This window comes from Desulfosalsimonas sp., from assembly GCF_055149105.1.
This window is the reverse complement of the sequence record NZ_JBSRLA010000002.1, coordinates 1-106,969: the sequence shown is the minus strand read 5'-3', so window position 1 is coordinate 106,969 and position 106,969 is coordinate 1. Positions and strand designations below refer to the sequence as shown.

86 protein-coding genes and 3 tRNA genes are annotated in these 106,969 nt (G+C 54.4%); 57 read left to right on the top strand and 32 right to left on the bottom strand.

Going from position 1 to position 106,969, the window contains the following annotated elements:
* Positions 1-110 precede the first annotated feature (110 nt).
* The 7 genes from ACTCIA_RS00990 to ACTCIA_RS00960 form a co-directional block, all read right to left on the bottom strand.
* Positions 111-3,866: an SIS domain-containing protein gene (locus tag ACTCIA_RS00990; RefSeq protein ID WP_462999934.1), complete on the bottom strand. Its 3,756-nt coding sequence runs from the start codon at positions 3,864-3,866 to the stop codon at positions 111-113.
* The gene (locus ACTCIA_RS00985; protein ID WP_462999933.1) at positions 3,853-5,235 is read right to left on the bottom strand and encodes a penicillin-binding transpeptidase domain-containing protein; all 1,383 of its coding nucleotides are present in this window, start codon (positions 5,233-5,235) and stop codon (positions 3,853-3,855) included. Before ACTCIA_RS00985 ends, ACTCIA_RS00990 begins: the two co-directional genes overlap by 14 nt.
* A 16-nt stretch (positions 5,236-5,251) precedes the next feature.
* Complete coding sequence (metG, locus tag ACTCIA_RS00980; RefSeq protein ID WP_462999932.1) at positions 5,252-7,186, bottom strand: methionine--tRNA ligase; 1,935 nt, start codon at positions 7,184-7,186, stop codon at positions 5,252-5,254.
* A 4-nt stretch (positions 7,187-7,190) separates the two neighbouring features.
* A complete protein-coding gene (locus ACTCIA_RS00975) occupies positions 7,191-7,931 on the bottom strand; it encodes a PSP1 domain-containing protein (RefSeq protein WP_462999931.1) in 741 nt (246 codons plus the stop codon).
* Between the two features lie 23 nt (positions 7,932-7,954).
* Positions 7,955-8,992 (bottom strand): DNA polymerase III subunit delta', encoded by a 1,038-nt coding sequence (gene holB / locus ACTCIA_RS00970; protein WP_462999930.1) that lies wholly within the window; start codon positions 8,990-8,992, stop codon positions 7,955-7,957.
* A 12-nt stretch (positions 8,993-9,004) separates the two neighbouring features.
* Positions 9,005-9,286, bottom strand: a complete 282-nt coding sequence (locus ACTCIA_RS00965) for an HU family DNA-binding protein (RefSeq protein ID WP_181550411.1) — start codon at positions 9,284-9,286, stop codon at positions 9,005-9,007.
* 141 nt (positions 9,287-9,427) lie between these two features.
* Positions 9,428-11,701 (bottom strand): LPS-assembly protein LptD, encoded by a 2,274-nt coding sequence (locus ACTCIA_RS00960; RefSeq protein ID WP_462999929.1) that lies wholly within the window; start codon positions 11,699-11,701, stop codon positions 9,428-9,430.
* A 188-nt stretch (positions 11,702-11,889) separates the two neighbouring features.
* Here ACTCIA_RS00960 and ACTCIA_RS00955 point away from each other — a divergent pair, with 188 nt between their 5' ends.
* From ACTCIA_RS00955 to ACTCIA_RS00910, 10 genes are all read left to right on the top strand, one after another.
* Complete coding sequence (locus tag ACTCIA_RS00955) at positions 11,890-12,846, top strand: 3'-5' exoribonuclease YhaM family protein (RefSeq protein WP_462999928.1); 957 nt, start codon at positions 11,890-11,892, stop codon at positions 12,844-12,846.
* A 21-nt stretch (positions 12,847-12,867) separates the two neighbouring features.
* On the top strand, positions 12,868-13,515 hold the full coding sequence (gene tmk / locus ACTCIA_RS00950) for a dTMP kinase (RefSeq protein ID WP_462999927.1): 648 nt from the start codon (positions 12,868-12,870) through the stop codon (positions 13,513-13,515).
* Positions 13,516-13,556: 41 nt separating this feature from the next.
* Positions 13,557-15,857, top strand: a complete 2,301-nt coding sequence (cysS, locus tag ACTCIA_RS00945; protein ID WP_462999926.1) for a cysteine--tRNA ligase — start codon at positions 13,557-13,559, stop codon at positions 15,855-15,857.
* A complete protein-coding gene (locus ACTCIA_RS00940; protein ID WP_462999925.1) occupies positions 15,854-16,681 on the top strand; it encodes a hypothetical protein in 828 nt (275 codons plus the stop codon). The genes cysS (ACTCIA_RS00945) and ACTCIA_RS00940 overlap by 4 nt, the downstream gene beginning before the upstream one ends.
* Before the next feature lie 136 nt (positions 16,682-16,817).
* Positions 16,818-17,006: a ferredoxin gene (locus ACTCIA_RS00935; RefSeq protein ID WP_462999924.1), complete on the top strand. Its 189-nt coding sequence runs from the start codon at positions 16,818-16,820 to the stop codon at positions 17,004-17,006.
* 370 nt (positions 17,007-17,376) lie between these two features.
* Positions 17,377-17,844 carry a hypothetical protein gene (locus ACTCIA_RS00930; RefSeq protein WP_462999923.1) on the top strand — a complete coding sequence of 156 codons (468 nt, stop codon included), beginning with the start codon at positions 17,377-17,379 and terminating at the stop codon, positions 17,842-17,844.
* 2 nt (positions 17,845-17,846) lie between these two features.
* Entirely contained in the window at positions 17,847-18,398 is a 552-nt protein-coding gene (locus tag ACTCIA_RS00925; RefSeq protein ID WP_462999922.1) for a methylated-DNA--[protein]-cysteine S-methyltransferase, read from the top strand.
* Positions 18,399-18,411: 13 nt separating this feature from the next.
* On the top strand, positions 18,412-18,744 hold the full coding sequence (locus ACTCIA_RS00920; protein ID WP_462999921.1) for a hypothetical protein: 333 nt from the start codon (positions 18,412-18,414) through the stop codon (positions 18,742-18,744).
* Between the two features lie 50 nt (positions 18,745-18,794).
* Entirely contained in the window at positions 18,795-20,441 is a 1,647-nt protein-coding gene (locus ACTCIA_RS00915) for a ribonuclease J (RefSeq protein ID WP_462999920.1), read from the top strand.
* Between the two features lie 3 nt (positions 20,442-20,444).
* Positions 20,445-22,799, top strand: coding sequence for a DNA translocase FtsK (locus ACTCIA_RS00910; RefSeq protein ID WP_462999919.1), 2,355 nt, complete (start codon positions 20,445-20,447; stop codon positions 22,797-22,799).
* 8 nt (positions 22,800-22,807) lie between these two features.
* Here the strand turns inward: ACTCIA_RS00910 and ACTCIA_RS00905 are convergent, their stop codons facing one another.
* Both ACTCIA_RS00905 and ACTCIA_RS00900 read right to left on the bottom strand, forming a co-directional pair.
* On the bottom strand, positions 22,808-25,759 hold the full coding sequence (locus ACTCIA_RS00905) for a hypothetical protein (protein ID WP_462999918.1): 2,952 nt from the start codon (positions 25,757-25,759) through the stop codon (positions 22,808-22,810).
* A gap of 34 nt (positions 25,760-25,793) precedes the next feature.
* On the bottom strand, positions 25,794-28,451 hold the full coding sequence (locus ACTCIA_RS00900; protein WP_462999917.1) for a UPF0182 family protein: 2,658 nt from the start codon (positions 28,449-28,451) through the stop codon (positions 25,794-25,796).
* A gap of 156 nt (positions 28,452-28,607) precedes the next feature.
* Here ACTCIA_RS00900 and ACTCIA_RS00895 point away from each other — a divergent pair, with 156 nt between their 5' ends.
* Positions 28,608-29,087 carry a MerR family transcriptional regulator gene (locus ACTCIA_RS00895; RefSeq protein ID WP_462999916.1) on the top strand — a complete coding sequence of 160 codons (480 nt, stop codon included), beginning with the start codon at positions 28,608-28,610 and terminating at the stop codon, positions 29,085-29,087.
* A 73-nt stretch (positions 29,088-29,160) separates the two neighbouring features.
* Positions 29,161-30,375, top strand: coding sequence for a glycine/sarcosine/betaine reductase selenoprotein B family protein (locus tag ACTCIA_RS00890; RefSeq protein ID WP_462999937.1), 1,215 nt, complete (start codon positions 29,161-29,163; stop codon positions 30,373-30,375).
* Between the two features lie 23 nt (positions 30,376-30,398).
* Here ACTCIA_RS00890 and queC read toward each other — a convergent pair whose 3' ends face one another.
* From queC to ACTCIA_RS00865, 5 genes are read right to left on the bottom strand one after another with little or no spacing between them, the layout of a single operon-like run.
* The gene (gene queC, locus ACTCIA_RS00885) at positions 30,399-31,103 is read right to left on the bottom strand and encodes a 7-cyano-7-deazaguanine synthase QueC (RefSeq protein WP_462999915.1); all 705 of its coding nucleotides are present in this window, start codon (positions 31,101-31,103) and stop codon (positions 30,399-30,401) included.
* A gap of 18 nt (positions 31,104-31,121) precedes the next feature.
* Complete coding sequence (locus ACTCIA_RS00880) at positions 31,122-31,796, bottom strand: radical SAM protein (RefSeq protein ID WP_462999914.1); 675 nt, start codon at positions 31,794-31,796, stop codon at positions 31,122-31,124.
* Positions 31,793-33,010: a mannose-6-phosphate isomerase, class I gene (manA, locus tag ACTCIA_RS00875; protein WP_462999913.1), complete on the bottom strand. Its 1,218-nt coding sequence runs from the start codon at positions 33,008-33,010 to the stop codon at positions 31,793-31,795. Before manA ends, ACTCIA_RS00880 begins: the two co-directional genes overlap by 4 nt.
* Positions 33,003-34,211, bottom strand: coding sequence for an aminopeptidase (locus tag ACTCIA_RS00870; RefSeq protein ID WP_462999912.1), 1,209 nt, complete (start codon positions 34,209-34,211; stop codon positions 33,003-33,005). The genes manA and ACTCIA_RS00870 overlap by 8 nt, the downstream gene beginning before the upstream one ends.
* Positions 34,212-34,240: 29 nt before the next feature.
* Complete coding sequence (locus ACTCIA_RS00865; RefSeq protein WP_181550391.1) at positions 34,241-34,492, bottom strand: cytoplasmic protein; 252 nt, start codon at positions 34,490-34,492, stop codon at positions 34,241-34,243.
* A gap of 112 nt (positions 34,493-34,604) precedes the next feature.
* On the opposite strand from ACTCIA_RS00865, the gene ACTCIA_RS00860 reads away from it, so the two are divergent.
* Positions 34,605-35,507 carry an alpha/beta fold hydrolase gene (locus tag ACTCIA_RS00860; RefSeq protein ID WP_462999911.1) on the top strand — a complete coding sequence of 301 codons (903 nt, stop codon included), beginning with the start codon at positions 34,605-34,607 and terminating at the stop codon, positions 35,505-35,507.
* Between the two features lie 43 nt (positions 35,508-35,550).
* Positions 35,551-36,231, top strand: a complete 681-nt coding sequence (locus ACTCIA_RS00855) for a LysM peptidoglycan-binding domain-containing protein (RefSeq protein WP_462999910.1) — start codon at positions 35,551-35,553, stop codon at positions 36,229-36,231.
* 13 nt (positions 36,232-36,244) lie between these two features.
* Here ACTCIA_RS00855 and ACTCIA_RS00850 read toward each other — a convergent pair whose 3' ends face one another.
* The gene (locus ACTCIA_RS00850; RefSeq protein WP_462999909.1) at positions 36,245-36,970 is read right to left on the bottom strand and encodes a metallophosphoesterase family protein; all 726 of its coding nucleotides are present in this window, start codon (positions 36,968-36,970) and stop codon (positions 36,245-36,247) included.
* A 379-nt stretch (positions 36,971-37,349) separates the two neighbouring features.
* Here ACTCIA_RS00850 and ACTCIA_RS00845 point away from each other — a divergent pair, with 379 nt between their 5' ends.
* The gene (locus ACTCIA_RS00845) at positions 37,350-37,643 is read left to right on the top strand and encodes a ComEA family DNA-binding protein (protein WP_462999908.1); all 294 of its coding nucleotides are present in this window, start codon (positions 37,350-37,352) and stop codon (positions 37,641-37,643) included.
* A 126-nt stretch (positions 37,644-37,769) separates the two neighbouring features.
* On the opposite strand, the gene ACTCIA_RS00840 is transcribed toward ACTCIA_RS00845, so the two are convergent.
* Positions 37,770-37,976 (bottom strand): hypothetical protein, encoded by a 207-nt coding sequence (locus ACTCIA_RS00840; protein WP_462999907.1) that lies wholly within the window; start codon positions 37,974-37,976, stop codon positions 37,770-37,772.
* A gap of 219 nt (positions 37,977-38,195) precedes the next feature.
* On the opposite strand from ACTCIA_RS00840, the gene ACTCIA_RS00835 reads away from it, so the two are divergent.
* The 11 genes from ACTCIA_RS00835 to ACTCIA_RS00785 all read left to right on the top strand — a co-directional run bounded on the left by ACTCIA_RS00835 (position 38,196) and on the right by ACTCIA_RS00785 (position 52,635).
* The gene (locus ACTCIA_RS00835; RefSeq protein WP_462999906.1) at positions 38,196-39,002 is read left to right on the top strand and encodes a DUF2760 domain-containing protein; all 807 of its coding nucleotides are present in this window, start codon (positions 38,196-38,198) and stop codon (positions 39,000-39,002) included.
* A 38-nt stretch (positions 39,003-39,040) separates the two neighbouring features.
* Complete coding sequence (locus ACTCIA_RS00830) at positions 39,041-40,843, top strand: Hsp70 family protein (protein ID WP_462999905.1); 1,803 nt, start codon at positions 39,041-39,043, stop codon at positions 40,841-40,843.
* Positions 40,844-40,845: 2 nt separating this feature from the next.
* Entirely contained in the window at positions 40,846-43,626 is a 2,781-nt protein-coding gene (locus ACTCIA_RS00825) for an Hsp70 family protein (RefSeq protein WP_462999904.1), read from the top strand.
* 88 nt (positions 43,627-43,714) lie between these two features.
* On the top strand, positions 43,715-44,509 hold the full coding sequence (locus tag ACTCIA_RS00820; RefSeq protein ID WP_462999903.1) for a glycerophosphodiester phosphodiesterase: 795 nt from the start codon (positions 43,715-43,717) through the stop codon (positions 44,507-44,509).
* Positions 44,506-45,258 carry a histone deacetylase family protein gene (locus ACTCIA_RS00815; RefSeq protein WP_462999902.1) on the top strand — a complete coding sequence of 251 codons (753 nt, stop codon included), beginning with the start codon at positions 44,506-44,508 and terminating at the stop codon, positions 45,256-45,258. The genes ACTCIA_RS00820 and ACTCIA_RS00815 overlap by 4 nt, the downstream gene beginning before the upstream one ends.
* 11 nt (positions 45,259-45,269) lie before the next feature.
* On the top strand, positions 45,270-45,659 hold the full coding sequence (locus ACTCIA_RS00810) for an SWIM zinc finger family protein (RefSeq protein ID WP_462999901.1): 390 nt from the start codon (positions 45,270-45,272) through the stop codon (positions 45,657-45,659).
* Positions 45,660-45,709: 50 nt separating this feature from the next.
* Entirely contained in the window at positions 45,710-46,177 is a 468-nt protein-coding gene (ispF, locus tag ACTCIA_RS00805) for a 2-C-methyl-D-erythritol 2,4-cyclodiphosphate synthase (RefSeq protein WP_462999900.1), read from the top strand.
* Positions 46,178-46,242: 65 nt separating this feature from the next.
* Complete coding sequence (gene cysS / locus ACTCIA_RS00800; RefSeq protein ID WP_462999899.1) at positions 46,243-47,694, top strand: cysteine--tRNA ligase; 1,452 nt, start codon at positions 46,243-46,245, stop codon at positions 47,692-47,694.
* Complete coding sequence (gene uvrB / locus ACTCIA_RS00795; protein WP_462999898.1) at positions 47,681-49,699, top strand: excinuclease ABC subunit UvrB; 2,019 nt, start codon at positions 47,681-47,683, stop codon at positions 49,697-49,699. Before cysS (ACTCIA_RS00800) ends, uvrB begins: the two co-directional genes overlap by 14 nt.
* Positions 49,683-51,563, top strand: coding sequence for an excinuclease ABC subunit UvrC (gene uvrC / locus ACTCIA_RS00790; protein WP_462999897.1), 1,881 nt, complete (start codon positions 49,683-49,685; stop codon positions 51,561-51,563). The genes uvrB and uvrC overlap by 17 nt, the downstream gene beginning before the upstream one ends.
* A gap of 58 nt (positions 51,564-51,621) precedes the next feature.
* Positions 51,622-52,635 (top strand): DUF4388 domain-containing protein, encoded by a 1,014-nt coding sequence (locus ACTCIA_RS00785; RefSeq protein ID WP_462999896.1) that lies wholly within the window; start codon positions 51,622-51,624, stop codon positions 52,633-52,635.
* A gap of 147 nt (positions 52,636-52,782) precedes the next feature.
* Here ACTCIA_RS00785 and mdh read toward each other — a convergent pair whose 3' ends face one another.
* Positions 52,783-53,712 carry a malate dehydrogenase gene (gene mdh, locus ACTCIA_RS00780; protein WP_462999895.1) on the bottom strand — a complete coding sequence of 310 codons (930 nt, stop codon included), beginning with the start codon at positions 53,710-53,712 and terminating at the stop codon, positions 52,783-52,785.
* A 334-nt stretch (positions 53,713-54,046) separates the two neighbouring features.
* Here mdh and ACTCIA_RS00775 point away from each other — a divergent pair, with 334 nt between their 5' ends.
* The 7 genes from ACTCIA_RS00775 to ACTCIA_RS00745 all read left to right on the top strand — a co-directional run bounded on the left by ACTCIA_RS00775 (position 54,047) and on the right by ACTCIA_RS00745 (position 62,959).
* The gene (locus tag ACTCIA_RS00775; RefSeq protein WP_462999894.1) at positions 54,047-55,228 is read left to right on the top strand and encodes a DUF4388 domain-containing protein; all 1,182 of its coding nucleotides are present in this window, start codon (positions 54,047-54,049) and stop codon (positions 55,226-55,228) included.
* Positions 55,229-55,270: 42 nt separating this feature from the next.
* Positions 55,271-55,621, top strand: a complete 351-nt coding sequence (locus ACTCIA_RS00770) for a PilZ domain-containing protein (RefSeq protein ID WP_462999893.1) — start codon at positions 55,271-55,273, stop codon at positions 55,619-55,621.
* 15 nt (positions 55,622-55,636) lie between these two features.
* Positions 55,637-56,533: a phosphoribosylaminoimidazolesuccinocarboxamide synthase gene (locus tag ACTCIA_RS00765; RefSeq protein WP_462999892.1), complete on the top strand. Its 897-nt coding sequence runs from the start codon at positions 55,637-55,639 to the stop codon at positions 56,531-56,533.
* On the top strand, positions 56,523-57,506 hold the full coding sequence (locus ACTCIA_RS00760; RefSeq protein ID WP_462999891.1) for a ParB/RepB/Spo0J family partition protein: 984 nt from the start codon (positions 56,523-56,525) through the stop codon (positions 57,504-57,506). The genes ACTCIA_RS00765 and ACTCIA_RS00760 overlap by 11 nt, the downstream gene beginning before the upstream one ends.
* The gene (locus tag ACTCIA_RS00755) at positions 57,493-58,605 is read left to right on the top strand and encodes a spore photoproduct lyase family protein (protein ID WP_462999890.1); all 1,113 of its coding nucleotides are present in this window, start codon (positions 57,493-57,495) and stop codon (positions 58,603-58,605) included. Before ACTCIA_RS00760 ends, ACTCIA_RS00755 begins: the two co-directional genes overlap by 14 nt.
* A 79-nt stretch (positions 58,606-58,684) precedes the next feature.
* The gene (locus tag ACTCIA_RS00750) at positions 58,685-60,805 is read left to right on the top strand and encodes a tetratricopeptide repeat protein (protein ID WP_462999889.1); all 2,121 of its coding nucleotides are present in this window, start codon (positions 58,685-58,687) and stop codon (positions 60,803-60,805) included.
* Positions 60,806-60,973: 168 nt separating this feature from the next.
* The gene (locus ACTCIA_RS00745) at positions 60,974-62,959 is read left to right on the top strand and encodes an HD domain-containing phosphohydrolase (RefSeq protein ID WP_462999888.1); all 1,986 of its coding nucleotides are present in this window, start codon (positions 60,974-60,976) and stop codon (positions 62,957-62,959) included.
* A gap of 8 nt (positions 62,960-62,967) precedes the next feature.
* Here ACTCIA_RS00745 and ACTCIA_RS00740 read toward each other — a convergent pair whose 3' ends face one another.
* Positions 62,968-65,055 carry a PilZ domain-containing protein gene (locus ACTCIA_RS00740; protein WP_462999887.1) on the bottom strand — a complete coding sequence of 696 codons (2,088 nt, stop codon included), beginning with the start codon at positions 65,053-65,055 and terminating at the stop codon, positions 62,968-62,970.
* A gap of 298 nt (positions 65,056-65,353) precedes the next feature.
* On the opposite strand from ACTCIA_RS00740, the gene ACTCIA_RS00735 reads away from it, so the two are divergent.
* Positions 65,354-66,655, top strand: coding sequence for a CBS domain-containing protein (locus tag ACTCIA_RS00735; RefSeq protein WP_462999886.1), 1,302 nt, complete (start codon positions 65,354-65,356; stop codon positions 66,653-66,655).
* Between the two features lie 28 nt (positions 66,656-66,683).
* Here ACTCIA_RS00735 and elbB read toward each other — a convergent pair whose 3' ends face one another.
* Both elbB and ACTCIA_RS00725 read right to left on the bottom strand, forming a co-directional pair.
* Positions 66,684-67,337 (bottom strand): isoprenoid biosynthesis glyoxalase ElbB, encoded by a 654-nt coding sequence (gene elbB, locus ACTCIA_RS00730; protein ID WP_462999885.1) that lies wholly within the window; start codon positions 67,335-67,337, stop codon positions 66,684-66,686.
* 172 nt (positions 67,338-67,509) lie between these two features.
* Positions 67,510-67,803 (bottom strand): hypothetical protein, encoded by a 294-nt coding sequence (locus ACTCIA_RS00725; protein WP_462999884.1) that lies wholly within the window; start codon positions 67,801-67,803, stop codon positions 67,510-67,512.
* Positions 67,804-68,285: 482 nt separating this feature from the next.
* Between ACTCIA_RS00725 and ACTCIA_RS00720 the strand changes: the two genes are divergently transcribed.
* On the top strand, positions 68,286-72,680 hold the full coding sequence (locus tag ACTCIA_RS00720) for an acyl-CoA dehydratase activase (protein ID WP_462999883.1): 4,395 nt from the start codon (positions 68,286-68,288) through the stop codon (positions 72,678-72,680).
* A gap of 15 nt (positions 72,681-72,695) precedes the next feature.
* Here the strand turns inward: ACTCIA_RS00720 and ACTCIA_RS00715 are convergent, their stop codons facing one another.
* The gene (locus ACTCIA_RS00715) at positions 72,696-73,400 is read right to left on the bottom strand and encodes a SagB/ThcOx family dehydrogenase (protein WP_462999882.1); all 705 of its coding nucleotides are present in this window, start codon (positions 73,398-73,400) and stop codon (positions 72,696-72,698) included.
* Between the two features lie 725 nt (positions 73,401-74,125).
* Between ACTCIA_RS00715 and ACTCIA_RS00710 the strand changes: the two genes are divergently transcribed.
* Both ACTCIA_RS00710 and ACTCIA_RS00705 read left to right on the top strand, forming a co-directional pair.
* Entirely contained in the window at positions 74,126-75,073 is a 948-nt protein-coding gene (locus ACTCIA_RS00710; protein ID WP_462999881.1) for a biotin--[acetyl-CoA-carboxylase] ligase, read from the top strand.
* A gap of 61 nt (positions 75,074-75,134) precedes the next feature.
* Complete coding sequence (locus tag ACTCIA_RS00705) at positions 75,135-78,905, top strand: pyruvate carboxylase (protein WP_462999880.1); 3,771 nt, start codon at positions 75,135-75,137, stop codon at positions 78,903-78,905.
* On the opposite strand, the gene ACTCIA_RS00700 is transcribed toward ACTCIA_RS00705, so the two are convergent.
* A complete protein-coding gene (locus ACTCIA_RS00700) occupies positions 78,881-80,242 on the bottom strand; it encodes an ACP S-malonyltransferase (RefSeq protein ID WP_462999879.1) in 1,362 nt (453 codons plus the stop codon). The two genes, ACTCIA_RS00705 and ACTCIA_RS00700, sit on opposite strands and share 25 nt — an antisense overlap.
* A 193-nt stretch (positions 80,243-80,435) precedes the next feature.
* Here ACTCIA_RS00700 and ACTCIA_RS00695 point away from each other — a divergent pair, with 193 nt between their 5' ends.
* Positions 80,436-81,803, top strand: coding sequence for a protein kinase domain-containing protein (locus ACTCIA_RS00695; RefSeq protein ID WP_462999878.1), 1,368 nt, complete (start codon positions 80,436-80,438; stop codon positions 81,801-81,803).
* Here ACTCIA_RS00695 and ACTCIA_RS00690 read toward each other — a convergent pair.
* Positions 81,778-82,572 carry an alpha/beta hydrolase gene (locus ACTCIA_RS00690; RefSeq protein ID WP_462999877.1) on the bottom strand — a complete coding sequence of 265 codons (795 nt, stop codon included), beginning with the start codon at positions 82,570-82,572 and terminating at the stop codon, positions 81,778-81,780. The genes ACTCIA_RS00695 and ACTCIA_RS00690 overlap by 26 nt on opposite strands.
* 52 nt (positions 82,573-82,624) lie before the next feature.
* On the opposite strand from ACTCIA_RS00690, the gene ACTCIA_RS00685 reads away from it, so the two are divergent.
* The 11 genes from ACTCIA_RS00685 (at position 82,625) to ACTCIA_RS00635 (ending at position 92,850) form a co-directional block, all read left to right on the top strand.
* Positions 82,625-83,110 carry a pilus assembly FimT family protein gene (locus ACTCIA_RS00685; RefSeq protein WP_462999876.1) on the top strand — a complete coding sequence of 162 codons (486 nt, stop codon included), beginning with the start codon at positions 82,625-82,627 and terminating at the stop codon, positions 83,108-83,110.
* Entirely contained in the window at positions 83,103-83,531 is a 429-nt protein-coding gene (gene gspI, locus ACTCIA_RS00680; RefSeq protein WP_462999875.1) for a type II secretion system minor pseudopilin GspI, read from the top strand. The genes ACTCIA_RS00685 and gspI overlap by 8 nt, the downstream gene beginning before the upstream one ends.
* The gene (locus ACTCIA_RS00675; protein ID WP_462999874.1) at positions 83,528-84,280 is read left to right on the top strand and encodes a PulJ/GspJ family protein; all 753 of its coding nucleotides are present in this window, start codon (positions 83,528-83,530) and stop codon (positions 84,278-84,280) included. Before gspI ends, ACTCIA_RS00675 begins: the two co-directional genes overlap by 4 nt.
* Positions 84,264-85,349: a type II secretion system minor pseudopilin gene (locus tag ACTCIA_RS00670; RefSeq protein WP_462999936.1), complete on the top strand. Its 1,086-nt coding sequence runs from the start codon at positions 84,264-84,266 to the stop codon at positions 85,347-85,349. Before ACTCIA_RS00675 ends, ACTCIA_RS00670 begins: the two co-directional genes overlap by 17 nt.
* A 78-nt stretch (positions 85,350-85,427) precedes the next feature.
* A complete protein-coding gene (gspL, locus tag ACTCIA_RS00665) occupies positions 85,428-86,903 on the top strand; it encodes a type II secretion system protein GspL (RefSeq protein WP_462999873.1) in 1,476 nt (491 codons plus the stop codon).
* A 20-nt stretch (positions 86,904-86,923) separates the two neighbouring features.
* Positions 86,924-87,457: a hypothetical protein gene (locus tag ACTCIA_RS00660; RefSeq protein WP_462999872.1), complete on the top strand. Its 534-nt coding sequence runs from the start codon at positions 86,924-86,926 to the stop codon at positions 87,455-87,457.
* A gap of 30 nt (positions 87,458-87,487) precedes the next feature.
* The gene (gspN, locus tag ACTCIA_RS00655) at positions 87,488-88,357 is read left to right on the top strand and encodes a type II secretion system protein GspN (protein WP_462999871.1); all 870 of its coding nucleotides are present in this window, start codon (positions 87,488-87,490) and stop codon (positions 88,355-88,357) included.
* 211 nt (positions 88,358-88,568) lie between these two features.
* Positions 88,569-88,928, top strand: a complete 360-nt coding sequence (locus ACTCIA_RS00650) for a hypothetical protein (RefSeq protein WP_462999870.1) — start codon at positions 88,569-88,571, stop codon at positions 88,926-88,928.
* Positions 88,852-90,093: a secretin N-terminal domain-containing protein gene (locus ACTCIA_RS00645; protein ID WP_462999935.1), complete on the top strand. Its 1,242-nt coding sequence runs from the start codon at positions 88,852-88,854 to the stop codon at positions 90,091-90,093. The genes ACTCIA_RS00650 and ACTCIA_RS00645 overlap by 77 nt, the downstream gene beginning before the upstream one ends.
* A gap of 28 nt (positions 90,094-90,121) precedes the next feature.
* Entirely contained in the window at positions 90,122-91,816 is a 1,695-nt protein-coding gene (locus ACTCIA_RS00640; protein ID WP_462999869.1) for a GspE/PulE family protein, read from the top strand.
* 80 nt (positions 91,817-91,896) lie between these two features.
* Positions 91,897-92,850: a tetratricopeptide repeat protein gene (locus ACTCIA_RS00635; protein WP_462999868.1), complete on the top strand. Its 954-nt coding sequence runs from the start codon at positions 91,897-91,899 to the stop codon at positions 92,848-92,850.
* A gap of 109 nt (positions 92,851-92,959) precedes the next feature.
* Here the strand turns inward: ACTCIA_RS00635 and gspF are convergent, their stop codons facing one another.
* Complete coding sequence (gene gspF, locus ACTCIA_RS00630; protein ID WP_462999867.1) at positions 92,960-94,189, bottom strand: type II secretion system inner membrane protein GspF; 1,230 nt, start codon at positions 94,187-94,189, stop codon at positions 92,960-92,962.
* Between the two features lie 195 nt (positions 94,190-94,384).
* Between gspF and asd the strand changes: the two genes are divergently transcribed.
* Entirely contained in the window at positions 94,385-95,500 is a 1,116-nt protein-coding gene (gene asd / locus ACTCIA_RS00625; RefSeq protein WP_462999866.1) for an aspartate-semialdehyde dehydrogenase, read from the top strand.
* 46 nt (positions 95,501-95,546) lie between these two features.
* On the opposite strand, the gene aroQ is transcribed toward asd, so the two are convergent.
* The 7 genes from aroQ to ACTCIA_RS00590 all read right to left on the bottom strand — a co-directional run bounded on the left by aroQ (position 95,547) and on the right by ACTCIA_RS00590 (position 101,677).
* Entirely contained in the window at positions 95,547-95,990 is a 444-nt protein-coding gene (aroQ, locus tag ACTCIA_RS00620; RefSeq protein ID WP_462999865.1) for a type II 3-dehydroquinate dehydratase, read from the bottom strand.
* A gap of 29 nt (positions 95,991-96,019) precedes the next feature.
* Positions 96,020-96,715 carry a ribulose-phosphate 3-epimerase gene (gene rpe, locus ACTCIA_RS00615; protein WP_462999864.1) on the bottom strand — a complete coding sequence of 232 codons (696 nt, stop codon included), beginning with the start codon at positions 96,713-96,715 and terminating at the stop codon, positions 96,020-96,022.
* Positions 96,716-96,787: 72 nt separating this feature from the next.
* Positions 96,788-97,744 (bottom strand): PASTA domain-containing protein, encoded by a 957-nt coding sequence (locus tag ACTCIA_RS00610; RefSeq protein WP_462999863.1) that lies wholly within the window; start codon positions 97,742-97,744, stop codon positions 96,788-96,790.
* Positions 97,745-97,899: 155 nt separating this feature from the next.
* Positions 97,900-99,267 (bottom strand): 16S rRNA (cytosine(967)-C(5))-methyltransferase RsmB, encoded by a 1,368-nt coding sequence (gene rsmB, locus ACTCIA_RS00605; RefSeq protein ID WP_462999862.1) that lies wholly within the window; start codon positions 99,265-99,267, stop codon positions 97,900-97,902.
* Positions 99,264-100,202: a methionyl-tRNA formyltransferase gene (gene fmt, locus ACTCIA_RS00600; RefSeq protein ID WP_462999861.1), complete on the bottom strand. Its 939-nt coding sequence runs from the start codon at positions 100,200-100,202 to the stop codon at positions 99,264-99,266. The genes rsmB and fmt overlap by 4 nt, the downstream gene beginning before the upstream one ends.
* Positions 100,202-100,711 carry a peptide deformylase gene (gene def / locus ACTCIA_RS00595; RefSeq protein WP_462999860.1) on the bottom strand — a complete coding sequence of 170 codons (510 nt, stop codon included), beginning with the start codon at positions 100,709-100,711 and terminating at the stop codon, positions 100,202-100,204. The genes fmt and def overlap by 1 nt, the downstream gene beginning before the upstream one ends.
* Before the next feature lie 24 nt (positions 100,712-100,735).
* Positions 100,736-101,677 (bottom strand): bifunctional riboflavin kinase/FAD synthetase, encoded by a 942-nt coding sequence (locus ACTCIA_RS00590; protein ID WP_462999859.1) that lies wholly within the window; start codon positions 101,675-101,677, stop codon positions 100,736-100,738.
* Positions 101,678-101,851: 174 nt separating this feature from the next.
* Between ACTCIA_RS00590 and ACTCIA_RS00585 the strand changes: the two genes are divergently transcribed.
* A tRNA-Leu gene (locus ACTCIA_RS00585) sits at positions 101,852-101,938 on the top strand.
* 175 nt (positions 101,939-102,113) lie between these two features.
* Here the strand turns inward: ACTCIA_RS00585 and ACTCIA_RS00580 are convergent.
* A tRNA-Arg gene (locus tag ACTCIA_RS00580) sits at positions 102,114-102,190 on the bottom strand.
* A gap of 105 nt (positions 102,191-102,295) precedes the next feature.
* On the opposite strand from ACTCIA_RS00580, the gene tadA reads away from it, so the two are divergent.
* From tadA to ACTCIA_RS00550, 6 genes are all read left to right on the top strand, one after another.
* Entirely contained in the window at positions 102,296-102,760 is a 465-nt protein-coding gene (tadA, locus tag ACTCIA_RS00575) for a tRNA adenosine(34) deaminase TadA (protein ID WP_462999858.1), read from the top strand.
* 79 nt (positions 102,761-102,839) lie between these two features.
* On the top strand, positions 102,840-104,126 hold the full coding sequence (locus ACTCIA_RS00570) for an adenylosuccinate synthase (protein WP_462999857.1): 1,287 nt from the start codon (positions 102,840-102,842) through the stop codon (positions 104,124-104,126).
* Positions 104,127-104,190: 64 nt separating this feature from the next.
* A tRNA-Pro gene (locus ACTCIA_RS00565) sits at positions 104,191-104,267 on the top strand.
* A 174-nt stretch (positions 104,268-104,441) separates the two neighbouring features.
* Positions 104,442-105,455 (top strand): peptidylprolyl isomerase, encoded by a 1,014-nt coding sequence (locus ACTCIA_RS00560; protein ID WP_462999856.1) that lies wholly within the window; start codon positions 104,442-104,444, stop codon positions 105,453-105,455.
* 118 nt (positions 105,456-105,573) lie between these two features.
* Positions 105,574-105,789, top strand: coding sequence for a cold-shock protein (locus ACTCIA_RS00555; protein WP_462999855.1), 216 nt, complete (start codon positions 105,574-105,576; stop codon positions 105,787-105,789).
* 66 nt (positions 105,790-105,855) lie between these two features.
* Complete coding sequence (locus ACTCIA_RS00550; RefSeq protein WP_462999854.1) at positions 105,856-106,866, top strand: 3-oxoacyl-ACP synthase III family protein; 1,011 nt, start codon at positions 105,856-105,858, stop codon at positions 106,864-106,866.
* The last annotated feature ends 103 nt before the right edge of the window (positions 106,867-106,969 follow it).

The following is a 106,969-nucleotide window of genomic DNA, read 5'->3' as shown; positions in this document are numbered from 1 at the left end:
CGTACGGATAAGTACGCTGCATTCTTCGAAATTGCGCAAGCCTTGATCTTGAACTTTTTACGGCACCATCTGAAATCAGACTTTTTACGGTGCCATCAATCCTGACGGCTTCAGGAGACTGTTTCCACGATCTGTTCAGCGATTTTTTCCGCAGACCGGCCAAACAGCTCATCCATGGGCACCTGCTCCAGCAGTTCATCGTTCCAGACAATATTGTTTTCCTGGACAATGTTTTTGATATGCTCATGCTTGCCGCCAAGGGCCTTGACCCTGGAGGTCAGGTCCACGGCCGGGCGGAAGGCCACGTCGAGCAAAAGCAGGTGCTCCACCATGTTGGGCCGGGAGGGATCTCCTGAGATCAGCGGAATGACGAGGATGCTTCTGTCATCTTTTCTCCCTTTGCCCATGTAGACATTGCCCTCGCGCACGATGATGCGCTTGGTGCCTTTCAGGGTGCGGTCTTTTTCGGCCCGGGAGACAATGGCGGCGGAACTGCCCTGTTTGTCAATGACCTCGATGGTGGTTTCTTCAGTGGGCTCGCCCATCAGATTGACCCCGGAAATGCGGTAAAGGGTCCAGCCCTTGATGTGATCAAGTATTTGTTGCATGTTTTTGATCACCAGGATGTTGTTGAGGGTCAGGTGCTCGATGGTAAATCCAAGATCCTGCATCATGTCAAACAGCAGCCCCTCTGCCTTTTCCTCGATGCGGCTGGTGCCAACGGTTACGGTTTTGGCCTGGTGCTTGATGGCGTCCACGGGCCGGGCCATGGTGTTGATGGCCTCTGCAAGGGAGGCAAACAGCAGGTCAAACATGTTGCGCGCCGTGCCCTTGACCCCGAAATCAATCTCAAAATCGGCCACCGGCAGCCGGCCGGAGAGGTATTTGAGCAAAAGCACCAGGTTGGTGGAGCCGTTGATGCCCATGGTCGGGGCAAGGCCGTTTTCCGCCTGGCGCTTTCGAAATTCATTGTAAAAGCGCAGGATTTTTTCCCTGAAAGATTTTTCCAGGGCGATTTCGTAAATATCGAGATTCTGTTGGGTATACGCGCTGATGGTTTCCCGGAGCTCTTCGCGGAACAGGTGCAGAAAGTGCGAGCCCTCGTTGATGGTCAGGGCCGCGTAATAGCCCCACATATGGCCCACCAGGGTGTTGACAATGGGGGCAAAATGCTCGCTTATTGCAGGCACCCGGAACACGTCTTCGGCATAGGCGTCAAACCGGTATTCATTGGCGTCCGCAATAACCACGGGAAGGGCCTTGTGAGACCGGAAGATGGCCGTGTCCTTGACAATGTCGCCGATCACGCTTCTGCGGGTGCCGGCTGCACACACGATGATCAGCGGCTCTGAAGACAGATCAATATGTTTTTTGTCTTCCACGAAATCCGATGAAATGGTTTTGTAGCAAAGTTCGCTTAATTTGATCCGGATTTCGTCTGCCGCCGCCTTGTTGGGGCCGCTGCCCACGGTGGCCCAGTAGGTGCGCTGCAATGCCAGGCGATTGGCGGATGCCCGGACCTGTTCCTTCATGGAAAGCACCTGCTCCATGATATCGGGCAGTCGGATCATCTGCCGGACCTCGTTTGAGACAAACGCATGGCTGCGCCGCCCGGTGGTCTGGGCAATGTATAAGGCCAGCACGGCCCCGGCAATGATCTGGGAGTAAAATGCCTTGGTGGAGGCCACAGACATTTCAATGTCTCTGCCCGAGCTGGTGTAGAGCACCCCGTTGGTTTTAAATGTCAGGTCTGAATCCCTGCGGTTGACAATACACACCGATGAGGCGCCCTTTTTGCGCACCATGTCCACGGCCCGGTTGGTGTCGGTGGTGGTGCCCGACTGGCTGATGGGCACCAGCAAGGTGTCAGACAGATCCCGGCCGTCTGATTCATTTAAAACAAATCCGGATAGTTCCGATGATTTGAGCGCTTCTATGCGCATGGTTGGTTCATCGAGGTAATAGCGCATGAGATTGGCGCATGCCGAGGCCGCCACGCCCGCGGTGCCCTGGCCGATAAACAGGATCTGCCGGATCCCGCCGCGGGTGATTCTGTCAACCAGTGCCTGGGGTATGGTGGTTTCATCCAGGGTGATTTCGTATCTTCGGCCGTCTGTGTTGATGATTTTCCAGCGGTTTTCCAGGGTTCGGCGCACGGAACCCGGTGCCTCTGAAATCTCTTTAAGAAAATAGTGGTCAAAATCCTGGCGGTCGATATCCCGGGACGTAAGCTGGGTTTTGCGGATATCGGCATCTGTGAACTCAATGGGAGCGCCGTTGTAGAACATGGCTGTGATCCCGGACAATCCGCCATGGCTGTCCGGGTCAATGACAAAGATCTGGCCGGAGACAAGCCTGCCCTGGCTGTCTTTGTGCACCGCCTCGCCGTCCATTTTCAGAAAATAGGGGGTTTCCTCGGCAAATCCGTAAACCTCGGAAGTGGGGATGTAGAAATCCGGTCCCAGCCCTACAAACACGGCCTGACCGCTTCCCTTCAGCGCCAGAAACAGTTTTCCCGGGGCCAGGTCCGACTGCATACAGATGGCATGGGAACCCTCGAAATCATTGACTGCCAGCCGGAAGGCCTCTGCAATGTCATGGCCCTTTTTGAGATATCCGGCAATGTGGATCGGGATAATTTTGGTATCACAGGTGATTTCGTGGGGATAGGCCATGCCCGCGGCCTCGTGGGCTGCCTGCAGGGCCTGGTAATTGTCAATGTCACCGTTTAAGCTCACATGAATGATTCCGGTTTCCTCGATGAAGGAACTCCCGGTCTGTGCATCCATGGGGTGGCAGTTGGGTTCGTTGACCTCGCCCACAGAAGCCCACCGGGTATGGGCAGAGACGTTAAAGCGCCGGTGGGGCTGGACCAGCAGGGACTGGAGCACAGGATCGGCAGTCAGTTCATCCCGGATATAGGCAATGTTGTCGCCCAGCCGGCCGATTTCAGCCGCCACCTTGTAGGTCAGGGCAACAGAGACACGCGGATCGGAAGGATCATTTTTTAAATGCCGCACGGATACGCTTTTGTGCAGCAGCAGGCTCCGGTTTGTCCGCCGTGCAAATTCCTCGGAATATCCGGCTGCATTAATCCGGCTTTCCAGGTCAAAGTAAGCCGATTCCTCCAGAACAAACATTAAAGACAAGCCTGCTGAATCCCGGCCGCGCACCTCGAGTCTGTCAATGCTGTTTAGCACCGAGTTGATCTGCTGGGCCGCAGCCAGGCCGCCCCGGGCAAGTTCCGTTATGCCGGGGGTCATAACACCGATTTTTTCCATGTTGTCCAGCAGTTCGGTTTTCAGGCTCCATATGGCATCCCGCAGGGTCTCAATACGGGTCGAGACAATGTCAAAGATATCCGGCGCAAGGCGCCCCATGGCCTGTTCCCGGCCCTGAAGTTCCTTCCGGGCCAGATCCTCCAGGTTTTTGAGCAAAGCCGAAAGGCGGCTGCAGGCATTGGCATCGGCAAATAACCAATAAAAATTGTCTGTCTGTTTGAGTTCCCGGATTTTCGAATAAAGCATGCCCACGGTATCGGCTCCCCCCAGATAGGCGTCATCAATCCGGCCGGGTTCAGAGCTGTTTGCGGAAAAACCCGTCTGCGCCATTTGGGCGGCAGCATTTTCCAATTCAGTGATCATGTCTGCGGGCAGGGCATCGGATTTGTCAGCCCGCTGAAAGGCCACAATGCCGGTCAGGCCGCAGCAAAGCCGGTTTAAGACAAGGGGCAGAAAAATGAGGGTGTTGCGTTTTACCCGGTTTTGCGGAATTGTGCCGATGCGGATTTGCGGAATCATTTCTGCGGTCTTTTTGAGCAAAGACCGCAGAAAAATTTTCATACAATGGGCTTTAGGTATCATCATTTACAGCGTCCTGTGGTGCCTTGACCTGGTTTAGGGGTTGTTGCATGTATTCGTAAACGATTCTGCGGAAATATTCAGCCGCGCGCACGCCGATATAGTTCTTGTGGGCAACAATCACCCCGACTGCTATGGCGTTTCGGGTTTTGCGGTGCCTGGCATATCCGGTAAACCAGTCAAATTTGACCTTGGCCGGGTTGTCGTTGATGGAACCGGTTTTGCCGCCCACGTCAAACTCCTTGAAAATAGCCGTTGCCTGTCTTCCCCGGAAACTGCCCCGGGCCGTGCCACGGGTTACAGCGGCATTCATCATGGACTGCATCTGCCGGGCGGTTTCCGGATGTATGGATCTGACAAGCATTTTCTCTTCCTGTCGGAAAACCACGCGGTCTTTTAACACGGCGCGTTCAATAAAATACGGCCGCATCATGGCCCCGTTGTAAACAACCGTTGCCGACAGCATTGCCGCATGCAAAGCCGATATTTGGGTGGTTTTGTTGAATCCACAGGAAATCTCCGCCCAATTATAAGGCTTTTCGGATACGGATGCAACGCTGACATCCACCGGAAGGTCAAAATCCATTTCACGGTTGAACCAGAAAGATCGTGCATATTTCTCCAGGCGGGCCTTGTCCAGGTAGTTTTGCCCGATTTTGCCGAAAACCGGATTGATGGATTCGGCAAAGGCCTTTTCCAGGGTGACGTAGTTGGTATATTTGTTCTTCGTGTCGGCCAACTGGGAGCGATACAGGGTGTATTTGCCGCCGTTAAAGCTCATGCGGCTCTCCGGGGTCAAGTCGCTGTCATCGATTGCGGCTGCGGCACTCACAATTTTAAACAGGCTGGCTGCAGGAAACGAGGCTTTTAAGCTGTTATTGGCATCCGGATCATTTCGGTCATGAGAGGCCATGGCCAGGATTTTTCCGCTACGGGCGTCCATGACCACAATACCGATCTGCCGGGCATATTTGGGATCCATCATGGACAGCACGGCTTTCTGGATGTCTTGGTTCAGAGTGGTATGAAGGGCGCAGTCCTGGCCGGCCAGTTTTTTGGAAAACACGGGTGTAACGGGATTAAGCAGATCGCTCCGGTCAAGGAGATTCCGGACCTGATCGCTGGTGATGCGCTCGAGTTCCGGTTCAACAGCGGCCTGCCGCGGCCGTGGCCGGTTTTGAAACCAGTCGGCCACGAAAAATCCACCCTTGATCAACCCCAGCCCGATGAAGAAAATCAGCAGATATGCCGGCAGCCGCCTGAGGGCTTGCCTTGCTGCCGATTTTTGCCTCAGGCGGAACTGGTATTTGCGCCAGGCGGAATTGTGAAATTTTGTCCGGCTGTTGATGGTTTTGCGCTTGCGAAAAGCATCCATTTTATACAGATGCGCCTTATTTCAGACGGGTTCCCGCCGGCACCGGGCGGTCAATAACGGCTACAGATCCGTCCTGCCCATCGACTGCCGCCAGCACCATTCCCTCGGAACGGATTCCCATGAGTTTTGCGGGTTTCAGGTTGGCCACCAGAATAACAGTTTTGCCCACCAGGTCTTCCGGTGCATAAAGCCTGGCAATGCCGGCCACCACGGTGCGGGTCTCATGGCCGATGTCCACTTCCAGCTTCAGCAACTTGTCGGCTTTGGCGACTTTTTCAGCTGAAATCACCCTGGCGGCACGCAGATCCACCCTGGCAAAGTCTTCAATTTCGATTTGCGAAGCCATGGGCTCAGATTTCTTTTTTTCAGGTGCCGGGTCCCGGGCAGGCCGGTTGAGTATGGTTGCGGCATCCAGGCGCGGAAACAGGGAAATGCCTTTGGGCAATACGCTTTGCGGCGCGATCACACCCCATCTTGAGATTTCTTCCACCAGGTAAAATCCGGGTTTGGCCTCCGGGTCCCGGCCCAGGTGCTTGTGCATGGCCGCCGCTGTTTCCGGCATTACCGGATAGATCAAGCCTGCGACCACCCGGAGGCCTTCGAGCAGGTGACAGATCACCTCCTGCAACTGCGGGCGGCCGTCGTCCTGCTTGGCCAATTCCCATGGAGCGCTGGTGTCCACGAACTTGTTCATCTGCCCGATATATTCCCACACCGCAGCCAGTCCCTTGTGAAAATCCAGGTTTTCCATGCTGCGGCAAAAGGTGTCAATGGCGGCTTTGGCCCCGGCTTTCAGGTCAGTTCCCAAAATTTCGCCGGCTTCCGGGTTCCAGTCCGGCACAGTGCCTTTGAAATACTTGTGAAACATGGCCAGAACCCGGGAAAAAAGGTTGCCCAGGTCATTTGCCAGATCCGAGTTGATCCGCTGGATCAGGGCGGCTTCTGAAAAACTGGAATCCAGCCCGAAGGTCATTTCCCGCATAAGAAAATAGCGAATGGCATCCACGCCGTAAGTGTCTTTCAGATAAACGGGATCCACCACGTTGCCCAGGCTTTTTGACATTTTGCTTTCATCCACGTTCCAGTAGCCGTGAACAAAGAGGTGCCGGTAGGGGGCGATGCCCGCGGCCTTGAGCATAATAGGCCAGTAAATGCCGTGGGGTTTTAAGATGTCTTTGGCCACCACGTGGCGCACATGCGGCCAGAAGGTTTTAAACTTTTCCCCGTCCGGGTATCCCAGGGCGCTGATATAGTTGATCAGGGCGTCAAACCACACATAGGTGACATAGTTGTCGTCAAAGGGCAGGGTGATGCCCCAGGTCAGCCGGGACTTGGGCCGGGATATGCAAAGGTCTTCCAGGGGTTCGCGAAGAAAGCCGAGCACCTCGTTTTTATAGCGCTCCGGTACGATAAAATCCGGGTTTTCATGAATGTAGTCAATGAGCCACTGCTGATAACGGCTCATTTTAAAAAAATAGTTGGACTCCCGGATGGGTACAGGAGGCTTTCCGTGATCCGGGCACTTGCCGTCCTCCAGTTCCCGCTCTGTGAAAAACCGCTCGCAGTCAAAGCAGTACAGACCTTCATACTCGCTGAAATAGATGTCCCCGCTGTCGTAGATTTGCTGCAGCACCTGCTGAACCACGGCGATATGATCCGCATCCGTGGTTCGGATAAAGTAATCGGGATGAATGTTTAATTGCGGCCAAAGGTCGCTAAACAACCCGGAAATCCGGTCTGCATAGGTTTTGGGGTCTTCGTTGCCGGCCCCGGCTGCCTTGACGATTTTATCGCCGTGTTCGTCCGTGCCCGTGAGAAAAAAGGTTTGTTTGCCCTTCATCCGGTGGAAGCGCCGGGCCACGTCAGCCGCTATTGTGGTATAGGTATGTCCCAGATGCGGCCTGGCATTGACGTAATATATGGGCGTCGTAATATAGAAATGCGATGTCATGTTATTATTCCTGTGACGATTGCTTTGGGTTGTCTTTGTTCGAATTCGGCTTCTGCGCTTTCTGACCGCCGGAATACAGGTTGTTTTCAAAGGTCAGGCAGCACATGAGCCGGCCGCAGACCCCGGAGATTTTCGTGGGATTTAAGGACAACCCTTGCTTCTTGGCCATTTTGATGGTCACCGGGTCAAACCGGGTCATAAACGCCGAGCAGCACAGGATCCGTCCGCATCTGCCCACACCGCCGCACATTTTGGCCTGGTTTCGGATGCCCACCTGGCGCATTTCAATTTTGGTGCGAAATTCCTTGACCAGCATTTTCACCAGTTTCCGGAAATCCACCCGGCCGTCTGCAGTGAAAAAGAAAGTGAGTTTGGAGTTGTCGAAATTGCTTTCAACGGAAAACAGATGCATCTGCAGGTTCAGGCTGTCCACGCACTCCCGGCAAAAATCATAGGCCTGGTCCTCGATTTCCCGGTTTTTTTCCCGCTGCTCCCGGTCTTCCGGGGTGGCCGGGCGGTACACCTTTTTCAGGCTTTGTCTGACGGTTTCCGGATTCCGGTTTTCGGGTTCAGTGGCCACTGTGCCGAAACCCAGCCCGTGCTCGGTCTCCACAATGACTTCGTCGCCGGTTTTTAGCACATAGGCGACGCAATTGAAATCATATATTTTTCCAGCCGGTTTGAAGCGGATGCCGACGATTTTAACGGGGTGTTTTTGTTTGGATTCGGTTTCTTCTGTATTCATAAGCGAAAGCTTCAGTCCTTTGTTCAATAAGTCTTGTCGCCCTGAGCGGCCAGCGCCTCGACCAGCGCATCCATGACCAGCCGGGCGTTGGCGTTTGTGGTCAGCGCTTTTTCCGCTGCGGCAATGGCATCGGTTTTTTCAAGGATTTGATCCATGGAGATCCGGGAGCCGGTCTTGCGGATCTGATCGGAAAGATCCCGGTTGTAGAGCAGATCGGGTGCAGCTGAACTCACCGCCAGATCCCTGTACCAGTTTTTCATGATTTCAAGATTTGTTTCAATCCGGTCTTTGTCCCTGGCCATGATTTCAGCCAATACATGCCGAATGCATCTGGGTTGTGCGGGCAGTTTACTGAGTTGATTGATGAAAAAATTTCGCCGTGCGGACCAGTCCTGGGCTGCCATTTCAACGGCCCGGCCGAGACTTCCCCGGGCAAGAGATGCAACGATCATGGCCTGCTGCGGCGCAGTCCCGCTTTTGTCGCGAAGATAAGCCTCCAGCTCAGCCGGGGCAATCGGGTGAAAACGGATATGCTGACACCTGGATACAATGGTGGGCAGCAGATCACCGGTATCAGCGGCAATAAGAACAAAAACCGTGCGTTCCGGGGGCTCTTCCAGGATTTTGAGCAAAGCGTTGGCTGCTTCGGCATTCATCCGGCCGGCCGGGTCAACAATCACAAACCGGCAGGAGCGTTCATCGGATTTCAGGGCCAGATCAGAACACAGGGACCGGATCCGGTCAATGCGGATATTGGGGCCTGAGGGCTCCAGCACCCGTACCTCCGGATGCACGCCTGCGGCAATTTTTTTACATGACCGGCAGTTGCCGCATGCCCGGGGGCAAGCAGCGCTTTGTCCGTCTGCCTGAGATGCGGGCAGGCCTGTCAAATCCGGATTTTGGCAGTTGCTGATCATTGCCAGGGCCAGTGCGGCGCTTTTTTTGCCTACCCCGTCCTCCCCGGTAAAAAGCCAGGCATGGGGCATTTTACCGTTTTGCAGGGCATTGGCCAGCAGCTGCACCGGACGCTTCTGCCCGATGAGGTCTTTAAGTCCAATCACAACATTCGCCGTTTACGCCTTTTCATTCACGCGTTCCCGAAGTTCCTTGCCGCACTTGAAAAAAGGCAGCTTCTTGGGCCGAATCTGGACTTTTTCCCCGGTTTTTGGGTTTCTGCCGGTATAGCTCTTGTAGTTTTTCACAAAAAAACTGCAAAGGCCGCGAATTTCTATGCGTTCTTCATTGACCAGGGCATCGGCCATGGAGTCGAAAAAAATCTGCACAATTTTGGCAGCTTCGGATTTGGAAATATCAGCTTCCTTTTTAAGGGCGGATATCATTTCGAGTTTATTCATTTTTCCTCCTGTGTAAAAATCTCCGGTTGCAAGCTGTTTCCCCTAATTAAACATAAATTTTCAATAAGTCAAGGGGTTAAGCAAAAGTGGACAGCCGGAGACCATTATTTATAATATATCCGGTATAACATATCCGGGCCATCAATCCCCGAAATCCCCGAGTCCATAGAGGTTTATCATAAACGCGATGTCATGGTCCTCTCCCTCTTTTTCGTACCTGACCTGCAGGGTCCAGCACTGGGACCGCCAGCGAAAACCCAGGCCGGTTTCAATGCTTTGGTCTGTTTCCAGGCTTCGTTCATAATCCGCCAGAAGGGTCAGCCTGCGGGTTACAGGGGTTTCGACTTCAAGATACAGGCTTTCGCGGGCCTGCCGGTCGGTGTTGCGATAGGCCACTTCGGATTCATATTCCCGGTTGTTTCGGTATTCGGCGTGAAGCCGGTCACCCCGGCTGCTGCGGTAATGAACAGAGAAGTTGGTGGAGATGAATTTGTCTGCCTCGTAACTCCATTGGGCGTCTGCGCGCAGGGTAACCGGGGTTGCCGGGGTAAAGTCAAGTTCCGCAAAAAGGGGCTCAAAGGCCAGTTCAGGGTCATGGCTCTGGTTGAAATCATAACCCTGCTCGAGATAAAAGCGCAAAAACTGATTGTAGCGGTGTTCGGGGCCATCGTCTTTTTCCCCCGGGTCGCTGACTGTGCGCCTGGAGGTCAGAAACTGGGTAAGGGAAAGCGCCATGCGGTTTTGCTTTTGATACCGATCGTTTTCATCAAAAAAGGGAAATTCCGACTGGTCGGATTCGGGCACATATTCGTAGGAAAGCAGGGGGATGATCAGGTGCTTGATCTTCTCCACATTCTCACTGTCCACAGAAAACACCCGGCTGAGCTCTGTGGAGAGCTCAGCACCGATGTCATACATTTCCCGGTGCTTATAGCGGTCAGCACCTGCGGTGTAATCCTCCCGGTCCCCGTCAATATACCAGGCCGTCTGGCGGAAGCCCAGTGAGGGTTCCAGGGTAAAGCTTTCGTAAAGGCGCACAGGCAGATAAATCCGGGGGTGGAGATCCATCCGGTGTCCGGTCAGCCCGTCTTCACGGAAAAAATAGGTGTATTCGCTGTCCATGGACGCAAACAGCATCTGATTGGAAAAGCCGGGGATATCGACCAGGGGCTGCTTCAGGGCGCTGTACCCCACCCGGGGAAGCCGCTGGAGGGTATCATTGGTATCGCTCTGCCGCCGCTTGATCACGTCATCATACCATACCAGGTCCGTGTTGACGACATGATAGTTCCAGATCTTGTTAATGTTTAACCGGTTGGTGCGAACAGGATTGTTTTCATCGTCGAGATCCCGCCCGAACCCGGAAAAAAATTGCTCTTCTGTGGCGTCATATCCCATGTATCCATTTGAAAATTCTCTGAAATAATCCTGATCGCTCACCACGTCGAGATCCAGACGGGCCATGGCCCCCCCGGACAGCTCCTGATCAAGCTTTGCCCTGAACCAGTATCTGTCGTCATTGGGCCGGGCTGCGTTGTCGTGATCATATCCCCACTCCTCGGTGGCTTCCGGGCTTCCGTCATCGATTCTTCTGTCTTCGAACCCGTCAAACATCAGGACCCCTTTTGAGTCCTGTGACCGCATGTAGCGATATTCCACGCCAAGTTTTTCACCGCGCTCCTGGAGGTGCTGATAGTAAAAAGTGGCATCCGTGTTATCGGAGATGGCCCAGAAATACGGCTGGGTGTATTCAATACCGTTGCGGCTGGAATAGGAGGCCTGGGGCGGGAGCAGGCCGCTTTGTCGTTTGGTCTTGGCCGGAAACATGAACCAGGGCATGTAAAGCATGGGCATTTGCCGAACCCGGAAAGCTGCATGGGAAACATATCCGTAGCCCTCCAGGGTGACGTCGACTTCCTTTCCGGTGATCTGCCAGTCCGGCGAATCGCCTTCGCAGGTGGTCAAAGACGCTTCATGAATCCGGTAGGTGGACTCCCCGGTTTTTTCAATGCGATCGCCGCGGATGCGGAACTGATTTTCCCGGATAAACACAAATCCGTCATAAAGGGTGCCGGTGTTGTCAGCCATGTTCATTTCCAGGCGCCGCCCGGACATCCGGTCACCGCCGGATACCAGTACCACGTTGCCTTCGGCTCTGGCTGTTTTGGCAGCCTGGTCAAGGGTGGCAAAGTCGGCTGTCAGTTCTTTTTGGCCCTGAATGATCAATACGTTGCCCAGAGCCTTGTACAACTGTGTTTCCGGGTCATAGGTGAGCCGGTCGGCAAAGACCTGCCAGCCGCCGCTGGTCAGCGCCGGGTCGGAAATCTCTTGTGCGACAGCTGCGTTTGTCATCAGCACCGCTGCACATATGGCGGCAATCCACAGACAGGCTTGTTTCCGTAAAAATCGGGTCATGGGCATTTGCAACATTTGCGCTGATGGCCGCGCCTGACGCCGCCAAAGGGTTGTGGTCCGGTCTGATCCGAGCTTTTGAATAATACCTTGATGCACACGTAAAATTTCAGTATAAAAAACCGAAAAATAAAAAATGTCAAGCCAATAGCTTGAAAAAATTCCGCCAATTCAGAAGTGACAGGCATTTGATGAAAAAGTTGTTCGTCAGTCAGCTAAAATCCGGCCAGGCCGTAACCGAGCTCTTCGTCCTGGCGGAAAAGACGCTGAGTCACAAAAAAGACGGGGCCCCATACCTGAGTATTGCATTATCAGATAAGACCGGCCGGGTCCGGGGCGTGGTATGGGACAACGTGGAGCAGATCGCAGATGCGGCTGCGGCCGGTGACGTGGTCCGTGTGCAGGGCAATATCTCCGAATACCGGGGGGGGCTGCAGGTGGTGGTCAAGGGGCTGGAGCCGGCTGAAACCGGTGCTGATCCGGCTGACTTTCTGCCCGCCACCCGACGGAACCCGGAACAAATGCTTGAACGGATCAAAGCTCTCGGGCAATCCGTTTCCTCTGATGTTTTGCGGGGGCTGCTCGATGCCTTCTGGAATGATGCCGGCTTTGTCGCACAGTTTCAACAAGCCCCTGCGGCAAAGAAAATGCATCATGCCTATATCGGCGGCCTGCTTGAGCACAGCCTGTCCCTGGCCCTGCTCGCAGACCGGGTGGCCGGTCATTACTCCGGCATTGACCGGGATCTGCTGATCACCGGTGCAATTCTGCATGACATTGGTAAAATCAATGAATTTGTTTTTGACACAAACATTGATTATTCCAGTGAAGGCCGGCTTGTCAGCCACATTGTCATCGGAGTGGGGATGCTTGAAGAAAAAATCCGGCAGATTCCGGATTTTCCACAAAAAACGGCACTTCTGCTGCGGCACATGATGGTCAGCCATCACGGCAGCCGGGAACTGGGTTCCCCGGAACCGCCCAAAACCCTTGAGGCCGTATTGCTCAATTACCTTGACGATATCGACGCCAAGATCAACGGCATTCGGGAATTTATGGAAAGTCAGGATGCAGGCGCCGAATGGACGGGCTATCACAAACCCCTGGAGCGGTTTTTCTACAGGGGCGGCCCGGAAACCACTGGCTGAGAAAGAGTTGTTGCACAATTTATGCTGATTACATTGGAAGGCATTGAAGGATCCGGCAAGTCCACTCTGATTCCCGACATTGTGGCGTATCTTAAGGACAGGGGACATCATTGTGTGGTTACCCGGGAGCCGGGAGGCACGGAGGCGGGCCGGCAAATCCGGGCCATATTGCTGTCTCCGGGAAATGCCGGCCTGGATTCCACTGCTGAATTGATGCTTTACGCGGCTGACCGGGCCCAGCATGTCAGCCGCGTGATCCGGCCGGCATTGCAGCAGGGCAGCATCGTGATCTGCGACCGCTTCTGTGACTCAACCGTGGCTTACCAGGGCGCGGCCCGGGGCATTTCCGCAGAAGTTGTCCGGAACCTCAATGAACTGGTTTTGGGCGGTGTTACGCCGGATCTGACTTTTTTGCTTGATCTTCCGGCCGAAGTCGGATTATCCCGGGCATGGCGGCAAATTCAATCCGGGGACCGCCATGCGCAGGAAACCCGGTTTGAGATGGAAACCATCCGGTTCCACGAAAAAGTCCGCCAGGGGTATCTGGACCTGGCGCGCGAAAATCCCGAACGCATCCGGGTGGTCGCAGCAGACGCTGCCCGGGAACAGGTGCGGGCGGAAATCATTGAACAACTTGCGCTCCGGCTTGCAGCCGATTTTCAGCCCTGATTTGTCCACAGCCGGCAAGCGTGCCATAAGGACCCAATCACATGCATTATTCCATACTCGATGCCATCGGCAATACACCCATGGTGGAGATCCGGCGGTTAAACCCCAATCCGGCCGTCCGGATTTTTGCCAAGCTCGAATACGTCAATCCCGGCGGCTCCATCAAGGACCGGCCGGCCCTGGCCATGATCGAGGCCGGGGAACAGTCCGGGGAACTCACCCCGGAAAAGACCGTTATTGAAGCCACCAGCGGCAACACCGGCATCGGCCTGGCCATGATCTGTGCGGTAAAGGGCTACCGGCTCATGCTGGCCATGTCCGATGCCGTCTCTCTTGAGCGCCGCAAAATTTTAGAGGCCCGGGGCGCGGAGATTTTTCTTACTCCCGGGCACCTGGGCACGGACGGGGCCATTGAAGAGGTCTATCGCCTGGTCCGCGAAGACCCGGACCGTTATTTCATGACCGACCAGTACAACAACCCGGCCAACTGGCAGGCCCATTACCAGGGCACTGCCGGAGAAATCATTGAGCAGATCCACGGGAAAATATCGGCATTTGTGGCCACCATGGGCACCACCGGAACAGTGATGGGCTGCGCCCGCAGGTTCCGGGAATATGATCCGGACATCAGGATCATCGGGGTGGAGCCCTATCTGGGCCACAAACTCCAGGGCCTGAAAAATCTCAAGGAAGCTTATCGTCCGGAAATTTTTGAAAAAAAATGGCTGGATGAAAAGATCAACATTGATGATGAGGAAGCCTTTGAAATGACCCGGCGTCTGGCCCGGGAAGAAGGCCTGTTTGTGGGCATGAGCAGCGGGGCGGCCATGGTGATTGCCGCCCGTCAGGCCGCAGAGATGACAGAAGGTACCATTGTGGCCATTTTTGCCGACAGCGGGGAGCGCTATCTGAGCACACCCCTGTTTTTGGTCAAGAAAAAGGCGGAAATTCATCTGTTCAACACCCTGACCCGGTCCAAGATGCCCTTTGACCCCATCCAGAAGGGCCGGGTGTCCATGTACACCTGCGGGCCCACAGCCAACAAGCTCATCCACCTGGGCGAGTGCCGCAGGTTTGTGTTTTCGGATCTGCTCTACAGATATCTGCGCTACCGGGATCTGGATGTCAACCATGTGATGAACATCACGGACATGGATGACAAGACCATCCAGGGATCGGAAAGTGCAGGACAATCCCTTGCCGAATACACCCGCTATTATATAGACCGGTTCATGGCGGACCTGGAGGCCTTGAATATTGTGCCGGCCGATCATTTTCCAAGGGCAAGTGAGCATGTGGAGGACATGGTTCGGGTTGCCACCGGGCTTTATGACAAGGGTTTTGCCTATGAAAAGCTTCGGTCCCTTTATTTCAGCATAGGGGCTTTTTCCGAGTACGGGCAGTTATCCGGCATTGACATTGACAAAATCAAGCTCGGGGCCACGGTGGATCTGGACGAATACGAGAAAAACAACCCCAGGGATTTCACCCTGCTCAAGCGCGCCCGGCTTTCCGAACTCAAGCGCGGTATTTACGTCAAAACCCAGTGGGGCAATGTGCGCCCCTCCTGGCATATTCAGTGCGCGGCCATTTCCATGAAACACCTGGGCAAAACCTATGACATTCACACCAGCACCCGGGAACTGGTTTTCCCGCATCATGAAAATGAACGGGCCATTGCCAAGGCTTTGACCGGAAAGCCGCTTGCCCGCTACTGGGTCCACTGCGAGCAGGTGCACGCCGGGAAAAGCGACACCCGGGCGCAGAAGCAGGAACTTCCCACCCTTGAAGATCTCCGGGACATGGGATACACGCCCCGGGATGTCCGCTTCTGGCTGATCACCGGACATTACCGAAAGCCCCTGGAATACGGTCTGAAACGCCTGGACCAGGCCAAAAACGCCATCCGTCGCATTGACGCTTGTATCGAAGGCCTGCAGCAGGTTGACCAGGCCGGAAACGAAGCGGCATCCACAGAGGAAATCGACCAGATTGCTTATGATATCCGGCAGGGAATGATCAATGCCATGGATGATGATTTGAACATGCCCCGGGCCATGGCTGCGATTTTTCGAAAAATCCGGCGGATCAACGCCCTGGTGTCTGACAAACGGCTTACCCGGGAGCAGGCAGACAAGTTTTTAAACACGTTTGAAGACATCGACCGGGTGCTGGGCTTTTTTGACTTTACCCACAAAAGTCTTTCCCCGGAAATCGAGACCCTGATCCGGGAGAGAAATCAGGCCCGGAAGCAGAAGGATTTTGCCCGGGCAGATGAGATCCGGCGGCAGCTTCAGCAAGCCGGTGTTGAAATCAAGGACGAAAAAATCGGAGACTCATGAATAAGATAACAACTGCATTTTTCCCGTTTAGTTTTATTTCAGAAAGATGGGCGGCCAGAACCTGTGCCCGCTTCGGCCCGCCGGTAGTCTATCAGCCTGCTGAGGGCGCAGCCCCGGCTTTCATGGAAGACCTTGACCGGCAGGGATGCATCGTTTTGCGGCGTCCGGTGCACGGAGACGACCAACATCTCATGGATCTGGCGCGGCAGTACCAGAACTGGGGGCAGGTGCACCACAAACACGCCGCAGCGCTGAAGTCTTTTGCGGAAGCCGGGTTTTACAACCAGGAATTTGCCCGGGAAATCAGCACGGAAATCTTAAAGGGAGGCAAGGATGAGCCTGCAGGCCCGGATCCGGTGTTTATTGCACGGCTGTTTTTGTTAATGGCCCAGGCGTTTGACCGTCAGGCAGCGGAATTGGAAAATGACCTGGCTGCAACCGATCATACGGCACAACAGATGTTTGCCAAAATCCGGGGGCAGGGCGGTGATTCCGGATCGGCTTCCGGGTTTTCAGACGACAGGGTCGGCGCCGGCGCCCCGGAAGACCCCGGGGGATATATGCCCGATGCCCGGATCCGCGCCTGGCTCCGCCTGGCCGAGCAGGATCCGGACTGCCCGCAAGTCTGGATTACAACCAGTCCGGCTGTGATTGCCGCAGTTGATGAACATTTTGAAACCCTGTCAATTGCGGAACAACTGCCGGAAAACGTACAAGCCGGCCTGCCCGATCCGGCGGCAGGGGATTTGCTTCCAAAGCCGTCTTTTTACGAAATGCGCGATTCCGGCCGGATTCTCGGGTTGCTGGGTGGTGCAGGGGCATGAAACAAAAAATCGAATCATGACCCTTGACTCGATTATTTATTTGGTATAATGAGAAAAATCTTGCAGCGCAAACGCCGAAACCAAAGGCCCCATGATATATCATTATAATTTGAGACAATGAGAAAGGAGATTTGAAATGGCTTTTAATCCGATCGTTGACGCGGAAAAATGCGAAGGTTGTGAAGAGTGCGTGGAAGTATGCCCGGTGGAAGTTTTTGAAATCCAGGACGGCAAGTCCGTTCCTGTCAACGCCGAGGAATGCCTGGGATGCGAAAGCTGCATCGAGGTTTGCGAACCCGGCGCCATCACCGTGGAAGAAACCTAGAATATATTACAACCACTGATTTTGCCCCGGCCATGCCGTCATGGCCGGGGTTTTTCGCACCGGACACAGGTCCGGTACCGCCTTTTTGACGATCTTGCAGTTTTTCCTGCGCAAACCCTCATTGCAACCGCGAGATCCCATTGTATCCAGATTTTTTTTCACTTCCGGAAATGGCGCTGTATTATCAGGATCTGTCCTGCGCCGGGCTTCCGAACGCAGGACAGCAAACCCGTCTGGCCGCGGCCGGCCGGGTGCCCCCGTCTTTTTGCCTTGAGGGAAAATCCATTGCCATTGCTGTTGGAAGATTCCTTTTGACCGCATAGACATCCTGGTGGTGGATCAAATCGGCAAGGAAATATCGGGTATTGGCATGGATTCCAACATCACGGGCCGGCATAGAGACATTGCCGGTGATTTTTCCGCACCGCCTTGTCCGGGGCGGATTTTTGTGCGCGACCTTACCCGTGACAGCGACGGCAACGCAAACGGGATCGGCCTGGCAGACATTACCACCGCAAGGCTGGTCAAACGCATGGACCGTGAAAAAACCGCAGTAAACGCGGTTACCGCCATATCACCGGAAAAAGCCGCCATTCCCGTGTATTTTGATACGGATTGGCAATGCATTCAGGTGTGCATGCATACCGCGGGCATTGAAAATGGATCAGATGCCCGGATTGTAAGAATACGGGACACGGCCTCCCTGCAATACATGGAAATATCTCGCTCCCTGCAGACAGCCGCAGATGAGAAGGGCGGATTAAAACAGGTTTCTTCCTGGCGGCCGTGGGATTTTGATGCAGCCGGAAACCTTTTTGACTTTTATCCCGGGAACTGAGAATGCGGTTTTTTTCCGTTCATACCTGGATGGGAACAGTGCTGGTGGCCGCGCAAACCGAGCCCTTCGGCCTGCAAAGGGTTTTTCTGCCAGACCGGCCACAAGGACAGGAGCCATCCGGTGTGTCCGAAACCATTGACACCCCTGTTTTGGATTTCGATTTTCAGCAATGCCCCCGGGCCATGGCTGTAACCAAGATGATCCATGACTATTTTGAATTCTGCCGTCCCATTGCAACGCCATGGCAGTGGCTCAGCCCGGTTCGGCTGACCCCTTTGCAGCAGCAGGTGCTGCACCTCACGGCTGAAATTCCTTGTGGACAGGTCCGGTCTTACCGTGATATTGCCGTGAAGCTGGGAAAGCCCGGTGCCGCACGCTTTGTGGGCAACACCCTGGCAGCCAACCCTTGGCCCCTGCTGATTGCCTGTCACCGGGTGGTGCGCAGCAATGGGGAAACAGGCGGATTTGGCGGCGGATCGCTGATGAAAAAGAAACTGCTGGCCCATGAATCCGGAAACAAAGATCCGGTGCTTGCGCATTCATATTCAATATGATAACGATGCAAAAATGAAACAATACGTTATTGACCAACTTCGGGAACAGGACACAGAGGCGCTGGAAAATTATTTAAGACAGCAGTACGGACCGCCGGCACTGGACCGGGTGTACTGGGTTGCCCTGGACCCGGAATATTTTACCCCGGTGCAGGCGGCCCACGAGGACTGCCATCCCCTTTTCTTCGCCCTGCAGGTCAAACCCGGCGCTTTTGCAGGCGAGTTTCTGGTGCGCACGCACGAGCGGGTGCGGTGCGACTGCATGGATTACGCCACCAAAGCACAGCGAAACTGGTTGATTGATCTGATGGACAGCATTGTCCGGCAACTCGGTATCCCTGTTTAACCTCCACGGATCAGTGATTCTTTACTGACCTGCAACGGATCTGCTTGATTATGCTGAAAATCATCCCCCTTGGCGGACTCGGAGAAATCGGCCTGAATATGATGGCCCTGGAATGCAGAGGCGCCATCGTGGTTATTGACGCCGGCCTGATGTTTCCGGAAGACTACATGCTGGGGGTGGATTATGTGATCCCGGACATGGGGTATCTGTTTCAGAACAAAAACCGGGTCCGGGCCATTGTCCTGACCCATGCCCATGAAGACCATATCGGGGCCCTGCCGTATCTGCTCCGGGAAATTCAGGCACCGGTTTACGGCACGGCCTTTACCCTGGGCATGGTCCGCCACAAGATAGAAGAGCACGGCCTGCTGGCCTCAGCCAGCCTCCAGGAAATCAGACCCGGAAAAGAGCTTTTCGTTGCGCCTTTTTCCTTTTCATTTATCCGGGTTCATCACAGTGTTCTCGACGGAGTGGGCATGGCCATTGACACGCCATACGGGCTCATCGTGCACACCGGGGATTTCAAGATTTCCGATTCCACCATTGCCGGGCTGGAAACCGATATGGATTCCTTTGCCAGGTGGGGGGAAAAGGGGGTTTTGGCGCTTTTGTCCGATTCCACCAACGTGGAAAGGGAAGGGCGGACCCCTTCTGATGCACGGGTGCAAAAAAGCCTGGAAAACATTGTTGTCAACAGCCCGGGCCGGGTAATTGTCGCCCTGTTTGCCTCCAATGTGTCGCGCATCCAGCAGGTTATCAATATCATCAAGTCCGGCCGGCGCAAGATATTGTTCAACGGCAGAAGCATTGAGCTCAGTGTCCGGATTGCACGGGATCTGAACCTGCTCCATGTCCCGGAGAACATGGAGATCTTTCTTGAGGATATCGACGCCTACCCCGAAGAAGAGGTGATGATTCTCACCACCGGCAGCCAGGGTGAGCCCATGTCGGCTTTGGCACGCATGTCCACCGGCATTCACAAACAGATCAAGGTCAAACCCGGTGACACGGTGGTGCTGTCCTCCAAGTTCATCCCGGGAAACGAAAAAGCCATTGCCAAGATCATCAACAATCTGTTTCGCAGGGGCGCCAATGTGATCTATGAAAAGATCTCCGACATCCACGTGTCCGGTCACGCCTTTCGCGACGAGCTCAAAATGATGATCCAGACCGTGCGTCCCAGGTATTTCATTCCCATCCACGGCGAATACCGGCACCTGTACCACCATGCCCAGCTGGCGGCTGAATGCGGGATTGCCAGGGACCATGTGCTGCTTGCCGAAGACGGCGACGTGGTATTGTTTGAAGAAGACGGCGCCCGGATCAGCGAGCGGATCCCGACAAGCCGGGTGCTGGTGGACGGCAAGGGCATCGGCGATGTGGGGCGCCTTGTATTAAAGGAGCGGCGCCTGCTTTCCGAAGAGGGAATGGTGGCGGTGACCATGGCCATTGACGAGGATACCGGGTTTGTGATTTACGGCCCGGAAATTGTTTCAAAGGGGTTTGTGTTTGAAACCGAAACCGGTCATATCATTGAAGACGCCAAGTGCGTTGTGCTCGAAATCGTTGATGATGCAGTGGATCTTCCTCATCCGGCCGATGTCATTCGCCGCCGCCTGCCCGGGGCCCTCCGGGAGTACTTCAGTTTTACCATCAAACGCCGGCCGGTAATACTGCCGTTTATCCTGGAGCTTTGATCCATGAAGCGGCTTTTTCAGGCAAGTGCGGGATACCGGACCCTGCAGAAGGAAATTCTGGGGATCCTGTGTTTTTTTCTCGTGATTTTTTCCCTTGTCAGCCTGATGTCCTATCATCCGGACGATCCCGGCTTCAACCATGCTGCGGACTGGCGCCAGGTGCACAATTTTTTCGGTGTGGCAGGGGCTTATGCCGCCGGCCTGATGCTGGATCTTTTCGGCGTGGGTGCCTTCTGGATTCCGGTTTTTCTGCTCATGGCCTCGCTTCGTTTCTACACTCATGACTCCGCCCTGTCTCCCTGGCTTATGGCATCCGGGGCAATTTTGCTCATCGTGGGCACCGGCGCGGTTTCTTCCCTGTTTAAAGACAGCTACCTGATTTTTCAGACGCCGTATCCGGCCGGAGGCATTCTTGGCTATCCCATGATGGCCGTGTTTGAAAAATACGCCAACCGTTCCGGAGCCATGCTGATTTTCGCAGTCATGCTGGCCATCGGTTTTATCATGGCAACCGGGATTTCCCTGGTGGCGGTTTTCAGAAATGCACTGCGCCTGGCCGTCCTTCTGGCAGACTGGATCCGGACTCGGGTTCTGAAATTGCTTTCCGGTGTTGCGGGTCTTTGCAAGGCCGTTGTCAACCGGCCGGGCAGGGGCGGTCAGAAAAAAAAGACTCCTGCCGCCCCGCGGGCGTACAAGCCTGAAAAAGTCAGCCAACCCGAACAAATTCCTGCGCCGGCGGCTTCAGGAGCCCCAAAACCGAAAGAAATGCCGGAAACCGGTAAAACCGGCGCAAAGGCGCCTGCATTGGAAAAAACGCCCGGCAAATCAGGTGACATTAAGATCCAGGCCCCGGCGCCGCCGACCCTGGCACCCCAGCCCGCATTCCGCCAGCAGGAGTTTGAATCCATGCAAATCCAGCAGGAAGGGTTTCAATTGCCGCCCCTGGATTTTCTCGAAGATGCGGAAAAAATCAAAGACGGGGTGGATCATGAGCATTTGCGCCAGCAGTCCGCCCTGCTGGAGCAGAAACTCCAGGATTTCGGGGTCCAGGGCAATGTTACCGAAGTGCTGCCCGGACCCGTGATCACCCGGTATGAATTCGCTCCTGCGCCCGGGGTGAAAATCAACAAGATTGTCAATCTTTCCGATGATCTGGCCCTTGCATTAAAGGCCCTGAGCGTGCGCATTGTGGCCCCGATTCCCGGAAAAGCGGTTATCGGCATTGAAATTCCCAACAAGAAAAGGGAATTGGTTGGGTTCAAAGATATCATCGCCTCTTCAGTATACAAAAAATCCGCCTCCAGGCTGACCATTGCCCTGGGCAAGGACATCGTGGGCTATCCGGTTGTGGCAGATCTCGAAGGCATGCCGCACCTTTTGATTGCCGGGGCCACGGGAACGGGCAAAAGTGTTGCCTTAAACACCATGATTGCAAGCATTCTGTTTAAGGCCACCCCGGAGGAGGTCAAGTTGATCATGATCGATCCCAAGCGAATTGAGCTGTCAAATTACGACGGTATCCCCCATTTGATCGCTCCTGTGGTAACGGACATGAAAAAGGCCACCAATTCGCTTTTCTGGGCTGTGCGGGAAATGGAGCGCCGCTACAAGCTGCTTTCTGAAAAAAAGGTTCGCAATATCAAGCAGTACAATGCCCGGATTGAAAAAGAAAAACCCGAAGAGGGGCAGCCGCCGCCTGAAAAACTGCCCTATATCGTTGTCATCGTTGATGAACTGGCTGACCTGATGATGGTTTCCTCCCGGGACGTGGAGGTCAGCCTTACCCGGCTGGCCCAAATGGCCCGGGCTGCAGGTATTCATTTGATTCTGGCCACCCAGCGGCCCTCGGTGGACGTGCTCACCGGTTTGATCAAGGCCAATTTCCCGACCCGCCTGTCTTTTCAGGTGTCCTCCAAGATCGATTCCCGCACCATCATCGACATCAACGGGGCGGAAAGCCTTCTTGGAAACGGGGACATGCTTTTTCTGCCCCCGGGTACGGCCAAGCTTCAGCGCATTCACGGCGCTTATGTGTCAGAAGACGAGGTCACCCGGGTGATTGAATTTCTGAAATCCCAAAAGGCGCCGGAGTATGATCACGAGGTCATTGAGGCCCCTGAGGCCGATAAACAGGAAAACGGGGAACAGGATTATGATGAGCGCTACGACGAGGCCGTGGCCCTTGTGACAAAGACCGGGCAGGCCTCGATTTCCATGGTGCAGCGGCACTTGCGAATCGGTTACAACAGGGCTGCACGCATAATTGAAGTGATGGAAAAAGAGGGGGTGGTGGGACCTTCAGACGGGGTCAAACCCAGGGAGGTGCTGGTGCGAAACAATTACGAGCAAATTCCTTAGCCGGTCTTTTATCTTTCCGGCGAATTCGGTGACAGCATTTCCATCAAAGACCACATGCGCTTAATGGGTGTGGCCAGCGGGCTGGCCAGGCTCTGGACTTCATAGTCCCCGATGGTCCCCCGAACCCTTGCCTGGAAAACCAGGCGCCGGAACCAGTCAATGGTGTAGTGCTTGACCCAGTTGAGCACCGGAATTTTGTTTAAAATCCCGTCGGTTTTGGTGGTGGTGACCAGAAGGTCCATGTTTTGGTCTTGAAATGCCTTGTTGTTTTTCAGATCCACAAACCCGGCCACATGCATGGGCATTGTGCCGCCCAGAAGCAGCAGATCCTCGATATCCATCCGGCCGCCGCTGATGCGAAAGGTACCATAGGCATCGGTGATGGGACTTTGTGCGGGCAGCTGCAGGTCCAGAACCTTAAACACAGAGGCCAGGACCGGGAATTGATACAATCGGCCCCTGTCGATCTTGATCTCACCTGCACCTTCCATGGCTTCAGGTTCAAATCCTGTGCCCCGCAGCTCAATCGCTCCCCGGAGGCTGCCGGCAGGGGCATGGCGTCCGGTCACCCCGAATGCGCCCACAAGGGTTTCCACGTCTATGTGGGCCGGCATGATCCGGGCCTGCCATTGTCTTGGGCCCGGCAGCACAACCACGTCTGCAAAAGAAATGGCGCCTCCGTATGCACTGACTTTCATTTCCGGGATGTCCAGGCGTTTCCGGTTTCCGGAAAACCTTGCAGAAAGCCGGTCTGATTCAAAACGGCCCACGGTCACACGACTGAGTTCGGCAAAGCCTTCAAATTCAAATCCTTCTGTGTTGAGCCGGGAGATATCAGCCCGGATGCTGCCGCCGGTACTGGCGGCAACCGATGATTGCTGCGCCTCCAGGTGATGGATCACAGCCGTGATCCTGGCCGACGACGGGATTTTGTTTTTTTTGTCAAATACCAGGTCCGCCTGCAGTTCACACTGTCCGGTCAGATCAAATTCCTTTAAAACCCGGGCATACCGGCCGGGAAGGGCGTTGCGCAATGCCTGATTGACGGCAATGGTTTTGGATTCCAGCCGGAGACGGGACGTGTCTTTTCCGTTTAAGGGAATAAACCCGTTTGCTTCAAATCCGGCATTGAAAAGATTTCCCCGGAAATCGCCCAGGCGGAGGCGGTCGCCGGCCAGGGCCAGATGTCCGTACCAGTTGTCTGCCACCCTGCCATAGTCCGGATGCGTCATTGACAGATCCCGGATATCCACGCTGGCCTCTATCCCCTTGAGTCTGTCAGAAGGATTTGAACCATTGGATCGCCATTTCCTGGCCTGGAGTTCAAGATCATATCTTCCGTCAACAGACCAGGTTCCGGTTTCAATGCCGAGCCAATCCAGAACTTCAGATTGAATGGGCAGATGCCGGCCAAACAGGGTGAAATCCGCGCAAACCGGCTGTTTTACGTAAAGCAGGGCATTTCCTTCCAGGTTTTTTCCATGAAGACGGGCGCTGAGATCATCCAGCCGGACGGTTTTTTCTCCGGTCCGCCACCGGATTGTGGCCGAGGGCGTATGGAGCGAAAAGGGCAGATGCGGCAGCCGGGCGGTTTGGGCGTAAACGCCGAGATCCAGTTCCATTTCCGGGCCGGCAAACAATATTTTTCCGTTTACCCCGGGGTTTTGCAAATTGAGCTTATGCACGGCTTTTCGGATGGATTCGGGCAAAAGCCGGTCGATCTGTTTATCCGGCCGGATGTGATCCATGTCAATTTCTATAAACGGATTGTGGATACCGGCCCTGCTGTCCCAGCCCAGGCTGCCCGAAGCCCGGATCCGACCCCCGGAGGTGCGCCCCCGGCTTTGCCGGATGTGTATCCGGCCGGGAAAGGCCAGGTCAACATTTGCTTCAATGGCATCCACGCGGGTGTTTAACCCGGGAAGAAATACAGCGCCGGACTCCACGGTCAGGCCGGCATCCCAATCAAAACCCGATCCCGGGTTCCAGCGGCCATGGACCCGGGCGTGGAGCTCTCCATCCGTGATCCGGGGGCGGATTTTTTCCGGCATGTTTTTGAACATGCCCAGCCGGTCCAGCAAAGCCAGTTCAACTTCCCAAAAATCCGCATTGACCCAGGCCCGGTGCAGGTCTTTGTTGTCAAAATCAATGCCGGCAGATGAGATCCGGAAACTGGTGTTTCCGGTTTCAAACCGGCCGCGGCTGAAAATCAGGCTTTGGGATGCCTGATCGTATTGGGCGGTGATTTTGCCGGTAACGCTCTGGTCGGGGGTCAGCTGACCGAGCTGCGGAAATTTTTCCAATAACCGGCCTGCCGGAAAACTGGAGAGGGGATGGCCGGATACGGACAATTGCGCCGAAGCATGTATTTGCCCGGGGTCCACATTGATATGTGCCCTGATGTTGTTTTCATGGCCGTCAAAAGAGGCCAGGGCGTCTATCTCCATCTGGCCGTTTCCCATCCGGCTGGCGGTCAGGTCGCTGATGTGTAAACCCCGGGGGAAATCCGGATGACTGATGCTGATATCCCCCCGGATTATTCGGATGTCCGGAAAGCGCTGCTTTTGCTTGATTTTTTTTCTCAGGACGGACAGCACAGGCAGTGCGGCAGGGGTTGCCGATGCCTCCAGGTTTCGGATCCGGATGCCCGTGACCTGATATTGCCCGGCAATAAGCTCAGTGAGGCCATGGCTGACAGACAGCTCGCTTATTTCCAGATGAAGATCCCTGGACTGATTCGGATTTTCCGGCAAAGAAATGACCACGCGGTCGGCCCGGGCGCCGGTGAGAAAAGAAAACCGCATGTTGTCCAGTACAACCCGGGCATCAATTAAGCTGCTGATCTGTTTTTCCAGCCGGGGGGCCATAATCCGGCCCAGAATATAACCCGATGCCTGAAATGCGGCAAGCAGGCAGAATAATACCAAAACAACGATCAGGGACTTGCGGGGCCTTGGCATATCCCTTACCCGGCTTCTGAGCTGTTAAAGGATTTCATTCTGCGGCCGGGCCTGCTTCTTCGGCCCCGCCGGCCGGCTGATCCGGTGCAGAGGACTGGGGGATTTCAGGTTCGGTGGGATGCCCCCCCCTGTGCAGACGGCTCCGGATCTGGTCAAAGGCCTTTTCCAGCGAAACATCCATGGCCACTACGTCGCCCTGGGTGACAAGAAGACGCTGGAGCTGGGGAATTTTTAAGTCCGATGCAGCGCTGAGATAAACCGGCTGGATATAGAAGACCACGTCAGCTATGGGCAAAATAATCATTCTGCCCCGTTTGACCTCTGAGCCCACCTGATCCCACAAGGTAAACTGCTCTGCAATTTCCGTGTTCTGGTCGATCAGGGCGCTGATCTGGGAGGGGCCGTATACCTGCTCGCCCTTGGGGAAGCTGTAGACGTAGAATTTTCCGTATCTGTCCCCGTCGCACCCGGCAATGACCATGGCCCGGAGATTGGGACGGTTTTTGGGCGTCATGGGGGAAATCAGCATGAACTCCGGGCGATCCTCCTCAATCAGGTCCAGGGTCAGGTAATAGGCACGCATTGACTGGGAACCAATCTCGCGGATTTCCTTTGGGTTCTGGTGAGCAAATTCCCAGAGATCTTCTTCCTGGTAAAAGGTCTTGGGATCGGTCTGGTGGTATTTGGTGTAGATATCCATCTGGATTTCAAAAATGTCTTTGGGATACCGGATATGGGCGCGCAGGTTTTCGGGCATTTCTTCCAGGGGTTTGAGCAATCCCGGATACATCCGCTTATAGGCCTGCGCCACGGGGTCATCGTTGTCTGCCATGTAATAGTCAATGGTGCCGTTGTAAGCATCCATGACAATCTTGACGGAATTGCGGATATAATTGTTTTTATCGTCAAAAGGTTCAGAATTGGGATACCGCGCCGAGCGGGTATAGGCGTCCAGAAACCAGAACAAACCGTTCTCGGTGGCCACAAGATAGGGATCATCGTCGAGTTTGAGATACGGGGTCAGGTGGCCGACGGCTTCCCGGATATTGCGGCGGAAAAGGATCTTGCTGTCTTTTCCGGTTTTTGCGGTAAAAAAGATGTTCCGGTCCTTGAAATAGATGGAAAGCAGGAGCTTGCGAAACAGGGAATCGACTTCAATACCGGTGCTGCCGGCGTAATCGGTTCCGGCAAAGGAATCACCTTCCGGATAATCGATTTCACCGGCGTCATTGGGCGCAATCACATACTCAAGGGATTCCTGGCCAAAGTAAATGCCGGGCTCGGAAACCTCAAGACCGAAATCAGAAACCGGCGGAATCCCGCGGATCAGCCATTTCATGAAATGCTCGCCGCTCTGGGCCGCAGGGGTCATGACCAGGCCGTAGCCGTGAGTGTACTGCAGATGACGGTTGATCCAGTTTTTCCCCGAGCCGGGCTGCTTGTCAAGGTTGATTTCCCTGGCCGCCAGATTGACCTGCTGAACCCGGCCGTCGATTTCATACCGATCCACGTCCACGCCAGTGAAATTGTAATAGGGCCGGATGCTTTGGAGCTGTTCATAAACGTCTTCCAGCAGGTACCGGTCCCATACCGGAATATTTTCGATGTTGGTGCGGATGGCTTCAGTGGTCTGCCCCCAGGGTATGCGGTTTACTTCAAGATTGCGGGTTTCCACGTCAGATAAGCCGTATGCCCCCAATGTGGCCTCGATGCTGTTTTCAATGTAGGGCTGCTGGCGGGACAGTTCATTGGGAAGAACCAGATATTTCTCTACCAGATTGGGCAAAAAAGTGGTGTTTCCCAGGGCAAAAACGCCGGCGAACACGACGATCAGGCCGAGAACCGGAAACAGGGCCCGGCGGAAATTCAGGTAGTAAACAATGCCTGCCGCCGCAGCCGCCCAGCAGATAACCGCTGCCCAGATCAGGGGCAGGGTGACATGCATTTCCGTAAACCCGGGTCCGTAAAACAGGGGCATGTGATTGCTGGTAAAAACCAGGCCGTAGCGTTTCAGGAAAAATCCCCATCCAACCAGCACCGCCAGGATCAGCGCCATAATATTTAGATGAATTCTGGCGCCCCTGGCCAGGGGCAGATCGGTTTTTGCCAGCATCCGGCGTTCGATGATATAGAGCAGAAGGGAGGCTGCGGCCACAATGGCCACTGCGATCAACAGCCGCTGTTCCAGCAGCATATGGATGGGATAGGAAAACAGGTAAAAACTCACGTCAATACCAAAGGCCGGATCCGTTGTCCCGGCATTGGGGCTGAACAGGAAAAACAGCAGTTCCTCCCATTTTTCAAACACAGGCAGGGCCACAAATATGGAAAGCACCAGGGAAAGGGGGGTATAGACCTTCATGGATCCGGTGCGAAACATCCGGGCCATGTCGTGGTAGCGCCGGGTGCGGGTTTTGTCCTTTTTTTCTGCTTCGCCAGGCGATGTGCCAAGAAACCGGGAGGCCACCCAGAAGTTGAGAAAAAACACCAGAAAGAAAAACAGGGTCACCCCGCCGAATACCAGGTACCGGTAAGAAACCCGCTGGAAAAAATACCACCCGTAGCCCAGGGAATCAAACCACCAATAGTCCACCAGGAAATCCAGGAAGAGAAAATAAAAGCCGACATAGGCAACAGCAAGAATGACAAGCACTGCCAGCAGACCCAGCAGCCAGGGTTTGGATTTTTGCATCTATGTTCTCCTGCCCTGTTTTTTTTGGGCGAATTGGGTTCAATCGGAGGGGAGCTTTAGTTTGATTCAAATATGACAGTCCTTGACAAGGATGTCAACCAGCCGGAAGAATTTTTGATTTGACAATAACGTAAAAGTATGGTTATTTTATACAGCATGGAAAATAACAAACCTGAAAATCTTTGTCAGATCGGTGAAATTGCCAAAATGGCCGGCACCACCGTGCGTACTGTCCGCTATTACATGGAAGAGGGCTTTATTGAACCGGCCACCCGAAGTGCCGGGGGGTTTTACCTGTTTTTTCCGGACACGGCGGATACGGTGTTTTTTGTTCAAAAGCTCCGGGATGCCGGTTTTGCCTTAAAACAGATCAAGGCCCTTTACGAGGCCCGAAAAAACGGTGCCACGGGCGATGAAGCAAGCAGCCGGGTCCTTGCCCTGCTTGAAGAACAAAAACGCGCCATTGAAAAAAAAATCAGCGATTATCAGAAACTCGAAGGCGAAATCCGCGAAGCAATGGATTTGGTAAGCCGCTGCCAAGGGTGTGAGCGGGCGCCAACCCGGGAAACCTGCCGGAAATGCAGCGTACTGACTTCCAGAGAAAAACTGCCGTTGCCTTGCCAGGCCATCATATAAACACTGTGCAAAACTGGCATAAAAACCGGCATAAAAATATACAATTACGTAATTGTTTAAAAAGGAGGACATGATGGCGCGACTTGAAAATCTGGCTGAACCCATGCGTTCCCATATTGCCGACCTGCCCTGTCCGCAGTTTGATCAAACGCCCTGGGTCAATGTCCCGGAACTGGCAAATCAGCGGATCGCGCTGATTTCCACGGCCGGGCTTCATCGCCGGGGCGACCGCCCCTTTGGGGGCATGGACGGCGACTTTCGGGTGATCGACGGCACCAGCCGCGCAGAGGATCTGGTCATGACCCATATTTCCACCAATTTTGACCGCACCGGTTTTCAGCAGGATTGGAACGTGGTTTTTCCCATTGACCGGCTCCGGCAGCTGGCTGATGAAAACCGTATCGGCAGTGTGGCTGATTTTCATTATTCCTTCATGGGCGCTGCTGATCCTTCGAAAATGGAACCTTCTGCGGAAAATCTGGCCGGCTTGCTCAAAGGCGACAATGTGGATGCCGCTGTTCTGATTCCGGTCTGACCGTTTTGCACGCGCGCCGTGGGCGCGCTGGCCCATTACCTGGAAGCCAAAGGCATTGCCACCACCCAGATCAGCCTGATCCGGGAGCACACGGAAAAAATCCATCCGCCCCGGGCCCTGTGGGTGCCATTTGACCTGGGCCGCCCCCTGGGTGTGCCCGATGATCCGTCATTTCAGAAAAAAGTGCTGATTTCGGCCCTGGAGCTTTTAAATGCCCGATCCGGTCCTGTTCTGGTTGATTTTTCCGAGGAAGCACCGGTTGGAGCAGATGATTCCGATACGGCACAAGAGGCATGGTCCTGTCCAATCAGCTTCTCCGCCCCTGAGCAGGCTGAAACCGATCTGGAAAAACAGGTATCCGCCCTTCGCCGGGAAATGACAGAGCTGATGCCCTGGTACGACAAACGCCGCAAGGAGCAAAGCCGCACGGCTGTGGCCAATTTTGAACCGGATGCAGCCGCAGACCTGCTTTGTGATTATTTGCTGGATCAATCCCCGGAGCCCGGGGATTCGGAAATGCCCCTGGCTGTGGCCATCCGGCTTGCGGTTCAGGACCTGAAAACCTTTTATTACGAGGCAGCCACCCATCAGCCGGGCACGACCCCGCCCACGAGCCGGGAGTTTGCCCGCTGGTTCTGGACACAGACCGCGGCGGGCCATCTGATCCGTTCGGTGAGCGAAAAGTGCAAAACCGAGCCGGACAAATCCCTTCAGATGACCGGAAAAGCGTTTCTGGTACCCATGGGCTGGTAGGGCTTGCCGTCTGCGGCCGGTTTTTATTCCGGGTCTGGTACATACAGCGTTGGGTCCGGGACCCCCGCATCGGCAAATCCTTTTTGCCGCAGCAGGCAGGAATCGCAGCGGCCGCAGGCCAGGCCGCCGGGTGAGGGGTCATAGCAGGAGTGGGTCAGGCTGTAGTCCACACCCAGGGCCATTCCCTTTTGGATGATTTCTGATTTTTTCAGATAAAGCAGGGGGGCATTGATGCGCACGACGGTATTTTCCTGGACAGCCATTTTGGTGGCCAGGTTGGCCATGGCCTCAAAGGCTGCAAGATATTCAGGCCGGCAATCCGGATAACCGGAGTAGTCCACTGCATTCACGCCGATAAAGATGTCGGCGGCCCGCCGGGTTTCGGCCCATGCCAGGGCCACGGAAAGAAAGATGGTGTTGCGCGCGGGCACGTAGGTGACCGGGATATCCGATTCGGCCTGCCCGCCTGAGTCGCCGGGCGGCACCGCCAGATCCGTAGTCAGGGCAGAGCCGCCGATGTCGCGCATGTCCAGGCGCACCACGTGGTGTTCTTTTGCCCCCAAAACCCGGGAAATTCTTTCGGATGCTGCAAGTTCGTGATAATGGCGCTGGCCGTAGTCAAAGCTGAGCGTGTGGCAGCAAAATCCCTGCTGGCGGGCAACGGCAAGGGTTGTGGCCGAATCAAGCCCGCCGCTTAAAAGAACCACTGCCCGGGGCTGGTCTCCCATTTCATACCTCCTGTAATTCTATACCCCGCGTTGTTCATTTGGCCACAGAATTTTGTGCAGCTGCAGGTGCAGCCGCACATCCAGCCGGTCTTCGAGTATCCAGGCCGCTGCGGTGGCCGGCGCAAGCCGGCCGGCGGCCGGGGAGATCAAAACCGGCACCGGCGGCCGGCCGGACCAGTAATACCTGAGGATATGGCGGGCATAATCATAGTCCTTGCGGTCGCAGATCACAAATTTGACCTGATCGTTTCCCTTCAGGCGGTTGAGGTTGTCAAAATCGGTTTTGCGGCTTTCCCCGCTTGCCGGGCATTTGATGTCCATGATCCGCATGCATACATCCGGTACCAGGTCAATGGAATAGGTACCGTTTGTCTCAATCATCACCTCAAAACTTTTTGCAAGCAGGGCTTCGGCCAGGGCCGGGGTGCAGGGCTGCATCAGGGGTTCGCCGCCGGTGATCTCCACCAGCTTTACGCCATAGCTTCCGGCTTTGGAAAGGATTTGCGCGATGTCCATGGGCCGGCCCTGTGTGTAGGCATAACCGGTATCGCAATAGGTGCACCGCAGGTTGCATCCGGTCAGGCGCACAAAAATGCAGGGCCTGCCCATATAAAGGGATTCGCCCTGGATGCTGTAAAAAATTTCATTGACCCGAAGCTCAGGGAGCTGTTTTTGGCCGCAAAGGGGGTTCATTGCGGGACCCCGGCTTTCCATATCTTCCCGCGGCCGGTGATTTCATAGGCCCCTGCGGCCGCCGGCACGATCGCCGACCGCCCCTGGCCAAGATCCAGGCGGGTATCTGTTTTGTTTTTCCGTATTTCCGCCTGACCGTCCAGGCAAAATAAAATGTCAGCGCTGTGCTCTTTGGGCGAACAATACCGGGTATCCGGGTCAACACTGATGACAGAAAGGACAAATTCATCGGCCGGTGCTGCAAATCGCTGCTCTGCAGAATCCATTTTCTCCGGGGCTGCCGGGTTTGGAAAAGAGGGTTCAAATTCCAGCGTGTTTAAAAGCTCAGCCATGTCCACATGCTTGGCCGTAAGCCCGCCGCGCAGCACATTGTCGGAATTGGCCATAATCTCCATGCCTGTGCCGTACAAATAGGCGTGCAGGATTCCCGGGGCCAGAAACACGGCCCGTCCCGGGGGAATTTCCAGAAGATTGAGAAAAACCGGGGCCAGTACACCCGTATCCCCGGGATAGCTCTGGTGAAGCCTGTCAATCCAATAGCCTTCAGGGGTATCGCTGATCCTGGCGTTGGCCAGGGCCTCATGGATGACTTCAGTCCGGTGGATTTGTTCCATGGTCATCAATGCATGGAAAAATGCCCGGATGCCGGATACATCCGGCCGGGTTTCCAGGGCCTGCAGGGGGCGGTCCAGGCTTTTGGGAAAAAACCGCCGGCCAAGGCTGCAGATCATCTCCGGGCTGCGAAATCCGATCAGGGCACCGAAGGGTTCGATGGCGCAGATGAGCTCAGGCTTGGGCCAGGGATCCAGGTAATTGCGATGAGGAGCGTCAATGGGGATTTGCTGTTTATTTTCCCGTTTAAATCCTTCCCCTGCCTGCCGGGCATCCGGATGGGCCTGGATGGAAAGGGGCTGTTTGGCGGCCAGGACCTTAAACAAATAAGGCAGGGTGTTGCTGTATGCCGCTGCCGTGTCCGCGCCCAGAAAGGCCCGTGGGTGCTCCCGGATCAGCTCGTTTAAGGGTGCCTGTTGGTCATTGACATGGACCATGGAGGGGGCTTTGGGATGGGCCCCCATCCAGAGCTCGGCCCAGGGGGTGCGGCCGTCTGGTTCTGCGCCCAGGATTTTCTGGATGGCCGTTGTCGAACCCCAGGCATATTTCTGGATCGGATTTTCCAGCAGCAAGGGGCGGGTGGAAAAATCTGTTTTATCCATTGTGCTGAAACTGCCCGTTTTCATAGATCACTGTTTTTCCCCTGTCTGCAAGATGGGCGGTCACCCGTTTTTTTTCGGTATTGACCAGATCCCAGTGCAGGGCCGAATCATTGAAACCAAGCTCCTTTTTGGCATAAGGGGTCAGGTTGGCGGGGTCTCCGGCATAGGTGTCGGAATAGGCGCTTCCCAAAGCGATGTGGCAGTTGCCGTAAGATCCCCCGTAATTTTCGTCATACAGGGTGTTGGCCATAAACCGGTCAATCTTGGAAAACCGCCGGTCTGTCAGGGAAAACTCCCCGACCTTGTCCGCGCCTGAATCCATTTGAAGCTGATTGCACAAAAAGGCCTCCCCGGTTTCGGCCCGGGCATGGATCACACGGCCCTTGTCAAATTCCAGACGGATGCCTTCCACGCGGTTACCGCTGCGGTAAGTGGGCTGATCCGCCGTATACACCCCCCGGGTGCCGCGCCAGTCCGGGGACAGAAAGATTTCAAAGCTGGGGATATTATGGCCGGAAATCCCGATCCACTGACGCATCTGGCCCGGGGTGATTTCCAGGTCCACTTTTTCGGACTCCACGTGGAGACGCCGTATGGACAGCCGGTTTAACCATTGTTTGATGGATCGGGCCCGGCGAAAGACCGATTCCCAATGGGCCACCGGGTCTTTGCGGTTTAAAAAACAGGCCCTGATTACCTGCCGGGTATAGTCTTCAATGGAAATGCCAGCGTGATGGGCCAGCGCCGGGGTGGGGTACATGGCCAGGGTCCAGCTGAAATCACCGGTTTCCTCCCTTCGGTCAAGAATGTTTCGAAGCGGTTTTCTGGCTTTTGCAAATTTTGCAATGGATCCGGGATCAATATGGGACAAATGGGTAATGGATTCCGGGGCCAGCAGCACAATGCTGCCGTTGAGGTTCTCCAGCAGTTCCTTTTCCCCGGGGGCGATAAATGTCAACTGCCGGTTGTTTGCCATTTCATAAAATTTCTGTTCCATGGGGCAGGTCTGCATCATCCGCTGGATCGGATGCCGGCCGGCTTTGAGCAGTTTTTCGTATAATTTTTCCGCCAGGGGCAGGGCCGCGGGATCATATCGCAGCAAAATAATGTCGCTTTTTTTTCTGCGGCCGTGCCGTGCGGTTTTCAGTCCCCATAACAGGATGTCGGCATAACGCTCAATATGTTGCTTTTTAAAATTCATAATTTTTTTCAGAAAGTTATATTTTTTATTCAATGCTCTTCTTTAAGAAAAAGCCGGTGGTACTCAGAGTCCTTTAAGTGGGTTTTGAGCAGCCGGTTGATGAGATTGTAAACCTCTTCGATCTCCGCATCGCTCATTCTGCCGGCCAGGGTCCGGATCAGCTGATCATCGGAGAACATCTGCAAGTAGCAGATCAGGGTCTGCTCATCGGTGGGCCGGTCCCATCCAAAGGTAAGCAGATCTTCACAGGTTTCCACGAATTGATGGAAGTATTTTTTCATTTGGCTTCCCCTGCAGGTTGATGGTAATCTGGTGCATTCATTTTTTGAAATTTTTATCATATTGGAAAACATCGGCCGGGTCAAGCCGGCTCAAGCCTGTGTGGATGATTGCATGCACCCGGAAGGTTGCTTTTTTACCACCCATGACGGCCTGAAAATCCGTTACGGCATCTGGCGCCCGGAATCGGCTTTGCCACGGGCTTCAGTGGTTTACCTTTCCGGCCGGGCCGAGTTTCTGGAAAAAAACCGGGAAACCATCACAGGGTTGCAGAAGCGGGGTTTTGCCGTATATTCCTTTGACTGGCGGGGCCAGGGGCTTTCTTCCAGGATGCTGGACAACCCGCACAAGGGATTTGTGCGAAGCTTTGCCGACTATGTAAACGACCTCAATGCGTTTGTGACCCGGATTGCAAAGCCTGAACCGGCTTTGCCCAAAATCCTGCTGGCCCATTCCATGGGCGGTAACATCGGCATGCAGTATCTGCGAGAAAATCCCGGATTTTTTGACCGGGCCGTGCTGGTTTCACCCATGTTTGATATCCACACGTTTCCCTTTCCCCGGGGACTGACCCGAAAACTTGTGCAAAGGGCGGTTCGGGCCGGTCGCGCTGAGCAATATATTCCGGGCGCCGGTGATTATTCGTTTAAGCCCGGACGGTTTCGGGGAAATGACCTGACCGGGGATCCGGAACGATTTTTGGACGAAAACCGGGAAGTGCGGAAAAATCCGGATCTGGCCCTTGGCGGCGTGACCTACGGGTGGGCGGCTGCCGCGTTTGACGCCATTGATTGTCTGGCTGCCCCCGGATATGTGGAGGCTGTCAAAACCCCGGTGCTTCTGGCATCCGGGACCCGGGACCGGGTTGTGGACACCCGGTCCCACCAACGGATCTGCAGCCGTCTGCCCTGCTGCCGGGTTGTTAAAATCCAGGGCGCCAGGCATGAAATCCTGAAAGAAACCGATGCCTGCCAGAAGGTGTTCTGGCAGGCTTTTGAGCAATTTACTGGCTGCTGAAACCTTTTGATTATTTAACCTGTCAAATGAAAGGAAAACCACCATGGACTACGGCAATGATCCCCGGTATGAGGAATATGAAGAAGCGCCTGAATCCCTGCTGCATCAACAGCGGCGGCGTTTGCCCGCAGGGCGAAAGCTCCTGCTGATTCTTCTGGCCGGAGGCGGGGCGGCGATTTTTTTGATCCTTCTGATTTCCTTTTTTACCGGCGGGCCGGATCAGCGTCAGGCGCAAACATCCCGGAAAAGTATCAATCTCGGTTCGGCGGAGCAGCTGCCGCAGGCTGACGATTCATCCGGGAATCTGCGCCTGCAGGCAACGCTGGCGGATTTGCAATCCCGGGTTACCGCCAATCACGACCAGCTCATGGGAGGCGTCCAGCAAGTGCATGAGCAGCTCGACCAGCAGGGCCTGATACTTGATTCACTGGTAAGGCAGGTCGAGGCGCTCAGCGACAGAACAGAAAAACTGGAAAAGGAAATCCAGGCCGCTGAGCAGGGAGTCAAAGAGGCGGCGGCAGTAGCCGAACCATCGGAACCGGCACCAAAGTCGGAGCCCGAGCCTGAATCAACCCAAAAGAAGCAATATACGGTCAAAGACAACGATACCCTGTATTCCATTGCCCAACAGCACGATATCGACCTCAAAACCCTGCTGGAAACAAATGACTTGACTGAGGATTCTGTGATTCACCCCGGAGACAAGCTGACTGTATCGCCATAAATTTGAAACAAAATCAAGACAGCCGCCAGGCGTGCTGTTCCGGAAGCCCTGCCGCGTATATTTTGTCAATGGTTTCCGTGACATTGTACTCCACGAACCGAACTTCGAGCTCAAGGGCCTGATCGTCGAAAATCACGTACTTTGCATGATTGGTGCCATCCCTGGGCTGGCCCACGCTGCCCACATTGATGATATACCGGCAGCCGGTGTCAAGCATAATGGTTTCGCGTTTCAATGGACGCCTGGAAACCTCTCGGCCGTCATGAGTGAGGATCATTAGTTCGTGGGTGTGGCCCACAAAGCAGATCGGTTCTTCGGCTTCTGCCATGGCCGCATCCACCTGCTCCGGATCGGCCTCAAACAGATAGGTGGTGGCCGAGTCCGGGGGAAACCCGTGGACGAACCGACAGTTGTGCCCTGTAAGAAAAAAGGGCAGGGCGGCGATGTCGTCCAGGGACTGCCGGGAGAGCATTGTCATGGTTTTTTCCAGGGAAATCCGGGCAATGGGATTGAACCAGTTCAGGTATCCGGGTTGATTCACAGCCAGTTCGTGGTTGCCCTGGATGGATAATATGCCGCGTTCACGCACCATCCGGATGGTCTCATCGGGTTCCGGTCCGTAGCCGATGCTGTCGCCCAGGCAGTAAATGGTTGAAATACCTGCCTTTTCAGTGTCTTTGAGCACTTCCCGGAAAGCTTCGGCATTGCCGTGAATATCTGAAATAACAGCGAGTTTCATTGGTCCGGATACCTGTTGGCCGTTGTGCATGATTGATTTGAAAGCAACATTAGCAATTTTGCCGATGAATTGTAAACGATTATCTGGAAAACAGCTCATTTGGCCGTTTTGACCTGTTTGCTTTCCCATGTCTGTTGAAAACCCTGTCTTTCCGATACCTCAACATTTGCTGCTTGTGTGGAAAAAATATCAAATTTTATTTTATTTAAAATAGTTATCCCTGAAAAAAATTTTTATTAAAAAAATGGTTGACTTCCGGGATAAATTGTCAGAATTTTGACATTGCTTTTTTTTCTCTATTGATTCGCTTCTTTGGCTATTATTTCAGGGTAGGCGGCATCGGTGCAGGAACTGACAATCACAAAAAAGGGGGTATGCAATGATTCTGCACAAACGGTGGATAAAAGCGATTCTGGCTCTGATTTTACTGCTCGGATTTCTGGGTGCATGGCAAACCGCAGGCGCCGGGGAAAAAATCAATATCAATACAGCCGGCCCTGAGCAACTCACACAGCTCAAGGGTATCGGGCCGGCTATTGCGGAGCGGATCGTGGATTATCGTAAGAAAAACGGCTCGTTTACAAGCGCAGATCAATTGTTGGAAGTAAAGGGGATCGGACCCAAAACGCTGGAGGCAATCGCGGATCAGGTGATTGCATCATCTTCCGGATAACGTCCCCAAAAAGCTGATCCGCCATCCGAATAAATTTCATAGGCCGGCTGCACCGTTGCCTGTAAAAAAATCCCGGGAGAATGAATCCCGGGATTTTTTATTTACTGATCAAGGCCTGAATCCCGGCTATGACTCAAGAAAGGGGTGCCGGCCGGTGCAGGAAATCGCCCGGGCCAGCGTGGTCTGGATATTGTCGAGCACCTCGCATTGCTCGGAGCAGTCCGGCAGGTTCTGGCGATGCTGACATTCCCGGCACGGGCTTTTTGCCAGGTGCCCGATATCAAAATCAAATATGTCCCGAATAATAAACATTCCCTGTTGCTTTCCCAACATTCGTTTTTCCTTTTTGTGTCAGAATTTTATATAAAAATAACACCTGCGGGTTTGGGCATCAAGAAAAATTATCACCCGCCGGCAAAAGCCGGAAGCCAGAGCCCTGCCTCTGAAAAGAAGCTTGACACTTTTTGCTCACCTGATTCATTATACGGGTTTATTGTTTGGTCAAATAATGAAACGCAATTTTGGATTTTTTAATCAGGAGAAAAACATCCCATGAACCTGATCCCGTCACTTTCCCGCAGCAGTCTGCTGCGGCTGTTTCTGGTCAACCTGATTTTCGGCTGCCTTATTGGCGCAGGTATTTGGTTTGCATCCCGGGAGGTATTTGCAACCGTAAGCTTTGCCGATATTCTGGAAGTCATCAGCCAAGATCCGGACATGCAGTCGTGGGTCCAAAAAAATACCCGGGGATTTGACTTGATTCAGACCTGGTTTTATCCTGCCCTGGCCGGGCTGATGCTTTTGATGACCCTTATTCAGTGGATGCTGCTCCGGGGCGGATTCAAACGAGTGATTCGCAAATCCGGGATTGACGCTGCATCCCGGAAAACCGCAAAGCCCGCGGCGGCGAAAAAGAAAGAAAAACAGGAAGATGAAAAACCGGCCAGGGAGCCGGCCGGCCGGGAACAAAAGGAAGAAAGCAAACGCTACTACCTCCACCTGATTTCCGTGCTTCAGCGACAAGGCCGTCTGATGGACTTTTTTCACGAGGATTTAAGCGCCTTCCAGGACGCCCAGATTGGTGCGGCCGTGCGCAGCATTCATGAAAATTGTGCCGGTGCCGTAAAAAAAACCATAGCCCCGGCAGCTGTGATCGACAAGCCCGAGGGCCGGGAAATCTCTGTTCCGGCCGGTTTTGATCCGGCAGCCATCAAACTTACCGGCAATGTCACCGGAGAGCCCCCTTTTAACGGCGTGCTCCGGCATCGTGGATGGAAGGCCGGCCGACTGGAACTGCCCGTGCTTTCGGCCAGCGGCGATCCCTTGATTATTGCCCCCGCGGAAGTGGAAATCCAGTAATATCCCTTTGGCATCATCCCAACAGCAGGAGACCGTCAGTGGATCAGCCGGCATACATCATCGGCATTGACCTGGGAACCACAAACAGCGTGGTCGCCTATACCCCGGGGGTCCCGGAAACAGATCAGACACCGGAAGTCCGGGTCCTTGAGATTGCCCAGGTCACGGCCGCCCATACAATTGAAAAGCAGCCCGGTCTGCCGTCTTTTATCTATCTGCCGGGCCACGCAGAAGCCGGCGACGGGGCTTTTGCCCTGCCCTGGGATCCGGACAACCGGGTAGTAATCGGCGAATACGCCAGGATTCGGGCCGCAGAAGCGCCCCAGCGTGTCATTGCCTCATCCAAGTCCTGGCTGTGCAATACTTCCGTGGACCGAAACGCGGCCATTTTGCCCTGGGAGGCGGCAGATGACGTGAAAAAACTATCGCCGGTAGCTGCATCATCGGCCTTGCTGGCCTATCTGCGCCAGGCCTGGAATTACGAAATGGCAGGGGACAATTCTGCCCTGCGCATGGAAAACCAGGAAATTTATCTCACCGTGCCGGCCTCTTTTGACGCCGTGGCCCGGGAACTGACCGTGCAGGCTGCGCAGCAGGCCGGATTACCCCGGGTCACCCTGTTAGAAGAGCCCCAGGCGGCATTTTATTCATGGATCGATGTAAGCGGCGAAAACTGGCGCAAGGCTGTTGAAAAGGATGAACTCGTGCTGATCTGCGATATCGGCGGCGGCACCACGGATTTCAGCCTGATCCGGGTTTCCGAGGAACAGGGGGAACTGGTCCTGGACCGCATTGCAGTGGGCGAGCACCTGCTTGTGGGCGGGGACAACATGGATCTGGCCCTGGCCTATCACGTGGCCGCAAAAATGGCCGAATCCGGCACCCGTCTGGATTCCTGGCAGATGCGCGGGCTGGTGCATGCCTGCCGCAGCGCCAAGGAAGGCGCATTTTCCGGTTCACAGGACCGGGATACATGGCCTGTGACCATACTGGGCCGGGGCAGCAGCCTGATTGGCAACACCCTGAAAATGGATCTGCCCGCAGAGGATATCAGCCGGGTTATTATTGACGGTTTTTTCCCAAAATGCCCTGAAAATGAATTTCCCCGAACACAGCGCCGGACAGGCCTGCGGGAAGCCGGGCTGGTCTATGCAGCAGATCCCGCAGTCACCCGGCACATGGCTGCCTTTTTAACCGGCCGGGATCGGGGTCAACAGGAGACCACGGCCGCACCGGATGCGGTTTTGTTCAACGGCGGGGTCATGAAGTCCCGCCTGCTCCGGGAGCGGGTCAGGGATGTGCTGGACAGCTGGAGCCATTCATCCGGCCGGATCCGGGAGATCAACACAGAAAACTACGATCTTGCGGTGGCCAGGGGGGCTGCCTATTACGGCCAGGCACGCCACGGCCGGGGCATCCGGATCCGGGCTGGCCTCAACAAATCCTATTATATCGGCGTGGCTGCGGCCATGCCGGCGGTGCCGGGCATGCCCCAGCCGGTCAAGGCCCTGTGCGTGGCCCCCTTTGGCATGGAAGAAGGCACTGTTGCGCGCATCACTGAAAAGGAATTCGTTCTGGTGGTGGGCGAACCCGTGGTATTTGAATTTTTTGGTTCAGTCCGGCGCCAGGATGATCCGGCCGGGGCGGTGGTGGAGGACTGGCATGATCAGATCGAGGAGATCACCACCCTGGAGACCACCCTTGACGGGGAACCCGGCACCACCGTGGGTGTGACCCTGGAAGCCGCGGCAACGGAGATCGGCACCCTGGAGCTGTGGTGCGTGTCCGTGGAAGACCAAAGACGATGGAAACTCGAATTTAACGTCCGGCAGCAGGATTGATCGTGGATATTGAGCAAGCCCGCTATATTATCGGAATTGACCTGGGCACAACCAATTCAGCCCTGTCTTTTGTGGATCTTGAAGCCGAAACATCTGAAAACAAAGGTATTCGACTCTTTTCCGTCCCTCAGCTCACGGCAGCCGGAGAAGTCGACCGCATGCCAGTGCTGCCTTCGTTTTGCTATATTACCGGAAAATATGACATTGACGCTGAAGCCGTCCGGCTGCCCTGGAGCCGGGAATCTGAAATTTCCCCATTCGTGGGAACATTCGCCCGGGATCACGGGGCCAGGGTGCCCGGGCGCCTTGTGTCTTCTGCCAAAAGCTGGCTCTGCCACGGCCAGGCAGACCGCCGTGCCCGGATTCTTCCCTGGGGCGCGGGCGGGGATGTGGCCCGGATTTCTCCTGTGGAGGCCACGGCCCGGTACCTGGAGCATCTGAAATGCGCCTGGAATCACAGCGTTTCAGACGAGTCCCTGTACCTGGAAAACCAGTTTCTGATCATCACCGTGCCGGCCTCATTTGATGAGGTGGCCCGGGATTTGACCCTGGAGGCGGCCAAAGCCGCCGGCCTCGTGGACGTAATTTTGCTCGAAGAGCCCCTTGCGGCATTTTATTCCTGGCTGATTTTGCATGAAAACAACTGGCGGGAGCATATCCGCCCGGGTGAGCTGGTGCTGGTCTGCGACGTGGGCGGGGGGACCACGGATCTGACATTGATCACCCTTCAGGAAACCGGGGGTACGCCCAGATTTGAGCGCATTGCCGTGGGCGAACATCTGATTCTGGGCGGAGACAACATCGACCTGGCCCTGGCCCGGCACGCGGAACAACAGTTCGGTTCAGGCGCCGATCTCACCGGTGACCGTTGGAAGACCCTGTGCCACCTGTGCCGCCGGGCCAAGGAAAATATCCTGAATCAGGGCACGGACCGGGAAACCATTACCATGATGGGGCAGGGCAGCAGTCTGATCGGCGGCACCCGGACTGCGGAAATCACAAGGGAAAGCCTGGAGCAAATCGTTCTGGAAGGCTTCTTTCCCCTGGTGGAAAAGGCCGCCCCAAAAACCGAAACCCGGCGTAAGGCGATTTCCGAATTCGGACTGCCCTATGCATCTGATCCGGCCATCACCCGTCACATTGGACTGTTTCTGGAACAGCACAAAGAGGATGTCGCCCGCTTCACAGACAAAAGCGATCCGTTTCCGGACCTGATCCTGTATAACGGCGGCAGCCTGAAGGCTGAAGTAATCCGGAACCGGATCGGATCTGCCATATGCCGGTGGTTTGGCAGAAATGACGACCAGCGTCCCCGGGTGCTTGAAAACCGGGATCTGGACGTGGCTGTGGCCCTGGGCGCCTCGTATTACGGACTGGTCAAAACCGGAAGAGGGGTCCGGGTGGGCAGCGGCAGCCCCAGGTCCTATTACTTAGGCATTGCCCAGGCAGACCGGCAGCAGGACAGGGCGGCCCAGGCCATATGCGTTGTGGAGCGGGGCCTGGATGAGGGGTCACGGGTAACGCTTGCGGATCAGGAATTCGAGGTTTTGACCAATCAGCCTGTGAGCTTTGAGCTGTTTAGCTCCAGCTTCCGTTCCGGGGACCGGGCCGGGGATATCGTGGATGTGGATGAGAGCTTAACCCGTCTTCCACCCATACAGACGGTGATACAGTTCGGCCACAAGGGTGTGCAGACCGCAATTCCCGTACAGATTGAAGCCGAATACACAGAAACCGGCATCCTTGAACTGTGGTGCGGTTCGGTTTCCACCGGTCACAAATGGCAGCTCCGGTTCCAGCTGCGGCAGATGCCGGCCCAGGAGATGGTGGCCGAAACCGAGGTGTTTGACAGCGCACAGGTGCAGGAGGTGATCCGGATCATTGATGAGGCGTTTTCCGCGCAGGACAGCCGCGCGCTTTCCGGGCTGGTCAAAAGCGTTTCTGAGTTTATCGGGCGTTCCAGGGACAACTGGCCCCTTTCTTTGATCCGCCAGATGGCCGATGCCCTGATCGAACGCATGGATGCGCGGAAAAAAACACCTGAACACGAGGTGCGCTGGCTGAATCTGCTGGGGTTCTGCCTCCGGCCGGGCTTTGGTGACGGCCTGGACGACCAGCGCATTGCCCGGCTCTGGAAAATCTACAAGCAGGGCGTAATATTTAAAAAAAATCAGCAGGCTGTGGCCGAATGGTGGATTTTGTGGCGCCGGGTGGCCGGCGGTCTCAATTCCGGGCGCCAACGGCAGTTCGCCCAGGACCTCAGGCCCGTGATCATGCCCAGAAAAGGGGGCAAGACAAAGATGCCCCCCCAGCAGAAACTGGAGATGTGGATGGCCGTGGCGGGCATGGAACGGCTGGGGGCAAAGGAAAAAGCCGAATGGGGCCAGGCCCTGGCCGAAGAGATTTTACCGAAAAAAGCAAAACCTCAGCAATTCTGGGCATTATCCCGGTTCGGGGCCCGGCAGCTGCTTTACGGACCCGTGGACCGTGTGGTTTCCCCGGACAAAGCGGCTCCATGGGTTGAATTTCTGCTTGAAAACCAGTGGAAACATCCCGGGGCCGTGGGAAACGCCCTGGTGCAGATGACCCGCAAAACCGGCGACCGGTCCCGGGATATGGACGAAAGCCTTTTGGATCGGGTGATCCGGTGGCTGGACGACCATGGGATGCAAAAGCAAAGCCGGGTGCTGAAAACCGCGGCCCCCCTTGAAGAATCCGAGCAAACCGCAATGTTTGGCGAATCCCTGCCCGCAGGCCTGATTTTAAAAATCTATCAGGCTTGAGAAAATCTTTAAATCCGGTTATTGTTGTTTTGTTTAAAACAATAGTGGAAAAAAATCCGGTTTTATGAGAAAGGCACGGCCATATTCCATGGTTGGATCAACAGAACAAAAAAACAGGTCCCGGGGCGGACTGCCCGATTTCCCCTGGCTCATAGCCCACCGGGGGGCCATGGCTGAAGCTCCGGAAAACGGGCAGGCGGCTTTTGACCTGGCCTTTCTTCGGGGGGTTGACGGCATTGAATTGGATGTGCAACTGTCTGCCGATCATGTACCGGTGATTTTCCATGATGAAACCCTGGAAAGAATTGCCGGCGTGAACAAAAGGATTTCCGACTTAAGCCTGGAAGAGCTTGGCCGCCTGGATCTCGGCAAATGGTTTTCAGACCAATATGCCGGCACCCGGATCATGACTCTGGCCCAAGTGCTGAAAAGATATGCGCACCAGGGTGTGCTCATGATCGAACTCAAAGCCGGAAAGCCTGCGGAACCCCACTGCCAAAAACAGCTTGCCGCCGGGGTCGTCGAGCAAATCGGTCTTCACGTACCGGCGTCTTTGCGCAGCAATTTGTTTGTTCTCAGCTTTGATGCGGGTTTGCTTGAGCAAGCCCGGGAGCTTGCCCCGGATCTGGCTTTTGTTTTAAATATTGGCGGTCCGTGGCCGTTTTCCGGCAATGTCCCGGAAAAAGTGCAGCACATGATCCAAGGATACTGTCTTGCCTTTGGCCGGCTCACCCGGAGATTTGTTCGTCAGTGCCATGCACAGGGCAAAATTGTTGCGGTATACTCCTGTAACCGGCCTGCGGATGCCGAACGGGCCCGGGAAATGGGAGTCGATGTGGTGATGACCGATGCACCCGCCGAGGTGATCAAGGAGGTGTCATGAAAGTGGTGTTTCATCAGTTTTTTTATCCGGTCTACACTTCGGATCCGGCATCGGCTCCGGGCCGTATTGAGGCCATTGTGGACCGGCTGCCGTCTCACGCGGAAATGGTGGATGCAGAGCCGGCCCCTGAAAATCTCATTGAGCTGGCGCATTCCAATGTTCATATTGAAAATGTCCGGCGCAAGGACCTCTACGACATTGCCGCCCTGGCTGCGGGCGGGGCGATTCAGGCCGCGCACATCGGTCTTTCGGAGCCGGCATTTGCCGTGATCCGCCCCCCGGGACATCATGCCTCCACGGAAACGGCCTGGGGATTCTGCTATTTTAACAACATGGCCATTGCCCTGCTGACCCTAAAGAGCCAAAACCGCATTGACACGGCCATGGTGCTTGACATTGATCTTCATTACGGCGATGGAACCGTCAATATCCTGGGGAACAATGACTGGGTTGAAATTCATAATCCGGCCAAAAACACCCGGGAGCAATACATGGAAGAAGTCAACCGGATTCTGTCCGCCAGCCGGGCGGATATTATCGGCATATCCGCGGGATTTGACAATCACATGCAGGACTGGGGCGGATTGATGGCAACCGAGGACTATTACCACATCGGGAAAAAAGCAAGCCAATCCGCCTTTGCACGGGGTGCCGGATGCTTTGCCATTCTCGAGGGCGGATACAACCACAGCGTGCTTGGCCAAAACGTTGCTGCTCTGATCAACGGCATGGCTGAACCGGCTGCGTAAGGCGGCCGGTTTTGCCCGCCGCTAACCCGGATGAATATGCGATGACCATGGAAAACGGAAATTCAGGCACCGACCGCTTCCGGGAACTGACCTGGGGGGATCTCACCGCATGGGCGGGAAAGGATGTGCTGACTGCCGGAAGAAACCTGCAGCGCAAAGGATCTGTCAAGCAGCTTTCAAGAACCGCAGACGGCGGTCTGCTGACATGGATTCAGGCAGAGGAGGTCTTTGCCACCCATGTGGGGTTTGATCACGGGGAATTGTTCTGCCATTGCGCCTGTCAGGGGGAGGGGGCCTGTGAACACGGCATTGCCACAATCCTTGAATATATCGCCTATTTGAAAAAAAATATTCCCGTACCCTTTGCATCCTCAAATGACCAGCGATTTTTTCTGCTATAACAGGACGGGTTTACCGCTATGGCGCGTTGTGATAAGGAAAGAATCTGTTTATGCGTGTAGGTGTTGGTTACGACATTCATCAACTGGCCGCAGGACGGCGCCTTGTGCTGGGCGGGGTGAGAATTTTCCATGATAAGGGCCTGGTTGGCCATTCAGACGCAGATGTTCTTGTGCATTCCGTATGCGATGCCATTTTCGGCGCAGCCGGACTGGGCGATATCGGACGGCACTTTCCGGATACTGATCCGGCCTACAAGGATATTTCCAGCATGGTGCTGCTGAAACAGACCTGGCAGAAGGCGCGAGAAAAGTGCACAACCATCGGCAACATCGATGCCACAATTTTTGCCCAGCAGCCGAAACTGGCGGATTATACCGGAGAAATGGCCGCCCGCATCGCAGAAGTCCTTGAAATTGCCCCTGAACAGGTAAACATCAAGGCCACCACCACGGAAAAACTCGGCATCATCGGCCGCGAGGCGGCCATAGCCGCCATGTGCGTGGTTTTGCTTGAATAATGCGCTATCTGATTTATTTTGTTAAAACAATTTCCTGATCCAACCACAGCAGATGGACAAATACCATGACCATTAAAGTATATAATACACTGGGGCGATGCAAGCAGCCATTGGATCCGATGACACCCGGCAAAATCCGGATGTATGTCTGCGGCCCCACGGTCTATGACTCCTGTCATATCGGCCATGCCCGGTCCATCGTGGTTTTCGACGTGATCTACCGCTATCTCAAGGCCCGGGGATATGACGTGTATTACGTGCGCAATTTCACGGACGTGGATGACAAGATCATCCAGCGGGCCAACGATCTGGGCATTTCCTCCGTGGCGCTTGCCGGCCGCTGTATTGATGAGTTTCATGCAGACATGGAATCGCTTAACATGCAGCCTCCGGACCTGGAGCCGCTGGCCACGGACCATATATCCCAGATTATAACCATTGTTCGCCTTCTCATTGAAAAGGGCTATGCCTACCCGGTGGACGGGGACGTGTATTTTGCCGTTGAAAAATGGCCGGAATACGGAAAACTCTCGGGCAGAAAACTTGAAGACATGGAGGCCGGGGCCCGTGTGGACGTGGATCCGCGCAAGCAAAGCCCGTTTGATTTTGTTTTATGGAAAGCTTCCAAGCCCGGTGAGCCGGCCTGGGACAGCCCCTGGGGAAAGGGACGGCCGGGCTGGCATATCGAGTGCTCGGCCATGAGCGCCGAGTACCTGGGCCAGAGCTTTGATATCCACGGCGGGGGAAAGGACCTGATCTTTCCCCATCATGAAAATGAAATCGCCCAGTCCGAGGCGGCATTCGGCAAGCCCTTTGCCCGCTACTGGATTCACAACGGATTTATCAACATCAACCAGGAGAAAATGTCCAAGTCCCTGGGCAATTTTTTGATGATCAAAGACATTGTCAAGGCCTGGCACCCTGAAGTGCTGCGCCTGTTTCTGGTTTCCAATCATTACCGCTCGCCCATAGACTATACAGAGCAGGCCATGGCAGAGGCAGCCGCGTCCCTGGACAAGATCTACAGCCTGCTCGAAAGGGTGGCCCCGGTGTTTGACGCCTGGCCGCCGCAGGTTTCCGGGGATTCGGGGGCCGAGCTCTGGCAGCGGTTTTGCGACGCCATGGATGATGATTTCAACACGGCCCGGGGCATGGGGCTTTTGTTTGAGGCGGTGCGGGAGTTAAACCGGCAGATCGATGAAAAGGGTGTAGCCGGGGCCTGCCAAAGCCCCGAAGGTCTGGGCCGGATCAACGACATGCTGCGTATCGGGCAGATCCTCGGCCTGATGGCCGAAACCCCGCAGCAGTACTTTCAGCAGCGCAAAAATGCCGTGCTAAAGGATCAGCAGATCGATGCCCAATGGATTGAAGACCAGATCCGGCAGCGGACCCGTGCCCGCAAGGAAAAGGATTTTGCCCTGGCAGACCGGATCCGCGACGATCTAAAGGCGCGCAACATCATTCTCGAAGACCGTCCTGACGGCACAATTTGGAAACACGGCGATGGAAAAGCGTAAATTTGCCCTGCATACGGAAATGACGCCCAGGGGAGACCAGCCCGGGGCCATTGCGGGTCTCAGCCGTGGGGTCAACAACGGACTGGCCCACCAGGTGATGCTTGGTGTAACCGGATCGGGCAAGACCTTTACCATGGCCAACGTGGTTGCCGAGGTCCAGAAACCCACCCTGGTGATCGCCCCGAACAAGACCCTGGCCGCCCAGCTCTACAATGAGTTCAAGTCCTTTTTCCCGGAAAATGCGGTGGAGTATTTTGTCAGTTATTATGACTACTACCAGCCAGAGGCCTATCTTCCGGTATCAGATACCTATATCCAGAAGGATTCCTCAATTAATGAAATGATTGACAAGATGCGCCATTCGGCCACCCGATCGGTGCTGTCGAGAAAAGACGTTTTGGTGGTGGCCAGTGTTTCGTGCATCTTCGGTCTGGGGGCGCCCGAGGATTACCTGGCCATGCGTCTGGATCTGGACACGGACATGGAACTGACCCGGGACAAGCTGCTGGCTGATCTGGTTGAGATGCAGTACCAGAGAAACGACATGGATTTTTACCGGGGGGTTTTCCGGGTCCGGGGCGACCGGGTGGAGATATTTCCGGCCTACGAAGAGGACCGGGCCATACGCGTGGAGTTTTTCGGGGACGTGATCGAGGCGATCTCGGAAATCGACCCCCTGACCGGCAAGGTCAAAAGGCGGGTCAACGGCACCACCATTTACCCGGCCAGCCATTATGTCACCCAGGAGCGCGGCCGGCGGCGGATCATCGACGATATCCAGGAGGAACTCAAGCACAGGATCGATCATTACCGGGATGCGGGAAAGCTCATCGAGGCCCAGCGCATCGAGGAGCGAACCCGATATGACATGGAAATGATCCTGGAACTGGGCTATTGCAACGGCATTGAAAATTACGCCAGACACATCACCGGTCGTGCCCCCGGCCAGCCCCCGCCCACGCTGCTGGATTATTTTCCGGATGACTTTTTGCTTTTCATTGACGAAAGCCATATCAGCGTGCCCCAGATCCGGGGGATGTACAACGGCGACCGGTCCAGAAAACAAACCCTTGTGGAATACGGATTCCGGCTGCCCTCTGCCCTGGATAACCGGCCGCTTCGGTTTGAAGAGTTCAGCCGGCGGGTTTCACAGGTGATTTACGTATCGGCCACACCGTCGGACTATGAACTGGAAAAAGCCGGGGATGCAGTCATGGAGCAGATCGTGCGTCCCACCGGCTTAATTGATCCGGAAATGGAGGTCAGAAGCGCCAAAAACCAGGTCGACGACCTTTACTCCGAGATTCAGCAAAGAATCCGTGCAAACCAGCGGGTGCTGGTCACCACCCTGACCAAGCGCATGGCAGAGGACCTGACCGAGTATTACACGGACCTGGGCGTACGTGTCCGCTACCTGCATTCGGATATCAAGACCCTGGAACGCATCGAGATCATCCGCGATCTCCGGGCGGGTGAATTTGACGTGCTGGTGGGCATCAACCTGCTGCGCGAAGGCCTGGATATTCCCGAAGTCTCCCTGGTGGCAATTCTGGATGCGGACAAGGAAGGATTTTTGCGATCCGCCCGGTCCCTGATCCAGACCTTTGGCCGGGCGGCCAGAAATGCCAACGGCACAGTTGTCATGTATGCTGAAACCGTCACCCCGGCCATGCGTCATGCAATGGAGGAAACCGGGCGCCGCCGCGGAATCCAGAAAGATTATAACCAAAAACATAATATCATTCCGGCAACCATTGAAAAATCCCTGGCCTCAGCATTTGGTTCGCCCTATGAAAAGACCGGCTCACAAGCACCTGAGCAACAGGTGGCCGAAACCGCAGCCACTTATGGATCGGAGCAGAAAGTCGAGCGCCGGATTCGGGAACTGGAAGCCAAAATGCGAAAAGCCGCAGACAACCTGGAATTTGAAAAGGCGGCCCGGTACCGCGACCGGGTCAAGACACTGAAAAAGATGATGGTGTTTGATTTTGAAGCCGCAGTCTGACACCCGGCAGCCAATGGCCGAAGGAGAGAATCACGCTCCTGGCCCGGCGGACAAAATCGCCCGCACGCCAAAAAGCCCCGGGGTCTATTTGATGAAAAACGCCGAGGGCAAAGTAATTTACGTGGGCAAGGCGGCAAATCTGAAAAACCGCATCCGTTCGTATTTCTCAGATGCCTCATCGCGAACAGATGCCAAGACAGGGGTTCTGGTCAAACATATTGCTGATTTCGAGACCGTGGTCACAGCCTCGGAAACCGAGGCCCTGATCCTGGAATCCAACCTGATCAAGCGCTACCGGCCCCGCTACAACGTTATTTTAAAAGATGACAAGCGCTATCCCTCTTTGCGCATGGATCTTTCCGAAGCTTATCCCAATCTCACGGTTGTGCGAAAGCCCAAAAAAGACGGGGCCCTGTATTTCGGCCCTTATGCATCGGCCGGTGCGGTCAAGCAGACCCTGAAAATGATCCATCGGGTGTTTAAGCTGCGAAAATGCCGCTCACCCCAGGTCAAACCCCGCTCAAGGCCCTGCCTGAACTATCAGATCGGGGTTTGCCTGGCTCCGTGCTGCTTTCATGTGGATCAGCAGGAATACGGCAAAATCGTTCACGAGGTGCGCATGTTTCTCCAGGGGCGCACCCCGGATTTGATCCGCAGAATCCGGGCGGAAATGAAAAATGCCGCAGACAGCCAGGATTATGAAACCGCTGCCCAGCTCCGGGACAAGGTCTATGCCCTGGAAAAAACCCTGGAAAAACAGGTGGCCGTGACCACAGATTTTGTGGACCGGGACGTGTTTGCAGTGGAACGAAATCCGGAAAAAGCCGTTGTGATGCTTTTGAAGGTGCGAAACGGCTATTTGCAGGGAATGCGGGATTTTTTGATCAAAGACGCGATTTCAGAAGATGCGGAAATCCTCGGGGCTGTTATCAAGCAGTACTATGAGCAGTACCCGGCAGTGCCCGCCGAAGTTTTGACACATACCCCGCCACGGGACAGGGAGCTTTACGCAAGCTGGCTTTCGGAAATTCGGGGACGCAAGACGGTGGTTCACACCCCCGTGCGCGGGGAAAAGCGGCGCCTTGTGGAAATGGCGGCCCAAAACGCCAGCCAGCGACTCCAGGCCCTGACCGAGGAGGAAAACTCATCGGCCCGCCTGCTTGCAGGCCTGGAAAAACGCCTTGGCCTGGACAGATATCCCCGCCGGATTGAATGCGTGGACAACTCGGGTCTGTCGGGCACGGACCTGGTGGCCGGTCTGGTGGTGTTTGAAGACGGTGCGCCCAAAAAATCGCTTTACCGCCATTACCGGATCCAGGGGGTTTCAGCCCAGGACGATTACGCCTGTATGCGGGAAGTGCTGTTTCGGCGGTTTTCTTCAGATACGGGAAAGGAAAAGCACATGTCCCTGCCGGATCTGTTCATGGTAGACGGCGGCAAGGGGCAGCTCAACATTGCCCTTGCAGTGATAGATGAACTCGGACTTTCCGGGCAGTTCGGGGTAATCGGCATTGCCAAAAAAGATGAGGCCAAAGGCGAGCCAGAAGACAAGATCTATCTGCCGGGCCGGGCCAATCCGGTTAATTTTCAACAGCATACCGGGCAACTGCATCTGCTCCAGCGCATCCGCGACGAGGCCCATCGCCGGGCCGTGTCATTTCACCGCAAGCGGCGAAGCAGCCGGAGCCTGCATTCGGCCCTGGATGATATCGCCGGTATCGGACCCAGACGAAAGGCTGTTTTGCTTCAGCACTACGGCAGCATCGAGGCCATTGCCGCAGCCCCTGTCGAAGAACTCGCCGGGCTTTCCGGCATGACAAAAAAAGCCGCCCAGTCTATTCATTCCGGCCTTTCCGGGCGATAAGCCGTGAGCCATGAAATATTGGCGGATAATTTTTTGACCCGTTTATACAGGAGAAAGCATGGCCATCCAGGGAAGCCTTGATACATTTGATCTTTCAAACCTTCTTCAGATGATCAAGTATGAAAGAAAAAGCGGAAGGCTGACCATCAGCTCTGAGAGCAACCAGGTACAGATCCTGATGCAGGAAGGCGATATCGTATTTGCCACGGAATCGCGCAAAAGCAACCGGATCGGGCAATTGCTGGTCAACAACGGCCTGATCAGTGCCCAAACCCTGGAAGCCGCCCTCACGGCAAGCCGGGAAAAAAACCAGGGCATCGGAAAAACCCTTGTGGAACAGGGCAAAATCACAGTGGCGGAACTAAACGGCTTTTTGCTCAAACAGGCGGAAAATTCACTCTATAACGTATTTTTGTGGCAATCCGGTCAGTTCGTGTACAAGGATGAATCCATAGATTTGAAACGGATTGTGGGCAGTGCATTTAACACCATGAACATACTCCTGGAAGCCTCCCGCAGAATTGATGAACTGGCAGCCCTGAAAAAACAAATCCCGGATGACCAGGCCGTGCTCAAGATTTGTGATCATGAACAAACAAATCAAAACATGGAATTTAATACCGATGAATCAATGCTTTTGTCCATGATCAACGGCCAGTCCACTGTGCGTCAAATTATTGAAGAAACCGGATGGGATGATTTTACGGGCTACCGGGTCATCAATTCCCTGGTATCGGCCGGGGCAGTCGAAATCCTGCAGTCCCTGCCGATGAATGAAACTGCAGCCCGGGCCGTGGAACAGCTCCGGGGGGTGGACGCCCGGCAGTTCAGACAAACCCTGGACTCCCTGGCGCTTCCGCGCAGCAGCATTTTGCGCCTGGCCCTGACCCGGCTGTTCCGGGATGCCGCAGACCCTGACATTTTAATGGAATCGGTTGCCAATGAAGCCCGGAAAATGAATGATCCGTCAGAAAAAGCCCAATTGGAGCGTCTCCTGGAGCAAAGCCGCACATCTTTTATGAAAACCCTGCTGAATCTGCTTTGGCAGGAGGCCTGCAATAACTACAGGTAGTATTCACAATCGCTCAATTTCGGTTTAAGAAAAACGCCCTGATGTTTACGTTGTCGACTCAATCCCGTTGGCGGCCGATCAATGGGTTTTCCAAAGACCGGCCGCCAACGGGGCGGGTGTTTAAAAACAGTTTGATTCAGGTGCACATTAAAGTGCGGCCATGGCATCGACCAGGGAACGCACAGCATCTGCGGATTTCTGAAGGTCTGCGGCCTCGTCGTCTTTTAGTTCGATTTCAATCACTTCCTCGATCCCGGTGCTGCCCAGTTTTACCGGCACCCCGATGAACAGGCCGTTGATTTTGTATTCGCCTTCCAGGTAAACCGCGCAGGGAAGGATCTTCTTCTTGTCTTTTAATATGGATTCGGCCATTTCCACTGCCGCAGAGGCAGGGGCATAAAAGGCGCTTCCGGTTTTGAGCAAAGAGACAATTTCCGCCCCGCCGTTGCGGGTGCGGTCCACCAGGGCGTCAATACGGTCCTTTGGCATCAGCTCTGTGATGGGAATTCCGGCCACGGTGGAAAACCGGGGCAGGGGGACCATGGTGTCGCCGTGGCCGCCGAGCACAAAGGCGTGGGTATTTTCAACCGAAACATTGAGTTCCCGGGCGATAAAGCAGCGAAACCGGGCGGAATCCAGCACTCCGGCCATGCCGATGACCCGTTTTTTGTCAAAACCGGAAGCCTCGAAAGCCACATGACACATGGCATCCAAAGGATTGCTCACGATGATGAGAACCGCGTCCGGCGATTTTTCCGCAATGTTTTTGACAACGCTTTTCATGATGTCGGAATTGGTCTTTAAAAGGTCATCACGGCTCATGCCCGGTTTTCTTGGAATGCCGGCGGTGATGATCACAATATCAGAGCCTGCGGTTTCCGCATAATCATTGGTTCCTGTAAGGCAGGCATCATGTTTTTCAATGGGAGCGGCCTCGGCCAGGTCCAAAGCTTTTCCCTGGGGCAGGCCCTCGGCAATATCGACCAGTACCACGTCACACAATTGTTTTTCCGCCAGCCGCTGGGCGGCGGTGGCCCCGACATTGCCGGCACCCACAACGGTCACTTTTTTGTCCATTGTTCACTCCTTTGTATGTGGTTTTGTTGTTCAAGCAGGTCCGCGGACATGCAAGAGAAATCCGGCATAATTGCCCGTGATTTGTCACAGTCCCTTGTTAGGCATTCCATTGCCGGCCGGAGTTGTCAAGCGCAATTTTACGCTTTTTTACCCTGTTTCTGTTCTTCAAGGGGGTTGGGGCAATGGCGGTATAAAGCATTTATGAAAAATTTTCTTGAGCTCCAGTGGTGAAATCAGTATGCTAGCAGAACCCTGCGATGTTATCGCTCCAGCTCCTATCGCCCGGGACAAATGCATTTAACCACCATTTCGGCAAAGATACAAGCAGGCGGCAATGGAATCAAAAGTGGTGCTAAAAGGAAGTCTGGCATTTCTCGGGCTGGCCGAACTGCTCCAGCAGCTCGGCGGCGGCGGCAGCACCGGGGTTTTGAAAATCTCCAGTTCCTGGAGCGGGGCGCCCGGTTATATTTATTTAAAAAACGGCAACCCGGTGGATGCAGAATACGGAAAAATCACAGGCCTGGATGCCTTAAACGGCTTTTTTGGTTGGCGGGAAGCCCATTTTGAATTCATGGAAGAAGATGTCAATCGTGATCCGGTCATTAAAAAAAGCCGGATGGAAATCATACTCGATGGTCTTCGCTTAGTCGATGAAGGAGTGATTCCGATTATGGGGGGAAACGATTCGGATTCGCACAAAAGCCGGTCCGGTCCTGATCAGCTGCCGGTTTTAAACGGCCCGGTGGTGGATTATGTCTATGTTGTGTATGAAGAGGTTTTTCAGGACGGAGATGAAATTGTCATTCAGAATCGCTTCGGCAACTGGTTCTGGGTGATCCTTGAGGGCACCGTGGAAGTGGTTCGGATCACCGAAAACGGTAACGCACCGATTCTGCGCATGACAGAAGGGGCATTTATCGGCAGCATTGTGTCTTTTCTTCGCGACGGCAATGTTCGCAGCGCCAGTATTTACGCAGTGGGCCGGGTGCAGCTCGGGGTGATCGACTCAGAACTCATTGCGCGGGAGTATTCGGCTCTTTCTGAAATGTTTCAAAACATTCTGATTTCCATGGACAAGCGGATGAAGCAGCTCACTGATGTCTGTACGGCACTGGTGCTCAAGCAACCCCCGCCGCTTTCCGGCAAACCCGGGGGCAAGCGATTTATTGACAAAAAACAAAATGAGCACAAGGTTTTTTTTATTACCCGGGGACAGGCGTTTGTTTATGTAAAAATGAAAAAAAAATACATCCATCTGCTGACTCTGGGCGTGGGTGATCTGATCGGCAGAATTCCGTTTTTAAATGCCGCCCATGAACCTTATTCCGCACACGTGTATGTGTCCGACGATATTGCGGTGCAGCCCATCGAAATCGGCGTGGTCGAACAGGAATACGAGGCGTTGTCCAGCACGCTGAAAAACATGATTCAGAATATGACCAATTCCATATCTGTAACCACGGGCCGGATTTTTGATCTGATCCGATCCGCCGGCCGATCCGCCGATGCTGATTGATACAGCCAGGATTTGCCAATCCCCTTACAAGGAGCCGAGGAGATGATAAAAGACGAACAAAGACAACAGCAGCGGTATGAATCCATTCAGCTTCTTTCATACGTCTGTATAGACGAAGAAGGAAAAGCATGGAAGCAGGGCATGGGGCGTACGCTGAACATCAATGAAATCGGGCTGAAGCTTGAAACCCACGAACCCATTGAAACCCAGTCCATTGTTCTGCTGGCTGTCGGCCTTGAAGATGAAGTTGTCGACGTCAAGGGAAGGGTGATTTACTGCAACCGCAATGAGATGGGAAGGTTTGAGTCCGGCGTGGAATTCTACGACCTGGATCCGGGCAGCCGGGAGATTATTACGCGCTTTGTCCGGGAATTTAACAAACAATACAGTTAATGTCAGGAAGGTATAATGGCACAAACGGTTTTTGAAACAAAATTTGACGATTTGCCGGTTTTCAAGCGCGGCAAAGTGCGCGATGTATACGATCTCGATGACCGCCTGCTGATGGTTGCCACGGATCGGATTTCGGCTTTTGATGTGATCATGCAGGATCCTGTTCCGGGAAAGGGCAGCATTCTGACCCGGATCTCCCTGTTCTGGTTTGACATTATCAGCTCCATTATCGACAATCACGTAATTGCCAGTGACGTGGACCAATACCCGCAAATCTGCCGGCAGTATCGCGATGAGCTCGAAGGCCGAAGCATGCTGGTCAAAAAGACCCGGCCCCTGCCTGTGGAATGTGTGGTGCGCGGCTATATTTCAGGTTCCGGATGGAAATCCTACCAGAAAACCGGAGAGGTCTGCAGCATACGCCTTCCCGACGGCCTCAGAGAATCCGACAGGCTGCCGGAACCCATTTTCACCCCCTCGACCAAGGCAGAGCTTGGCGAGCATGACATCAATATTTCCTATGATCACATGGTGGATCTCATCGGCACTGAGCGGGCGCAGCAGGTGCGGGATCTCAGTCTTGCAATCTATCAGAAGGGCGCTGAAATCGCGGAAAAAAGCGGCATTATCATTGCGGATACAAAATTTGAATTTGGAGAGGATGAAAACGGGCTGATTCTCATTGATGAAGTGCTCACTCCGGATTCATCCCGGTTCTGGCCCAAGGCCACCTATCAGCCCGGCGGTCCCCAGGCAAGCTTTGACAAACAGTATCTTCGCGATTATTTAAACTCGGTTGACTGGGACAAGACACCGCCGCCGCCCTGTCTGCCTGCCGAAGTCATCCAAAAAACCAGAAGCAAGTACCAGGAGGCGCTCCAGGCCCTGGTCGGCCGGACGGATGCAAGCTGAAACCCTTCTGATTTTTTTGGATGCGATCGATACCAGGGACAATCGGTACCAGATTTCCGATTCCGATCCGCCGGAGGCGCTTTCCGAATCCATTGATGAAGCAGGGTTGATCTCCCTGCCCTGGGTCCAGCAGCAGGAGGCTGACAAAGCCTTCCGGGTCGTGGCCGGTTTCAGGCGTATAACCGTATGCCGCAAGCTCGGATGGCCGCAGGTGACATGCCGTGTGCTGCCCGCGGGCGCCTCAAAACTTTCCTGCTGGAAAATCGCCATTGCAGACAATGCCGTGACCCGTTCCCTGAATCTGTTGGAACAGGCCCGGGCCGCGGCCGGGCTGATGGAGGTCTGTGACGGTGATGCCAAACAGGCCGCGCAACTGGCCGGCCCATTGGGCCTGCGGATCAATCCGCAACTGATCCGGAAACTGACCCGTTTGCTGGCCTTGCCCGGGGCCGTGCACCAGGCCGTGGCCCAGAACCGGATGTCGCTGAATATCGCCCTGAGCCTGGAACCGATGGATGAATCATCAGCGGTTGCCTTTGCCGGGCTTTGTCAAAACCTCAACCCCACGGTCAACCACCAGCAGGAGATTTTTACCGGTCTGTATGAACTGGCCCGCCTTCAGGACAAATCTCTGGCCGATGTTTTGGCGCAGTCGGATTTTTCAGAAATTTTGCATGCAACCCGCAAAGACCGGCGCCGTCAGCTCCAGGTCCTGCGCAGGACCCTTTACAACCTGCGGTTTCCGAATCTGAGCCGGTCTGAGGCCGCCTTTGAGCAGAAGAAAAAGAATCTGAGGCTTCCGGAAAACATGAATATCAGTGCGCCTCCCGGTTTTGAAAGCAATGTTTACACGCTGACCATACGTTTTTCCCAATCCCGGCAGTTATGCGACTGCGCTGAGAAACTGGCTGCCATCTGCCGCAATCCCGAGCTGGAAGACCTGCTGGATCGAAGTTTTAATGAAAATCCGTAAACTCTATATTGAGCAGGGTGCGGCAGATTATCCGGCCACAAGGCATATCTGCAGCCGGCTGGAAATGCCCGGGCAAATCATTGACAATCCCGAGTCGGTTTACCAGGAAATTGCCCGCAGCCCGGATCCGGAAAAAGCCGGAAAATCCATTTTGCTGCTGACCCGAAACCGGGGCGCTTTTCTCCGGGATTGTCCGGGAACCTCTTATTATACCTGCTGCGGTTATCAAATCCTGCATATCGGCACCTACTGCTCCATGGATTGCGCCTACTGCATTCTGCAGGCTTATTTTCACCCCCCGGTTCTTCAGTTTTTTGTCAACCACGCAGAGATGGAAACAAGTCTGCAACAGCATTTTGCCAAAGGTGAAATCTCCAGAATCGGTACAGGGGAGTTTACCGACAGCCTGATATGGGAGTCGGTCTACCCCCTGGCCCCCCGTCTGGTGGAATTGTTTTCCCGCCAGAAAGCCTGCGTCCTGGAATTAAAGACAAAGACCACAGCCGTGGACCCTCTTCTTGGCCTGGCGCATCATAAAAAAACCATCATGGCCTGGTCTCTGAACACCGAGGCGGTGATTGCCAACCAGGAACGGGGTACAGCCGCACTTGGCGCGCGCCTGACTGCTGCGGAAAAATGCCAGAAACAGGGTTTTCCGCTTGCCTTTCATTTTGACCCCATGATTTTATACAATGGGTGTTATGCTGATTATGAAAATGTCATTGAGCAGTTGTTCTCCCGGATCGATCCGGCCGGCATCGTGTGGATCAGCCTGGGCTCCTTTCGCTTCATGCCGGAATTAAAGCCGATCGTGGCCCGGCGCTTTGCCGCCTCCAAAATCATTTACAACGAGTTTATTCGGGCCATAGACGGCAAGATGCGGTATTTCAAACCCATGCGCATACAGCTCTACTCCCGTGTCATCGAAGCCATTAAATTCCATGCCCCGGAGGTGCTTGTGTATTTCTGCATGGAAGATAACGAGGTCTGGCAGAAATGTCTCGGCCACACACCGGCCGAACCCGGGGGCCTGCCCATGATGCTGGATCAGAGAGCCGTTCAGATATGCGGGCTGTCCGGACAATTTCCCGCAGGTTGACTTTTTAAAAAAATTCGCATAAGTTTCCTGCTCATCCAAGGTCGGTTTTTTCCCCTGAAGCTTTTAAAAGGAGTCTGTTATGAAAACACGCAATTTCCGTGTATTTTCACTCTTTTTTGTTTTTGTCGGCATGCTGTTTATCGTTTTTGGCCCTATGGCTCCGGCCGTTGGTGCAAAACCGGATTTCAGACCGGATATCACCATTCGCATCAGTCACCTGGAAGAAGCCCTAAAAACGATTGAGGAATTTTCCCAACAGAATGCCAAATCCCAGTGGTCTCCCAGAGCGCTGATTGAGGGGACCCTGAAAGGGACACAGTGGCTGGATACGGATCGGGCAATGGTTTTTGGACTGGTGCTTTCGGAAAAATCCCTGGACCAAAAACCGAAAATGGCCGCACTGGTGCCTTTTACAGAGCCCAACCCGGAGTTTGCCGCAGCCTATGGCGCCGTGGAGAAGCAGGGCTATTACCTGATTTCCCTGCCTCCGGGCCAGGGGGGCAACATCGGTGAAGAACTGGAATCCGCACTTGTGCAAAACGCACAGGATCCCAAAAATCGGCTGCTTACTGTAGATATTGCCGCGGCCCGGGCACTGGAAAAGGCCAAACCCGAGATTGAAGATATGATACGCAAGGCCCGACAGGGAATTGAGCAGCAGCAATCCGCCGCAACGGAGGGCTCGGAAGCATTTGAAGCGGATCAGGCGGAAGCCATGATCCGGGCATTTCTGAAATTTTTTGAGCAGGTAAAGACCTTTTCCACAGGCCTGGATCTCAATCGCAGGGATACGGCCTTTTTTTCCGAAGTGACGGCCGCAGCCGACACGGAACTCGAAGATCTTATTGCCCGGACCATAGAGGAAGACGCACAGTCGCTTCTGGGGAAAATGGAATTTTCAGACAAGCTGGGGATGCAGTTTCACAGCCGGCCATTTGATATTTCCGCCACCACCGCATTTACTGAAAAATATTTCGGTGAGATGTACAAAACCATGGGCGTTGACCTTCAGGGAGCCGCCTCCGTGGTTGCGCCGTTTACCGGTGAAACCGCCGGTGCCATGGCCATTGAGCCGGCCGGCCTGGTCATTGAAGCGGTCAGTTGTATTAAGGCGGACCGGGATCTGTCAGTGAACTACCTGGAATCTGAATACATCCCCTGGATTCTGAAAACCGGCGATGGGATGACGGAAATGTATCAAAAACAGTTTCCGGAAAAAGACATTGCCCCGGTTTTTGTCAAAACAGAAAAAACCACCGTGTCCGACACCCCCGTGGTCGGGGTCAAAGGCAATCTGCCGATTGTTCAGGATTCCGGCGATGATGTCCAATTTTTTGAACTGCCCCTCCGGATGGCGGTAAAGGACCAGTATCTGCTGGTCACCTCCAATGACGGGCGCATGGCCGACTTAATTGCACAGGTGGCAGATCTTGAACCCGCTCCGGCCGGCGGGGATCTCATGGAGATGACCATGGACTGGGGGGCACTCATACGCGCCATGATCGCCATGGCACCTGAACAAATCCAGTCTTCCCATAAGGAAATCCCGGTAACAGGCACCCTGAATTACACCCTTGATATGGGCGAGGGCAAATTCAAAAGCCGTTACGCCATGAAAACCGAAGATATTAAACAATTCATGGATTTTGTTGCCACACTCAATCCTGTGCCGGCCGGTTCTCAACAAGCTCCGGCCCCTGAACCTTCTTCGGAAATAAAGCAGACAGAACCAAGCCCGGAACCGGACCAAAGCACATCCCGGTCCGCTTCGGAAAAATCCGAACAGTCTTCCCCAAAACAAACCAAAACCGGCCAGGAACGTTTCAGCAAGGATGAGCCGCGTTACTGGACGGAAAAAGGCGGCCTTTATCTGGCATACGGTAACATTGATGCAGCGGTTAAACACTTTGAAAAGGCCGTGGCGCTCGATCCCGAAAATGCCGGTGCCCACTGCAACCTGGCGCTTGCCTACGCAGAAAACCGGAAATTTGAAAAAGCCCTGGAAGCCATGGATCATGCGCTCTCCCTGGAACCGGAAAAGGGCCGGTATCTGCATGCAAGAGGCTGGATACGGGTGCAAAACGGGCAGCGGCAAAAGGGAATAGCAGATATTGAAAAGGCTGCGGAAAAGGGCCATCCGGATGCAGTGCGGTATATGGACCGGATTGCACCCCGGCAAACCCGGGAAGGCAGCCAATAATCGGGGTTTTCTATAAAAATACAATAAAATAAATAAAACAGGATATTGTGTATAACGATGATAAATTACTTGTAATTTTTTCAAAACGGAGTATGCTGACGTTTACGTAACAGAACATAATGGCTGGTTGTTTTGTTTTCACTCTGGAACCAGGATTTCACAAACATTATGGAAGATCCAAGGCAGATCCGGCAGCCAAATCCTTCGTTGTACAACAGTCGTATTATTAAAGCCTATCTTCACCTTGTCAGGAAAAAATATCCTGACATCCAGTTCTCTGAACTCATGGCCCATGCCGGCATGACCCCTTATGAAGTAGAAGATCAGGGCCACTGGTTTACCCAGGAGCAGGTGGACCGGTTTCACGGGGAACTGGTCCGTAAAACCGGCAATATCCAGGTGGCCCGGGAGGCCGGGCTCTACGCTGCTTTTCCCGAATCCATCGGCGCCATTGGCTACTATGTCTACAGCCTTGCCAACCCGCGCCGGTTTTTTGCAATGATTGAACAGGCTTTTGGCAATCTATCCCGATCTGTCGACTACAAGGTCCGCCAGATCACCGCCGGTAAAGTGGAAATCACAGTCACCCCGAAACCCGGCGTTCGTGAAAAGCTGCATCATTGCGAAAATCGCAAAGGTTTTTTTGAAGCCATGTTCAATATCTTTGACAATCGCGTCATGAATATCGAACATCCGGAATGCCTGGCCCGGGGTGACAGTGTCTGCAGATACATCATCACCTGCAACCGTTCTGCATTCGACTATTTTCGGATTGCGCGCAACTACGTTTTCGGCATCTTTGCCATGGCCGGCATCTTATCCCTTTTCCTGCTTTCAGGTACTGCCGCCTTTTCCCTTTTTTCAGGCCTTGCGGTGCTGATGGCGGCCACCGGAGTTGTCAGCCATCGGCTGGCCCGAAAAAACCTGGCTGCGGCAATGCGAAACCTTCAGGAATCCAGCGAACAGCTTGTGGACCAGATTGAAATCAATTACAACAACACTCAGGTAACCCGGGAAATCGGGCAGGTGGTGAATCGTTACACCAACCTGGAAGCGGCTCTTTACTCCATTGTCCGGATTCTTGAAACCCGGCTTGATTACGACCGGGGAATGATTATGCTCTGCAATACGGAAAAAAACCGTCTCAAATTTGCCGCCGGATTCGGTTACCGGCAAAACCAGTCCAGGTTTTTGGAAAATATTGAATTCCAGCTGGACAATCCCAATTCCAGGGGGGTGTTTGTGTTGTCTTTCCACGAGCAGAAGCCTTTTCTGATCAATGACCTCAATGATATTGAAGGATCGCTGTCTGAGCGCAGCCTGGAATTTGCAAGGCAGCTGGGTGCACTGTCTTTTATCTGCTGTCCCATTATATGTGACAATGAAAGTTTGGGGGTCCTTGCCGTGGACAACATGCGCTCCAAGCGAAAGCTTTTAAACAGCGATATGAGCTTGCTGATGGGAGTCTCTCACATGATCGGCATCAGCATTCGACATACCCAGCATATAGAAGCCCGGGAAAATCAGCTCAAGTCAGTGCTCAAGGTTATGGTCTCCAGCATTGATGCCAGGGACCCGGTTACCAAGGGACATTCTGAATTTGTGGCCGAATATGCCTCGGGTATTTGCGATGAAATGGGCATTGATAAGGATTATCAGGAGGCTGTCCGGGTAGCGGCCTTGCTGCATGATTACGGAAAGATCGGTATTCCGGATTCCCTGTTAAAGAAAAGGGAGCGATTAACACCCGCGGAGTATGAGCAGATCAAATCTCATGCGGGAAAAACCTTTGAAATTTTAAAACAAATGAATTTTGAGGGAAATCTTGAACCTGTGCCGGAAATCGCCGGCGCCCACCATGAAAGAATCAACGGCACCGGTTACCCCAGGGGGCTGACAGGGAAAGAAATTCCATTGGGCGCAAAGATCATTGCAGTTGCAGACTATTTTGAAGCCCTGACAGCCAACCGGTACTACCACCTGCCCATACCCCCTGAACAGGCCATACGCCAGCTGGAAGACTTTGCAGGTACATTGTTTGACGCCAGGGTGGTGGAAGCCTTTATCCGATACTACGAAAACAACAATCCCGGCTACCAACACCACGAATTCCGGAGGGACCGGGATATTCATGTTGTGTCCTCCCGGAACTGATGCCCCTCTTATTTCAGCCTCTGGTAATGCTTGAAAAAATCATCGGTGTGGGCCAGGTTAAGAACCCAGAGTTCATAGATGCGATGATGGGCCGGTTTGGCGTGTTGGGCATAGGATAACGGGTAGAGCAGAACCGGGACCTTGCCGGTTTCATAGACCTCTGCCGCCTCGCAGAGGGCCTGGTGCAAAATGGCATAAGAAAGGCTGCGGTCAATGACAAAAATACTGACGCTGTTGGTCAAATCCGAAAGATTCACGGCAAAATCCGAAAGATTGGCCATGAGCAGCGCAGTCACCCGGCCCTGTTGACGCAGGGCAAAAACCCGCCGCTGTCTTTTCAATCCCTGATGGGTGTACAAATCACTTAGCGTACTTCTGGGGTTTGATCTTTTTTCCGGCATCAGATCCAGGGCTTTGAGCATCAGGCCGTCAGAATCCTGACGGTAGACCGCCTCCAGCTCTTTAAGGTCCTCGTATTCCACTTTTTCCAGACTCCAGCCCCGGGGCAGTCCCCTGGCTTTCAGATCCGGATGCCAATGATAATAGGCAAACCGATCTGTTGAGCAGGCCCTGGGCTTGCCTATTTTTCCGGCCACTCCGCCGAAAAAATGCGCCGGAAAACGATTTTCCGGCCGGTAATAGCAAATGGCGTAAGTCATGTGGGCCGAAGCCAGCCGATGGGTATCATAGGCAAAGGAACCCAGCTGATCAATGATTTCTGTGCCCGCGCCGATGTGCTTGTCCGTTCGCGAGGCCAGGTGATGGATCAGCCAGGTATTTTCATAAAATCGCAGCATCGCCACATGGGCAATGATTTCCCCGTTTTTCTGCCAGGTGAAGTGGCGCGCGATTTCAGGCTGGCAGGTGTAGAGTTTTTTGTATGTCTGCCGAATCGATTGCCGGGAGTTTTGAATAAAAGAATATTTTTTGGGATAAATAAATCCGGTTTCAAAGAAAAATGCCCACAATTCATCCATATCCACCTGATGGCAGATATAGAGGTGATTGTTCTGGCTCTGGTGCAGCAAAGACAGCAGGCGCATGTGATCATTGGGTGCCATGTCCAGAAAGGCAATACCGCATTGCACCTGGTTTTCTTTCTGCGCAGTGGTCAGAAATCTCCTGTAGATCACCTGGGCCCGGCATTTGACCTGAAAGGCATTGGCAAAACAAAGGGTCATGTCTTGGATAAGCATGCCTGCAATCAGGGCGTTTGTATTTTTTTCGTCTGTGACGCAAACCCCGGCTCCGGATATATCCGCGGCTTTAAGGTCGACCATTGCCCCGGTGAGCGGGTGGCGGAAAATAACATCCGGGGCAGGGGACACAAACAGGCGGCGACTCCGGTAAACCCGGGGGGGGAATCGCTGAATGGTGTCCTTTAACGCCGCGAGCACAAGGAAGGTTTCATGTTCGTGCTGAAATGTTTTTAAAATACGGCACTGACCGGAATAGACCATTGCTGCGTTTGATTCAAGCACCAGGGTGAGCTCGTGCAAGTTGTTCAGCCATGCCTCAGGGGTTTCGGGCGTATCTTCAATGGCCACGCAAAATGCTGAGTTGCTTAAATTTTTAAGGGTTCCGGAAAACGTCAGGCTGTTTTGAATAATCCGGGCGGAAACAGGCGGGCAAGGGTGACGGAGTTCTTTTCGCCCCGCGTGAACAGCTGATTTTTCCGGCAGATACAGGCATATCCCGCTTGCGCTGATGCCACGGATCCGGGTTTCGGCCTGAATCAGCCCATTGCCGTCTGTAAGGGAAAAACCCGAAAACATGTAATCCGAAAGCCGGAAATACGGTCCCGGCGGACTGCTCCACAAGCAGACCAGGTATTTTCCAAAACAGGGCCGGGGCACGGCTTCGAAGGCAATTTGGCGATTGTCGTGGATGTGCCGGAAATGGATATGGATCGTCGCACCTTGGAAGTGCCGGAGGTTTAAAAGATTGACAAGACGATTTTTTTTCAGAAACTGTTTGCCCCTGCCGGTCTCAGGCTCCAGGCCCGTATCAATAATGCGCGCCCGGGCCGGCAGGGGGCCGGCAGGGGTGTTTGCTCCGGCTTGTCGGATCTGATCGGATTTTGCGAGATAATCCATTACAGCCTCAATTTGGCGTTTGGACCGCCGCCTCCATGGAGCAGCAGTCACGCGGAATTTGCCGGGTCATTTCCGTTAAGAGACAGATAAGTCCGTACCGTCAAAAATAACACCTTGTTATTATTAAATGCAACATGTATTCCACAAAAAACCCGGATTTTTCAAAAAAAAGAGGGTTTCCAAAAAAGACTTTTTCCACAGGCCCGGAAATGCTAAGGACTTTGGTATCGGCGGTGCCGGCGCTATCGGCCGTGGCGGGTTTGGATCAAATCTTTTTTCATCCGGCAAAGGCAATACAATGCATATCGTAACCACCCATCAGAGCATGGATTTTGACGCCCTTGCATCGGTTGTGGCCGCAACCCTGATCTGGCCCGATGTCGTTGCGGTGATTCCCAAGGCGGTGAACCCCAATGTCAAGGCATTTTTGTCCATTCACAAGGACATGTTTGAAATGTACCGGGTCAATGATATTGACATGTCGGAAGTCTCACGTTTGATTGTGGTGGATACCAATAAATGGTCCAGGCTCGACCGGATGAAAACACTTAAAAACAAGCCGGGACTTGAAGTATGGATGTGGGACCATCACAGCCCGGAAGACTGCGACCTGGAACCGGACTGGCAAATCCAGGATAGCGCAGGGGCCAACATCACTCTGATGCTCCGCGCCATCCGGGAGCAGGGGATTGATATTTCCCCAATCCAGGCGACCCTTTTTTTAAGCGGTCTTTATGAGGATACCGGGAACCTGATTTTTTCCTCGGCCACGGCAGAGGACGCCCACACAGCGGGATATCTGCTGGAACAAAACGCTGATCTCACAATTCTGCGAACTTTTTTGCAGCCGGCATACGGCGAAAAGCAGAAGGACATTCTTTTTGAAATGCTCAAAAACGCCAAGCGCCGGACGATTAATAATTACAGCGTCAGTATCAATACCGCCAGGATTTCCGGTCATGTCAACAATCTTTCCCTGATCGTGCACATGTACCGCGAAATCGTCAATGTTGATGCGGCATTCGGCATATTTGCCCAGCCGGAAAACGAAAAATGCATTGTCATCGGCCGATCCGTGGTGGCGGAAATCAATATCGGCTCCATCATGCGCTCCATGGGCGGCGGCGGCCATCCCGGGGCGGGATCGGCAATGCTTAAATCGGTCAATCCGGTTTCTCTTAAGGAATGGCTCGTGGAGCTGCTCAAGGGCAACCAGGAAAGTTCCATCCAGATTTACGATATCATGTCGTATCCGGTCTTTCAGGTCCCGCCGGATCTGCCAATGAAGGAAGTGGCCGGGATTCTTGAGGAAAAGGGATGCACCGGGCTGCCGGTAAGTGAGGATGGAAAGCTTGTGGGGATTATCTCCAAACGAGATTTTAAAAAATTAAAAAAGCCTTCCCAGTACGCGGCACCGGTGAAGGCTTTTATGAGCACAAAAAACATCACCATCACTCCGGACCGGAGCCCCATGCATGCAGCCCGCCTCATGGTCAAGCATGACATTGGAAGACTGCCGGTTATTCAGGACGGACAGATCATCGGAATTATCTCCCGGTCCGATGCCATGCGTTATTTCTATGATGTGCTGCCGGACTAATACAGAAAAATGGCTTTTATGATCGGAGCTAAATCATTTCCAGGACTTTATTGATCAATTTTTCAATGCCTTCGGCCACTTTTGAAATATCGGGCCCGATCATGTAAGCAGGGGTGGTCACCAGTTTGTTTTCAGAATCCACGTGGATGTCGGTGACGTCACACACAGTGTGCCGGCCGCCCATGGACTCAATGGCCTCTGCCGTGCCCAGGTCATTGCCAATTGTCACCTGGGGATGCCGGTCTTCCAGAACCTTGGCCAGAACCGCCGGTGATATGCAAATGGCGCCGATGGGTTTTCCGGCATCGGCCATTTCAGCAATAATCCGGCGGACTTCGGGGTGCACTTCCGCCTCATTTCCCTTGATGGCAAAATCGCTTAAGTTTTTGGCGGCGCCAAATCCTCCGGGCATGATCAGGGCGTCTAGGTCTGCGGTCCGCACCCGCTTGACATCCATGATTTCACCCCGGGCAATGCGCGCTGATTCAACCAGCACGTTTCGTTTTTCCTCCGAGGTCTGGCCCGTGAGATGGTTTACCACATGGTGCTGGTCCATATCCGGTGCCATGCATATTGCAGCAGCACCGTTGCGGTCCAGGGCCAGAAGCGTGATCACGGATTCATGGATTTCGGTTCCGTCGTAAACACCGCATCCTGACAATAGCACACCGACATTTTTCATGTCCGACTCCTTGTGGATTGTATGCGATAACGCGTGTTATACCGGTTCCCACGCTGGAACAATGCCATTGGATCGGCAGAACGGTTTTTGCCGAGGTCCTGTTTATCTACCAGTGAATCCTGTTTGCGTCAAGGTATCATGGTTTTTTGTCAAACACCAAAACCATGGCTGCCTATGGCTGGATTTGTTTGAGAATCCGGCCGTCGCCGTCAAGCATGAAAATCATAAAACCGTGCTTGCGCGCGTCCTTGGCCAGTTCTTCTGCCAGCACCGCCTGGACTTCGTATTTTTTGCCGGGTGTTCGCGGCAGATTGATAAGACAGGACATGGCGGCCTCTTTGTCATGAAACGCCGGAATATAGGATATTTCTGCGGTTTCATCATAAAACCCCATGAATTTTTCATCCTTTTCCGGATTCTCCACGGCCACGTACACCCAGGATTCCTTCGGGTCTGTTTCGTTCATTGGTTTGTCCTTCTGCTGCTTTTTTGGGTTCCAAATGAGCGTTTCAAATCTAAAAATTTTTTGGTTTCATATATTTTAAAAAATTCCGCTCAATTTGGATTTGGCCCTGCATTGCCGGTTAAAGAGGATCTGCTGTGGCGCAGATTGCCTACAATTTTATATACCCGTTGGTAAAAGTCAATCTTCTTTCACTCTGGATGGGTTTATTGCGTTATCCGGTCAGGGCGGAAGTTTTTTCCGCCGGGCTTGAAAGATTCCGGATTTGTATATAAATAAGGAAATCCTGTGGTTCTCCGATGTCGAAACGGTCATGTATTCCGTGGGCCAGCAGACCACAAGCCCGCCCTTGCATTGCGGGCTGATGAGCGCTATAGTATCGTGGCGGGCGTAGCGGAAAAAGCCAAATGTACTCTGTTTGACGTCAATCATATGATGTATGAACGCATCTGCATATCCGTTTTCACGGATCAGGGGATAAATTAATGAAAGATCCGAAAGCATACATTGAATCCACTGTTACAGTAGAAACCCGGGCCCGTGAAGCCCTTGGGATATGCCTCGGCGCCTCAACGGTTTCCGTGGTCCGTGTCAGACAGCCTGCCCCTGAAGATCCTGCGGCTTCACCCGAGGTGATCTCAGCACAAACCCACCCCCATGGCGGTGATCCGAGAAAAACCCTTCAGGCCGTTCTCCGGGACAGCGAATTTGATGACATTGACCGGATCGTGGCAACAGGCAGGCGCTTTCGGGAGTTTGTCAACCTGACCACCATTTCCGAGCCCGAGGCCGTGGAATACGCTTACCGGCACGTGCGGCCCGAAGGCGTTGACTGCCCGGCCATTGTTTCGGCCGGCGGCGAGACTTTCATGGTCTATGTTCTGGATGACAAGGGCCGCATAAGCAACGTGATTACCGGCAACAAGTGCGCCTCGGGCACCGGCGAATTTTTCATGCAGCAGCTCCAGCGCATGGGCGTCTCCCTTGATGAAGCTGCCAGATGGTCGGTAACGGAAACGCCCTACCAGGTCTCGGGCAGATGCTCGGTTTTCTGCAAATCCGACTGCACCCATGCCATTAACAAGGGAATCCCCAAATCCCGGGTCACCGCGGGCCTGTGCCGGATGATGGCCAACAAGATCCTGGAACTGCTCAACCATTTGGAAAAGAAAAACATTATGATCACCGGCGGATCGGCCAGAAACCAGATGATGATCGGGTATCTGAATCAGGCCGTATCCGGGCTGATCGTACCGGAGCAGGCCCCGTATTTCGAGGCCCTTGGCGCGGCCCTGTGGGCACTTGAAAACCCGGATGCCCCAAAACCGGCCGATGACGCCCTGTTTGTGCAGGGAGCACTGTCCTTTGATACCCTTCCCAGGCTTACGGATTTTTCCGGCCAGGTGACATTCAAGACCATGGTCCGGGAAACCATTCAGGCCGGAGATGAGTGCATTCTGGGCTTAGACGTGGGCTCCACGACCACCAAGGCCGTGCTTGTACGAAGAAGCGACAAGGCCATGCCGGCCTCTGTTTATCTCTACACCAATGGCGATCCCGTGGGCGCGTCCCGGGCTTGTTACCGGCAATTGCTGGACCAGATCCGTGAGCATGTGGATCCGTCGGCCATATCCATCACCGGCCTTGGGGTCTGCGGCTCCGGCCGCCAGATTGCGGGCCTGCACGCCTTAACCGACGGGGTGATCAATGAAATCGTGGCCCATGCCGCCGCAGCCGTGCATTTTGATCCGGAGGTGGATACCCTTTTTGAAATCGGCGGCCAGGACGCCAAGTATACCTATATCACAAGCGGTGTGCCCTCGGACTATGCCATGAACGAGGCCTGCTCTGCAGGCACCGGCTCTTTTCTGGCCGAATCCGCCCGGGAAACCCTTGGCGTGGAGGTGGAGCAGATCGCCGAAGTGGCCCTGACCGCCACAAAGCCGCCGAACTTCAATGATCAGTGCGCAGCCTTTATTTCATCGGATATCAAGACCGCAGTACACGAAGGCGTGGCCCACGAAGATATCGTGGCCGGGCTGGTCTATTCCATCTGCATGAACTACACCAACCGGGTCAAGGGCAACCGGCCGGTCGGGCGAAAGGTGTTTATGCAGGGCGGGGTCTGCTACAACCGGGCCGTGCCCCTGGCCATGGCAGCGCTGTCGTCCAAGCCCATTGTTGTGCCCCCGGAGCCGGGGTTGATGGGGGCTTTTGGCGTGGCTTTAGAAATTGAAAAACGAATTGATATGGGCCTGATGCAGCCGGAGACATTTGATCTGCAGACCCTGGCCGACCGGGAGGTGGTGTACCGCAAATCCTTCACCTGCAAGGGCGGAAAGGAAAAGTGCGACAGGAGATGCGAGATATCGGTCATTGAACTGGAAGGCCGGCGCTACCCCTTTGGCGGGGCCTGCAACCGTTATTACAACCTGCGCTACAATCTTGAATACGACATTGCATCCCTGGATCTGGTCAAAAAAAGAGAACGCCTGGTATTTGACAAGTATGCCGCCAATACAAACGATGTAGTCAACCAGCGCGGCCGGGTGGGTATCAACAAAAGCTTTCTGACCAATACGTTTTATCCCCTGTATTCCACCTTTTTTGCATCCATCGGTTTTGCCCCCGTGCTGGCGTCCGAGGCCTCGGAAGACGGATGCGATCTGCGCAATGCCGCATTCTGTTACCCGGCTGAACTGGCGCACGGATTTTTCCACCGGCTGATCACGGATGAAAATCCCCCGGAGTATCTGTTTGTGCCGCATGTCAAATCCATCCACGTGCCAAACGGTGATCCCAATTCTCAGCTCTGCCCGTTTGTGCAAAGCGAGCCTTATTATTTGAAAACCACATTCCGAAAGCGGCTCACAGAACTGGAAAGCCGCGGTACCCGGGTTTTAACTCCTTTTATCGAGATGGGAAAGGGCATGGACGCCGCCGGAGCACCCCTGGTGGAAACAGCCGTGAGCATGGGCGTGGATCGGGCCACTGCCCGGGCGGCATTTGAAAAAGCCCTGGCCCGGCAGCAGGCCTGCTTTGATGAAATGCGGCAGATGGGAAAACAGACCCTTGAGCAGATTGAAAAGGATCCGGATAAAATCGGGGTGATTATTTTTGCCCGGCCTTATAACGGGTTTGTGGAAGAGGCCCACATGGGCATTCCCCACAAGCTCGCCTCCCGTGGGGTGGTGGTGATTCCCCTTGATTTTCTGCCCCTTGAAGCACAAGAGGCCAAGGAACACATGTACTGGGGCATGGGCCAGATGATTTTAAAGGCCGCCCGGTTTGTAAAAAACCATCCCCAGTTGTTCGGCACCTATATCACCAATTTTTCCTGCGGTCCGGATTCCTTTGTGGTGGGCTATTTCCGGGACATCATGGGCAGAAAACCTTCGCTGACCCTTGAGCTTGACAGCCACACCGCAGATGCGGGCATAGAAACACGCATCGAGGCGTTTCTCGATATCGTGGCCGAATACCGGCAGCTGCTCATCACCCAGGACCCGGAACAGGAGCGGGAGGCCTTTTTGCCGGCCCAAACCTTTGTGAAAGACGGCACACCCATGGTCCGCGACTCATCCGGCCGGGTATTGCCCCTGACCGATTCCCGCGTGACCTTTCTGGTACCGTCCATGGGAAGGCTGGGCACGGAGCTGGTTTCCGCGGTGTTTGAGGCTTCCGGGTTTCACGTGGCCCCGCATCCGCCGGCAGACGAAAATGTGCTCAAGCTGGGCCGGGCCCATACCACCTGCAAGGAATGCCTGCCCTTGATTTTGACAACCGGGACCCTGCTGAACTACGCCTATAATATCAAGGCTGACGATGAAATCCTGGTGTATTTCATGGCTTCTGCTTCCGGGCCGTGCCGGTTCGGCCAGTATTCCGTGTTTATGCAAGATTTGGTCCAGCACCTGGAGATCCCTGACGTTGCGATTTTTTCTTTAACATCGGACAATTCCTATTTCGGCCTGAAACAGCACTTAAATTATTACAAGGCATGGTGGGCCCTTGTCATCTCTGATCTGATGGAGGATATTCGTTCCATGCTCTTGGCCAATGCCAAAGACGCGGGCCATGCCCTGGAGATATTTGAGGTCCGGTGGCAGGCCATTGTGGAGCAGATGAAGAATGGCAATTTCAAACAGATCATGGCGGAACTGGAAAAAAGCGTGGATGCGCTCTCCGGCCTGCCCATGCAAAACAATCCCGCAGATGTGCCGGTAATTCTGGTCACAGGCGAAATTTTTGTCCGGCGCGACGGGCTTTCCCGCCAGTACATCACCGAGCGCCTGGCGCAGAAGGGCTTTGCTGTTGTCTGCTCGCCGGTCTCGGAATGGATACGCTATTCCGACTATTGCATCCAAACAGACCCGGCCAACTGGCAGCAGCTTTCCTTGGGGCAGAAACTGCGGTTTAAGATTCGCCAGATATTTATGAACCGTTATGAAAAGCGAATTTTCGACACCTTGTCGCAGACCGGTTTGGTGCACAATCCCTGGACAGACGTGCGCACTGTGATTGAAAACGCAACCCCCTATGTTTCCCCCAATCTTGGGGGAGAAGCCATTTTAACCGTTGGCAGCGCGCTGACGGAAGTGGCCTCCGAGGCATGCGGGGTCATTGCCATCGGTCCGTTTGGCTGCATGCCCAACCGGATCTCGGAGTCCATTTTAAGCGAGGCCATGACCCCGGGAGACAAGCTGGGCATTCCGCACCGGGAAAAATACCTGGAAACCGTGCTCGATGGAATGGAATCGCTTCCGTTTCTGGCAGTCGAAAGCGACGGTTCCCCGTTTCCCCAGCTTATTGAGGCCAAGCTGGAGGCCTTCTGTCTCCGGGCCCGGCGGCTGCATGACAGGATGCGGGCATTGAACTGATCCGATAGCCTGCAGCTATTTTGCCGCTTTGCCCACGGGCACCAGATACACGGGCCGGATGTCTTTCTCTGCATTGAGAATGCTTTGAATGGTTTTATCATCAAATGCGCCCATTGGCACTGATGCAAGATCCAGGCTCACAGCCTGCAGGCACAGGTTCTGGGCTGCGTGACCGGCTTCCATAAACGCGTATTTTATCCCCTGTTTTCCGTATTTTCCGGTGACACGCTCAAATACAGCGCCAAAGACAAATACCGCAGGTGCCCGGGACGCGGCCGATTGGTTCAACGCGGCCCGGCAAAGTTCTTTTCGCCTGTCGCCTTCCGAAGTCTGCGCCAGTTCGTGGGTTTCAGGGTTGTAACGGTAGATCCCGGGGGAAAGATTCTCCACATTGCCCGCTGCCACAAAAACTTCCAGTGGATAAAGGGCTCCGGCAGAAGGTGCGGTTCGAAATCCCCGGGAGTCTGTCTCTCCCTGAGCAGCCCACAGCATCTGGGATATTTGCCTCAGGGACAGGGCCTCATCAGCATAGTTCCGAACCGATCTTCTTTCTGCAAGGGTTTTTTCCAAAGACATCTCCCCTTCAGTGGCCGGCTTTGGCAGCCGGATGATTTCTGCTGCACCGGCGGTCATGACACCTCCTTTGGCCAGGACGGCAACAATGCCTGCGGCAGCCATGAGCAAAACAAAGGCAGCCGTCCGGAAATACGCAACAAACATGGGTTTTCTCCTTTTATTGATATGTTCCGTTCAAAGGCTTTTCACCGCGTCCGCTGTTTGTCGGGAAGGAAGCCCTGGGGCCGGCGTCGGTTTTTTCGCTCCTGACCGTTTCCGGGTTTCTTCCATCCAGCCCCGGCAATTTGAAATTTTACTTGCTCCGGCATTGGCTGAATTTATCCCGGAAACGCTCAATGTCGCTTCACAAACCGACCCCGCCCCCGGGCTTCCTTGGTAGGGTTCTTGCCGGGCCAGCCCACGGGACCGGGAATGAAAACAACGCTTTTTAAGACTTGAATGTGTTTTTTCCGACTCCCTTAGTGTAAAATTTTGCACACAGTCGGCCATGATGCCGGCCCGGGAGTGGTTTGCGAGTCGCATTGAACGCGCAAGCGGTCAGCAGGGAGCAAACCGCCACCGGGGCCGGCATCATGCGAAAATTGTAGAACCAGGCATTAACAGCAACTTTTTCGATGTTACTTGGAAGAAGCCTTTGTTGTGATAAAACATAAACGTTTCCAGGAACCGGATCAAGATATAGGATGCGGGACTTATTGGCCGGTGTTTTTGTGGACAATAAATTTTATTTATAATATTCAGATGTTTGTGCAGTGTTAAAAAACTGAAGCATATACAAATTGCTTGACAATTTTGTGCATATAACGCAGAAAAGAGGGCTGTATCCACTGCCGGGGGCAATCGTCGTTTACAGCAAAAAAGGAAAATCAATGGAACCGGGTGTATATCTTCTTGGCTCGGGCAGAGAGCCGCTGTTTGAAGCCATTGATCCCGACAAACTGGCTGTTTCTCATCCGGCCTGGGAAAAGGACGCAAAGCGCCTGTCTCCCTGGGTCAGGACCGAAATTGCGTCGGGACATGAAGGCAGCGGTTTTGCCGGATGGCGTTCAGGCAGTTCCCGGCCTGAAAACACGGTTTTTGTCTGCGGCAAATGCGCTTCGACCATGGATGCGATCCGGGAATTGATTGACACTTGCGGCCTTTCGCCCTGGGATTGCCTGATTGCGGTGCAGCAGCAAAAGGGCAGGGGGCAGATGGAGCGCACCTGGATTTCACCGCCGGGAAACCTGTATGTGTCCTGGTACTGGCCGGATCTGGAATCCATAGAAGGCGCAGGCCCTGGATGGCGGGCCATGGCATCGCTGCTTGCCGGCCAGGTGGCAGCCGAAGCCCTGGAAAACTTTGGCGCGGATGTCCGGATCAAGTGGCCCAATGATTTGCTGGTAAACGATTGCAAGATCTGCGGCATACTGGTGGAGCACCGGGCCGGATGCCTGATTGTGGGCATAGGCATCAACCTGGCTTCAGCCCCGCCAAACCACCGGTTAACCGATGCATTTGCAATTCCGGCTGTCAGCCTTGCAGAGCTTGGCATTGCGGTCTCACCCATGGAATTGATGCTGCACATGGGCCAAACCGGCCGAAGCCGCATCCAACAGTTAGTGAAAACCCTGGAGCCAGAAGAATTTGTCATGCAGCTGCAAAAGCGTCTGGCCTGGGTGGAGCAGCAGGTGACCATCCGCCGGAGCCACCAGGAGGCCGTGCTCGGCGAAATCCGCGGCCTGGCCGCAGACGGGGGCCTGATTGTCCGTATCAACGAAAAATCCAGTGTGATTTATACCGGCAGCATCCTGCCTGCGGAAAACATCCATATCTAAAGTAATACTTTATATATAAAAACACAAATTCTTGAAATTTAGATATAAAGGTGAATTCATTATGAATGATTCGAGTTCTGATCAAAGCCGCTCGAGCGGCAAAACCTTTGCAGAAGTCCAGTCGGAAATCGAAGGAAATCCCATCCTGATTGCCAACCGCGGTATTCCGGCCCGGCGCATCAGCCGCTCGATTTCCGAGCAGCTCGAAGCCGTGGCGATCATGACCGCAACAGACGTGGACAAAACATCACCGTCCACCCTGGGGGCCCACGAGCTCATGCTTCTGGGTGATGACCCCAACGCTTATCTGGATCTGGACCGCATTGTGCGCAAGGCCAGGGAACGGGGCATCATCGGTATACACCCGGGCTGGGGTTTCGGGGCCGAAGACGACACCTTTCCGGCCAAATGCCTTCAGGCCGGCATTACCTTTATCGGCCCCCCGGCCGAGGCCATGAAAATCCTTGGAAACAAGGTATCGGTCCGCCGTTTGGCACGGGAGCTGGGCGTGCCGGTGGTGCCGGGTTCCGAAGATGCCGTCACCATTCCGGAAGCGCGAAAAATCGCCGCAAAAATCGGCTTTCCCATCATGCTCAAAGCAGAAGGCGGCGGCGGCGGCCGCGGCATCTACGAGGTGTATTCCGAAAGCGAGCTGGAATCGGCGTTTCACAAGGCATCTGTCATGGCCGAGGCCTCATTTGGCAATCCCCGGGTATATGTGGAAAAATACCTGCCCAGTGTCCGCCATATTGAAATCCAGGTGATCGCTGACCAGTACGGCAATGTGTTTGCCTTTGACGAGCGTGACTGCACGGTTCAGCGAAACCACCAAAAACTGGTGGAAATCACTCCGTCGCCATGGTCCAAAATGACCCCGGATCTGCGGGAACGGCTCAAGGATTATGCCCGAAGACTGGTTTCAGCGGTGGGCTATTACAGCCTGGCCACAGTGGAATTTTTAGTGGATGAAAAGGCCGATCCCTATCTGATCGAGGTCAACACCCGGCTGCAGGTGGAACACGGCATCACCGAATGCCGCTACGGCATTGACCTTGTCGAAGAGCAGATCGCTGTTGCCTTCGGCGCCGGGCTCCGGTTTTCAGATCAGACAACCGTGCCCTACCTGCACGCCATGCAGTGCCGGATTAATTGCGAGGATCCACAGAACGATTTCGCCCCCAATTCCGGGCTGCTGAGCCGGTACGTGTCCCCGGGGGGCCAGGGGGTGCGACTGGATTCCTGTGTGACCGAGGGCTATGAGTTTCCCTCCCAGTATGATTCGGCCGCTGCCCTGCTGATCACCTATGGCAATTCCTGGGGCAAGGCAGTCAAGCTCATGCAGCGGGCCCTTCGGGAATACATGATCTCCGGGGTGAAAACCACCATCCCGTTTCACAGCCAGATCGTCCGCCATCCGGTGTTTGTCAAAGGCGATTATGATACCCGGTTTATTGAAAAACACCCGGAACTGATGTTTTACTCAGACATTGAGCCAGAGGCCCTTCGCATTTCCCGGCTGGTGGCCGAAATCTCTGCCCGGGGCTATAATCCGTTTGTGGAGCTCGGGCAATACCGGGGCCGAAGCGACAGACGGGTGGGGCGGTTTGAGGCTGTGCTGCCCGCAATGGACAGCCGGGAAAAAGATGCCGGCCGCCAAGTGCTTTCCTATCCCGGAAGGGACCGCAGATCCGCCCTTGATCTGGTGCGCGACACCCGTGCACAGGGCATTGTCCATTTTACCGACACCACCACCAGAGATATCACCCAGTCCAACAGCGGCAACCGGTTCAGGCTGGCCGAAGACCGGCTGGTGGGGCCTTATCTGGATCGCTGCGGGTTTTTCTCCATTGAAAACGGCGGCGGTGCCCATTTTCATGTGGCCATGCTCGCCAACATGACTTATCCGTTTTACGAGGCCCGGCAGTGGAACGATTTTGCCCCCAACTCATTGAAGCAGATCCTGATCCGGTCCACCAACGTGCTGGGCTACAAGCCCCAGCCCCGCTCTTTGATGCAGAAAACCGGGGAAATGATCTGCGCCCATTACGACGTGATCCGATGCTTTGATTTTCTCAACCATGTGGAAAACATGCGCCCGTTTGCTGAAATCGTTTTGTCTGGAAATGAGTGCATTTTCGAGCCGGCCCTCTCCCTTTCCTGGGCCCCGGGCTTTACCGTGGGCCATTACCTGGAGGTCACCGAACAGATCCTGGAGATGTGCGCCCGGGCCGCCGGGGTGGACAAAAACCGGGCCGCATCCATGATCATCCTGGGATTAAAGGACATGGCAGGGGTGTGTCCCCCGCGCTTCATGCGGGAGCTGGTGGGCGCCATCCGTAAAAAATACCCGGAGCTGGTGCTCCATTACCACCGGCACTACACTGACGGACTGTTTGTGCCGGCTGTAGGCGCTGCCGCAGAAGCCGGGGTCCATATCGTGGATACGGCCATTGGCGCTGCGGTTCGCTGGTACGGTCAGGGCGAAGTGTTGTCCACAGCCGCCTACATGGAAGACGAACTGGGTCTTCAAACCCGCCTGGACCGGGACATGATCCGCGACTGCGGCTTTGTTCTAAAGCAGATCATGCCCTATTATGATCAGTACTGCTCTCCCCATTTCAGGGGCATTGATTACGATGTGGTGGAACACGGCATGCCCGGTGGGGCCACCTCGTCTTCCCAGGAAGGGGCCATGAAACAGGGCTATATCCGGCTGCTGCCCCACATGCTGCGGTTTCTGGCCGGAACCCGCAAGATTGTTCGTTATCACGATGTGACACCGGGCTCCCAGATTACCTGGAACACGGCTTTTCTGGCGGTTACCGGTGCATACAAACGCGGGGGTGAACATCACGTGCGCCATATGCTCGATGTGCTCGAAGCCGTGGCTGAAAAGCCGGAACAGGAGCTGTCCGAACAGGTGAAAAAGGATCGTCTGAAACTTTACCAGGACAGCAATGATGCATTCCGGGACCTGCTTTTGGGCAAATACGGCCGCCTGCCCCAGGGTTTCCCCCCGGACTGGGTTTATCAAAGCGCCTTTGGCACGGAATACCGCCGGGCCCTGGAACAGCGCACCGAGGCCTCGCCACTGGATTCCCTGGAGGAAATCGATATCCAGGCCGAGACCCTTGCGCTTCGAAACCGCATCAAACGCATGCCCACCCAAGAGGAGCTGATTCTGTATCTCAATCACCCGGGAGATGCCTTAAAAACCTTTGAATTCCAGAAAAAATACGCAGATCCCAATATTTTGCCCATTGACGTCTGGTTCGAAGGCCTGGCGCCCAGACAGGACCTTGAATTTGCCGACAGCCAGGGAAAACCCCATAAAATGGTTATCCTTGATATTTCCAAGCCTCGCAGAAGCGGCATCAGCATTGTGCGCTATCTGCTGGACTCCGAAATCATCACCTTTGAGGTCCAGGTCCAGGCCCCTGAGGGAAAGGCCGCAGGTGAGGCGGAGATGGCGGACACGGAAAACCCCTATCAGGTGGCCTCCCCGAGCTCCGGGGATCTGTGGGTGGTTTATGCGCAGCCCGGCGAAGTGGTCAAAAAGGGCGAGGAGCTGTTTAATCTTTCGATCATGAAACAGGAAAAGGCTGTTTTGGCCCCGGATGACGGCATTGTCCGGCGGGTGCTGAAAACCGCCAACTACACCGAAGACAAAAAAATGGTGCCCGTGCGCGAAGGTGAACTCATCGTGGAACTGGCCCCGGTGCCTGACTTCTGCCGGTCCTGCAGCGCGCCGGTCACAAGCGGGGATTATCAGTTCTGCCCCTATTGCGGAAGCGCTGTTGAGCAAACTCAGCAGACAGGAAGCAAATCCTGATCCGGGCCTGCGGCCGGCCACTGGTGAAGTTCCGCCGGGTATCCCAAAGCCGCAATGCGGGAAAGGCTTTGGGCCATATCCAGCACCGCGGGCTGACGCCCCGCTGAGGCGTCAACGGAGAAGGCCGCGTGCGGTCGTGTGCCCAGGATCTGCCGGACAAGGCCAGATAGCACCGCCCCGGGCCCGACCTCCACAAAGGTGCGGATTCCGGCCGCATACATGTGCTCCACGGTATTGATGAAATCCACGGGCTTGAGCAGATGCCCGCCCAGCAGCTGCCTGGCCGCAGCCGGATCATCCGGGTAGGGCAGGGCCGTGGTATTGGCGTATACCGGGATTTGCAGGCGTTTAAATTTGGTGTTTGCAACCAGCTCCTGAAACGGTGCAGCCGCATCCATGACCAGCCGGGAGTGAAAAGCCGCGGACACCGGCAGCGGTTTTGCCATGATACGATTTTTCCTGCAGATTTCCTGCATTTGTTCAATGGCCTGGCGCGGACCGGACAATACCTGCTGTTTGGGGCTGTTGCGGTTGGCTATCACCACGTCTGCCCGGTGTGTTTGGATCAGTTCCTCAATTTGTTTTGCACCTGCCCGGACCGCCATCATTTGTCCGCTTTCCCCGGAGTTTTTGCCGGCAAGGGCCATAAACCGGCCCCGGGCGGCGGCCAGTGTCAAAAAATCGTTTTCATCAAGGCTTTTTGCCGCACACAGGGCCGTTAATTCCCCGAAACTGTGGCCGGCGGCGGCCGCTGGCAGCACGCCGTGGCGGGTAAGGATCGAAAGACAAATTCCGCTGACCAGACCGATGGCCGGCTGGGCCACGTCAGTTCTGCGAAGCGCTTCCTGCCGGCTGCGCTCTTCCTCCTTGTCCTGTGTTTCCGGGGGATACAGATGGGCGCACAAGGATGGGTTTCTGCCAAATGCGGTTTCCGCCATTTCCACAATCGGCCCGGCTTCGGCGAAATGGGAAACAAGGGACCGGCCCATGTTGACATACTGGCTTCCCTGGCCGGGAAACAGAAATGCCAGTTTGCCGTCAGGCGCGCTGTCTCCGTAAAATATTTCCGGCGGGACCGGATTTTCTTCTGTTTCCGGTGCATTGAGCCAGGTTTCAGCGATTTGGAGTTTTTCCCGGATCTGTCCGGGAACCGTGTCTGCAATCAGCAGGCGCAGGGGGGCGTTTTCCGAAAAAACCCTGCGGGATCTTTCCCCGAGCTGTTCCGGGGCTGCGGTGCCGGATGCCTGTTTTGCGGCATCTTTGACCTGTTTTTGAAGATCCTTCCGGCTTTCCGCACACAGGGCAATGATTTCAATGCGATCATATGGGGGATTCATGAAAAAATCCTTCATGGTTTTGTGCCGTTATAATAAAACCCAAACTGTGTTTCAAATTTTCAAAATTTTTCAGGCCGGGGTTTCCTGCACTGCCCGGACCCGGATGTTTCATATCACAAACCATTGCCCGGCTCAATACAGGGCTGCAGGCATTCTTAGCCCGGCCCTGCCGGGGGAAAAAAGCGGGGAAATCATGCATATCGGCAAATACAAGGTCACCGGGCTGCTGGGCACCGGCGGAATGGGGCGGGTGTATAAGGCCCAATTGCCGGAAATCAATAAAACTGTTGCCTTAAAACGGCTTCGGCCAAGGCCCCACATGGTGCAGCTGCTGGGAGACAAAGCCATTGAAAAAATGTTTATGGACGAGGCCCGGATTCTGGCAGATCTGCGGCATCCCTATGTTGCGGCAATCCTGGATTTTGACCGCGACAGTGAAGGCCGACCCTTTTTTACCATGGAATATCACTGCGTCAATCTCGGGGATATGACAGGCGAGCACTATATCATGGAAACACCCGCCCGCAGCCTGCCGCCGGACCGGGCAGTGCGTTACTTGCGCCAGGTCCTCTCCGGGCTGGGCCGGCTCCATGACGCGGGCATCATTCACCGGGATGTCAAGCCCTATAACATGCTCATTTCTGAATCCGATCAGGTGCGGATCATTGATTTCGGCCTGTCTTTGCTCAGGGGTGAAACCCGGGGAGTGCCCGAGCAGTTTAAAATCGGCACTCCGTATTACACGGCCCCGGAACAGGAAGCCGATCCGGATCGCGTGGATGAACGGGCCGATATCTACGGGGCAGGGGTTCTGGCCTGGCGGATGCTGACAGGCTATCTGCCACCGGATCTTGGAGAAAAGCCCGTGCCCGGTGAGATCAACCCTTTGCTGGGTCAATGCTGGGATGATTTTCTGCTTTGCGCCACCCACCCGAAACCAGACAAGCGTTTTTCGGATTGCCGGGAGATGACAACCGCCCTGGACAGGGCTTTTGACTCCTGGCAGCAGCGCCTTGAAAAAACCTGCCGAATGCAGGAGGTGCCGGCTGTGGGCCGGACTTCTGATGCGGACCACACCCAGCCGGTGCGCACCACCCCTGTGAAGGTTTCTTTGAGTGCGGCAAAAAAACGCTTCGGCCTTGATGCGCTCTGGCGGCCGTCAGGCCGGCGGACCCCGGAGTTTGTGGTCTGCGATGACCACACTGTCCGGGATAAGACCCACAGCCGGCTGTGGCAGAAGGCCGGCTCTTCCTGGCCCATGGAGTGGTCCCGGGCACGGCAATATATTGACTCACTAAATGCCCGGGCCTTTGGCGGCGTCCAGAACTGGCGCCTTCCCACGGTGGATGAACTTGCTCTTCTGCTTGTTCCGGTATCTGTTCTCGGCGACTATTGCGCACCCCCGGTTTTTTCCGGAGATATCCACCGATTCTGGAGCGCAGACCGAAAATCCTTTGTTGCCGCCTGGTTTGTGGACACCAGCCTGGGGTATGCGGGGGCTGCGGATTTTACCTGTCAGTGCCATGTGCGGGCGGTCAGCGATTGCCCGCCTTACGGATAAAATCGCTGATCATTCGGAAATAGTCCAGCCCGGCCCGGATCATGATATCGTTGTGATTGGCGTTTTCAATAATTTCAAGGGCCTTGGTGTCAGATGCGCATTTTTGATACAGGTCCTGTCCGTGGGAAAGCGGAATAATGTGATCAAACCGGGCATGGACAATCAATGCCGGTCCCTTGTATTTTGCGATTTTTTCCGCGTTGGAAAAAATCGCAGTTTCCTCGATCCCCAAAGACCGGGTATCCATGCCCAGATGTTGGAGCAAAGACATGGTATGGGCAAAGCCGCTTTCAATGACAATGCCGGCCAAGGCTTCGGGTCTGGATGCGGCCAGTTCCAGGGCGGATGCGCTTCCCAGGGATCGTCCCATGACCCACAGGGGGCCGGTCCGGCCGTTTTTTTTCATCCAGTCGGCAGCGGCATCGAGTATCAGGTTGGCGTCTGAAAGCATGGCAGACACAGTGGGCGATCCCGTGCTTTTGCCGTAGCCCCGGTAATCGGCCACGAGAAGGCTTAACCCGTGCTCATTGTACACCGGTCCCACGGGATCATAGTCGGCTGCGATTTCGCCGTTTCCATGGAAAAACAGCAAATGGGGCTGATCGCCGGACGCCAGGTAAAAGCGGCACCCCAGATTCACCCCGTCCTCGGCGGCCACGTCCAGATCCACGGTCCCGGCAGGAGGCGGCGTGTCCGGGGCCTTTCGGGGATGAAACAGGATCTGTAAAATTTCGGGCCGGTCCAGAATTGCGGCTTCTGAATCCTGCATTTTCATTTCCTCCTTGGCTATGTGATATCCGCATTAAAATGGATGATACTCATTGAATAACCAGGCCTTTACACTCATTGAGCTGATCGTGGTGATCAGTCTTTTGGGTGTTATGCTGTTTTTTGCCGTACCCAGGCTTCATGAATCTTTTTTTTCCTCTGATTCCAGAAAACTTTCCGCCTGGCTGCAGCTTCAGGTAAAAGATCTGAAAAACCGGGCTGTTGAAAATCAGATACAGTTTATCCTCTTTGTTGACGTAGATGAAAACCGGCTCTGGGCCGGCCGGCATGACATGGACGAGCCGGCATTGGAAGCCGCAAAATCAAAGGGATTATCCCTGTCCGGAACAAACCGCATCTCTGAGGTGGTGTTTGCCGGTGACCACAGAATATCTGCCGGCACCGCGCAGATCCGTTTTTATCCCCGGGGATATTCGGACCAGGCTGTTATTTATGTCCAAACCCGCGGCAATCAGCGCATTTCCTATGAAATCAATCCGTTTTTGCCCGATATCAAAATCAGCGGCAGCCATGAATGATCATTATTGCGGCATGGAACATCGCCAGGCCGCCGACCGCGGATTCACCCTGCTGGAAGTCCTGGTTTCCCTGGCCATTATCGCCACGGTTCTTGTGAGCATTATCCGCCTGCAGGGCCAGACCATTTCCATGAATGAAACCGTGCGCTTCTATTCCCTGGCCCCGTTTCTGGCCCAGGCCAGGGTTGCGCAAATCCGGATGGAGCCCGATTCTTTTATGGGCGAAGACAGCGGGGATTTCGGTCCGGATTTTTCCGGATATACCTGGCAGAGCCGGGTCCGGTCACGGGAAATCAATGTGGAAGACAATGAAAACATGCCTTTTCTGGAAGCCAGCATTACTGTCCGGCATTCAGCATGGGGGCTTGTCTATGAAATCACCCGGCAGATTTCGGCCAAAAACGAGGAATCGCGGCCATGAATCCGCTCCGGCATCAAAACCAGCCAAAGATGTCCGGAAATCCGGGCTTTACCCTGCTGGAAGTGTTGATGGCAGTTGTTATTTTTGCCGTAATTGCTACTATTGTCTACAGCGCAATGAACGCCGCCTTATCCCGGATAGGTGCCATCAAGGAAGGGGACAGGGTTTTTGCAATGGGTGCCGGGTGCCTGCACCGGATCAGCACGGATCTGCGGTCGGCTTATGCCGATCCCTATCCCCTGTTTATCCCACCGAATGCCGGAGACGACCCGGATCCTTACGCCTTTGTGGGGCAAACCGATTTTATTGGCGGTGATTCCTTTTCAGGCTTGCGGTTTGCCGCTTTTGCCCACCTGCCGGTTTCCACGGGCAGCGCAGACCCGCAGAAAACCGCCGCCGGCCTGGCGCAACTCCGGTATTTTGTTGAAAAAAGCCAGGAACCGGACCGCGGTTATGTTCTCAGGCGCGGGGATCGGCCGTTTGCCTGGGATGGGGATACAGATCAATGGGATACGGACAGCGCGCCGGTGCTTTGCACCCATATCACGGAGTTTGCCCTGACATATTTCGATCACGGGGGCGATGACCGGAAAACCTGGGATTCCTCTGATGAGGCAACAGACTACGCAACCCCGGCAGGTGTTGAAATTTTTTTTAAAATTGAAACCGACCAGGGAAGCTATCCGTTTTTTACCCGGGTGGTTGTACCGGCTGGCAGGGAGCCCCTTGAACGTGTTAAAAACCAATAATCACGGCATTGCCCTGATCATCACCCTGAGCATTATCACGGTTTTGATCGCCGTGACCTTTGAGTTAAACCGGCAGACCGGCGCTTCGCTGAGCAGAAGCGGGACAGCCAGAGACAGACAGGTTCTGCAGCAAAAAATCGAATCCGGTGTCAGCCTGGCCATGCGGATTTTGATTCGCGACAAGGAGCAGACGGAAGTGGATTCCGTCCAGGAAGACTGGGCAGACCCGGAAAAAATCAGCGGCTATCTTGGCCGGGCCGGGTATGGCGAAGATGAATTGCAGATTGAAATCACCGATGAACGCGCCCGTATGCAGGTCAACGCCCTGGTGCAGTTTCCGGCCGGACGCGATTTTAACCCTGTTCAGCAGCAATTGTGGCTCCGGTTTGTTGAATTGTTTTTTCAGGAGCAGGATCAACCCGATACAGCGACAGCACAAGAACCTCTGGAGCCGGAAATGATCATCAATCCGATCAAGGACTGGATTGATTCCGGAGATGATGAAGCCATAACAGGCCTGAGCGGTGCGGAATCTGATTATTACATGGACCGGGATCCGCCGTACAAGTGCAGAAACGGCCCTGTGCGGCATTTGTCCGAGCTGCTGCGCGTGCGCAACATCACCCCGGAGCTGTTTTCCGCAGATGATGAAAATGCAGGCCTGCGCGATTTTCTGACAGTACACGGCCTTGCACCGGCAGGAAACAACCCCCATGATTATACTTATGACGGCCGGATCAATATCAACACTGCCGGGATACCCGTTTTAGCCGCGCTGCTGCCGGCGGGTCTTGAATTTCTGGCTCCGGAAATGACCGCTTTTCGCAAGGAAACTTCAGGCGGTGAGTATCTCTATGACTTGACCAGTCCGACCTGGTACCGGCAGGTTCCAGGGATGGAAGACGTGGAGATTGATTCCTCCCTGGTGGCGGTCAAAAGTGATTTGTTTCGCATCCGGTGCAGAGCCCGGGAAAATCAAAGTTCCATGGCCGCCCGGGTGGTTGTGCGGCGGGAGCAGAAGAAATCCGGGGAATGGAAATGTCGTGTATTGCACTGGCAGTATGAATAGGATATATTGAATCAGGGGCTGCTTGAAAATCGCATAAGGCCCTGTGAAAAAATTTAAAACCAATGCCGTAACACGGTTATGAGCAACCGGATTCTATCCATTGATATCAGAAAGCAGGGCCTGTGTGCCGTGCTGGTCCGCACCGCCCTGAAGGGCAACCGGATCGAGGCCCACAAGTTCGTGTCTTTCGGCGATGCCCCGGAAGAAGCCGCCGGCCCGGAAGAACGCCTGGCCTGGGCCATGGATACAGTGATCAGCCAGATTCCTGCTCAGGGCGCCGGCTGTCTTGTTTCCATTGCCGCATCAGAGGTGTCTTTTCGCAACCTGCAGGTGCCGTTTAAAGACAACAGAAAAATCCGCCAGGTGCTTGACTTTGAGCTGGAGCCCACCCTGCCGTTTGAAATCAGTGGCGTGCAGACGGATTTTCTCATTGTCCGCCAGGCTGAACAGACCGACCTGCTCGTGGCAGCCGTGGAAACCCGGAAACTTGAAACCATTCAGGAAATTTTCCGGCGATTGGATCTAACGCCAAGGGCGGTCACCATCGGTTCTGCGGCCGCAGCCCTTTGTGTCTCCCGCCTGTCTGAGACCGGGGAGAAAAATTTTCTGCTGCTCGACATTGACGGCCCTAATGTGGCTGCCTGCATGGTTGTTGACGGTAAAATTCACATGATCCAGGCCCTTCGCACGGGCGGGGCCGCTGATGCAGCCAAATGTGCGGATATAATCGCAGCAGGCATCCAACGAATGCTGGCTTCCTTTGAAACCCTGTATGACACGGATCCGGAACTTGGGCGCATTTTTGTTTCCGGCACAGATCAAGCCGATGACGGCTTTGCTGAAAAACTGTCCGGAGCCCTGGAAACAGAAGTTCGCTTTTTGAACCTGGCTGCCGAAACCCGGCTCTATCAATTACCAGACAAAGATTTGGGTATCGGCTCCCGGGCCAACTGCGCCCTGAGCCTGGCAGGGATTGAAACAGCCGGTATCCGGCCCTTTCAGTTCAACCGCAGCCATCATGTGCTGCAGAAATACTGGGCTGAAAACCGCAGTGAGATCATCAGCATTGGCGTGCTGGCTTTTTTTGTTTTTATGGTGCTGATGATTCAGGCAATCATGGAAAACCGGCACATGGAGCGTCGCATTGCACAAACAGACCGGCAGATCACAAAAATATTTCAACAGGCCTTCCCGGATGCCACCCGCATTGTTGATCCCGTGCAGCAGATGGAGGCGGGCCTTTCCCAGTTGGAAAAACAAAACGTGTTTTCCGGAGAGGATGGGGCGGGTATCCGCAATGTGGATATTTTAAAAGATGTCAGTGAATTGATTCCTGACAGCATCAATATGGTGTTGACCCGGTTTGTCCGGGGCGACACCAGCGTGCAGCTCGCGGGGCTCACCGATACATTCAACGCAGTTGATGATATAAAAATGCAATTGCAAAAATCCGCTTTTTTCAAGCAGATCACCATCAGTTCCGCCAATATGGACCAGTCCGCCAATCGCGTACGGTTCCGGATCAAGGCGGATCTGGCCGAAGAGCCGCTTTAACGGCCGGAGGTGCCGGGCAGATGAAAAAAATGATCAATCTCAACCGCAGGGAAAAACTGGCGGTAACAGCAGGTGCCGGATTTGTGGCTGTTTTCCTGTTTTTTGAGCTCCTGGTGCATCCGGTTTTTGAAAAACGCAGCCAGCTTCGTGATCAACTGGCTTTCAAGCAGGCCGCGCTTGTGGAAATGGTTGAAATGTACCGGCAGCACCGGGTGATGCAGGCAAATTCAGAACGCACTCAAAACCGGTATGCCCTCAGACCGTCGGGGTTTACCCTGTTTTCATTCATGGACCGGGTTGCCGGAGAAACCGGGGTGAAGCAATACATCACCTATATGAAACCCAGCAGCTCAACTGATGAGACATCCGGCACAACCATTTCCTATGTTGAACTCAAACTTCAGGATATTTCCCTTAAAGATTTGACATCCTACCTGTTTGAGGTGGAGACATCTGAAAATATGGTCCGGGTCAGCCGGTTGTCGATTTCCAAAGCCGGGGAGAAAGAAGGGCTGCTTTCCGTGGTTATGCAGGCCGAGGCAGTGGATGCATAGCAGCCCGCAATCCAAGTGGACGCATTATTCATGTTGAAAAAATCAAAAAAACGGCTTGCCTGGATATGTTATATTACTTTACTGGCAGCCGTGTTTCTCTATCTTTTATTCCCTGCCAATGCAGTGAAAAAATACCTGGAACACCAGGTTCGGAAGGCCTCGGACAATGCGGTGTCGCTTGAAATTGCATCGGTGAGACCGGGTTTTCCCCCGTGTCTGGTCATAGGTGAAGCTGCCCTGGTTTACCGGCAGATGGATGCCCTGGAAACCGGCCGTACGATTCTGTCTCCGGCGTATAGAAAACTGCCGGGCATTTTTGACACCCTTGATTTTAAAATCAGCCTGGGTGAGGGGCGGGCCCTGGGCTGGGTGGCCATGAAAGATGCCTCCGGCAGCGAGGCGGACAATTCCTTTTATATCCGGCTTGAAAATGCAGACCTGGAAAGCATTGTTTTGATCCGAAACATGAGCGGGCATACGGTTTCCGGCAGCCTGGACGGAACCATTGAATTTAATGGCGGTTTTGCCGGGCAAACCGGCGGCAGCGGCACCATTGAGCTGACAGCCAGCCAGTGCACGATTGCCATGCAGGAAGCCGTCTTTGGCATAAAACAATTAACGTTTGAATCCATTGAGACGGACCTGGAAATTGAGGGTCAACAGGTAAATATCCGGCAGATCGAACTTAAGGGAAACCAGGTGTCCGCCCGGGGCACCGGCCGTATTCTCATTCGCCGGCCCTTTGAAAACAGCCGGATTCAGATTTCCGCCACGGTTCGGCCGAATCCGACCCTGGCCAGGGCCATGGGGGGACTGCTGCCGGAAAAATTCACAAGCGGCGAAGGGCTATCGCTTCGCATTGCCGGCTCCCTGAATCAGCCATCCTGGCAGATCCGGTGATTTCCGGGCCGAGGGGGCAACATGCGGATATTTAAACGGTTTATAAGAAGATGATAAAAACCATTCTGAAAATCATTCGTGTGCTGCTTGCGGCCGCAGCGGTTTTTGTATGTGCAGACCTGTTTTACGACATGGTTTCAGCCAGGCTTGACCTTGCGGCAAACAGGGCCTTTACCAGGAGGGCGATACTATTGACCAGGCGCGGATCAGGATGATTCTGCGCAAAAGGGTTATTTTGACGGTAAACGGCAAAGATGAAATCCTGGAGATGGAGGAACTGGCTGATCAGGCCGGCCGCCTTTCTGACGGACAAGTCCAACCGGTGCCTGAGGCGGCAGACATTTCTGTTTCAGAAGAACCCGTGTCCATATCCAGTCAGCAAATGAATGAAACCTTGCAGGATGCCAACACTTTGAGGCGCCAGGTGCGCATAAGGCCTTATTTTGAAAACGGCCGGCCCGGCGGCCTGATGCTCAGCGGCGTCCGAAGCGAAGCTGAAAAGGGAAGGCGGCAGAGGCGAGGACAAAATCGTCACCCAGCTGATTCCGCTGGAATATGCCAGTACCGATGAGATCAAGCAGCTGTTTGCCCCCCTGATTTCCAAAAGCAGCGTGATCATCTCCTATGCGCCCACCAACACGCTCATTGTCACGGATGTCTATTCCAATATCAAGCGGCTGATGCGCATCATTGACGCCATTGATGTGCCCGGAACCGGCCGTGAAATTCTCATGCTTCCCATTGAACATTCCAATGCCGAAGACATTGTCTCAATCGTCAATTCCGTGTTTGGCCAGGGGCAGTCAGAAGGCAGGTTTGCCAGGGACAAGATCACCGCAGTTGCAGACAGACGGACCAACCTCCTGATTGTTCAGGCCAGCGAGCCCGACACAGAGCGGGTCAGGCAGCTTGTCAAGACCCTTGATAAGGAAATGCCCAAGGGAAAAGAAAAAATCAATGTTTATTACCTGGAAAACGCCAAGGCTGAGGACCTTGTGGGGGTATTGCAGGAACTGCCCGCAAGTCAGGAACAGCAGGAGGGAAAAAAGCAGGCGCCCATTGTATCCGAAGCGGTGCAGGTAACCGCGGACCAGGCCACCAACAGCCTGATCATACGAGCGGAAAAAGATGATTACGAGGTTTTGAAATCCGTGATTGAAAAGCTCGATGTGCCCAGGGCCATGGTTTATATTGAAGCCCTGATCATGGAGGTGAGCGTTGAGGTCAATGACACCAATACGGTGGTCATCGGCGGCCTGATTGACGAAAGCCTAACAAAAACCGAGTACCGGGTGCCCTGCCTTGGCGGGGTGCCGCTGATCGGATGGCTGTTTAAATCCCTTTCCGATTCCTCGGACCAGACCAACCTTTTTGTGTTTATTACCCCCAGGGTCATGGCCGCGCCGGATGAAGCCGCTGAATTCTACAAGGAAAACAAGGAAAAGTTTCAAACAGTGCCCGAGGAAACCATCAAGCTTTATGGGCAGCCGCAGAATAAAGACGCGCGCTCTGCAAACGAATTTCCGTTGACACTGCCCAAATCCGGAACAGGCCCGGAAGCCGATCAGCCAGAGACTGACCCGACCGCGGCCGGGCAATACACGGTGAAGAAAAACGATACCCTGTATTCCATTGCCCGCAGACACAACATCGGGCTTGACACGCTGCTTGAAATAAACGGCTTGACAGAGGATTCCGTTATCCGGCCCGGAGATCGGCTGACAGTGTCGCCATGAACCAAAAATCAGAAGAAAACACCGGTAAATGAAACAGCATTTAACCGATATATTGACCCGCGAATTCGGCGTGGATGAAAGCGATATCACTGAGGCCGGAAGGCTGGCAAGGCAGCAGAATGTCCCCTTGTCCGAGGTGATCCTGAAAAAGAAGATCCTTTCTGAACATCAGCTGCTCCAGGCCTTTTCCCGGGTTTATGACCTGCCGTTTTGGACCCATCTGCCGCCTGAGGATTTTGAGACCGAATTTGCTCGCAGGGTGCCCATCGGGTTTCTGAAAAAATACGCCATGGTGCCCATTTGCCGGACGTGTGCCGCTGATCCGGAAAAAGCCGGCAGCAGTGAGGCCGAAACCACGCGCCCGGTGATTGCCATCAATGACCCCTCGGCTTTCCAGCCCCTGGATGATCTGGTGCGGCTTCTGGAAATCGATGAATTCGATGTGGTGCTCGCGCCCCGGGATGCCATTTACTCGCTGATCAACATGGCCTTTGACAGCAGCCGGGACACGGCAGAGCAGCTTGTGGCCGACATGGAGGACAACACCGGCAACATTATCAGCGAAATCGAGGAAACCGCCGACCTTCTCGATGACACCAGTGATGCGCCCATCATCAAGCTGGTCAACCACGTGATTTCCCAGTCTGTAAAAATCGGTGCCAGTGATATTCACATCGAGCCGGAGCAATACAGCTTAAAGATCCGCTACCGGGTCGACGGTATTCTCTATGATCTTCTCACTCCTCCAAAGTGGATGCAGGCGTCGCTGGCCTCACGCATCAAGGTCATGGCCAGGATGAATATCGCGGAAAAGCGCCTGCCCCAGGACGGCCGCTTTGAGGTCAAAATCGGTGATCAAAACATTGACATCCGGGTTTCCACCATTCCGATCCAGTACGGGGAGCGGGTGGTGATGCGGCTGCTCAACAAATCCGGCTCCCTGTTTCAGCTCTCAGAGCTGGGCCTGTCCCAGACAAAACTTGATACCATCCACCGGCTGATCCACTATTCCCACGGCATCATCCTGGTAACCGGCCCCACGGGCAGCGGCAAAACCACCACCCTGTATGCCGTGCTCTCCAGCCTCAATTCCCCGGATATCAATATCATCACCATCGAGGACCCTGTGGAATACCAGCTCAAGGGGGTCAATCAGATCCAGGTCAACCCCAGAATCGAGCTCACCTTTGCAAGGGGGCTTCGCTCCATTGTCCGTCAGGACCCGGATGTGATTCTCATCGGGGAGATGCGCGATCTGGAAACCGCTGAAATCGGTGTGCAATCGGCTTTGACAGGCCATCTGGTGTTTTCCACCCTGCACACAAACGACTCGGCAAGTGCCATCACCCGCCTGGTGGATCTGGGAATTGAGCCTTTTTTGATTTCTTCCTCGGTAATCGCAGTGATCGCCCAGCGATTGGTGCGCCTGCTCTGCAATGAATGCAAGCAGGCCTATGCACCGGATGCCGCCACCCTGGAACGGCTTGGTCTTGACCCGCAGGAGGCCGAAAAATCAGCAATCTATAAGGCAGTGGGCTGCAGCAATTGTTTTCACAGCGGATATCGGGGACGGCTGGGAATCTATGAGATCCTGGAATTGAGCCCGGAGCTGCAGAATCTGGTGCTGAAAACCTATGATTCCCACAGGATCAAGATGGAAGCTGTGCAGGCCGGAATGACAACCCTTTATCAGGACGGCATTGACAAGATACTGAAAGGATAGACCACAATTGAGGAGGTGCTGCGGGTAACCCAGAGCTGATCCCGGTTTTGTTGACACTGTTTACTGTAAGGACTATGGATATGGATTTGAAATCAAAGCGGCCCCAATCGGGTTTACCCTTTTTTCTGACGTTGAGTGTGGTGGGGCTTCTATGTTTTATGCTGGCCCTGCCGGCATCTGCCCGGGAGCTGACCGTGACCCCCGGGGCGGCATACGCCTTTGCGCAAAAGCTTTATGATCAACAGGACTTTCAGGCCGCAGCCACGGAATTTGACCGGTTTGTTCATTTTTTTGAAAAGGACAAACGGGCACCGGCTGCTGCGTTTTACGCGGGAATGGCCCGGTTTTCCATGCAGCGCTACCAGGGGGCCATTGATGCCTTTGACCGGTTGATTCGATCCTATCCCGGCTCCGAACAGGCCCTTGAAGCCAGGTTCATGATCAGCCGGTGCTATCAGAAGCAAAATGACGTTGACCGTTCAGCGATGATGCTCCAACAGATCATCCGGCAGGAGCCCGATCCGAAAGTCCGTGACCGGGCCCGCAGTCAGATGGCCTGGATTCTGCTGGAAGCCGGTGATTTTTCCCGGGCAAGGTCGTCGTTTTTGGCCATTAGTGAAAAAAATCAAGATCGCTATAATGTTGAGGCCATTGTTTCATCCCTGGATGATCCGGATGAAATGAAACAAAAAAGCCCGTTGACAGCCGGTCTGCTGTCTGCGGTGCCCGGCGGGGGGTATCTGTATACCGGCCGGATCCGGGAAGCCGGGGTGGCTTTTTTTCTGACCTCGGCGCTGGCAGTGGCTTCATGGCAGTGTTTTGACGAGGATTTGCCCGCCCTGGGCGCCCTGACCGGCCTTGCCGGCCTGGGGTTTTACAGCGGCAGCATTGCCGGCGGGGTGACAAGCGCCCATAAATACAATTACCGGCAAAGCGAAAAATTTATCCGCCGGCTCAAAGACACCCATGGACCGGCCGTTTCCCTGCAGCTCCGGCCCCGGGGTGCAATGCTGGCGATTCACGGCTCATTTTAACCATAAGGAGGATGGATGGCTTCAGCGGGAACTTGCAGAGTCCAAAAGGCCCCTGAAGTCCCGGGAAAATCCGGGATAGGGCCCATGCACGGGCGGGGCTGAAACCCGATTATCCGATCATCTGGTTCATTTCAAAAATCGGCAAAATGATGGACAGGACAATAAAGCCCACCACCACGGCCATCACCAGGATAATGGCGGGCTCGAGCATGGCGGTCAGACCGGAGACCGTGCTTTCCACCTCGTTTTCATAGATATCAGCCATCTTGGCCAGCATGGCCTCCAGTTCCCCGGAATTTTCGCCCACCTGGATCATCTGAACAGCCAGGTTCGGAAAAAACCGCGAGGATTCCAGTGATTTACCCAGGCCTGCACCTTTTTCCACTTCGGCTGCAGCGGTTTGCACGGCCTCGGCAATCACCCGGTTGCCCACGATGTTTTTCACAATGTCCAAGGCCGCCATCAGGGGAACGCCGTTTTCCAGAAGCGAGCCAAGGGTTCGGGAAAAACGCGCCACAGCCAGCTTGGTTTTCAGATTCCCGGCCAGGGGGATTTGCAGGACGGCCTTGTCCAGCCGGTAGGCTCCTTGTTGGGTACGCCCGAAATGCCGCAGGCCCGCCAAAAGCATCACCATCGCCCCCAGAAGCATCCACCAGCTGGCTTTCAAAAATTCACTGACTGCAATCAAGGCCCGGGTCGGGGCGGGCAGGGACTGGTCCATGTCCGTGAAAATGGCGGTAATGCTGGGCACGATATAGGTCAGCAGAAACATCAGAATCAGGATCCCGACAATCAACATCAGAACAGGGTAGGCCATTGCCGACCGGACCCGGTTGGAAAGGGCCTGCTGGCGTTCGGTGATGTCGGCCAGGCGGTTTAACACCAGTTCCAGTGTGCCTGAGGACTCACCGGAACGGACCATGTTGATATAAATGGGGGAAAACGTCTCAGGATATTCAGACAGGGCCTCGGCAAAGCCGGATCCCTCTTCTATGGCATCCTTGATCTGAGACAGCATCCGCTTGAAAACCCTGGAACGGGTTTGGGGGATCAGTGTGTAAATGGCCGATACCAGAGGAAAACCGGCCTGCAAAAGGGTGGCCAGCTGCCGGGTCATGATCGCCAGTTCCCCGGGCCGGACCCGGGAGCCAAAAGCGGGCAGCAATTTTTCCAGAAAACCGCTCTGGCGGGATTGGCTGTCATCAACCTCCCGAATGGAGACCGGGTAGATCCGGGAGGCCCGCAGCTTCTGCCTGGCCGCGGACACGCTTTCAGCATCAATGATGTCAGAGACGCTTTTGCCTTTGGCATTTAAGGCGCTGTATTCAAAAATGGGCATGGCTGTTTTCGCAAATGATTCGTATCATGGCAATAATTTGCCTGTAATGTTTAATTTACCAGCAAACCGCTGAGTTTTCAATTTTTTACTGAGGCTTTAAACCGTCTGCACATTGGCGGTTGACAAAGCAGGTCAACGGCTTATAAATAAATACGGTTATCTTTTCAGATACGATAGGTTCAAAGGAGAATACATATGTTAAAGGTTGCTTTTATCGGATGGCGGGGCATGGTGGGCTCTGTGCTCATGGATCGCATGCGGGCGGAAAATGGATTTGAGGGCTTTGAACCGCTTTTTGCCTCCACCTCCCAGGCGGGCCAGGCCGGCCCGGATATCGGGAAACCGGTCCCGCCCCTGGCAGACGCCCATGACACCGACCTGCTGGCCGGTATGGATATCATTGTCACCTCTCAGGGCAGCGGTTATACCCAGAAAGTTTACCCGGAGCTGCGAAGCAAGGGCTGGAACGGTTACTGGATTGATGCGGCATCCGCACTTCGCATGGCCGATGACAGCATTATCGTGCTTGATCCGGTCAACAGAAAAATCATTGACCAGGCCATGGCCGACGGGGTGAAAAACTTTATCGGCGGCAACTGCACGGTCAGCCTCATGCTCATGGCCGCAGGCGCCCTGTTTGAAAACAACCTGGTGGAATGGATGTCTTCCATGACCTACCAGGCGGCCTCCGGGTCAGGGGCCAAGAACATGCGGGAACTGGTTTCCCAGATGAAAATCATCGGCCAAAGCGCCGAAGACCTGATGGCCGATCCGGCCTCAGCCATCCTGGATATCGACCGGCGGGTGCTTGACGCCATGTCCGGGCAGGATTTTCCTGTTGAGCACTTCGGCGTCCCCCTTGCCGGCAGCCTGATTCCCTGGATTGACAGTCCCATGGAATCCGGCCAGACCAAGGAGGAATGGAAGGGCTTTGCCGAGACCAACAAGATTCTGCAGACCGATTCCCCGATTCCCATAGACGGGATCTGCGTCCGCATCGGCGCCATGCGCAGCCACAGCCAGGCCATTGCCGTAAAGCTCACCCGGGATGTGCCTGTTGATGAAATCACCGACATGATCGGCGCTGCCAATGATTGGGTGGAAACAGTGCCCAACACCAAGCAGGACACCCTTGCACGGCTGACGCCTGCTGCTGTGTCCGGCACCCTGACCGTGCCGGTGGGCCGCATCCGGAAAATGAACATGGGCCCCGAGTACCTGAGCTTTTTCACCGCTGGCGATCAGCTCCTTTGGGGGGCTGCCGAACCCATTCGCCGCATGCTCAATATCGCACTGGAACATCTGGGCTGATCAAATCCAACCGGGCCCGGTTCAGGCCGGGCCCGGAAAAATCCTGTTATGTCTGTATCATCTGAAGCGCTGCCTGCAGGGCCAGCAGATATCCGTGATGGCCAAACCCGCAGATCTGCCCTGTGGCCACATCCGTGATCATGGATTTGTGCCTGAAGGGCTCGCGCTTGTATATATTGGACAAATGAATTTCAATGACGGGAATTTCCAGCATGGAAATGGCATCCCGGATGGCCACGCTGGTGTGCGTGTAGCCTGCCGGGTTGATGATCAGGGCGTCAAACACGCCCCGGGCCTGCTGGATGGCATCCACGATCTGGCCCTCGTGATTGGATTGAAGGGTTTGCAGGCCTGTGCTGTTGGCCTGGGCGGCCTGGACCAGGGCGGCATCAATATCGGCAAGGCTTTGTGTGCCGTAGGTTTCCGGCTCCCGGGTGCCGAGCATGTTTAAGTTGGGGCCGTGAATTACCAGGATCTGTTTGGTTTCCATCTGGCCTGAGTCCTTTTGCTTCGGGTTTTTCAGTCTTTTCCGAGCTCTTGAAACCGGGGCGCTGCAGCTTCTGCAGCAGCGGCTTTCATGCCGGAAATGGTCTGGCTGTAATCCGGGCTGTTAAAAATGGCAGACCCGGCAACAAACACGTCCGTGCCGGCGGCTGCGATTTTTCCGATGGTCTGGGCATTGACCCCGCCGTCGACCTGGATCAGGGTGGAAAGCCCATGGCGGACAATGGTCTGTCTGAGAGCCAGGATTTTATCCAGGGAAGCGTCAATAAAAGACTGACCCCCAAAGCCGGGATTTACGCTCATTAAAAGCACAAAATGGAGCCGGTCAAGGATCCAGTCCAGACAGCTCAAAGGGGTAGCCGGGTTGAGCACCACGCCGGGACGGCATCCGCAGCTTTCAATTAACTCCACGCTGCGGTGCAGGTGCGGGCAGGTTTCAGCATGCACGGATATCAGGTCTGCGCCGGCTTTGGCAAACTCGCCGATAAATTCGTCCGGATTGTCAATCATCAGGTGCACATCCAGAGGCAGGGCGGTTGTTTTCCGGGCGGCTTCCACCACCATGGGGCCCAGGGTGATATTTGGAACAAAGTGGCCGTCCATGACATCCACGTGAATCCAGTCGGCACCGGCCTGTTCCACGGCCGTGATTTCCTGTCCGAGCCTGGCAAAATCAGCAGAAAGAATCGAGGGGGCAATGATTGCGTTCATTCGTCACTCTCCATGGGGTTTTTGCCGCATTCCAATTTTGATGGCGCCGTAAAAAGCTTTCTACAGGCTTTATCAGTTGTAAACCTGCGACTCAACAAGCTTGCCGTTTACATACAAAAAAACCGCTGCTTCTGTATGCTCCGGAACAATGGCCCAGATCACGGCGCCGGGATCCATCAGGCCTTCATGCAGTACCATATGGGCGCCAAACCCGCTCATTTCCAATCTCACCCGCTGTTTTAAAAAACCCGGTGCCAGCCGATGGGAAAAAAGCGGCTTTTTTTCATCCCGGCCGGCTTGCCGGCTTCCGGGCCGGCGGTTGATGATCAGGCGAACCGGAGCGCCGGCCTCAACCCGGTACCCGGACGGCGGGGCCTGACCCGTGACCGTGTTTTCCGGTTTTGACGGATCATGGACGGATTTGAGTTCTTCTAGGCTGATTTGATGGCTTTCAATTAAAAGCATGGCCTCATCCAGAAATTTGCCTCGCAGATCCGGCATCATGTACGCCTTTGGCCGGGGACCGGCGCTAACCAGCAGATTCACCGGACTGCTGCGCCGGACGCCGTCTTCCGGGGCCGGATGCTGAGCCATAATCCGGCGGCGCGGGGTATTTGCATCATGGACACGGGTCACCGTCCCGGCAGTCAGGCCTTTTTGCTCAAGGGTCATCCGGGCCTGCGACAGTTCCTGGTTTTCAACATTTGGCACGGTCACGGTGGAAGGCCCCATGGAGATCACCAGGGACACTTCGCGGTTAACCTTGATGCTCCGGCCCGGGGCGGGCTTCTGGGCGATTACGTGATTTTCGGGCACTTCCGTGCTGTATTCCTTTTCTCCCACCCGGGTGTTTAATTCCAGGGCGGAAAGGGTTTCCAGCGCGGCAACCGCATTTTTTCCGGTCAGATCCGGCACCAGCACCGTATCTTCGCTTTGGATGAAAAAAGACAGGGTGAAATAGGTGCTCAAACCGGCCACTGCACAAAAAACAAAGATCAATACCAGGTATTTGAAAATCGATCGGATCATGGGCTAACCTTTAGCCTTGATGCACGCGTAAAAAGTCTGATTTTAGATGGCGCCGTAAAAGTTCAAGATTAAGGCCTGCGCAATTTCGAAGAATGCAGCGTACTTCTCCGTACGTGAAATTCTGAGAAATTGCGCGTAACGCAGATATTGGACTTTTACGGTGCCATCAACCTTGCAATAAAAAACCCGTCTGTTCCATGCCGATGGGGCAGCAGGGCCAGACACCCGTGGTCATCTGCCAGATCCGCCAATTCAGGAAAAAGCACACCCATGTCCTGAAGCTCAAACCCGGCTGTTTTTTCCAGAAATGCGGAAACCACCCCGTGGGTTTCTTCCGGCTCCATGCTGCAGACCGCGTATATCATCACTCCGCCTGAAGGCTTCAGCAGGGCGGCGGCATGGCTCAGAAGCTGAAGCTGCTTTTGGGCATGGCCCTGAAAATCCGCTTGCCGGGCCGTCCACTTTATATCCGGATTCCTGCGGATTACCCCGAGCCCGGAACAGGGTGCGTCGACCAGGATCCGGTCAAATGTTCCCAGTTTCTCCACATCCAGGGGCTGCCGGAGATCATGACGGCATGTTTCCACATTATCGGCTCCCAGCCGCTTCATTTCCAGGGATAGTTCCCCGAGTTTTTCCATATCCGAGTCCATGGCCAGTATCCGGCCATGGTTTCTCATTAACTGTACAATGTTCCCGGTTTTCCCGCCGAGTCCGGCACAAGCGTCCAGCACGTCCTGCCCCGGCCGGCAGTCCAGCACATGGGCTGCAAGCTGTGCAGCCTCATCCTGAACCTGGAAGTATCCTTCTGGAAAACCGGGCAATTCGCTGACCGGCAAATGCGGACCCCAGAGACAAATGCCGTCTGGTGCGTATTTTGTTTCACAAACTCTTTCCGCGGCATCCGCACAAACCATTTTTTCCATCAAGGCTTCCCGGCTGATCCGCAAGGTGTTGGCCCGCAGGCTCAGCGGCGGGATCTGGTTGTTATAACCGCACAATAGCCGGGTTTCATCCATGCCCAATCGGTTGTTCCACCGGCGCACGATCCACTCGGGAAAAGACTGGCTTACAGCCAATGCCGACACCGGGTCGCGGGACGGATCCGGATCTGCAAAACCGCTTTTCTGCCGGGCGGCATTTCGCAGCAGTGCGTTGACAAACCCGGCCAGTTTCGGTGATCCGTATTTTTTGGCCAGGTTCACGGCCGTGTTGACCGCCGCTGAATCCGGGATTCTGGACATAAACAGCATCTGAAACAGACCCATGCGCAAAATATTGCGCATGTCCGGGCGGATTTTGTTTGACGGCCGGTTTGCCAGCCCTGCAATGTGCCAGTCCAGCTTTGCCCGCCAGCGAAGCACCCCGTAAACAAGAGCAAAGGCAAGAGCCCGGTCCCGCCGGTCCATCCCCGGCGCAATTTTTTCGAACTCCTCGTCAATGAGCCGGTCCAGGGTCGTGCGCCTGGTTTCCAGTTCGCTTAAAATCCGGAAAGCAAGCTCCCGGGCATCGCCTGAAATCATTCCAGCACCGTTGCCGGCGATATTTCAGCGCCCTTTAAAAAGTCCCGGATATGCATGCGTTTTCCGGAAGCGATCTGCAGTTCTTCTATGGATAGGGCTTGTTTTCCGGTTGCCACACGCAGTTCATCGGAAAACGAGGCCAGCACAGTGCCCGGAGGGCGCGATTCAGCCATGGGACATACCCGGGCGGCAAAAATGTTGATCCGTTTGCTGCCCCAGTAGGTATGCGCCCCGGGCCAGGGACTCATGCCCCGGATAAAGCGCTCCAGAAACTCTGCAGACCGGCTCCAGTCAATGCGGCCATCTGCTTTTTTCAGCATGGGTGCATAAGTGGCCAGGGAATGATCCTGCGCCACGGGCCGGGTGGTACCTGCGGCAAAACCGGCCAGGGTCTTTGTGAGCACGCTGGCAGACAATTGCGCCAGACGGTCATGCAGGGTGCCGGCGGTATCTGCGGGATGGATCACGGTTTTTTCCGTTTCCAGGATCTCGCCGGTATCCAGGCCCGCGTCCATGAGCATGCTGGTGACCCCGGTTTCGGACTCACCGTTTATAATGGCCCAGTGAATGGGAGCCGGCCCACGGTATGCAGGCAGCAGGGAGGCATGCAGGTTAACTGCGCCCATTGGAGCAATCTCCATAACCCGCCTGGGCAGAATGTGCCCGAATGCCACCACCACGAAGATCTCGGGTTTCAAATCAGCCATGGCTTCATAAAACGCCTGTGTTTTCACTGATTCCGGCTGAAAAACCGGCAGGCCGAGTTCTTTTGCAGCTTCTTTCACCGGGGGCGGCGACAGCTGCCGGCCTCTGCCTTTGGGCCGGTCCGGCTGGGTCACCACAAGGCTTACCTGATGACCGGCATTGTAAAGCGTCTTTAAGGCGGGTACGGCAAATTCCGGGGTGCCCATGAATATGGTCGTAAATTTTGACATCAGGCGGTTTTGAATTCCTTTAGGCGTTTTCGTTTGTAAATCTGCCGCTTTAGGGCGCTGATGCGGTCAATGAACAAAATGCCGTTTAAATGGTCAATTTCATGCTGCAAAATGGTGGACAGAAATCCATCGGTATCGATTTCCAGAGCGTTTCCGTGACGGTCCAGGCCCTGGACAACAACATGATCGAATCTGGGCACATCGCTTCGAAAATCCGGAACGCTCAGGCATCCCTCGTTTTCGGATATCACCTTGCCCCGGGCATCCGTTATGCCAGGGTTGATCAGCACCTGAAAATTACGGCTGCTGTTGTCGGCCTCAGGGTCAAACACGATAATGCTCTGGTCAATTCCCGCCTGGGTGGCGGCAAGCCCCACACCCGGAGCCTGGTACATGGTTTCGGCCATATCCTCGATGATCTGCTGAATCCTTTCATCAATTTCTTCCACCGGCCTGGCCGGATGCTTGAGAAAAGGATCAGGGTAGGTCAGAATATCTAAAACAGACATCAGGAAAAATCCTTATATCAATTGTTACGCCAAATCCGGCAGAAGTTGTCGGGCATCTTCGATATCCTTGCGGATTTGAGCCTTGAGTTCATCAAAATTGTTGAATTTTGTCTCTCCCCGGATCCGCTGGATGAAATCCACGCGGATCTTTGTTGCGTACAGATCCTTGTTGAAATCCAGCAAATGGACCTCCACGGTAAACAGGTGATCGTCAAAGGTCGGGCTGTAGCCGATGTTGGCCACGCCTTTGAACCGACCTTCGGGAGTTTGGACCATCACTGCATACACGCCTGTTTTGGGACAGAGCTCATCTGCGAGCTTGATATTGGCGGTGGGAATACCCAGTAGCGGGCCGCCCCGGTTCCGGCCGGTGACCACCTCTCCCCGAATCTGATAATACCGGCCGAGAAGCGCTTTGGCATCCCCCACCCGGCCGGCTTCGATGATCTGCCGAACCCTGGTGCTGCTGACCCGTTCAGCGCCATCTGCCGAAACCGGCACCCAGTCGGGAACGATGACCTCAAATCCATATGCGTCTGCATGCTGCTGTAAAAACGCCACGTTTCCCTTGCGGTTTTTTCCAAAAGTATAATCCTTTCCAATGACAAGGGCCTTCATGCCGATTTTGTCAATCAGGATATTTTCTAGAAATTCATGAGCCGTGACCGCGGCAAATGACTGGTCAAAGGGAACACATAAAAACACATCCACGCCAAGGGCTTCGATGAGTTCAATTTTTTGCTCCAGCAGGGTGATCAGGGGAGGTGAGCCATTATTGCCAAGCACCTTGACCGGATGGGGGTCAAAGGTCATGGCCACGGAGGTGCCGTTAATCTCCCGTGCCTTTTGCCGCACGCGCCGGAAAATGGCCTGATGGCCGAGGTGTACGCCGTCAAAATTGCCGATGGCCACAACTGCGTTGGGAAACGGACGTTGGATTTCATCCAGACTGTATAGGGTTTTCATATTGGCACAGATCCCGCTTCAAACCTGGTAAATTTATTCAACTGAAAAAAGAATCGTCTTGACAACAGGGTTTTTCCGGTATATATAAGAAATTTCATTTTTGATCAATGATTGTTTTTTCGGCTTTGCATGACTTGATTTTGCAGTGCGGCAAGCCTGGACAATCATGGATGTGCCGAAGTGGCGGAATTGGTAGACGCGCTAGGTTCAGGGTCTAGTTGGAGCATTCCAGTGGGAGTTCGAGTCTCCCCTTCGGCACCATCAAAGCATCAAAGGCTGCAATCCCAACAGATTGCAGCCTTTTTTTATGCCCAAAACCTGATGTGCTCGTAAAAAGTCGATTTTCAGATGGCGCCGTAAAAACCTCAAGCGGATACAGAGTGGACAGGACAAAAAAAAAGGGCCCGGCCGATTCCGGCCAAACCCTTGATTTTTTTGGCGCGCCCGGCAGGATTCGAACCTGCGACCTACGGATTCGTAGTCCGGCACTCTATCCAGCTGAGCTACGGGCGCTGACAAAATGAATGCCACCTTACATAGGCGATCCAAACCGCCTTGTCAATAATAAGTTTACTCCACGACATTGATCCGGTGTGGGACGCCGGGAGGAGAAAAATCATGGACACCCGGGACCGGGACAATCAATTCATGGCTGCCGCCATTGAACAGGCACAAAAGGCGGCAGCCTGCGGGGAGGTACCCGTGGGTGTCGTAGTGGTGGATAACCACGGCGGCATCCTGGCATCGGCATTTAACCAAAGCATCAGCATGGCTGATCCCACGGCGCATGCCGAAATCCTGGCCATCCGCTCTGCAGCCCGGCGAACCGGAAACTATCGCTTGTTAAACACCTGTCTCTATGTTACGGTGGAACCGTGTCCAATGTGCATGGGCGCGGTGATTCACGCCCGCATTGGCCGGGTGGTTTTCGGGGCCTTTGACCCCAAATGGGGCGCTGCCGGATCCTTGTATGATTTTGCCGGAGACCGTCGGCTGAATCACCACCCGGAAATTGTCGCCGGGGTGCGGAAACAGGCATGCCGGACACTGCTGATCGATTTTTTTGCGGCACGGCGGGGGTAAAAACTCCTTTTAACGCTCTGCCGTATTTTTTTGAACCAAAGCATTATTATAATGGCACGCGTTTAGAAAGGAGCAGCAATTGGCCAATATCGTCATTATCGGCACCCAGTGGGGAGATGAGGGAAAGGGCAAAATCGTTGACCTGCTGGCGGAATATTCCGATTACGTGGTCCGGTTCCAGGGCGGAAACAATGCCGGTCACACCATGGTGGTCAACGGCGAGCAGTTTATCAGCCACCTGGTGCCTTCGGGGATCATCCAGGGCAAGGTCTGCATGATCGGAAACGGGATGGTGGTGGATCCGGAGGTGCTGATCAACGAAATTGATTATCTGACCGAAAAAGGCGTGAACGTGGGTCCGGAGCAGCTGAAAATCAGTGAAAAAGCCCATTTGATAATGCCTTATCACAAGGCAGTGGACCATGCCCGGGAGGCGGCCAATGAAAAAAAGCAGATCGGCACCACCGGTCGGGGTATCGGCCCCTGTTATGAAGACAAGTCCGCCAGGCGCGGCATTCGGTTTGTGGACCTGCTCGACGATGGCTTTGAAGAAAATGTGCGGGCCGTGGCAGAGGAAAAAAACTTTTACCTTACCGAATTTTTCAAGGCCCCGGCCGTGAATGTTCAGGATGTAATCGATTCTTACAGCCGGTACCGGGATCGACTGGCGCCTTATGTCACGGATGTATCCGTGATGATTGATCAGGTGCTCAGAGAAGACAGGCGCGTGCTGTTTGAAGGCGCCCAGGGCACCCATCTGGATATTGACCACGGCACATACCCGTATGTCACCTCCTCGAATACGGTTTCCGGAAACGCGTGCTGCGGCGCCGGGGTGGGGCCCAAAAAGATCGACCGGGTCACCGGCATTGTCAAGGCCTACACCACCCGTGTGGGCAAGGGACCGTTTCCCACTGAACTCTTTGATGCAACCGGTGATTTCATCCAGGAAAAGGGTGCCGAATTCGGCGCCACCACCGGACGCAGGCGCAGATGCGGCTGGATTGACACGGTCATGCTGAAAAACGCCGTGCGGTTAAACAGCCTCACCGGTTTTGCGGTCACCAAACTCGATGTGCTCGGCGGGTTGGATACGCTGAAAATCTGCACCGGTTACAAGTACAAAAACAAGGAACTGGCCGATTTTCCAACAAGCCTCCAGGTGCTGGCCGAATGCGAGCCGGTCTATGAACAGATGCCGGGCTGGGAGGCGGATATCTCGGCTGTGCGCAGCTATGACCAGCTTCCTGAAGCCACCCGAAATTATCTGCGCCGCATCGAGGAACTCACTGAAACCGCCGCTGAAATTATTTCAGTGGGTCCGGGACGGGATCAGACCATCATGTTAAACAACCCGTTTGGTTAATCCGGGCCGATATTTTTTAATTGACAATCCGGGCAATGTAACATAAAAAATGCACCCAATAAGTCGGGACGTGGCTCAGTCTGGAAGAGCACAGCGTTCGGGACGCTGGGGTCGCAGGTTCAAATCCTGCCGTCCCGACCACTTCCCAAAGCGGGAAGACACGGTCGCAAAACTCCCGGGGAATTATTGCTTTGTTGTCAGATCTCATTGTCAGCCTGTATGGCAAATATCCATGTCCCGCCCCTGTCTTTGATCAACATGCCGATTCCCTGAGTCCTGTCAACCCGGAGAGATAAATCCAAAAGGAGCCAATTTATGCGTTTACCCCTGATTTCCAAGCTTGTAATTTTTATCGTTGCAATAGTCCTTTCTGCAGCAGCCGGTGCCGCTTATGGCGCAGAGGATAAAGAGGCTGCCATGGACGGGCAAACTGTGGCAGTGGTCAACGATGTGGAAATTACAGCTCAGGAACTGGAACAAAAGATGCAATTGATCCGGTCCCGTTATGCAAACATGGGCATGCCCATCCAGGGCGAACAGCTTGCCCGGCTCAGGGAATCGATTCTAAACAATTTGATTGAAAAACAGTTGCTTATCCAAGAGAGCAAAGCCCAGGACATCAATGTTGATGAATCCGAGATCCAGGAGCAGCTCAATGAGTTAAAGGGACAGTTCGAAAGCCAGGACGCTTTTGAGAAAAAAATCGCCTCAAGCGGTTATTCCGAGGATGAGCTAAAGACGGAAATGCGGGAAAACCTTCTCATCCGAAACCTTATTGAGAAAAAAATCGAATCCGGAATTTCCGTCTCCGATGAACAAGCCCGGAAATATTACCAGGAAAACCAAGAGGAATACAAGGTTCCGGAGCAGATTCGCGCCCGCCATATTTTGATCCAGACAGAACCGGATGCCGATGAGACCCAGAAGGCCGAGGCAAAAGATAAAATCCAGGAAATAGAAAAGAAACTCCAGTCCGGCCAAGACTTCTCTGAGCTGGCAAAGGAATACTCGGACTGCCAGAGCAGGGAAAAAGGCGGGGATTTAGGTTACTTCGGACGCGGCCAGATGGTGGAAAGCTTTGATGAAGCCGCTTTCGCCCTGGAACCGGGAGAAGTCAGCGAAATTGTGGAAAGCCGTTTCGGATATCACCTGATCAAAAGCGAAGATAAAAAACCGGCCGAAACCAAGTCCTTTGACGAGGTCAAGGAATCTGTCCGGGAAAAACTTCGGCAGGAAAAAATCATGCAGGACCTCGAACCCTATATCGAGTCTTTGAAGCGAAAATATCCCGTGGAAAAAAATCTGCCTGAAGCCTCTGCCGGCAATTAATGCCAGCAGAGTTTTATGGTGACGCTTTTTTATGCCCGGCCCCGGACCGGGGTCCGGGCAGATCACGCGAGCATTTGCATATGCCTTTATCGACGACATGACAAAAGGAGGAAGGGGTTTGGCAAACGGAACAGTCAAGTGGTTTAATGAGAAAAAGGGTTTCGGGTTTATCCGGCACGAAGATGAAGGCCGGGATATCTTTGTCCATTATTCGGTCATTGATGAGCCCGGATTTAAAACCCTTGCCGACGGCGAACCGGTTACCTTTGACATCGAGGAAAGCGACCGGGGGCCGGTGGCCAAGAATGTGGTCAAGGAAAACGGATCCAGTTAAAACAGCGGCCAGAGCCTGTCTAAATTATTTTAAAACATTTCCGGAAAAACCCAAATACAGGTGCACATGAAAAAAACAATTATCAGGGGGACCGGGCGGTATCTGCCGCCAAGACTGGTCACCAATGAAGATCTGACGCAGTGGATGGATACTTCAGCCGAATGGATTCAGCAGCGCACCGGCATTGAGCAGCGCTACTGGGTACCGGAAGAAGGTGGCATGGGAGCGGCCGACATGGGGCTTGAAGCATCAAAAATTGCCCTGGACAGGGCCGGGTGGAAACCAGAAGACATCGATCTGATAATTTTTGCCACCCTGAGCCCGGATATTTTTTTCCCGGGCTCAGGGTGCTTGCTCCAGCACATGCTTGGCCTTGAAACCACGCCAGCCCTGGATATCCGGCAGCAGTGCACCGGATTTTTCTACGGCATGGCCACGGCAGACGCCTATATCAAAAGCGGACAGGCCAACCGGGTGTTGTTTGTCGGCTCCGAGGTTCATTCCACAGGCCTGGATGTTTCCACCAGCGGCCGGGATGTCGCCGTGATCTTCGGCGACGGTGCCGGGGCGGTTTGCCTGGAAGGCCTTGAAACAGATGCAAAGGTCGGGATTCTGGCCTCAACCCTTCATGCCCAGGGCGAACACGCCGATGCGCTGATGACCGAAGCTCCCGCCTCCCGGCTGAGCAAACGGTTGACCCACGAAATGCTTGACCAGGGGCGGCATTACCCGAAAATGGACGGCCGCAATGTTTACCGGCTGGCCCTGACACGGCTGCCCGAGGTCACGTATCACACCCTTGAAAAAGCCGGGGTCAGCCTTGAAGCTGTGGACCTGATCATTCCCCATCAAGCCAATATCCGGATCAACCAGGGGTTTCAAAAAGCGCTGAAAATACCGGAAGAAAAAATGTATCACAACATCCAGCGCTACGGCAACACAACCGCCGGCAGCATTCCCATTGCCCTGGATGAAGCCCTGGAAAAAAACATTATCGGCAAATCCAGCACGGTCCTGTTTGCCGGCCTGGGCGCCGGGGTCACCTGGGGTGCCGTCATTTATCAGTTTGAAGATTGATGGTGCCGTAAAAGTCCAATATCTGCGTTACGCGCAATTTCTCAGAATTTCACGTACGGCTAAGTACGCTGCATTCTTCGAAATTGCGCAAGCCTTGATCTTG

Excerpts from the sequence above, each read along its gene's own strand:
- cysS (WP_462999899.1), top strand. The coding sequence starts at position 46,243 with ATGACCATTAAAGTATATAATACACTGGGGCGATGCAAGCAGCCATTG.
- elbB (WP_462999885.1), bottom strand. The coding sequence starts at position 67,337 with ATGAAAAATGTCGGTGTGCTATTGTCAGGATGCGGTGTTTACGACGGA.
- ACTCIA_RS00635 (WP_462999868.1), top strand. The coding sequence starts at position 91,897 with ATGGATTTGAAATCAAAGCGGCCCCAATCGGGTTTACCCTTTTTTCTG.
- def (WP_462999860.1), bottom strand. The coding sequence starts at position 100,711 with ATGTCTGTTTTAGATATTCTGACCTACCCTGATCCTTTTCTCAAGCAT.
- ACTCIA_RS00900 (WP_462999917.1), bottom strand. The coding sequence starts at position 28,451 with ATGCAAAAATCCAAACCCTGGCTGCTGGGTCTGCTGGCAGTGCTTGTC.
- ACTCIA_RS00895 (WP_462999916.1), top strand. The coding sequence starts at position 28,608 with ATGGAAAATAACAAACCTGAAAATCTTTGTCAGATCGGTGAAATTGCC.
- ACTCIA_RS00930 (WP_462999923.1), top strand. The coding sequence starts at position 17,377 with ATGGATTCCAACATCACGGGCCGGCATAGAGACATTGCCGGTGATTTT.
- ACTCIA_RS00920 (WP_462999921.1), top strand. The coding sequence starts at position 18,412 with ATGAAACAATACGTTATTGACCAACTTCGGGAACAGGACACAGAGGCG.
- ACTCIA_RS00740 (WP_462999887.1), bottom strand. The coding sequence starts at position 65,055 with ATGGATTATCTCGCAAAATCCGATCAGATCCGACAAGCCGGAGCAAAC.
- ACTCIA_RS00720 (WP_462999883.1), top strand. The coding sequence starts at position 68,286 with ATGAAAGATCCGAAAGCATACATTGAATCCACTGTTACAGTAGAAACC.
- mdh (WP_462999895.1), bottom strand. The coding sequence starts at position 53,712 with ATGGACAAAAAAGTGACCGTTGTGGGTGCCGGCAATGTCGGGGCCACC.
- ACTCIA_RS00700 (WP_462999879.1), bottom strand. The coding sequence starts at position 80,242 with ATGAATCCCCCATATGATCGCATTGAAATCATTGCCCTGTGTGCGGAA.
- ACTCIA_RS00820 (WP_462999903.1), top strand. The coding sequence starts at position 43,715 with ATGGTTGGATCAACAGAACAAAAAAACAGGTCCCGGGGCGGACTGCCC.
- ACTCIA_RS00765 (WP_462999892.1), top strand. The coding sequence starts at position 55,637 with ATGGCACAAACGGTTTTTGAAACAAAATTTGACGATTTGCCGGTTTTC.
- gspF (WP_462999867.1), bottom strand. The coding sequence starts at position 94,189 with ATGCCCATTTTTGAATACAGCGCCTTAAATGCCAAAGGCAAAAGCGTC.
- ACTCIA_RS00760 (WP_462999891.1), top strand. The coding sequence starts at position 56,523 with ATGCAAGCTGAAACCCTTCTGATTTTTTTGGATGCGATCGATACCAGG.
- asd (WP_462999866.1), top strand. The coding sequence starts at position 94,385 with ATGTTAAAGGTTGCTTTTATCGGATGGCGGGGCATGGTGGGCTCTGTG.
- ACTCIA_RS00650 (WP_462999870.1), top strand. The coding sequence starts at position 88,569 with ATGATTCTGCGCAAAAGGGTTATTTTGACGGTAAACGGCAAAGATGAA.
- ACTCIA_RS00640 (WP_462999869.1), top strand. The coding sequence starts at position 90,122 with ATGAAACAGCATTTAACCGATATATTGACCCGCGAATTCGGCGTGGAT.
- ACTCIA_RS00850 (WP_462999909.1), bottom strand. The coding sequence starts at position 36,970 with ATGAAACTCGCTGTTATTTCAGATATTCACGGCAATGCCGAAGCTTTC.
- ACTCIA_RS00815 (WP_462999902.1), top strand. The coding sequence starts at position 44,506 with ATGAAAGTGGTGTTTCATCAGTTTTTTTATCCGGTCTACACTTCGGAT.
- ACTCIA_RS00955 (WP_462999928.1), top strand. The coding sequence starts at position 11,890 with ATGAAAAAGTTGTTCGTCAGTCAGCTAAAATCCGGCCAGGCCGTAACC.
- gspN (WP_462999871.1), top strand. The coding sequence starts at position 87,488 with ATGTTGAAAAAATCAAAAAAACGGCTTGCCTGGATATGTTATATTACT.
- ACTCIA_RS00975 (WP_462999931.1), bottom strand. The coding sequence starts at position 7,931 with ATGAATACAGAAGAAACCGAATCCAAACAAAAACACCCCGTTAAAATC.
- uvrB (WP_462999898.1), top strand. The coding sequence starts at position 47,681 with ATGGAAAAGCGTAAATTTGCCCTGCATACGGAAATGACGCCCAGGGGA.
- rsmB (WP_462999862.1), bottom strand. The coding sequence starts at position 99,267 with ATGATTTCAGGCGATGCCCGGGAGCTTGCTTTCCGGATTTTAAGCGAA.
- ACTCIA_RS00710 (WP_462999881.1), top strand. The coding sequence starts at position 74,126 with ATGGAACCGGGTGTATATCTTCTTGGCTCGGGCAGAGAGCCGCTGTTT.
- ACTCIA_RS00745 (WP_462999888.1), top strand. The coding sequence starts at position 60,974 with ATGGAAGATCCAAGGCAGATCCGGCAGCCAAATCCTTCGTTGTACAAC.
- ACTCIA_RS00870 (WP_462999912.1), bottom strand. The coding sequence starts at position 34,211 with ATGAATTTTAAAAAGCAACATATTGAGCGTTATGCCGACATCCTGTTA.
- ACTCIA_RS00855 (WP_462999910.1), top strand. The coding sequence starts at position 35,551 with ATGGACTACGGCAATGATCCCCGGTATGAGGAATATGAAGAAGCGCCT.
- ACTCIA_RS00610 (WP_462999863.1), bottom strand. The coding sequence starts at position 97,744 with ATGATCCGATCGATTTTCAAATACCTGGTATTGATCTTTGTTTTTTGT.
- ACTCIA_RS00715 (WP_462999882.1), bottom strand. The coding sequence starts at position 73,400 with ATGTTTGTTGCGTATTTCCGGACGGCTGCCTTTGTTTTGCTCATGGCT.
- ispF (WP_462999900.1), top strand. The coding sequence starts at position 45,710 with ATGCGTGTAGGTGTTGGTTACGACATTCATCAACTGGCCGCAGGACGG.
- fmt (WP_462999861.1), bottom strand. The coding sequence starts at position 100,202 with ATGTCAAAATTTACGACCATATTCATGGGCACCCCGGAATTTGCCGTA.
- ACTCIA_RS00835 (WP_462999906.1), top strand. The coding sequence starts at position 38,196 with ATGAACCTGATCCCGTCACTTTCCCGCAGCAGTCTGCTGCGGCTGTTT.
- ACTCIA_RS00915 (WP_462999920.1), top strand. The coding sequence starts at position 18,795 with ATGCTGAAAATCATCCCCCTTGGCGGACTCGGAGAAATCGGCCTGAAT.
- ACTCIA_RS00940 (WP_462999925.1), top strand. The coding sequence starts at position 15,854 with ATGAATAAGATAACAACTGCATTTTTCCCGTTTAGTTTTATTTCAGAA.
- ACTCIA_RS00550 (WP_462999854.1), top strand. The coding sequence starts at position 105,856 with ATGAAAAAAACAATTATCAGGGGGACCGGGCGGTATCTGCCGCCAAGA.
- ACTCIA_RS00705 (WP_462999880.1), top strand. The coding sequence starts at position 75,135 with ATGAATGATTCGAGTTCTGATCAAAGCCGCTCGAGCGGCAAAACCTTT.
- ACTCIA_RS00750 (WP_462999889.1), top strand. The coding sequence starts at position 58,685 with ATGAAAACACGCAATTTCCGTGTATTTTCACTCTTTTTTGTTTTTGTC.
- ACTCIA_RS00990 (WP_462999934.1), bottom strand. The coding sequence starts at position 3,866 with ATGATGATACCTAAAGCCCATTGTATGAAAATTTTTCTGCGGTCTTTG.
- ACTCIA_RS00725 (WP_462999884.1), bottom strand. The coding sequence starts at position 67,803 with ATGAACGAAACAGACCCGAAGGAATCCTGGGTGTACGTGGCCGTGGAG.
- ACTCIA_RS00925 (WP_462999922.1), top strand. The coding sequence starts at position 17,847 with ATGCGGTTTTTTTCCGTTCATACCTGGATGGGAACAGTGCTGGTGGCC.
- ACTCIA_RS00695 (WP_462999878.1), top strand. The coding sequence starts at position 80,436 with ATGCATATCGGCAAATACAAGGTCACCGGGCTGCTGGGCACCGGCGGA.
- aroQ (WP_462999865.1), bottom strand. The coding sequence starts at position 95,990 with ATGGAAACCAAACAGATCCTGGTAATTCACGGCCCCAACTTAAACATG.
- gspL (WP_462999873.1), top strand. The coding sequence starts at position 85,428 with ATGAGCAACCGGATTCTATCCATTGATATCAGAAAGCAGGGCCTGTGT.
- ACTCIA_RS00905 (WP_462999918.1), bottom strand. The coding sequence starts at position 25,759 with ATGCCAAGGCCCCGCAAGTCCCTGATCGTTGTTTTGGTATTATTCTGC.
- manA (WP_462999913.1), bottom strand. The coding sequence starts at position 33,010 with ATGGATAAAACAGATTTTTCCACCCGCCCCTTGCTGCTGGAAAATCCG.
- gspI (WP_462999875.1), top strand. The coding sequence starts at position 83,103 with ATGAATGATCATTATTGCGGCATGGAACATCGCCAGGCCGCCGACCGC.
- ACTCIA_RS00965 (WP_181550411.1), bottom strand. The coding sequence starts at position 9,286 with ATGAATAAACTCGAAATGATATCCGCCCTTAAAAAGGAAGCTGATATT.
- ACTCIA_RS00865 (WP_181550391.1), bottom strand. The coding sequence starts at position 34,492 with ATGAAAAAATACTTCCATCAATTCGTGGAAACCTGTGAAGATCTGCTT.
- ACTCIA_RS00960 (WP_462999929.1), bottom strand. The coding sequence starts at position 11,701 with ATGACCCGATTTTTACGGAAACAAGCCTGTCTGTGGATTGCCGCCATA.
- queC (WP_462999915.1), bottom strand. The coding sequence starts at position 31,103 with ATGGGAGACCAGCCCCGGGCAGTGGTTCTTTTAAGCGGCGGGCTTGAT.
- ACTCIA_RS00560 (WP_462999856.1), top strand. The coding sequence starts at position 104,442 with ATGCGTTTACCCCTGATTTCCAAGCTTGTAATTTTTATCGTTGCAATA.
- ACTCIA_RS00785 (WP_462999896.1), top strand. The coding sequence starts at position 51,622 with ATGGCCATCCAGGGAAGCCTTGATACATTTGATCTTTCAAACCTTCTT.
- ACTCIA_RS00755 (WP_462999890.1), top strand. The coding sequence starts at position 57,493 with ATGAAAATCCGTAAACTCTATATTGAGCAGGGTGCGGCAGATTATCCG.
- ACTCIA_RS00935 (WP_462999924.1), top strand. The coding sequence starts at position 16,818 with ATGGCTTTTAATCCGATCGTTGACGCGGAAAAATGCGAAGGTTGTGAA.
- metG (WP_462999932.1), bottom strand. The coding sequence starts at position 7,186 with ATGACATCGCATTTCTATATTACGACGCCCATATATTACGTCAATGCC.
- cysS (WP_462999926.1), top strand. The coding sequence starts at position 13,557 with ATGCATTATTCCATACTCGATGCCATCGGCAATACACCCATGGTGGAG.
- ACTCIA_RS00770 (WP_462999893.1), top strand. The coding sequence starts at position 55,271 with ATGATAAAAGACGAACAAAGACAACAGCAGCGGTATGAATCCATTCAG.
- tmk (WP_462999927.1), top strand. The coding sequence starts at position 12,868 with ATGCTGATTACATTGGAAGGCATTGAAGGATCCGGCAAGTCCACTCTG.
- ACTCIA_RS00735 (WP_462999886.1), top strand. The coding sequence starts at position 65,354 with ATGCATATCGTAACCACCCATCAGAGCATGGATTTTGACGCCCTTGCA.
- ACTCIA_RS00985 (WP_462999933.1), bottom strand. The coding sequence starts at position 5,235 with ATGGATGCTTTTCGCAAGCGCAAAACCATCAACAGCCGGACAAAATTT.
- ACTCIA_RS00840 (WP_462999907.1), bottom strand. The coding sequence starts at position 37,976 with ATGTTGGGAAAGCAACAGGGAATGTTTATTATTCGGGACATATTTGAT.
- ACTCIA_RS00910 (WP_462999919.1), top strand. The coding sequence starts at position 20,445 with ATGAAGCGGCTTTTTCAGGCAAGTGCGGGATACCGGACCCTGCAGAAG.
- ACTCIA_RS00690 (WP_462999877.1), bottom strand. The coding sequence starts at position 82,572 with ATGCAGGATTCAGAAGCCGCAATTCTGGACCGGCCCGAAATTTTACAG.
- ACTCIA_RS00660 (WP_462999872.1), top strand. The coding sequence starts at position 86,924 with ATGAAAAAAATGATCAATCTCAACCGCAGGGAAAAACTGGCGGTAACA.
- ACTCIA_RS00775 (WP_462999894.1), top strand. The coding sequence starts at position 54,047 with ATGGAATCAAAAGTGGTGCTAAAAGGAAGTCTGGCATTTCTCGGGCTG.
- ACTCIA_RS00590 (WP_462999859.1), bottom strand. The coding sequence starts at position 101,677 with ATGAAAACCCTATACAGTCTGGATGAAATCCAACGTCCGTTTCCCAAC.
- tadA (WP_462999858.1), top strand. The coding sequence starts at position 102,296 with ATGGACACCCGGGACCGGGACAATCAATTCATGGCTGCCGCCATTGAA.
- rpe (WP_462999864.1), bottom strand. The coding sequence starts at position 96,715 with ATGAACGCAATCATTGCCCCCTCGATTCTTTCTGCTGATTTTGCCAGG.
- ACTCIA_RS00845 (WP_462999908.1), top strand. The coding sequence starts at position 37,350 with ATGATTCTGCACAAACGGTGGATAAAAGCGATTCTGGCTCTGATTTTA.
- ACTCIA_RS00675 (WP_462999874.1), top strand. The coding sequence starts at position 83,528 with ATGAATCCGCTCCGGCATCAAAACCAGCCAAAGATGTCCGGAAATCCG.
- ACTCIA_RS00860 (WP_462999911.1), top strand. The coding sequence starts at position 34,605 with ATGCACCCGGAAGGTTGCTTTTTTACCACCCATGACGGCCTGAAAATC.
- ACTCIA_RS00880 (WP_462999914.1), bottom strand. The coding sequence starts at position 31,796 with ATGAACCCCCTTTGCGGCCAAAAACAGCTCCCTGAGCTTCGGGTCAAT.